Origin of the sequence: Massilia sp. YIM B02443 (assembly GCF_030411955.1) — a bacterium.
GTDB lineage: Bacteria > Pseudomonadota > Gammaproteobacteria > Burkholderiales > Burkholderiaceae_D > Telluria.
Genome location: NZ_JASNRA010000002.1, coordinates 345598 through 450131 on the forward strand (window position 1 = coordinate 345598; position 104534 = coordinate 450131).

The following is a 104534-nucleotide window of genomic DNA, read 5'->3' on the forward strand; positions in this document are numbered from 1 at the left end:
GACCCTGGCCATGCTGAGTTTCGATGCGACGCTGTCGCCGTGGCTGCTGATCCCGCTGGCGATCGTCGCGTCCGCCGTGTTCGGCGCCGGCTGGGCCTTCCTGCCCGGCTACCTGCAGGCCAAGCGCGGCAGCCACGTGGTGGTCACCACCATCATGTTCAACTTCATCGCCGCCGGCCTGATGAACTTCATCATCGTCAAGTACCTGATTCCGGAAGGCGACCAGAACCCGGCCAGCCGCACCTTCAGCGAAGCGGCCATGATGCCGACCCTGTACAACTGGTTCCCGGCGCTGGGCGACACGCCGCTGAACATTTCCTTCCTCCTGGCCCTGGTGGCGCTGGCCATCTACGGCGTGGTGGTGTCGCGCTCGAGCTGGGGCTACAAGCTGCAGGCCACGGGCCTGAACGCCCACGCCGCCCACTACGCGGGCGTGCGCATCAGCCGCACCATCATCGTGGCGATGCTGATCTCGGGCGCCCTGGCCGGCCTGGCAGCGGTGAACTCGATCCTCGGCTCGACCCACTACCTGAGCCTGAACTTCCCGGCCGGCGCCGGCTTCATCGGCATCGCGATCGCCCTGATGGGGCGCCAGAATCCGATCGGCATCCTGCTGTCGGCGGTGCTGTTCGGCGCCCTGATCCAGGGCGGCTTCGATCTGTCGCTGGAAAAGCCGAACATCCCGCAAGAAACCATCGTCTTCATCCAGGGCCTGATCATCCTGTTCTGCGGCGCCATGGAAAACATGTATGGCCCGGCAGTCCTGAAAATGATCAACGCAACACGTAGCAACAAGGGTTAAGCCATGGAAGACTTCCAGTTCGCCAGCATCGTCGTCTCCACCATCCGCAATGCGCCGGTGCTGATCTTCGCGGCCATGGCCGGCCTGTTTGCCGAGCGCAGCGGCGTGGTCGACATCGGCCTCGAGGGCAAGATCCTGGCCTCGGCCTTCGTCTCGGCCGGCGTCGCGTATACCTATCAAGACCCGTGGCTGGGCATCGCCGCCGGCATCCTGGCCTCGATGGCCCTGGCACTGGTGCAGGCTTTCGTCTCGATCACCCAGAAGGGCAACCAGCTGGTGGCCGGCATCGCCATCAACATCGCCATGAGCGGCCTGACCTTCGTGGTGGCGCAGTACTTCTTCCAGCAGGGCGGCCGCACGCCCGACCTGGGCGAGGCGCGCCTGACCGACATCGTGCTGCCGGGGACCGAACTGGTGGCCGGCGTGCCGGGCCTGGGCTGGTTCTACGGCCACGTGATCGGCGGCCATTCGGCGCTGGTCTACTTTGCCTTTTTGCTGATCCCGGTCGTGCACTGGACCCTGTACCACACCCGCTTCGGCCTGCGCCTGCGCGCCTGCGGCGAGAACCCGCACGCGGCCGACGCCGCCGGCATCCCGGTCCAGCGCACCCGCTACACGGCGATGATCATCGCCGGCGTGCTGTGCTCGTTCTCGGGCGCCTACCTGTCGATCGTGCAGAGCGGCTTCTTCTTGCGCGACATGTCAGCCGGCGCCGGCTACCTGGCCTTGACGGCGCTGGTGTTCGGCAACTGGCGTCCGCTGTACACGGCGCTGGGCTGCATGATGTTCGGCTTCTTCTCGGCGGTGCAGATCCAGATCGAAGGCGTCGACCTGCCGGTGGTGGGCCGCATCCCGGGGTCGCTGATCCAGATGATCCCGTACGTCGTGACCGTGATCGTGCTGGCCGGCCTGATGGCCAAATCGGTGGCGCCGAAAGCGCTCGGCAAGCCGTTCGTCAAGTCGCGCTAAGCGCGTCGTTGTCTCGCTATACCGTCCTGCCCGCGCCCGCGGGCAGGAAGCGTTCCCCCCTCTCTGCCCTGCTTCCTCCGCTCCCGGCGCCCTGAACGTCGATCCTGCGCCACAAAAGTTCAAATATTGCCGTAGCAAAAACACAAAAAACGGCACTTTTTGGTGATTCATCTGAGAAAATCACCAATTTCCACGCGGCAATTCGGCAAACGCTGCACCATCCGGCCGGCCTGCACTTCTTAGACGACACCATGCAACTTCAGAATCTCAAGATCCGCACTCTCCTGTTCGGCGGTTTCGCCGCCATCCTGGCCCTCATGCTGCTGCTGGTCGGCACCGGCCTGGTCCAGATGAAGAACGCCGAGACCAGGACCGACCGCCTGACCGGCGAAAGCATGCAGCGCCTGGCCATGCTGCAGGAATGGCAGGCGATCATCGAAACCAACGCCGCGCGCACCCTGGCCGCGATCAAGATGGCCGACGCCAACGACGAAAAATTCTTCACCGATGCGATCGCCACGTCGTCCAAGCGTTCCGACGTGCTGCAAAAGGAACTCAAGGAAAGCCTGTCGACCGACCCTGCCGCTTCGGCCCTGTTCGAACAGGTCGACGCGCAGCGCGAAGGCTACCGCGCCGCGCGCAAGGCCGTGATGGCGCAAAAGGCCGCCGGCGAAACCGAAGCGGTGCGCAAATTCCTGGACACCGACATGTTGCCGCGCGTGCGCGCCTATGTCGATTCGCTGGGCGCGATCGTCAAGTACCAGCAGGACGTGGTGAACAAGGACGCCGAAGAGATCGACGCCGGCTTCCAGACCAACCTGATGCTGCAGACCACCCTGACCGTGATCGCCCTGCTGGCCGGCGCCGGCTTCGCCTGGTGGATCAGCCGCCGCATCAGCGCGCCGCTGACCGAAGCGGTGGCCGTGGCCCAGACCGTGGCCCAGGGCGACCTGACCAGCCGCATCGTGGCGCAGGGCAGCAACGAAACCGGCGCCCTGATGGCTGCGCTGCGCGACATGAACGACAACCTGGTCAGCATCGTCGGCCAGGTGCGCACCGGCACCGAGACCATTGGCGAAGCGGCCAGCCAGATCTCGGCCGGCAACCTGGAACTGTCGGTCCGCACCGAACAGCAGGCCAGCGCGCTGGAAGAAACCGCGTCGTCGATGGAAGAACTGACCTCGACCGTGCGCCAGAACGCCGAGAATGCGCGTGAAGCCAACGGGCTGGCCCAGGTCGCCTCGCAGGTGGCCGGCCGCGGCGGCGAGACCGTCGGCCGCGTGGTCAACACCATGAATGCGATCGCCGATTCGTCGAAGAAGATCGCCGACATCACCGGCGTCATCGACGGCATCGCGTTCCAGACCAATATCCTGGCGCTGAACGCCGCGGTGGAAGCGGCGCGCGCCGGCGAACAGGGCCGCGGCTTCGCCGTGGTGGCCTCGGAAGTGCGCAACCTGGCGCAGCGCTCGGCCGCCGCCGCCAAGGAAATCAAGACCCTGATCGGCGACTCGACCGGCAAGGTCGAGGAAGGCAGCCGCCTGGTGTCGGACGCCGGCACCACCATGCAGGAAATCGTGGACAGCATCAACCGCGTGACCACCATCATGTCCGACATCGCGATGGCCAGCCAGGAGCAGTCGGCCGGCATCGAGCAGGTCAATGGCGCGATCGCGCAGATGGACCAGGTGACGCAGCAGAACGCGGCGCTGGTGGAAGAAGCGGCGGCCGCCTCGAGCGCGATGCGCGAGCAGGCCGACGCGCTGGCGGCGCTGGTGTCGACCTTCCGCTTCGAAGCCGCGCAGGCGCACGGCGGCCGTCCGGCGCTGCGCAACACTGCGCGTCCGGCGCTGACCGCGTAAGGTTGATCCGGGCGGCGCATGGCCGCCTTGCTGTCGAACGAACGCCGGGATTTCCCGGCGTTTTTTATGGCGTGACCGGATCTATCGGTTCGTAGACGGCGGCGCGGCGGCTGGAGCGGGCCAGCGTCCAGGCGAAGCCGATGCCGGCCGAGGCGCCGCTGTTCTTCAGGTGCAGCGGGCTGTCGTTGTTGGCGCTGCCAGCGTAGGACTCATAGCGCACGAAGCCGAACACGCGCACATCCGGATTCATCTGGCGCGTGGCGAACAGGCCCACGCGCGCCAGCACCAGGCCGACGTCGGCCTCGTAGGACGGGCGCGACGCGCTGGCGTACTGCGGCGCCACTTCATAGAAGTAGCGGTTCAGGCGCTTGTCGCCGAACACCACCGAGGCATTCGCTTCGAACGACCATGGCGCCGTGGCCCTGCCCGGCAGGCCGCGCATTTCATAGGCCAGCTTCGGCTCGAAGGTCCAGCCCTGGCGCCGCAGGCCGCCCCTGGCCTCGATCACCGCGCGCAGCGGCAGTTCGGCGCGCAGGCGGCTGGTGGGGCTGAGGTCGGCCAGCTTGATCTTCAGGCGCGGGCCGAACTCGAACAGCGTGCCCAGGTCGGGCATGCCCCGTCTCGCGTCGACATCGTCGGAGTCGGACGGCAAGGCCCCGGCCAGGCCGATGTCGAATTCGGCGCGCTCGGAGCGGAACAGGCGCGCGCCCACGCCGTTCTGGTCGGCGCGCAGCACTTCGCCGCGGTACAGCAGGTAGGGCAAGGCCAGCACGCGGCCGTTGCGGTCGTCGGCGCCGGGGTAGGCCGGGGTGGTGACGCCGAAGGCGCCGACGCCGAATTCCCACAGGGGCAATCTGCTTTCGTCGCCCGACTGGGCGACGGCCGGGAGCGACAGGAGTGTGCAGGCGCAGGCCAGGACGGCCTTCAGGGGTGGCGACATGGGACCTCGAACCGGTTCAGGAAGATGAACACGATTCTATCGGAGTTCGCGCGCGCCCTGCACGTGCGAGGGCGCGCATCAAGGACGCCGCGTCACGGCGCCCTGCCCGATGCTCACGGCCAGATCGTCGTCAGCATCGCCGCCAGGTTGTAGCCGCCCTTGATCAGCTGCGTCTTTGCCACCGCCGAGCTCGGTACTGGGTAGTTGTCCGGCACTTCCAGCGCGAAGGTGTAATAGGTCTCGCCCTTCTTGCCCGTCTGCGGCGTCAGCTTGCCCGGCGTCACGTCGGCGTAGGCCAGCTTGGCCGCCACCAGACCGTCGTTGGCCCACTGCACCGGCCAGGTCGCGACGTCGCCCTTCGGCGTGGCGACGTGCGGATGGCTGTCGATCGCCACCTGCGCGAACTGCTCCGGAGTGCGGGTCTTGATGCGGCGGAAGGCGTAATCCACCGTGGTGCTGTCCCAGTACGAGTGGAACGGCTTGGTCAGCGCCCTGGGCACGCCTTCCTTGATCGCCACGGGCTCGCCGGCCGGAATCAGCTTCGACGACAGCATGCCCAGGCGCTCGTCGTCGAGCAGCAGGTTGTTGCCGCCGCGCGAATCGAACACCAGCGTCTCGTCGACTTCGGCGCGGTTCTTCGGCACCACGAACTTGCCGTCCTTGCTCACAAAAGCCGAACCGACGTGCAGCGGCTGGTGGATGTCGCCGGCGAAGTGGGTCAAGAGAATCAAGGCCTGGCGCTTGCTGAAGTTGTGCGGGTTCAGCGCCGGATCGGTTTTACCTTGCAGGACGGCGATGCACTGCTCCAGCGTCTGCACGATGTCGACGTCGCTGGTGCCCACGCCGTGCTCGTGGTAGTGGTCGAGCTGGAACGGCGTGTTTGTGTAGTGGTACTCGCTGTGGCGCGGATTGCCGGCCACGTAGTCGACCATTTCCTGCGTCTGCGGGCCGCAATAAGTGCCCTTCACGCAGTCGGCCCAGTTGGCGATCGACTCCAGCGTCTCGCCCGGCTGCAGCAGCCTGGCGATCTCTTTCTGCGCATTGCTGCCCTTGAGCAGCTTGTCGGCAATGGCGCCCACGGCGCGGTGGCCGTCGCGGCCCCAGGCGGCGGCGTCCGGCGCCGCCATCGATGCGAAGGCGGCGGTCAAGGCCAGCGCGCATGCAAGTTTCTTCATGATGATTCCTTATCTTTACTGACGCTCAGTCGGCCTTGCGGATACGCGGCGTCGTCTTCGGCGCGCCCTGCCCTTCGATCTTCTTCAGGTAGGCGGTAAAGCCTTCCAGGTCGATCATGCCGGTGTCGTTGCGGTTGGTGCCCTGGGCGAATTCAGGATAGCCGTCGCTGCCTTCGGCCAGGAAGTTGTTGGCGGCGATGCGGTAGGTGGCGCCGTCCTGCACTTCCTTGCCATTGATCCTGACGCTGCCCGGCACCAGGCGGCTGCCGACTGGACGCTTGGCGTCCCAGGCGTAGCTGAAGCCTTCCGACACGTGCATGATGGCGTCGCTGGTGGCTTGCGGCTGGTTCCACTGGCGCTCCAGCAGGCGCTTGATCTGGGCGCCGGTCAGGTCCATCACCACCATCGTGTTGCCGAACGGGAGAACGGCCTGGGCCTGGCCGAAATTGACGGTGCCGTCAGGACCGGCTTCGAGGTCGCGCCGCACGCCGCCATTGTTCATGAAGGCGATTTGCGCGCCCAGGTGGCGGGTCGAATCCAGCGCCGCATCGGCCACCAGGCGACCGATGGTCGACTCGCCGTTGTCGTCGCGCTTGCGCAGCAGCGGCGTGTTGGCCACCTTGGCGACCGGACGCACCAGTGCCGCCTGGCTGCGCTGCTTCACTTCGGCCACGAACGCGGCCATCTTCTCGTCGGCCGGGAATTCACCCGGCTTCATCACCACGTTGCTGACCTTCAGGTCGCGCACCGCGCCGCTCTCCGGCTCGACCTGCATGGAAACGCGCGTGAGCAGGTGGCCGGCAGTGTCGGCCTGGGTCACGACGCGGCCGTCGACCTGGCACAGGTAGCCCTGGTGCGAGTGGCCGGTCAGCACCAGCTTGACCGACGGGTCGATCTTCTTGGTGACGTCGACGATGTCGCCGGTCAGCTGCGAGCAATCGGTCTTGAGTGGCGATTCGACCGTGCGTCCGCCCTGGTGTACCAGGGCCACGATCACCTTGGCGCCGGCGGCGCGCATCTGCGGCAGCAGCGCGTTGATGGCGTCGGCCTCGTCGCCGAACGTCAGGCCAGCGACGCCGGAGGCGACCACCATGTTCGGGGTGTCGCGCAGCACCACGCCGACCAGGCCGACCTTGATGCCTTTGACGTCTTCGATGGTGTAGCCCGGGATGAAGGTTTTACCGGTGGCGGCGTCGATCACGTTCGCGCCCAGGTAAGTGAATTTGGCGCCGCCGAAGGTAGGCGCGTACTTGCAGGCCTTGGCCGGACGCGACGAGTCGCAGCCGCCGTGCTGCTGGCGCAGCAGTTCCTTGCGGCCGCCGTCGAATTCGTGGTTGCCGACCGCGCTCGCGCGCAGGCCCAGCATGTTCATGGCCTGGATGGTCGGCTCGTCGGCCCACAGCGAGGACAGCGCCGGGCTGGCGCCGACGATGTCGCCGGTCGAGACCAGCAGCAGGTCCTTGTCTTCCTTGCGCCAGGCCTGCAGCGCGGCGGCCACCGCTTCGGCGCCGCCGGCGCGCAGCACGTGTTCCTTGCCGTCGACGTCTTTCATGGTGTAGCGGCTCGGCTCGAGGTTGCCGTGGAAATCGTTCAGCGACACCAGGTTGATGGTGACGGGGGCCTGGGGAGTGCTGGCGCAGGCCGACAGCAGCAGCGCCATGGTGAGAGCGGACAGGCCGGCGGTTGCGCGACGCGAAGCGATCATGGGGAAATACCTTTATTGAATGCGGACCACCGTGGCGGTGGTAGAAAAGCGAAGTGCGAGCGACCTCGGCAGCCGGGATTATCCCATGCGCCGCGACTGCGGGAAATCCTTACAGCGACTGGCTTGCTCACCGATCGGGCAAATTCGCCACGAAAAAACGGCCGGTGTTTCCACCGGCCGTTCTGGCTCAACTCATGTTGCGTGTCCAGCGATTAGAACTCGTAACGCAGGGTTGCCTGGATGGCCCACTGCGACTCGCCCTTCGACTGCTTCAGGTCTTGACGCTCGACGTCGTTGCGCACGACGTAGCGGTAACGGCCCTGCTCGTCCACACCGGCGTAGTCGACGAAGCTGCGTGCCATGCCACCGTTCGACTGGAAGCTGACTTCTTCGGTACGGCCCCACTTCTTGTTCAGCAGGTTGCCGAAGTTCATGAAGTCGAGCGTGAAGGTTGCCTTGTTGCGCGCGAAGATGCCCGGGATTTCCTGGCTGATACGCACGTCGAAGGTGTTGACCCATTCCGAGGTGCTGTTGTTACGCTTCACGACACCGCCGGCCGAACCATGCAGGCCCTTGTTGGCGTTGACCACGTCCCAGAAACGCTGCTCGTTGGCGCGGTTGGTCGCGGTATCGCCCACGAACACGACTTCGCCGGAACCGAACGCGGTCGGGATGTACATCAGGTCGTTGCCGGCCAGGCCGTCGCCGTTCAGGTCATTGTTGATCGTCCAGCTGTACGGACGGCCTTCACGACCTTCGTAGAACACGCCCAGGCGGGTGTTGTAGTTCTCGAAGAACTTCTTCTGGAAGTTCATCAAGGCGTTCACACGGTTCTTGATGGCGTAGCTCGAGGTCGCGGCAACTTCCTCGTTCGGGTTGAACACCGAACGGCCGTTGAAGTTCGAGTTCGACACCGACGAGGTCAGCGGCGAGACTTCGGTCGAATCGGTGTAGGTGTAGGCCACCGACCAGCCAAAGCCCTTCGTCAGCGGCTTCGACAGCGACATGGTCAGCACTTTCGCATCGCCCTTGTCGGTATCGCGCGCCACCAGCACGTTGCCGTAGCTGCGGTTGCTCAGCGCCTTGCTGGTCGCGCAGTTGTTGACCAGGGTCGCGGCGTTGCGGGCCACGTTGTAGCAGGCGGCGCTGCGGCCGGCGGCGTCCCAGAACAGCTGACGGCCATCGCTACCGGTGGCGGTCGCTGCGCCCAGGTTCAGGTGCTCGTAATAGATGCCGTTCTTGTTCTTGGTGTACAGGGCTTCGGCGCCAAACACCAGGCCGTACCATGGCAGTTCGGTGTCGAACGCCAGGTTGGCTTTCCAGATCGAAGGCTGACGCAGGCCCGGATCCAGGAAGTCGACGTTGGCTGCCGGGATGGCGCCGGCGACGACCGGCTGGCCATCCGGGTTGAAGCTGATCAGGCCGCCAGTGGTCGGGCAGCGGGTCGCGCCGCTACCCGAGCAGCTGATGGTCTGTGCGGCCACGCCCGGGTTCGAGAATGGGTTCGACATCCACACGGCTGCCGCCGCGCCCTGGAACAGGCCGAAACCACCGCGCAGCTGGGCTGGACGCGGCGACTTGTCGAAGCGGTAGTTGAAGCCGAAACGCGGCTGGACCAGGTCGGTGCCGTCGATGGTGCGGGTATTGTCCAGACCGAAGCCGCCGCTCTGGCGGGTGTTGGTTGCCGGATTGCCAGGCACCAGCGGGCGTGCCGCGGCGGCGTTGGCCAGCGGCGTGCCGCCGACGTCGTTACGGTCGTAACGCACGCCGTAGGTCAGGGTCAGCTGGTCGTTGACGCTCCAGGTATCCTGCAGGAACAGGCCAGTGTTCTTCAGTTCGAACTGGGCAACGGCGTTGTCCAGCGAACCGCCAGGCACGGCGCGCTGCACGCTGTAGCTGGTAGGACGGCCGAGGCGGAAGTTCTCCAGCACCGACGCTTCGATCTGTGCGGCGCTTGCGGTGGCGCAGTTCGCCAGCGTGCAGCCGAAGGTGTAGTTGCCGTAGACGTCTTGCAGGAAGGCGTTGTAGATCTTGTTTTCGGTACGATCGACACCGAACTTCACTTCGTGGTCGCCCAGGATCCAGTTGGCGCCGGCGTAGTAGTCTTTGGTCTTGTTGCGCAGCACGTTGTTGTGACGGCTACGCTCGGTACCGAAGCGCAGGAAGCGGTCGCGGTCCGAGGTGCCCGACGGTGCGCCTTCCGGCAGGGCGCCGGTGAACTGCAGGCTCATTGCCGGAGTACGGGTGGCGTTGCTCGGCACCGAATCGTAGTCGCGGGTCGAGAATTTCAGCTCGGTCGAGAAGTTCGGGGTCCAGTCCGAGAACAGCTGGCCGACCACGGTCTCGATCGACTTGCCCTGGTTGTAGAAGCTCGACGACAGGCCGACTTCGGTGGCCGAGTAGCCCGGGTAGAACGGCTCTGCCTGTTCGGTCTTGGCGTAACGCAGGTTGGCGCGGTGCTCGTCGGTGATGTTCCAGTCAAACTTGACCATGCGCTCTTTCGAGGTCAGCAGCGAGCCGCCGGCAGCGACGCCGCCGATGTCGATGCCGTACACATCGCGGGCGATGTTCTGGGCGCTGGTGATGGCCGACTGGGTAATGCCGACGGTGGTGCCGAGGCCGGCGCCGACCGGTCCGAAGTCCGGGCTCGAACGCGAGCTCTCGAAGTTTTCGGCCAGGGCGTAGATGAACAGCTTGTCCTCGATCAGCGGACCCGATGCCCAGATACCCTTGGTGGTTTCCTTCGACTTCGGCGGGTTGCTGTAGGTGTCGGTGATCGGGTCGTAACGGTCGCCCGACATGGTGTCGTTGCGGAACACGTAGTACACGCCGCCACGATAGGTGTTGGTGCCCGACTTGGTCACGGCGTTGATGTTGGCGCCGGTGTAGCCCTTCTGGGTGACGTCGTAGTTGGCGACGTTGACCTGCACCGACTGGATCGCTTCGATCGAGATCGGCTGACGTGCGGTCGGGCTGCCGTTCGATTCCAGGCCGAAGGTGTCGTTGATGGCGACGCCGTCGATGGTCATCGAGTTGTAGCGCGAGTTCTGGCCGGCGACCGAGATTTCGCCGCGGTCCTTGTCGGTCTGCGACACGCGCGGGTCGATACGGGCGTAATCCTGCAGGTTACGCTGGATCGATGCCTGGGTCTGCAGTTCGGTGTTGCTGATCGCGGTGCCGGCGCCCATGGCGCTGCGCGAAAAGACCTCGGCGCGCGCGGCGTTGCCGGTCACGGCCACGGTCTGGATCTTCTGGCCCAGGGTGGCGTCGATTTCGGCGGTTTGCGCCAGGTCGGTGAAGACGTTGTCACGGGTTTCGGTGACGCCATCCTTGGTGATGGTAATCGTGTAAGGACCACCCACGCGCAGGCCGCGCGCGACGTAACGGCCTTCGTTGTCGGTGACGACATTGCTGACAGAACCGGACTCGACGTGCGTGATCGTCACCTGGGCGCCGGCGGCTGGCGCGCCGCTCGATGCCGAAATACGGCCGCCGATCGCCGAAGTGGTGTTCTGTGCAAACGACGGCGCAGCCGCCAGTGCAACGGACAAAGCCAGCGCCAACTTGGTGAGCCGGATCTGTTGTTGAGTGATCATTGATAACCCCAAAAAGAACTTCAAGTTATTGTTGGGCGCCCGAAAGGACGCCTTCCCCTACGATTTACAGCTTATTTTTTGCTCTGGTGCGCCGGCGATTCAGCCGACAAGCGGCTGCGATTGTATCGTTGCAATGTTTCAACAAAATGACGCGGTGAAGTGATGGGTTACAGCGGAATTCCGCCAATATGCATGACCTTTGAACAAGCCGACAAATTCGTTTTGCCTTACTTATTCAGAGGTTTTGGATATAAATCACCGCGCAAGTGTTGTCCTTACGCGACACAATCCTGACATTTCAAGCCCGGAATATGACAAGGCGGGATTATATGGGCGGCATGCTTCATTGGAATTTTTTCGCAAAAAATTCGGCTGAAGTCAGGGGAAAGCGAAGATTTTTGTAGCAAGAAGGCGACATAAGTTAATTTTGAATTAACTTATTACCAAAAAGTCGCTGAAGATTTATGACAGGGAAGACGGTCCGGCAGGGCCGGACCGGGGTGCGCAGACTTTATTTGGCCGGCACGGCGCGCGCGTCCAAAGCGGCCATTGCAGCTTCGAAATCGGCGAAACGTCCATCCAACTGACGGGTCAGCCGTTGCTTTTCCGCGACGGGGAGGAATGCATAGCGGATACTGGCGTACGAGGTTTTTTTCACTTCCGCGTAGCTTGGCTTGAACTGGCTGGCGAACTGCACGTATTCCTGGCTCAGCGTATGGCGGGTCACGCCGGCATCGTCGGTCGAGATCACGTACGGCACGCCGTAGCGGCGGTACAGGTTGAGCGGGTGGCTGGCGCCGGCGACGCCGCTGATGAAGGCGTTCGAGGTCAGGTTGATCTCGACCGGGATGTCCTTGTCACGCATGGTCTTCATGATCGCCGGCGCGTTGGCTTCATGCGCCAGGTCGAGGCCGTGGCCGATACGGTGCGCGCCGGCCACGCTGACGGCCTGGTCGATGTGGAACTTCAGGCCTTCCGGCGGCACCTCGCCCAGCGCCAGTTCGCCGGCGTGCATCGCCACCTTCACGTCCGGATACTTGGCCTTCATGAAGCGGAACATCTTCATGTGGAGCAGGTAGTCGCGCATCGGCACGTGCTGGCTTTCCTGGCCGACGATGTTGACGCCGACGATGCGCGGGTTCTTCTGCGCGGCCTTGAAGCTCGACACCATCGACGAGAACACCATCGATGGATTCAGCAGGCGCAGCACGTAGTTCTGGTAGCGCATGGTGAAGCGCTCGTCGTCGATGCCGTCCGACGCCTTGACGATATTGGCGACGAAATCGTCGATCGTCTTGTTGAAGGCCGGGTCCGCGTCCAGTTTGGCGAAGGCGGCGCGCATGGCGGCGTCGAGCGCCTTGTCGTCGTCGACATTCTTCCACGCCTGGGTGTCGAAGTCGGCGTTCGGCACGAACGGCGACAGCAGGAACATGGTTTCGATGTAGCCGACGTTCTCGGCGATGGCGCGCGTCTTGATCTCTTGCAGGCCTTCGCGCAGGTTGTCGTTGGCGACCGGGCCGAAGTAGCCGAAGGTATGGAAGAAGCGGCGGTCCGGGGCGATCTGCTCGGAGAAGTGGTTGTAGAAATCCTTGTTCGACCAGCGCTTGACCAGCTCGCGCCAAGTGTTTTCGTCGGCGTTGACCTCGGCGCCCGACAGGCAGGTGCGCTGCGCGGCCGGCTTGGCGCGTTCGGCGGCGATGACTGCCTTGTCGGTCTCGATGCGGTAGCTGTTCTTGTCGATGCAGAAGCCCTGCTTGTCGACGAAGTCGACATAGCTCTCGGCATAGATCGCGCCCGAGTAGTGGTGATGCAGGTCGCCGCCCTTCGGCATCTGGGTGAAGAACATGGTCAGGCCGGCCAGGTTCGGCTGGTCGCCGGCGATCAGCGCGGCGTAGTGGCGCGCGGTCTTCGCTTCGTTGGCGCCGGTGGCCGGTTCTTTCGCCACCGCCGGAGCGCCGGCAACGGCAAGCGCCAGCAAGGCGCCGGCGGTCAAGGTCTTGTGCATGGTGTGCTTTCTGGATGAATGACGTCCGCTCGTGCGGGCGGACGTTCGCGCCACTGTAACGCCTTCACTCATCGTTTGCAATCTTGCCACTTGCCCTCAACCGGCCCGGACGTGCACCCGGCGGCCGGCCGAATAGGTCGCGGCCACGGTGCGGTCGTCGCCCAGCAGCGCCAGCGCGAACAGCAGTTCTTCCAGAGCGTTGCAGTGGCCGGTCCGGCGCGCCAGCAGCGGCGTCGCCTGCGGGTCGAGCACCACGAAGTCCGCTTCCAGGCCGGCGGCGAAGCTGCCGATCGTGTCGTCCAGGCGCATGGCGCGCGCCGCGCCGAGCGTGGCGAGATAAAACATGCGCAGCGCCGGCAGGTAGCTGCCCTTCAGGCGCGCCACTTTATAGGCTTCGTTCATGGTCTGCAGCATCGAGAACGAGGTGCCGGCGCCGACGTCGGTGCCAAGCGAGAGCAGCATCCCGGCCTGGTCGGCGCGCTCGAAGTCGAACAGGCCGCTGCCCAGGAACAGGTTCGAGGTCGGGCACACGCTGGCGGCCGAACCCGTGGCCGCCATGCGCGCCATGTCCGCGTCATCGAGCCAGATGCAGTGGCCGAACATGGCGCGCGGGCGCATCAGGCCGAAGCGTTCGTACACGTCGAGGTAGCTGCGCGCCTGCGGGAACAGCTCACCGACCCACTGGCATTCGTCCCGGTTTTCCGAGACGTGGGTCTGGATGAAGGTGTCCGGGTGGCGCGCCGCCAGTTCGCCGGTCAGGCGCAGCTGGACGTCGGTCGAGGTCGGGGCGAAGCGCGGCGTGATCGCGTACAGCGCGCGGCCGCGCTTGTGCCATTTGTCGATCAGGGCTTCGCTCTGTCCCAGGTCGCCTTCGAGGTCGCGCAGGAAATCCGGGCAGTGGCGGTCCATCAGCACCTTGCCGGCCACCATGCGCAGGTTGCGCGCTTCGCTGGCCTCGAAGAATTCGTCGACCGATTGCGGATGCACGGTGCAGTACACCATGGCGGTGGTGGTGCCGCAGCGCAGCAGCTCGTCGAGGAAGAAGTCGGCGGTCGAGCGCGCGTGCGGCGCGTCGTGGAAGCGGCCTTCGCTCGGGAAGGTATACGTTTCCAGCCACGGCAGCAGGCCTGGCGCCGGCGAGGCGATCATGTCGGTCTGCGGGTAATGCAGGTGGGTGTCGATGAAGCCGGGGGCGATCACCTTGCCGCGGTAATCCAGCGGTTCGACGCCGGGCGGCAGCGTGCCGCTCAGGGCGGCGTAGTCGCCGGCGGCTTTTACGCGGCCGTCTTCGACGACCAGCAGGCCGTCTTCGTGCCACAGCGTGGCGCCGTCGTCGAACGCCGGATCGGCGCGGAAGTGCAGCAAGCTCGCACGGTAGGCTTGCACGTTGTATGGTGCGGTGGACATCAATGGAATTCCGGTTGTTCTTCGGGAGTGGCTGCTTCCCATACAGAGAGCAGCTGGGCCGCGACCGACGCTGCGATCACGGCCGGGGCCTTGCCGGCGATGCCGGGCAGGCCGATCGGGCATACCATACCAGCAAGCCGCGTTTCAGGCACGCCGCGTTCGCGCAGGCGCGCCTCGAACTGGCTGCGCTTGGTGGCGGATCCGATCAGGCCGAACCAGTCGGCGCTCGAGCGCGACAGGATCGCGTGGCACAGGCGCAGGTCGAGCGCGTGGCTGTGGGTCATGACCAGGAAGCTGGTGCCGGGAGCGGCGTTGTCGACCAGCGCTTCCGGGGTGTCGGTGGCTTCGACCGTCACGTTGGCCGGGATCTGTGGCGGGAACAGGTCGTCGCGCTGGTCGACCCAGGTGACGCGGCATGGCAGTTCGCTTAGCGCGCGCACGATGGCGGCGCCGACGTGGCCGGCGCCGAACAGCATCAGGTGGGCGCGCGGGGCCAGCACGGCATCGACCAGCCAGCGGCAACCGCCCTCGCCTTCGGTCACGCGGGTGGCGCGCTCGTTGCCGAATGCAGGAGTGTCGGCGCTGCCGGCCAGCCGCGCGCCGGCCGCATCGAACAGCGCCGAATCGTGGACGCCGTCGAGGGCGACCACGCGCCAGGTATCGTCGTTGCGGCGCGCGCGCAGCACGGCCATCTGGTCGGCATCGGCGGGTTCGAACGCCAGCCAGGCGACGCCGCCGCAGCACTGGCCCAGGCTCGGGCCGAGCGCAAAGCGCTCGAAGCGGTGGGTGGCGCCGGCCTGCAGCATGGCGCGCGCGATCTCCAGCGCGCGGTGCTCCAGGTGGCCGCCGCCGATGGTGCCGTCAAAACCATCGGCGCGCACCAGCATCCGGGCGCCCGGTTCGCGCGGCACCGAGCCCTTGCTCGCAGCCACCGTCACCAGCACTCCGCCCGCTTCGCTGAGCCAGTCGTTCATCATGCGCGCGCCACCGCTTGTTCCACGAACGAGACCGCGTCCAGGATCGCTTCGCAGGTCGCCGGGGCGTTCAGCGGCGGATTGATCTTGTGTTCGCCGACCGCCGAGATGGCGTCGCGGATCGCGAAGAACACCGAGAACGGCAGCAGCAGTGGCGGCTCGCCCACCGCCTTCGAGCGGTGGATGCTGTCCTCGACATTGGCGTTGTCGAACAGGCGCACGCGGAAGTCCTCCGGACAGTCCGAGACACCCGGTATCTTGTAGGTCGACGGCGCGTGCGTCATGAGTTTACCGGCCGCGTTCCACCACAGTTCCTCGGTGGTGAGCCAGCCCATGCCCTGGATGAAGGCGCCCTCGACCTGGCCGATGTCGATCGCCGGATTGAGCGAGCGGCCGGCGTCGTACAGCGCGTCCACGCGCAAGAGCTTGAATTCGCCGGTAAGCGTGTCGACCACCACTTCCGACACCGCCGCGCCATAGGCAAAGTAGGAGAACGGATGGCCGGTCATGGTCTTCGCATCCCAGGACAGACCGGGCGTGGCATAGAAGCCGTCCGACCACAGCTGCACCCGCGCCAGGTAGGCCTTGGCCACCAGCTCCTCGAAGGGCAGCGCCAGTCCGGCAACGAACACTGTGCCGGCCGCGAAGCGCACCTCATTGGCCGCGCCGCCGTACTGCTGCGCGGCGAAGCTGGCCAGCCGTTCGCGGATGGTGCGCGCCGCATCCTGCGCCGCCTTGCCGTTCAGGTCCGCGCCAGTGGAGGCGGCGGTGGCCGAGGTGTTCGACACTTTCGAGGTGTTGGTGGCGGTGGCGCGCACGCGCGCCAGCTCCACGCCCAGTTCGTGCGCCACCACCTGCATCACCTTGGTGTTGATGCCCTGCCCCATCTCGGTGCCGCCGTGATTGACCAGGATCGAGCCGTCGACGTACACGTGCACCAGTGCGCCGGCCTGGTTCAGGTGGCTGACGTTGAAGGCGATGCCGAACTTCAGCGGCGTGAGCGCCAGGCCTTTTTTCAGCACCGGGCTGCCGCGGTTGTAGTCGGCGATCGCGGCGCGGCGGGCGCGGTAGTCGCTGCTCGCTTCCAGTTCGTCCACCAGCTTGCCGATCACGTTGTCGACGATGGTCTGGCCATACGGCGTGACGTTGCGCTCCTGGGTGCCGTAGAAATTCAGGCGCCGGATGTCGAGCGGGTCGCGGCCAAGATTGCGCGCGATCTCGTCGAGCACGTACTCGATCGCGATCGCGCCCTGCGGCCCGCCGAAGCCGCGGAATGCGGTGTTCGACTGGGTGTTGGTCTTGCCGCAGGCGGCGCGGATCTCGACGTCGGACAGGTAATAGGCGTTGTCGAAGTGGCAGACGGCGCGCGTCGCGACCGGGCCGGACAGGTCGGCCGAGAAGCCGGCGCGGGTGACCATGTCGACGCGCGCGGCCAGGATGCGGCCCTCGACGTCGTAGCCGACTTCGTACAGGTAGTGGAAGCAGTGGCGTTTTCCCGTGACCAGCATGTCGTCGTCGCGGTCGGCGCGCAGCTTGACCGGGCGGCCCGTACGCACGGCGGCGATCGCGGCGGCCGAGGCCCACAGGGCCGACTGCGACTCCTTGCCGCCGAAGCCGCCGCCCATGCGCCGGCATTCGACCGTGACGTGGTGCGAGTGCAGGCCGAGCGCATGCGCCACCACGTGCTGCATCTCGCTCGGATGCTGGGTCGAGCAATAGACATGCATGCCGCGGTCCTCGCCGGGGATGGCGTAGGCGATCTGGCCTTCGAGGTAGAACTGTTCCTGGCCGCCGACCGACAGCTCGCCCTTGACCACGTGCGCGGCACGAGTGAAAGCCTCGGCGGCGTCGCCCCGCGCCAGGTGCATCGGCGGCAGCACGTACGATGCGGCGGCGCGCGCCGCTTGCGGGGTCAGGATCGCCGGCAGTTCTTCGTACTCGACCCGCGCCAGGCGCGCGGCGCGGCGCGCGTTGTCGTGGCTGTCGGCGACGACGATGAAGACCGGCTGGCCGACGTACTGGACCAGGCCGTCGGCCAGGATCGGATCGTCGTGGATGATCGGACCGCAATCATTCAGGCCAGGGATGTCGGACGCCAGCAGCACCGCCACCACGCCGCGCGCGGCGCGTACGGGGTCGAGGTCGATGGCGGTGATGCGCGCATGCGCGCGCGCCGACAGGCCGAGGGCGGCGTGCAGCGTGCCGGCCAGCTCCGCGATGTCGTCGGTATAGGTAGCCTGGCCGCGCACGTGCAGCTCGGCCGATTCGTGCTTGCGCGCGCGGCCGACTTCGGCCCAGTCGTTCGAGACCGGGATCTCCATCTCTGCCCTTGCGCGTGCGATGCCTGCGTCGTTCATGCGGTTCTCCTCAGGCGCCGGCAAACACGTTGACAGCATATGCCGGCAGCGGATTGTCGCTGCGGGTTTCAAGCCAGAAGCGGCGCAGCAGGTTCTGCGCGGTGCGCAGCCGATAATTGCTGGAGGCGCGCATGTCGCTCAGCGGCGCGTAGTCGTGCGCCAGCGCGTCCATGGCGGCGCGCAGCGTGGCTTCGGTCCACGGCTGGCCGATCAAAGCGGCTTCGGCTTGCGCGGCGCGCTTCGGCGTGGCGGCCATGCCGCCGAAGGCGATGCGCGCGTCGATGATCGTGTCGCCACCCAGCGTCACGGCAAACGCGGCGCAGACGGCCGAGATATCCTGGTCGAAGCGCTTGGCCAGCTTCCAGGTGCGCATGCGCACATCGGAGCGCGGCAACGGCACGCGCAGCGCCTGCACGAATTCACCCGGCTGCAAGTCCTTCTGCTGGTAGCCCAGATAGAAGTCTTCCAGCGCCAGCTCGCGCGTGCCGGCCACGCTACCCAGCACGATGCGGGCGCCGAGCGCGATCAACCACGGCATCGAGTCGCCGATCGGGGAACCGTTGGCGACGTTGCCGCCCAGCGTGCCGGCATTGCGGATCGGCAGCGAGGCGAAGCGCTGCCACAGTTCCGACAGCTCTTGCGGGTAGTGGCGGCACAGCGCCGCATAGGCGTCCTGAAGCGACACGCCAGCGCCGATCTCGATGGCGCCGTCAAGCTCGCGCACGGCCTGCAATTGCGCGACCTGGCCCAGGTAGATCACGTCGCCCAGCACGCGCAGCCCCTTGGTCACCCACAGGCCGACGTCGGTGGAACCGGCCAGCAGCAGCGCCTGCGGATACTCGGCGCGCAGCCGCGCCAGTTCTTCCAGCGTGCGCGGCGCGTGGAAGCGCCGGCCGTCGGCTTCGTATGTGAAGCCTTGTTCGCGCTGCAGCGGCGCCAGTTGGCGCGCCAGCGCTGCGCGGTCGAAGTACGCCGGCGGCAGTTCGGTCATGCGGCGCGCGGCGTCGATGATCGGGCGGTAGCCGGTGCAGCGGCACAGGTTGCCCGAGAGCGCGTCGTCGATCTGGCAGCGCGACGGCGCCTGCATGTCTTGTTCATTTTCCTGTTTCAGGTACATGCCCCACAGCGACATCGCGAAGCCCGGCGTGCAGAAGCCGCACTGCGAGCCGTGGCACTCGACCAGCGCCTGCTGCACCGGGTGCAGGCTGCCGTCCGGCGCCGCCAGGTCTTCCACCGTGAACAGCGCCTTGCCGTCCAGCGTCGGGGTGAACTGGATGCAGGCGTTGACCGCCTTGAGCCTGACTTCGCCGTTCTCGAGCGAACCGACCACCACCGTGCAGGCGCCGCAGTCGCCCTCGGCGCAGCCTTCCTTGGTGCCGGTGCAGCGCAAGTCCTCCCGCAGGTGCTGCAGGATAGTTTGCGTCGGGTCGGTCGCGCGCAGTTCGCGCACCTGGCCGCGGTGGAAGAAACGGATCGGTTCTGACATGGTGTCGGTGTTGTGGAGTTGTCGCCGCGACGGCGATCGGCCAAGGGCGGAAGGCTACCATTTCCAGCCGCCCCTCTTATAACCCATCTCTAATATTGCTTATCATCGAATTACAATAACAGAAATGCGATTCACATGAACCTACCGCTTCATTCTACGCACGGATGCACGGCTTTCCAGTGATTGGCGATGTCGATCCGGCGCGTTACCCACACCCGCTCGTGCCGCATCACGTAATCGAGGAAGCGCGCCAGCGCCGCCGTGCGCCCGGGCCGCCCCGCCAGGCGGCAGTGCAGGCCGACCGACAGCATCTTGGGCCGGTCCAGGCCGTCCGGGTCGCCCTCGCGGTACAGCACGTCGAAGGCATCCTTCAGGTAGTCGTAGAACTGCGTGCCCGAATTGAAACCCTGGGCGGTGGCGAAGCGCATGTCGTTGGTGTCGAGCGTGTACGGCACCACCAGGTGCGGCGTCGTGCGCGGCTGCCCGTCCGGCCCGCTTGTTGCGACCTTCTGCCAGAACGGCAGGTCGTCGCCGTAGTGGTCGGCGTCGTAGGCAAACCCGCCGTGCTCGACCACCAGGCGCCGCGTGTTCGGCGAATCGCGCCCGGTGTACCAGCCCAGCGGCGCGGCGCCTGTCAACGCGCGCAGGATCTCGACCGCCTGCGCCATGTGGGCGCGCTCGGTGGCCTCGTCCACGTTCTGGTACGAGATCCACTTCAGGCCGTGGCAGGCGATCTCGTGGCCCAGTTCGCGAAACGCCGCCACCGCCTCGCGGTTGCGCTCCAGCGCCTGCGCCACCCCGAACACGGTCAGCGGCAGCTTGCGTTCCTCGAACAGGCGCAGCAGGCGCCACAGCCCGGCGCGCGAACCGTATTCGTAGAGCGACTCCATGCTCATGTGACGCATCGGGAAGGCGGACGCGCCGACGATCTCGGAGAGGAAGGTTTCCGACGCCGGATCGCCATGCAGCACGCAATTCTCGGCGCCCTCCTCGTAGTTCAGCACGAACTGCAGCGCGACGCGGGCGCCGCCCGGCCAGCGCGGGTGCGGGGGATTGCGGCCGTAGCCGGTCAGGTCGCGCGGGTAAGGAGTGTCCATGGCAGCCGTCCGTGATGACAATACGGCTGATAATATATTGCAGGAACAGCAACGGCATATCGCATGGCGCATATCGAAGTGCGTGTGCGGCGTATAGGAATCATGCGGGCTGGGAAGTTGGAAAAAGGCCAGGCTGAATCGACGTCCACAATGCGGGGAGTCGATCGCTCGGGGCCAGCCAGATTGTGAGCTGAGGATCGAGCCAACCGATGACCTCGATACCTTTATCGTGTAGTTCAATCAACGAGGGATGAAGCCAGAGAAGCTGCTCATGATGAAATACGCGATTTCTCAGGTCGCGAATTTGATTGAGCGAAGACGAGATGGTGTGCCGCTGCCGCTGTGACTTCGGGCACCGCGGAAACACCAGACGGAGTTCTTTCCACAGCAGTGCCTGAAACTGCACGTTGAACAAGGCGCTCCAAAAGCCGAAGGCGAGCTCCGCAATAATTTTGTCTGGCGTAACCGCTTCCATACGTCGCTTCAACTTCGCGATCGCGTTCGAAACCTCATGTAATTGCCATTTGAACGAGGGATCACCAGCCCAGCTTTCCCACCAATCGCTGCGCTTGTACATCACGCCCAGGCGCCGGTGGATGCCATTTTTCAGCGCAATTTCTAGCACGCTCAACATTGGCATCATCGCTTCGGCCACCAGCATATTTGCCACATAAGCATGCGCCGCCGCGACCTCATCGCCGCCGCAGGCGGCACGGTAACGCCCAAGGCGTGCTGCAGAAAAATGTTGCTCGAGTTCGCTCCAGTTCATTGCGCGTCAGCTTTGATTGGATGAACGATGATGATATACTCTGCAAGCAGCCCTGGATTCTGTCCTCTCCCAACCTCCATACTGGTGAAGACGTCAGGTCAGTTTTGGCCCCGCACTCGGGGCCACCCTAATTCAAAACAAACCCGCCTTTCGGCGGGTTTGTTGTTTTTAGCCTGAGTTTTGTCAGCATGGCCCATGAGGTCACATGCTCATGGCTTTCAATCCCGCCACCAGCCGGTCCACCTGCGCTTCCGACGTGAAGATCGCCGGCGTCACCCGCACGCAGGCGCCCGACGCCAGGCCGTCGCGCAGCACGGCGAACACGCCGTGCTCCTTGAGCAGCCGTTTCGACAGCGCCGCATTCTCGGCCACCGAGGTCTTGCCGCGCAGCCGGAACGAAGCGATCGCGCTGGTCAGGCGCGGATCGTTCGAGGCCAGCACCTGCAGCCCGCCGATGTCGCGCGCCGCCTCCACCCAGCGGTTGCGCAGGCGCTGCAGGCGCGCCGCCTTGTTGGCCACGCCGATCCGTTCGTGGATCTGCAGCGCCAGCGGCAAGGCCAGGTAGGCGGCGAAGTTGACGGTGCCGGTATGCACCCGGGTGCGGATGTCGTCGCCGTCCGGTTCGCCCATATGGGGATCGATGTCGCGCACCCGGCCGCGCCGGATGTAGAGCGCGCCCACGCCCACCGGCGCGCCGATCCACTTGTGCAGGTTGATGCCGGCGAAGTCGGCATCCAGGTCGGGCAACCGCATGTCGAGCTGGCCGAAACCGTGCGCGGTGTCGACGATGGCGTCGATGCCGCGCGCGCGCGCCATGCGCACGATCTCGGCCACCGGCAGCACCATGCCGTTGCGGTGGTTGACGTGGGTGAGCAGCATCATGCGCAGCTTCGGATGCTGCGCCATCGCCTGCGCATAGGCGTCGATCAACGACCCGTGCGTGGCCGGCTCCGGCAGCGCGAGGCGCACCACGTCGACGCCGCGCCGCGTCCGCAGCCAGCCCATGACCGTGAGCATATTGTCGTAGTCGACGTCGGCGCACAGCACCGTGTCGCCGGCACGCAAACGGTTGTAGCCGGAGATGAGCGCCTGCAGCGCCTCGGTGGCGCCACGCGTGAGCACGATCTCGTCACGCTCGACGCCCAGCGCACGCGCCGCCGCCGCGCGCGCAGCCTCGAACTCGGGCGGAAAGCGCAGGCGGCCGTAATAAGCGTTGCCGTGGTTGACCGTGGCCAGGTGCTGCTGGCAGGCCGCCAGCACCGGTCGCGCCATCGAACCCCAGTAACCGTTGTCGAGCATCGCGACGTCCTGCGTGACGTCGTACTGCGCGGCCACGCGTTGCCAATAGCCGCTGTCGGCGGCCAGCGCGGCGGGCGACAGCGCCGGCGGCGCCAGGCTGTCCATGACCGCCGCCAGCGACGCCGGTTCGAACGGCGCAGCTGCAGCTGCGGTTGCAGATGCGGATGCAGCTGCCGCCGGCGCCAGCGTCAGCGCCGCCCCGCCGCGCAGCCAGGCGCGGCGCTTCAAGTCAGGCTGGCTCAAAACTTCACCGTGTAGTCGAGATACAGGTTGCGGCCATCGGTATCGTACGGCGCGTTGCGCGAGTAGATCAGGCCACGGCTGGCCTGGAACACGGCTTCGTCCGGATACTTGTCGAACAGGTTGTCGACGCCGAAGCGCAGCGTCTGCTTCGAGGTGACCCGGTAGCTGAGTGCCGCGTCGAAGAAGCGCATCGCGCCGAAGCGCTGGAAGATGTCGCCGGTCGCGTTGCCAGTGCTGTCGGTCCAGGCGCCGTAGTGGCGCATGCGGCCCATGCCGCTCCAGGCGCCGCGCTCGTAGACCGCGCTCAGCGTCGCCTTCTGGCGCGGCAGGCGGTCTTCGAAGATGGTGCGCTGGGTGGCGTTGGCGGCGACGCTGGTGCGCCCGCCATCGACCTCGGTGCGGTTGTAGTTGTAGGCCAGCGTCAGGTTCAGGCGGCCGTCGGCGACCCGGCTCAGGTGGCTGGCGACGACGTCGATGCCCTCGGTGGTGGTGTCGAAGTCGTTGGTGAAGTAGTTGACCGAGGTGTAGCGCAGCGGATTGGCCATCCCGGCCGGCACCGCGAACGATGCTGACGTACTGAATCGGTCACGCAGCTTGATGCGGTACAGGTCGATCGATCCCGACAAGCCCATCGCGCTCTTGAAGGTCAGGCCGAGCGACAGGTTGTTGGATTTTTCCGGCGTCAGCGGCTGGGCGCCGAGCGCCAGCGCCAGCGGGTCGCTCGTGGACAGGCGGCCGCTGGTGAACACCAGCAGGGTCCTGGTGTCGAGACCCTGGCTGGTGCTGCTGGTATTGAGCTGGCCCGGGGTCGGCGCACGGAAACCGGTCGAATACGAGCCGCGCAGGGCGAAGTCGGGCGTCACCTCGTAGCGCGCCGACAGCTTGCCGGTGGTGCTGTCGCCGAACTCCGAATAATCCTCGTAGCGCGCGGCGGCGCCGATCGACAGGCGCGCGCTCAGCGGCACTTCGACGTCGACGTAGGAGGCATAGCTGTCCTGGTCCCAGCGTCCGGCCTGGCGGTCGCTGAAGCCGGGCGCGCCGTTGGCGGCCGGATCGAGGCCGAAGGCGGCGCCCGGCCCCACCTGGTACGAAGCGAGGTCGCCGGCGCGCACGCCATAGCGCTCGTTGCGGTATTCCACGCCGAAACCCACGTTGACCGGTTGCGCCAGCGCGGCCACGCCCCAGGTGTAGTTGAAGTTGGCGTTGACCAGCTTTTCTTCCTGGGTCAGGCGGCCCAGGTCGAACGCGGTCGGGCTCTGCGGCCCGAGCGAGGCGTTGATCGAATTATGCAGGCGGTAGTCGATGCGGTTGCGGCTGTACGAGGCGCTCAGGTCCCACGACAGGTTGTCGCTGAAGTGGCCGCGCAGCCCTCCCAGCAGGTGCAGGTCGTCCTGCTCGTTGCCGTACTGCGGACTGAAGCCGAGCGGATAGATGCTGCGCACGTCCCAGCCCGGGAACAGCGCCACGCGCTTGTAGACACTGCCGCTGGCGTCGGGATTGCGCCAGTTGAAGTCGGACGTGCCGTCGCTGTGGCCGAACAGGCCGTAGCCATAGGCCGTGACGTCGTTGGCCAGGCCGACGCTGGCGTTGAAGCCGAGGCGCTGGCTTTCCAGTTCGGGCTGGCCCTAGCGCTGCACCGGGTCCGGCACCTGCAGCTCCGGGTGCGCGTTCTGGAAGGCGATGGCGTCCGGACGCTGGCGCGTGCGCGAGGTCGGATCGGATTTGGCCGCTTCGGCGAACAGGTTCAGGCGGCCGTTGTCGCCGAAGGCGAAGCCGTAGCGGGCGCGCAGCGTGTTCGACTTGCCGTCGCCTTCGCCGTACTGTGCATGCTGGGCGTTGATCTCGCCGCCGATCGTATCGTCGAGGATGATGTTGATCACGCCGGCGATCGCGTCCGACCCGTACTGGGCCGAGGCGCCGTCGCGCAGCACTTCGATGCGCTTGACAGCGCTGGTGGGAATCGCGGCCATGTCGGCCGCCTGCGAGCCGCGCGCGCCGAGGAAGGCGCTGCGGTGGAAACGCTTGCCGTTGACCAGCACCAGGGTCTGGTCCGGCGACAGGCCGCGCAGCGTGGCGGGACGCACGAACACCTGGCCGTCGGCCATCGGCAGGCGCTGCACCACGTAGGACGGGACCAGCTGCGCCAGCACGTCGTTCAGGTCGGACGACTCGACGGCGGCGATTTCTTCGCGGGTGAACACGTCGACCGGGGCCAGCGTGTCGAACTGGGTGCGGTTGCCGGCGCGGGTGCCGGTGACGATCACCGCTTGCGCGGCCGGGGCATCTACGCCCAGCGGCGCGCCGGACGCAGGGATGTTCTGGGCATGCACACCAACCAGTGCATGGCATGCGCACAGCGCGGCGGCGCTGGCGATCTGGCTTCGTTTCAAATTCATTGCGACTCGTGAAGTTGGTAAAAAAGGCTGCCCGCTGCCGCCGTGTGTGGCGCAGTTGACAAGGCGCTAGCCTAAAGATGCAATATTTCGTGAAGATGAATCCGGCCATCGCATGACGAAATCACCTGCTTTGTCACGCCGCGCAGCCCGGCCGATCCGGGTTATGATTTCTGCAATGTCAATATCGGCCACGGCCGGGAGGCTTCATGGGAAAACTGAGCACGCACGTCCTCGACACCGCACACGGCTGCCCGGCGGCCGGCGTCAAACTTGCGCTGTACGTGATCGACGCCGACCGGCGCACCCTGCTCAGGGATGACGTGACGGACGCCGACGGCCGCTGCGCCGCCCCCCTGCTCGAAGGCGAGGCGCTGCGCCCCGGCAGCTACGAACTGGTGTTCGGGGCCGGCGACTACTACGCGGCGCGCGGCGTCGCGCTGCCGGCGCCGCGCTTCCTGGACCGCATCGTGATCGCCTTCGGCGTCGCCGACCCGGCCCAGAACTACCACGTGCCGCTGGTGATGACGCCGTGGTCGTACTCCACCTACCGCGGCAGCTGACCATGCACGCCGCCGCACTCGCCGATCCGGACCTCTCCGACACCGCCCCCGCCCCCGCCTGGCTGGGCCCGGCCCGCATCGCCATCGGCCTGGCGCAGGGCCTCGTGCTGTACCTGCTGTACACCGCGGCCAAGGACAAGCTGTGGCCGGCGACGCTGCCGCTGCTGTTCACGCCACTGTTGCTGGCCGCCGTGCTGGCGCCGGTGATCGCGATCAACGCCCTGGGGCACCTGACACGGCGCCAGCTGACTCTGTGGACCGGCGCCGCGCTGGCCATCATCGCCGCGCTCGGCGTCTACGACGCCTGGCGCAGTCTCGGCCTGGTCCCCGAACGGGCCGGCGCGCCCTCGCCGGCGCTGGCGGTATGCCTCACGGCCGGCCTGTTCATCGCCCATGCGCTGGTGCTGGCCGGCGCGCGCGAGCATCGCCGCATCGCCTCCTACCCCAGCTATTTCGACGTCGCCTGGAAGCTGGGCCTGCAGCTGGCCTTCTGCGGCCTGTTCGTGGGCGCGACCTGGCTGGTGCTGCAGCTGGGCGCGGCGCTGTTCGACCTGGTCAAGCTCGACTTCCTGCGCAGCGCCATCGAGCAATCCTGGTTCGCGATTCCGGTCACCGCCTTCGCCTTCGCGGTGGCGATGCACCTGACCGATGTGAAACCGGGCATCGTGCGCGGCATCCGCAACCTGGTGCACGTGCTGCTGTCGTGGATCCTGCCGGTATTGACCTTGCTGGTGGCCTGCTTCCTGGCCAGCCTGCCCTTCACCGGCCTGGCGCCGCTGTGGGCCACGCGCAGCGCGGCCGGCCTGCTGCTGACCGCCGCCGGCGCCTTCGTGGTGCTGGTCAACGCCGCCTGGCAGGACGGGCACACCCCGGCGCCGAGCGCGGTCGCGCTGGCGGCGCGCGGCGCCGGCCTGCTGCTGGCGCCGCTGACGCTGCTGGCCGGCTACGCGCTGGCGCTGCGCGTGATCGAACACGGCTGGAGCGTGGACCGGATCGTGGCCGCCGCCTGCCTGGCGCTGGCGGCCTGCTACGCCGGCGGCTACGCGGCGGCGGCGCGGCGGCGCGGCTGGCTGCCGACGCTGGCCGGGGTCAACGTCGCCGCCGCCTTCGTGGCGCTCGGCGTGCTGGCGCTGCTGTTCTCGCCGCTGTGCGATCCGGCGCGGCTGTCGGTGAACAGCCAGATGGCGCGCCTGGAGGCCGGCCGCATCACGCTGCGCCAGCTCGACGTCGCCTACCTGCACCACCACGGCGCGCGCTACGGCCGCGCCGCCATTGATCGCCTGCAGGCCCGCACCAGGGGCGACGATGCCGTCTGGCTGGGCCAGGAAGTGGCGCGGCTGCGCGCGAACGTGCCCGACGTCGACGATCCGTCGGTCGACGTGGCGGCCAACCTGCGGGTGTGGCCGTCCGGCGCGCGTCTGCCGGACGGCTTCGCCGGCGCCGCCTGGCGGGCGCATCGCGAAACGCAGCGCTTGCCGCGCTGCCTGCGCCAGCGCGGCAAGCAGTGCGACGCCTTCATGATCGACCTCGACGGTGATACCAGGCCCGAGGTGATCGTGGTCGATAGCGCCGATGGAACCAATGCCATCCTGCGCCAGGGGCGCGAGGGCTGGGAATTCGCGGGCAGCAGCCTGTCCCTGGTAACGTGCCGGTCGCTGGTGCAAGCCATGCGGGAAGGAAAAATGCGAGCACTCGCACCGCGGATCGCCGATCTGGAAATCGCCGGACAGCGCGTCGAGATCCGCGGTGATGCCGGGATGATGGACTGCACGGAAGAGTAAAACGGTGCAGCCCGTATCCTGGCAGCGATCCCCTGCCATGACAACAAGACCTCTAAGCATTGTTCAATGTATTTATGGAAATTTTTCTCACTGTTTAGCGATTTGGGATTCTGTTTAGCAACGGAATGTGACTATTCATCCACAGAATCTGGCGAATCGTCTCGAAATGTCACGCATTGTCAAAAATTGTCTTCTGTAAATATTTATCGGTGGATAGAATAAATTCCATGTAGTACCGGCGCGCCTGCCTGCTGCCCTTGCCCGCGCCGTCTTCCCAAGCAGCTCACGCAACGACCGCAACACAACCCCGCAATGAATAAAAAGATTCTCGCCAGCCTGCTGGCGCTGCCACTGGTCGCGCCTGTCGCCCTGGCCCAAGACAACGCCGTCAAGATCAGCGGCTTCGGCACCGCCGCCCTCACCTGGTCGGACGACGACCGCGCCCAGTTCGGCCGTCCGAACCAGGCCAGCGGCGCCGCCGACAATTTCCGCACCGGCGTCGACTCCAACCTCGGCCTGCAGGCAGACTACGCCGTCAACAGCTGGCTGTCGCTGACCGCCCAGGGCCTGGTGCGCCAGGATGCCGAAGAACACTATGGCGCCGAGCTGAGCTGGGCATTCGCCAAGTTCCGCATCAACGACGAACTGAGCGTGCGCGTGGGCCGCGTCGGCCTGCCGGTGTTCATGATCTCGGACTACCGCAATGTCGGCTATGCCAACACCATGCTGCGTCCACCGGTCGAGCTGTATTCGCAGGTGCCGTTCAACAGCGTCGACGGTCTGGATGCGACCTGGCGCCGCGATTTCGGCAACACCAGCGTGACGACGCAGCTGGCGCTCGGCCAGATCAAGACCCCGCTGACCGGCTTCCATGCGCGCGGCAAGGACATCGTGGCGCTGAACGTGATGGCCGAGAACGGCCCGTTCACGGTGCGCGCCGGCCACGCCCGGGTCAAGGTCACGATCGACGACCTGGCCTCGCTCAACACCCTGGTCGGCAGCCTGCGCGCCGCCGGCACCGGCTACCGCCTGCCGCAAGTGAACGCGCTGGCCGACGAGATCCAGGCCGATGGCGCCAAGGGCACCTTCAATTCGCTGGGCCTGGCCATGGACTGGAACAACTTCGTGGTCCAGACCGAATACGCCAAGCGCAAGACCGACACCTACATCAACGACACCACCTCGTGGTACGTGATGGGAGGCTACCGCATCGGCAAGTTCCTGCCCTACTACACCCGTTCGGAACTGAAGATCGACAGCGCGGTGAGCGCGTCGGCGCTGGGCGCCTGCCCGGCCGGCTATCCGGCCGCCTGCACGCCGACCCTGCGGCAGCTGGGCAGCGCGGTGCGCCGCGTCTCGGTCTCGGGCATCGGCCAGGGCGAGCAGACCACCGACACCATTGGCGTGCGCTGGGACTTCGCGCGCTCGGTGGCGCTGAAGGTGCAGATCGACCGCGTTAAGCCGGTCGGCAACGGCCTGTTCATTAACGCCAAGCCGGGCTTTGCCGGCCCGGTCACCGTGGGCGCCGTCGCCCTCGACTTCATCTTCTAAGGGAGCGACGCATGAAGAAACTGTTCATCGCCGCCGTCGCGGCATCGTCGTTGACCGCGCTGTCGCTGCCGGCATGCGCCGAAGTGGCCGTGGTCGTCAGCGCCAAGGCGGCCGAATCGTCGCTGACCAAGGAGCAGGTGGCCCAGGTCTTCCTGGGTAAATCGACGGCCATGACGCCGATCGACCAGGCCGACAGCGCCGCCGTGCGTGCCGAGTTCTACAAGAAAGTGGCGGACAAGGACGCGGCCCAGGCCAAGGCCCTGTGGTCGAAGCTGGTGTTCACCGGCAAGGCCACGATGCCGAAAGAGGTCGCCGACAACGCCGCCGTCAAGGCCGCCGTCGCCGCCAACCCGAAGGCGATCGGCTACATCGACAAGAGCGCCGTCGACTCCACGGTCAAGGTCGTCTACACGGCGCCATAAGGCCGTATCAGGCACATCGTCGCAAGCACGTCGGCCGCCGGTTGCATACCGCCGGCCGACGCACGTCATCTGGAGACAAGAACATGAGCATCAAGCGCAGGATCTGGGCACTGCCCGTCATTTCCGCGATCATCTTCGGCCTCGGCGCCGGCGCCAGCGCCTATATCGCCAGCGGTGCGCTGAAATCGATCACCACCACCGAGAGTGTCGACTATCCGCTGCTCGACGCCTCCAAGGCCCTGGCGCTGGACGTCGCCGCCGTCACCGGCGCGCTGACCGATGCCGTCACCGAAGGCGACAAGGCCCTGATCGACGAGGCCGGCAAGCGCGCCGGGCAGATCCGCGCGCGCCTCGACCAGCTCGGCCGGCTCGCCGGCCAGCAGGAGACCGCCACGCGCCTGGCGGGCGAATTCGACGCTTATTACGCGCCGGCCCTGTCGTCGGCGCGCATCATGCTCGAGATCGAACAAGGCGATCCACAGGCAGCGGTAGGCAAGATGCAGGCCGCGCTCGCCGTATTGAATACCGACCTGGCCAAGACCGCCGAAGCGGCCCAGGCCCAGTTCACCGCCGGCATCGCGCACAGCGGAGACAGCGTGCGCCAGGTGGTGGTGGCGATGATCGTCACCGCGCTGATCGTGATCGCGGTGCTGGCGCTGGTGTCGTGGTTCGTGGTGCGCGCCATCTGGCGCCAGCTGGGCGGCGAGCCGGAATACGCGCGCACCATCGCCCAGGGCGTGGCGGCAGGCGACCTGTCGATGGACATCCGCATCGAGGCCGGCGACGACGCCAGCCTGCTGGTGGCATTGAAAGAGATGCGGGCGCGCCTGGCCGGCCTGGTGGCCGGCATCAAGGGCTCGGCCGACACCATCGCCAGCGCCAGCAGCGAGATCGCCAGCGGCAACGCCGACCTGGCGCAGCGCACCGAATCGCAGGCGGCCAACCTGGACCGCACCACGCGCGCGATGGAAGAGCTCACCGGCGCGGTGCGCCAGAACGCCGCCAACGCCGGCCAGGCCAGCGCGCTGGTCGAATCGGCCACCAGCATCGCCACCCGCGGCGGCGACGTGGTGGGCGGCGTGGTGAGCACCATGGGCGACATCAACGCCTCGGCGCGCAAGATCGTGGACATCATCTCGGTGATCGACGGCATCGCCTTCCAGACCAATATCCTGGCGCTGAACGCGGCGGTGGAAGCGGCGCGCGCCGGCGAGCAGGGCCGCGGCTTCGCGGTGGTGGCGGGCGAAGTGCGCACGCTGGCGCACCGCTCGGCGGCGGCGGCCAAGGAAATCAAGGAACTGATCGGCGACTCGGTGGCCAAGGTCGACGCCGGCAGCGCGCTGGTCGACGAGGCCGGCGCCACCATGGAACAGATCGTGGAAGCGGTGCGCAAGGTGCAGGCCATCATGACCGAGATCCGCGACGCCGGCGTGCGCCAGAGCAGCGGCATCGACGACATCGGCCGCGCCATCGGCAGCATCGACGAGATGACCCAGCAGAACGCGGCGCTGGTCGAGGAAGCGTCGGCGGCGGCGGAATCGCTGACGGTGCAGACCGGTCACCTGACCGAGGCGCTGGCGGTGTTCAAGCTCGACAGCCGGCCCGCAGTCGGCGCCGGCAAGGCGCGCCTGGCCTTGATGGGCTAAACCCGGCACGCCACACATTGAAACGCCGGCAAGCCCGCCTTTACAAAAATTGACGGGCTTGCCGATTCGGCCACCATGCTGATCGTTCCGGCAACTCCGTTTTCGATTCGCTAATGCGCCGATCCGCTTATTCCCTCTACGCACCTCAACACGCGCTCATCCATTCGGCGCGATCCTGCCGCCATGCCATTTCGGCTACGTGGTAAGCACGCATCTCCCGATACAGCAAACGCTTTACAAAAGTAGTGCCCATGGGCATCATCCCTTTGAATATGCCGGATGGTTAGTCCACGCCGGCGCTCGTCGTTTCCAATCGCTCTAGTCGTTACTAGTTGCTTCCACCGAGGTCTTACAACACCGCGCCCATGTCAGCAGTCCTTCCCAACAACACGACGGTCGGCGCCCCGCTTGCGGGGTTGGCGCGGGCATTGGTGCAAGCCAATCGCCTGAGCGCCGTGCAGGCCGATATGTTGAACAGGAAGGCAGCGCAAGAGAAGACCTTCTTCATCGACGTGCTGCTGGCCAGCGGCGCGATCGAGCCGCGCGCGCTGGCCGCGTTCTGCGCCGAGACCTTCGGCTATCCGCTACTCGACCTGTCGGCGTTCTCTCCCGAGTCGCTGCCGACCGCCGCCATCGACGCCAGGCTGATGCAGGCGCAGCGCGTGATCGCGCTGGCCAAGCGCGGCAACAAGCTGTCGGTGGCGCTGTCCGACCCGACCAATAACGGGGCGCTGGACCAGATCAAGTTCCAGAGCGAGGCGACGGTGGAGCCGGTGATCGTGCCGCACGACGCCCTGCTGGTGCTGCTGGCCGCGATCGCCAAGGGCGCCGAGCAGGACCTGAGCGAACTGGCCGGCGACGAGGCCGAGATCGAGTTCGCCGACGACGACAAGCAGCCGGCCGCGGTCGAGCCGAGCGCCGACGTCGAGGACGCGCCGATCGTGCGCTTCCTGAACAAGATCCTGATGGACGCGGTGCAGATGGGCGCCTCGGACATCCACTTCGAGCCCTACGAAAAGTATTACCGGATCCGCCTGCGGGTCGACGGCGTGCTGCGCGACCACGCTTCGCCGCCGCTGTCGATCCGCGAGAAGCTGGTGTCGCGCATCAAGGTGCTGGCGCGCCTTGACATCGCCGAAAAGCGGGTGCCGCAGGACGGCCGCATGCGATTGCTGCTGTCGCCCACGCGCGCGATCGACTTCCGCGTCAGCACGCTGCCGACGCTGTTCGGCGAAAAGACCGTGATGCGTATCCTGGACGCGACCCAGGCGCAGATGGGCATCGACGCGCTCGGCTACGAGCCGGAACAGAAGGCGCTGCTGCTGGACGCGATCACCCGCCCCTACGGCATGGTGCTGGTGACCGGCCCCACCGGTTCCGGCAAGACGGTGTCGCTGTACAGCTGCCTGAACCTGCTGAACAAGCCGGGCATCAACATCTCGACGGCGGAAGACCCGGCCGAGATCAACCTGCCGGGCGTGAACCAGGTCAACGTCAACGACAAGGCCGGGCTGACCTTCCCGGTGGCGCTGAAATCGTTCCTGCGCCAGGATCCCGACATCATCATGGTCGGCGAGATCCGCGACCTGGAAACCGCCGACATCGCGATCAAGGCGGCGCAGACCGGCCACATGGTGTTCTCGACGCTACACACCAACGACGCGCCGTCGACGCTGACGCGCCTGATGAACATGGGCGTGGCGCCGTTCAACATCGCTTCGTCGGTGATCCTGATCACGGCCCAGCGCCTGGCGCGCCGCCTGTGCAGCTGCAAGCAGCCGCTCGAGATCAGCATTGATGGGCTGCTGGCGGCCGGCTACCGCGCGAGCGACGTCGACGGATCATGGCGCCCGTACGGCCCGGTGGGGTGTGACCGCTGCCTCGGCTCCGGCTACAAGGGCCGGGTCGGCATCTACCAGATCATGCCGATCTCGCCGGCGATCGAGGCGCTGATCCTGGCCCACGGCAACTCGATGGAAATCGCGGCCCAGGCCGAGAAGGAAGGCGTGAATTCGCTGCGCCGCTCGGGCTTGATGAAAGTGATGCAAGGCATGACCAGCCTGGAAGAAGTGCTCGGCTGTACCAACGAATAACGACCACAACGACGACAGCGTCCTCGCGACCACGACAGGAACAGCAAAACCACATGGCAACCTCCCCCCAACCCAAGAGCAGCCGCGGCGCCCAGGTCAAGGAGTCCGTGTACGCCTGGGAAGGCAAGGACAAGAACGGCCGCACCATCCGCGGCGAAGTGCGCGCCGGCGGCCAGGCGATCGTCAACGTGACCCTGCGCCGCCAGGGCATCATGGTCACCAAGGTCAAGAAGAAGGTCTATCGCAGCGGCAAGAAGATCACCGACAAGGACCTGACCATGTTCACGCGCCAGCTGGCGACGATGATGAAGGCCGGCGTGCCGCTGCTGCAATCGTTCGACATCGTCGGCAAGGGCCACGCCAACCCGGCCATGGCCAAGCTGATCCAGGACCTGCGCAACGACGTCGAGACCGGCACCAGCCTGAACCGCGCGTTCCGCAAGTTCCCGCTGTACTTCGACCCGCTGTTCTGCAACCTGGTGGGCGCCGGCGAACAGGCCGGCATCCTGGAAGACCTGCTGACGCGCCTGGCGATCTACAAGGAAAAGACGCTCGCGCTCAAGGGCAAGATCAAGTCGGCCATGACCTATCCGATCGCGATCCTGGCGGTGGCGCTGATCGTGACCGCCGTGATCATGATCTGGGTGGTGCCGGCCTTCAAGCAGGTGTTCGAGAGCTTCGGCGCCGACCTGCCGACGCCGACCCTGATCGTAATGGCGATCTCGGCCTTCTTCGTCGAATGGTGGTACCTGATCTTCGGCTCGCTGTTCGCCGCAATCTATTTCTTCTTCCAGGCCTGGCGCCGCTCGCCGAAGATGCAGGCGACCATGGACCGCCTGCTGCTGCGCCTGCCGATCTTCGGCGAGGTGATCCGCAAGGCCACCATCGCACGCTGGACCCGCACCCTGTCGACCATGTTCGCGGCCGGCGTGCCGTTGGTGGAAGCACTGGATTCGGTCGGCGGCGCCTCGGGCAACGCGGTGTACCTGGAAGCGACGCGCAAGATCCAGACCGAGGTCAGCACCGGCACCAGCCTGACCGCATCGATGCAGAACACCGACGTGTTCCCGAACCTGGTGATCCAGATGGTGCAGATCGGCGAAGAATCGGGCTCGCTCGACGCGATGCTGGGCAAGGTGGCGGATTTCTTCGAGGAAGAAGTGGATGAGGCGGTGGCGGCATTGTCGTCGCTGATGGAGCCGCTGATCATGGTGATCCTGGGGGTGCTGATCGGCGGGCTGGTGATTGCGATGTATTTGCCGATCTTTAAGCTGGGTTCGGTGGTGTAGCCACTAGGACGTCGGAAGGACGGCTGCGGCGTCTGCCGTCTCAACGAATTTGCAATCACACAGCCGTTTCTAATCATTTTTAATCAAATTCAGCTTTTTTTTAACGTTTTTTTCATAACAAAAACGTTTTTGTGCGAAACTCAGCTCGTTTAAACGCTTTTTGATCGCGTCATGGCAAGCACAATGGATACGAATAACCGTCCTGTCGGCTACACATGGCTGAGGCAAGAGTACGGGCTCAGTGCGTCTCCACTATCACACGAGTCTTATGTGGGGGGACGCGCCAGTGCGACCAGAACTCAACATGGCATTGTTCAGGAGGTCTTTGTCCAATCGTATTGGCCGGGAGACAACGCACTCGAACATGTCGTCTTTGCCCTGAAATATGATCATCTGAATCTGGATATACTGCGGCAGGTGTTCATAAGGCTTGGCGCCGATCAAGTCTTGCAATATGTCGAAAAACTTCCGAATGGCAGATACGCACGCCAGATTGGCTACCTCTACGAATTCTTGACTGGCGATACGCTGTCCTTGTCCGTGTCCATGGGCGGGACGTATATCGACTTGCTGGACTCCGATATCTATCTGGTGAGTGCCCGGCCACGCAGAGACAGCCGCTGGCGCATTACGGACAACCTGCTTGGATCGCGGCATTTCTGCCCGATTGTGCGTAGAACTCCGGAGCTCAAGGAGCTGCTGACCAGGGAATTCACGCGCGACCTCCAGACATTCAGGCAACAGATAGAACCGGCGTTGTTTCAGCGGGCGGTCGACTACCTGTACTTCAAAGAGACCAAATCATCTTACGACATCGAGCGCGAAGTTCCCACGGCGGACCGAGAGCAGCGCTTTGTCGCCGCTCTCAGGAATGCTGGCCAGGACACGGTCACTCAGGTGCTGTCCGAGACTTCACTGACCCAGTTACAGAATCTGATCGTCGAACCACGCTACGCCCAGCAGGGTTTTCGCCGACACCAGAACTACGTCGGCGAATCGCCGCCAGGCAGACCGACCATCGTGCACTACGTTTGCCCTCCCGGGTCGATGGTGCAGGATCTCATGCAAGGCCTGCTCGACTGCGCCCACAGAACAGAGGGATTGCATCCGGTGGTGCGTGCGGCCATGATCGCTTTCGGCTTTGTATTCGTTCACCCGTTCGAAGATGGTAATGGTCGAATCCACCGCTACCTGATCCATGACTTCCTGAGCCGCGATGGCCTTGTTCCGGAAGGGATGATACTTCCCGTGTCGGCCTACATGCTGCATCATCCGCGCGAATACGAAGGTGTATTGGAGAGTTTCTCCAAACCGCTACGTCGGGTTGTGCGTTTCGAACTGGACGATGAAGAAACGCTGACGATCCGTAATCCGGACCAGGTCGCCGGTTATTATCAGTATCCCGACCTGACTGCCCATGCCACCTACCTGCTGCATGCCGTCGAGCAAACCATCAGTACGGAACTCGCATCCGAGATCCTATTCATCCGCAATTACGACCAGGCGCGAGAAGCGATTCGGGAGATTGTCGACATGCCGGATCGACGTCTCGACAAGCTGATCAAGTTGTTGCATCAGAATCGTGGCGTACTATCCAAATCAAAACGTAACCTGTACCGGGAACTCGACGACGACGAACTAAAACGGATCGAGACCGCCTACCAGGATGCGTTCGGACAGCTGGAATTCGAATTTGCGGGCGGATCGGCAACGCAGGATGCCTGATACGGTCAGCGCAGCGCCATTCGTACACCGCGCATCGCCCGCTCCAGCAGCGCCCTGAACAGCATCGCGCCCGCCGCCCACGGCCGGCGCCGGTCCAGCCCGCGCCGTCCCATGCGCTGCGGCAGGAAGAACCGCCCGAACGCCGACAGGCCGCTCTCGCGCAATACCCAGAAGCAGCCGCCTGCATAGGTGGCGTCGAACCCATCGTCCGCCCGCAGGAGGTACAGCGCCGTGCCCGAGGACAGCGCCACGTCGGCAGCTGCGTCCGGCCCCAGCGCGCGCAGGCCGCGCCGGTATGACAGCTCGATGTTCTGGCGCAGGTCGGGCAGGCTGAGCACCAGTGGCCGCAGCAGGCGCGACCATTCGAGCAGGCGCGGCAAGCCGTGCAGGCCGGACGTCACCCGCAGCCGGTATTTGAAAAAGGCCGAGCGCAGTTCGGACAGCGCCGCCTGCGGCGGACGTGGCAGCGCGTCGGGGCGCTCGCGCCAGCAGCGCATCCAGTGCGCCAGCGCGTGTTCGTGCTTGGCCAGCAGGCTGGCCGGGCCGTCGAATTCGAGGTCGATGCTGTTGCCCGGCTGGAGGAAGCGGATCAGGTTGCGCTGGGCTTCCAGGCGCGGCGCGTCCAGCACGCCTGCCGGACTGCGCCGGCCGTTGTTGAGCCAGGCGTTGTCGACCCGGCTGAAGCGCGCGAACGAGGCGACCGGCACGATCAGGCGCGGCTTGAAGGCTTCGGCCTGCAGCGCCATCCGTTCGATGCCGTGGCCGGCCGCCGATTCGCGCCGCGCGAAGTGTTCCGGGTTGCCGCACCAGGCCATGTCGGCGAAGCCGGTCAGCAGCAGGTCGATGCGCGGCGCCAGGCGGCGCACGCGGGCTGCGGCGACGCGGCAGGCGGCGCGTGAGCCCAGCGCGCGCTCGCCCAGGTGCAGGATCGCGCGCCGCCCGCAGTCGATCAGGCAATACGAGTCGCCCTCGCCGCTGGCGAAGGCGGTCAGGTGCAGGTCGGGCGCCAGCGTGCGCGGCTGGCCGGCGGCGCATTCGGCCAGCGTAAAGCGGTGGCGGCGCAGCTCGTCAGGCAGGCGCCAGTCGCGTCCCGGGCGGTACAGGAAGGTGGCGATGCCGCGGAACTCGGCGCGAAAGCGGCGCAGGAAGGCCGTCGATACGCGGTCGGGCTGGGCGCGCGAGCACCACACGAACAGCGGCAGGCCGCTGGCGTTGAGTTCGGCGATCAGGCGCGCACTGCTGGTGGATGGGTCGACCAGGCTCCAGGCATCGTTCAACACGCCGCCTTCGAGCCACGGGTCGGCCAGCAGCAGCGCGTGGTCGGTGCGCAGCAAGAAGCCGGCATGGTTCAAAAACGTGAAGGTCGGGTTGGACATGATTGGGTTGCGATCGCATTGTCGGCGGATCGACTCGCCTTCAGCCTAGCGAGGCATTTTGCGCGGCGCATGAGGCATCGCAATCGTACCGCGCTGTGGCGGTTACGCCGCGGCGCCGCGTTGCCGCGGCCGATTGGCCGACAGCCTTCGCCAAACAGAACGAAAACCCCTACAATGAGGTTGATGTAGAGAATCATCTTGCTGAGGCATGCATCTGCCTGGCGCGATTCAACCGAACCCGAACGAACCGAACCGTCAAGCCCATGGAATCACTGTTGTTCGCGCCTCCCGCCAGCCTTGGCCCCACCCTGGTCGCCGCCCTGCTCGGCCTGTTGATCGGCAGCTTCCTGAACGTGGTCATCTACCGCATGCCGAAGATGATGCAGCGCGAGTCCGACAACTACGTGGCGCAGGAAAGCGGCAAGGAACTGCCGCACCAGGACCGCTTCAACCTGATGGTGCCGCGATCGAGCTGCCCGTGCTGCGGGCACCAGATCACGGCGCTCGAGAACATTCCGGTGATCAGTTACATCGCCCTCGGCGGCAAATGCCGCAAGTGCAAGGCGCGCATCTCGCCGCGCTATCCGGCGATCGAGCTGCTGACGGCGGGCCTGTCGGGACTGATGGTATGGACGTTCGGCAGCGGCGCCGCAGGCCTGTCCACGCTGCTGTTCGCGTGGCTGCTGGTGGCGATGACCTTCATCGACTTCGATACCGAGCTGCTGCCGGACGACCTCACCTATCCGCTGCTGTGGGCCGGCCTGATCATGAACATCAACGGCACCTTCGTGCCTCTGCAGGACGCCGTGATCGGCGCCGTGGCCGGCTACCTGGTGCTATGGGCCGTGTACTGGCTGTTCAAGCTGGTGACGGGCAAGGAAGGCATGGGCTACGGCGACTTCAAGCTGCTGGCGGGACTGTTGGCGTGGATGGGCTGGACCATGCTGCCGACCATCATCCTGCTGTCGTCGCTGGTCGGCGCCGTGGTCGGCATCAGCATGATCCTGTTCGCCAACCACGAACGCAACAAACCGATCCCGTTCGGCCCTTACCTGGCTGGCGCCGGCATCATCGCCATGCTGTATGGCGACCAGCTGGTGTTCCTGACCAGTAGCCTGGTTGGCAATTTCACGCGCATCTTCGCGGGGTGAACGTGCACACCCCGATCCAGCCAGCAGCGTTCTCGGTCGGCCTCACCGGCGGCATCGGCTGCGGCAAGAGCACCGTGGCCGACCTGTTCGCCGAACTGGGCGCCTCGATCGTCGATACCGACGTTATCGCTCACAGCCTTACCGCCCCGCACGGACCGGCGATGCCGGCCATCCTGGCTGAGTTCGGTCCCGACTTCGCCACGCCCGACGGGGCGCTCGACCGCGCGCGCATGCGCACGCTGGTGTTCTCGGATGCGACCGCGCGCACGCGGCTGGAAGCGATCCTGCACCCGCGCATCCGCGACGCCACCGCCGCCGCCGCGGCCATCGCCACCGGACCCTACGTGATCTACGTGGTGCCGCTGCTGATCGAGTCCGGCGCCTGGCGCGAACGGGTGTCGCGCGTGCTGGCGATCGACTGTTCGGAAGACACGCAAGTGGCGCGCGTGATGCGCCGCAGCGGCCTCACGGCCGACGCGGTGCGCGCCATCATGGCGGCCCAGGTCACGCGCCAGCAGCGCCTGGCGGCGGCCGACGACGTCATCGGGAATGACGACGGCGTGGAGGCCTTGCGGCCCCAGGTCGAGCGCTTGCACAAACGATATCTTGCATTGAGTGTGTAACAAGAGTCATGCAGGGTTTGTAATTTTGCTCCGCATGGTTCAGAATCACATAGTTGCCATCCAGCCTACATTCAGAGGAATGTCATTTTGATCGTCTACGAATATCCTTTCAACGAGCGGATTCGCACGTTGTTGCGGCTGGAAGATCTGTACGAGAAGTTCAAGTTCTTTGTGCGCCAGGAACACCCGATGCAGCACCACGTGGCGCTGTCCACGATTTTCGACATGCTGGAAGTGGCCGGCCGCGCCGACCTGAAGTCCGACCTGCTGCAGGAACTCGAGCGCCAGAAGCAAAGCCTGCTGGCCTACCGCAGCAATCCGGCGGTCGAAGCCGACACGCTCGACGCCGTGCTGGAAGAACTGGACGCCGCCAGCAGCGCGCTGGTCGCGAGCCAGGGCAAGACCGGCCAGAACGTGCGCGAGAACGAATGGCTGATGAGCATCCGCGGGCGCACCATCATCCCCGGCGGCGCCTGCGAATTCGACCTGCCCTCCTACTACGCCTGGCAGAAGCGCCCGGCCGAGCAGCGCCATGCCGACATCATGGGCTGGTTCGGCCCGCTGGCGCCGCTGCTGGAAGCGCTGGCGCTGGTGCTGCGCCTGCTGCGCAACTCGGGCCTGCCTGTGAAGATGATCGCCACCGCGGGCAGCTACCAGCAGATGTTACAGGGTAAAATCTACCAGATGCTGCGCCTGACCCTGGACGAATCGCTCGGCGCGATTCCCGAGATCTCGGCCAACAAGTACATGCTGTGGGTGCGTTTCACCAGCCATGACGGCGACTGCAAGCCGAAAGCGCTGGAAGAAGACGTGCCGTTTGACCTGACCCTGTGTAATTTCTGATAGACCGTACCATGACCGTTGTAGCCTGCCCCACCTGTTCCAAGAAAGTCGAATGGACGGAGGCAAACAAGTTCCGCCCGTTCTGCAGCGAGCGCTGCAAGCAGATCGACCTGGGCGCCTGGGCCGAAGAGAAGTACGCCATTCCCGGCGCGGCGCCGCTCGATTCGCAGGACGAGCCGTCCAACGACCGGTAACGGTTCGAACGTAGGGTTGGCGGCTTCGCCGCCGACGCGTCGATTGTTATCGGCTCCGCTCTCGCGCCGGATGAATCTGATGCTAACTACCACCGCGTCGGCGGCGTAGCGCGGGGCCGCCGAGGCCGACCCTACGGACCATCCACCAGCTACGCGCGCTCGGGATAGCGCACCCGATCCAGCCACTCCAGCAGCGGAATCGTCGCCGGCAACAGCGGGCTGACGCCGTACGCGCCCTGCCAGGCAAACGCCTGGCCTTCCAGGCTTTGCGGCTCGCCGGTCCACTCGCGGCAGATGTAGAAATACAGGCGCACGTGCGCGTGTTCGTACACGTGCTCGACGCAGCACCAGGCTTCGCCGCTCACCACCTGCACGCCCAGTTCTTCCATGAACTCGCGCTGCAGGGCGGCGAAGACGTCCTCGCCCTGCTCCACTTTCCCGCCCGGGAATTCCCAGTAGCCGGCGTACGGCTTGCCCTGCGGGCGCTGGCCGAGCAGCACGTCGCCGTTGGCTTGCATCAGGATGCCGACGGCGACGTCGACCGGTTTCGCTTTCACTTCCACGTCCACTTCGGTTTCACGCATTGCTTGCATCATCCGGCAGCCTGCCGGCATAGTCCTTCGCGAATTGCCACGCCACCCGGCCCGAACGCGAGCCGCGCTGCAGCGCCCATTGCAAGGCTTCCGGGCGCGCGGCGGCGATTTGTTCCGGCGTGCAGCCGAAGCTGGCCAGCCAGTGTCCGGTGATCTCCAGGTAGTCGTCCTGTTTGAACGGATAAAACGACAGCCACAATCCAAAGCGCTCGGACAGCGAGATCTTCTCTTCGACCGTCTCGCCCGGATGCAGGTCGCCATCCTCACCGTGCCTGTAGCCGGCGTTGTCCGACATCTTTTCCGGCATCAGGTGACGCCGGTTGGAGGTCGCGTAGATCAGCACATTGTCTGACTGCGCGGCGATGCTGCCGTCGAGCGCCACCTTCAGCGCCTTGTAGCCCGCCTCGCCCTCCTCGAACGACAGGTCGTCGCAGAAGATCACGAAGCGCTCGGGCCGGCCGGCGACCAGGTCGACGATGTCGGGCAGGTCGGCCAGGTCGGCTTTATCCACCTCGATCAGGCGCAGGCCCTGGTCGGCGAATGCGTTCAGGCAGGCCTTGATCAGGGAAGACTTGCCGGTGCCGCGCGCGCCGGTCAGCAGCACGTTGTTGGCCGGACGGCGCAGCACGAACTGGCGCGTGTTCTGCTCGATCTGGCGCTTCTGGGCCTCGACGTGATGCAGGTCGCCCAGCGCGATGCCGGACGCGTGCAGCACTGGTTGCAAGAAGCTGCCGCTGCCATTCGGCTTGCGGCGCCAGCGGAAGGCGAAGCTGCGCTTCCAGTCCGGCTCGCGCGGATGCGCCGGCGGCAGCACGGCCTCCAGGCGCTCGAGCAGGCCCTCGGCGCGGCGCAGGAATCGCTCCAGATGCTGATCCAGCGTCGTCATCGGATCAGGAACGGTAGTCGGCGTTGATCGACACGTAATCGTGCGACAGGTCGCAGGTCCAGACGGTGGCGGTCGCATCGCCGCGCGCCAGCTTCACGCGCACGGTGATCTCGGACTGCTTCATCACGCGCTGGCCGTCTTCTTCCTTGTAGTCCGGATTGCGGCCGCCGGCCTTGGCCACCCAGACGTCGTCCAGGTACAGGTCGAGCTTGGTCACGTCCAGGTCGTCCACGCCGGCGTAGCCGACGGCGGCCAGGATGCGGCCAAGGTTCGGGTCCGACGCGAAGAAGGCGGTCTTGACCAGCGGCGAGTGGGCGATCGCGTAGGCGATCTTGCGGCACTCGGCCACATCGCGGCCTTCGTCGACGGTGATGGTCATGAACTTGGTCGCGCCTTCGCCGTCGCGGATGATCTGCTGCGCCAGGTTGCGCGAGATGTCGGTGACGGCTTCCTTCAGCGCCTCGTACTCGGGGCCTTCGGCGCTGTCGATCTGCAGGCTGCCCGCGCCGGTGGCGATCAGGATGAACGAATCGTTGGTCGAGGTGTCGCCGTCGATGGTGATGGCGTTGAACGAATGGTCGGCCGCGTGCTTGACCAGTTGATCCAGCACCGGCTGCGCGACCTTGGCGTCGAACGCCAGGTAGCCGAGCATGGTCGCCATGTTCGGCTTGATCATGCCGGCGCCCTTGCTGATGCCGGTCATGGTGACGCTGTGGCCGCCGATGGTGACGCTACGCGACGCGGCCTTCGGCTGGGTGTCGGTGGTCATGATCGCCTCGGCGGCGTTGAACCAGTTATCCGCCTTCAGGTTGGCCACCGCGGCCGGCAGACCGGCGACGATCTTCTGGATCGGCAGCTGTTCCAGGATCACGCCGGTGGAAAACGGCAGCACCTGGCCCGGTTCGATGTTCAACAGCCTGGCCAGTTCGGCGCAGGTGGCGTTGGCATTGGCCAGGCCCTGCTCGCCGGTGCCGGCGTTGGCGTTGCCGGTGTTGACCACCAGCGCGCGGATCGGCGCGCCGCCCTTGTTCACGGCTTCCAGATTGGCCTTGCTGACCTGGACCGGCGCGGCGCAGAAGCGGTTCAGCGTGAACACGCCGGAGACGGTCGCGGTCTCAGGCAGTTTCATGACCAGCACGTCCTTGCGGTTGGGCTTCTTGATGCCGGCTTCGGCGAAACCGATCTCGATGCCGGCGACCGGCTTCAAATCAGCAGCGATGGGCAGAGGGGAATTGACGGCCATGGTGATCTCGTTGGAAAAATTGTCGAATTCGTTATTGTAACGCCAGCGGCGGGCGACGAGAGCCGGACTGATTGTCGGAAAAGATTACAGGCCATGACACCGCAAGAGCGGACTTTATTATTTCTTCAAATTAATCAATCACCTGAAGACGACGGAGAACCGGGCATGTTACTTGCTCATCCATACAAGCCAGACTCGCCAACCGGGAACGGCTTCCAGTCACCCATCACTCAGGAGTTCTCATGCTGACCACCTTGCTGAAGATGTTGAGGAACGTTGCTGTTGTTGCGCTACTGTGTTCCGCCGGCGCCGCCCATGCCGGCCTGTACCAGTTCAACCTGACCGGCGACTACACGGCCAGCTGGCAAATGGAGTCGACCGTCCAGTCGGACGATAGCGCGGACGGTGTCGCCTTCGTGATGTATGACGTCGTGGGATCGTTCCCGGGCACGCTGCTCGGCCTGGCCGATCTGTACTTCTACAACGGCGAACAGGACGGTGGCTTCGAAATCTACGACTACTACAACGACTTCAGCCTGATCGTCGTCGACGGCCCACAGCTGTACAGCGGTTCCGAATTCATGCCGACCTTCCTGCTCGGGACGTTCAGCCTGGTCGACTCCTTCGGCGGCGCGGGCAGCTATACCCTGACCGTGACCGACCTCGACGCCGGCCCGGTCGACGTGCCCGAACCCGCCACCGCTGCCATGCTGATCGGCGGCCTGGGCCTGCTGGCCGCAGCCCGCAAACGCCGCCGCAACGGCTAAGCGCCCACCGAATCGCCCCAGCCCGGTGTCAGTGCCGACAAGTGGACACGGGCTGGACAGTGGCACAGCTGGCGCGCAACGCCCGCCACCGAAAACGGCTACCATGGGCCGTCATTCACTCATCCGCCAAGCGCCATGCCCGCTATCCAATCGCGCGTCCTGCGCCACGTCGTCCTGTTCTCGTTCAAGCCCGATGCCGATGCCGCCCAGGTCGACGCGGTGGTGGCCGGCTTCGCCGCCCTGCCCGAGCTGGTGCCCGGCATCCAGGCCTACGAATGGGGCACCAACGTCAGCCCCGAAGGCCTGAACGACGGCTTCACCCACTGCTTCACCTTGAGCTTCGCCAGCAACGAGGCGCGCGATACCTATCTGGAGCATCCGGAGCACCAGCGCTTCGTGGGCACGCTGGGCGGCTGCCTGGCGCGTTCGCTGGTGGTCGATTACTGGGCGGGCTGAAACGCGCTTGCCAGATACAAAAGGCGCGGGATAAGCGGCGCCGGTTGCCCGCTGCCCTCACCGCGTCATCACCGCGTCACAGACGCTGCCTAAGATGCGCTTCAATTTTGACGTCTCATCAACATTGAAGGGTTTCTCATGCACCACGCCGCACCGCTTCGCCGCCTCCCTCTCGCCATCGCCATCGGCGCCGCCCTCGCGCTGAGTGCCTGCGGCGGCTCTGACCACGACGACGGCGTCGGCGAAGTCGCCACCGTCATCCCGGCCGCTCCCGCCGACCAGGGCGCGGCCGACACGGCGCCGGTGCCGAACGTGACCGCCTTCGTCGACAGCGCCGCCACCAACCAGCGCGGCGACGCCCGCTACGCCACCCTGGCCACCAACGCCGGCGTGCGCGTATTGGGCGGCATGCTCGAGATCTGGAAGCCGCTGACCGAGATCGTCGACGCCGGCCAGAGCGCGCCGGCGGTGGACGGCTTCCCCGCCGTGGTGCAATCCACCTGGACCGGCGTGCCGAACGACGGCACCAATGGCGGCACGATCGTCAACGCCCAGGTCCACAACGCCAACATCGACTACGTGGTGCAGGCCACCCGCAACCGCACCCCGGAACAGACCCTGCTGGCCTACCTCGACGACCGCCGCGGCAAGGGCTACAGCGTCACCGCCGGCATGGGCCCGTTGACCGCCGCCTGGCGCACCGCCGCGCGCCAGACCACTACCATCAACGACATGCCGGTCGACGCCACCACCGTCAAGTACGAGGACGGCGGCAACAACAACGGCGTCGGCGGCGCCGCCAACGCCGACTTCGGCAAGGTGATCGACTTCGTCAACTCGATGGGCAACAACGGCTCGACCGAGCCGGCCAAGCGCTTCTACAAGTACGCGCGCCCCTACCGCTGGAGCAGCGCGGTGGCCGTGGTGCCGCAGCTGGAACCGGCCAAGAGCACGACGCCCGCCACCGACGGCGGCTTCACCAGCGGCCACTCGGCCGAAGCCACCCGCAACGCCATGGCCATGGCCTACGTGCTGCCCGAGCGCTACCAGGAACTGGTGGGACGCGGCCTGGAACTGGGCGAGAGCCGCATCCTGGCCGGCATGCACTCGCCGCTGGACGTGATCAGCGGCCGTGTCCAGGCGCAGGCGGTGGCGGCATCGAACATGATCGCCGCCGGCGCTTCGGTGCGCGCCGACGCCGTGGTCCAGGCCCACGCCACCCTGATGAAGCTGACGGGCACCACGGCCGCCACCTTCCCGGCGTATGCCACCTCGGGCACGCCCGCCACCGACCGCTTCGCCGACTATGCCGCCAGCCGCGCCAACTACGTGCGCCGCATGACCTATGGCCTGCCGCAGATCGGCGCCGCCAACAAGCCGGCCGTGGTGCCGAAGGGCGCCGAGGTGCTGCTCGAAACCCGCCTGCCCTACCTGAGCGACGCGCAGCGCCGCGTGGTGCTGAAAACCACGGCGATCGCCTCCGGCTACCCGACCCTGGACGATGCCGAAGGCTGGGGGCGCCTGAACCTGTTCACCGCCGCGGACGGTTACGGAGCCTTCAATGGCAACGTCGTCGTCAACATGGACGCCGCCAAGGGCGGCTTCCACGCGAGCGATCGCTGGCGCAACGACATCACCGGCAGCGGCAAGCTGGTCAAGCAGGGCAGCGGCGCTCTCAAGCTGGGCGGCAAGAACAGCTGGACCGGCGGCACCCAGCTCGAGGCAGGTACGCTGGAAGCGCTGTCGACCAGCGCCTTCGGCAACGGCGACGTCCACGTCGCCGGCGGCGCCAGCGTCATCGTCAACGCACCGGCGGCCTGGTCGTAGGCGGCAAGTACACCCAGTTGAGCGGCGCCACGCTGGAACTGCGCGTCGGCGCTTCGCAAGGCCAGCTGAACGCCACCGGCGCCGTCACCATCGGCGGCGGCGCCCTGCGCATCAAGTTCGTGGACGGCTACAAGCCGGCCGCCGGCGCCACCCTCACCGTCATCAGCGCCGGCAGCCTGAGCGGCAAGTTCGACAGCATCACGGTCGACGGCTTCAGCGTGACGCCGACCTACAGCGCCAAGGGCCTGCAGCTGCGCCTGGGCGCATAAGCGGCAACACGTCGTACCGAGGCCGGCGCCGAGCACAGCGCCGGCCTCTTTTTTTCGTGGTCGCCTTTAGTTTCCGTTGTGATATCTTTCCAAGGATTATCAAAAGCGGAAGACGATCAATGAAACGCATCGCCCTTGTATGTACCAGCAGCCTGCTGGCCGCCTGCGCCACCCAGCCAAAGCCGATCACCGACTACACCGCCAGTTCCGGCGGCGAGCGTAGCGCCGACCAATTGCAGCTCGACTTCGAAAAAGCCGACCTCAAGCTGCGCATCGAACCGGCCACGCGCACCATCCGCGGCGACGTGGCGCTGACCTTCGGCGCGCGCGCCGCGGTCGACCGCATCGAACTGGACCTGGACCGCAACCTGCCGATCGACGCGATCGAGGTCGACGGCCGGCCGGTGGCCGCGACCCAATGGCGCAACCCGGAAGGCAAGCTGACGGTCGACCTGCCGCAGCGCCTGCAGGCCGGGCGCCGGACCACGGTGCGGGTGCAGTATCACGGCACCCCGCACGTGGCCAAGCGCGCGCCGTGGGACGGTGGCTTCGTGTGGTCGAAGACGGCCGACGGCCAGCCCTGGGTCGCCACCGCGGTGCAGGGCGAAGGCTGCGACCTGTTCTGGCCGTGTATCGACCACCCGACCGGTAAAGCAAGAATCGTCGAATCGCACATCACGGTGCCGGCGCCGCTGGTCGCGGCCGGCAACGGCGTCCCGCTCGGCATGGACGAGAAGGACGGCTGGCGCACCTGGCACTGGCGCGCCAGGAACCCCAGCACCTACGGCATCTCGATCAACGTCGGCCCCTATAAACTGCTGGAGGGCGACTACAAGAGCCGCTACGGCAACACCATCCCGCTGCGCATGTGGTACCTGCCGCAAAGCGAAGGCAAGGTGCGCGAGCTGTTCGCCGAGATCACGCCGATGCTCGACTTCTTCGAGAGCACAGTGGGGCCTTATCCATTCGGCGACGAAAAGATGGGCGTGGTCGAGACCCCGCACAAGGGCATGGAACACCAGACCATCAACGCCTACGGCAACGAGTACGCCAAGACCTCGTTCGGCTACGACGACCTGATGCAGCACGAGTTCGCCCACGAGTGGTTCGGCAACCAGCTCACCAACGCAAACTGGGACGACATGTGGCTGCACGAGGGTCTCGGCACCTACATGCAGCCGCTGTACATGCAGTACCTGCGTGGCGACCAGGAATATTTCGCCTCACTGCAGCAGCACCGCGCCGCGATCCGCAACAAGGCGCCGATCGTGACCGGCAAGCCGATGACCGAAGAACAAGTGTATGACCTCGACAAGGGCGGCCCAGGCCTGGACATCTACATGAAAGGCTCGCTCGTGATGCACACGCTGCGCGGCCTGGTCGGCGACGCCGTGTTCCTGCGCACGGTGCGCGAGATCGTGTACGGCACGCCGGACCCGCGTCCCGGCTCGCTGGCGCCGCGCTACGGCACCACGCGCGAATTCATCGACATCGCCAACCGCAACAGCGGCAAGGACTTGAACTGGTTCTTCCAGGCTTACCTGTACCAGGCCGCCCTGCCCGAGCTGAAGGCGACGCGCCAGGGCGACACCCTGCAGCTGGCGTGGACCACCGAGAAGAACACGCCGTTCCCGATGCCGGTGGACGTGCGCGTCGGCGGCAAGATCGTGACGGTGCCAATGGTCGACGGCCGCGGCAGCATCACGGTGCCGGCCGGCGCCACGTACACGCTAGATCCGCATTCGAAGGTGCTGCGCCGCGAAGAGCACATCGAGCGCTTCCAGCAGTACCAGGAAGAGCAGAAGAAGAAGAAAAAGGCGTAGGGTTGGCGGCTCTGCCGCCGACGCGGTGATGGTTGGCCGCGAGATCATCCGGCACGATACCGGAACCGATCACAATCACCGCGTCGGCGGCCGAGCCACCAACCCTACGTTGAAACGTATGTGGGGCACAGAAATGGTGAAACACACGTGAACCCAACACGTTGACGCATACCCAAATAAAAAACGGCCGGATCGCTCCGGCCGTTTTTTTACGTCCCTGCCAACCCGGCTTACGCCAGCTTGCCGTGGCACGCCTTGAACTTCTTGCCGCTGCCGCATGGGCATGGGTCGTTGCGGCCGACCTTGATGCCCATGTAGGTGCTGTGGTCCTCGGCCGCCACCGGGGCGCCGCCGGCGTTCGGGGCCGGGTTCGGATTGAGCAGCTCTTCCGGCGCGGCCGACGGGTTGAAGTCGGCGTGCTGGTAGTTGACGTTTTCCAGCGCCGCGACCTGCGCCGCCATCGCCGCTTCGGCCGCTTCGACTTCCTCGCGGGTCTGGATGCGCACGGTCATCACGGTGCGGATCACTTCGTTCTTGATCTGGTCCAGCATGCCGCCGAACAGCTCGAACGCTTCGCGCTTGTATTCCTGCTTCGGGTTCTTCTGGGCGTAGCCGCGCAGGTGGATGCCCTGGCGCAGGTGGTCGAGCGCCGCGAGGTGCTCGCGCCAGTGGGTGTCGACGCTTTGCAGCATCACGTTGCGCTCGAAGCCGCCGAACGACTCCTTGCCCACCACGCCGACCTTGCCGTTGTACGAGTCGTCGGCAGCCGCCAGCACGCGCTCGAGGATGTCGTCGTCGTTCAGGTTCGGCTCGTCCTGCAGCATCTGCTGCAGCGGCACCACCAGGTTCCATTCGCCGGCCAGGGTCGCTTCCAGGCCCTTGATGTCCCACTGCTCTTCGACCGATTCGGCCGGCACGTAGCTGCGCACCACGTCGGTGAACACGCCGGCGCGCAGGCTGGTGATCATCTCGCTGATGTCGGTCGACTCCAGCAGTTCGTTACGCTGGGTGTAGATCACCTTGCGCTGGTCGTTGGCGACGTCGTCGTATTCCAGCAGCTGCTTGCGGATGTCGAAGTTGCGCGCCTCGACCTTGCGCTGGGCCGATTCGATCGAGCGGGTCACGATGCCCGCTTCGATCGGTTCGCCTTCCGGCATCTTGAGGCGGTCCATCACCGCGCGCACACGGTCGCCGGCGAAGATGCGCAGCAGCGCGTCGTCCAGGCACAGGTAGAAGCGCGAGGAACCCGGGTCGCCCTGGCGGCCGGAACGGCCGCGCAGCTGGTTGTCGACGCGGCGCGATTCGTGGCGCTCGGTGCCGATGATGTGCAGGCCGCCGGCGTTCACCACGTGGTCGTGCAGCGACTGCCATTCGTCACGCAGGGTTTGCGACTGGGCCGCTTTCTGCGCGTCCGACAGGTTCAGGTCGGCTTCGATGATCTGGATCTGCTTGCCGACGTTGCCGCCCAGGACGATGTCGGTACCGCGGCCCGCCATATTGGTGGCGATGGTGATCATCTTCGGACGGCCGGCCTGGGCCACGATCTCGGCTTCGCGCGCGTGCTGCTTGGCGTTCAGGACGTTGTGCGGCAGGTTCGCCTTGGTGAGAATGCCGGACAGCAGTTCGGAGTTCTCGATCGAGGTGGTACCCACCAGCACCGGCTGGCCGCGCTCGTAGCAGTCGCGGATGTCGATCAGCATCGCGTTGTACTTCTCTTGCGACGTCTTATAGACCTGGTCTTGGCGGTCCTTGCGCTGCGACGGACGGTTCGGCGGCACCACCACGGTTTCCAGGCTGTAGATTTCCTGGAATTCGTAGGCTTCGGTGTCGGCGGTGCCGGTCATGCCGCCGAGTTTGGCGTACATGCGGAAGTAGTTCTGGAAGGTGATCGAGGCCAGGGTCTGGTTCTCGTTCTGGATCTTGACGCCTTCCTTCGATTCCACGGCCTGGTGCAGGCCGTCGGACCAGCGGCGGCCGGTCATCAGGCGGCCGGTGAATTCGTCGACGATCACCACTTCGCCGTTCTGCACCACGTAGTGCTGGTCCTTGTGGTACAGCACGTGCGCGCGCAGGGCGGCGTACAGGTGGTGGATCAGGGTGATGTTGGCGGCGTCATACAGCGAGGCGCCTTCCGGCAGCAGGCCCATTTGCGTCAGGATCGCTTCCGCCTTTTCGTGGCCGGCCTCGGTGAGCAGCACGGTGTGCGCTTTTTCGTCCTTGGTATAGTCGCCCGGGACTTCGATCTTGCCCTTGCCGTCCGGCGTTTCTTCGCCGATCTGCAGGGTCAGCTGCGGCGGCAGCGAGTTGATCTTGTGGTACAGGTCGGTATGGTTCTCGGCCTGGCCGGAAATGATCAGCGGCGTACGCGCTTCGTCGATCAGGATCGAGTCGACTTCGTCGACCACGGCGAAGTTCAGGCCGCGCTGCACCCGTTCGCGCAGGTCGTAGACCATGTTGTCGCGCAGGTAGTCGAAGCCGAATTCGTTGTTGGTGCCGTAGGTAATGTCCGAGCCGTAGGCGCTTTGCTTGCTGCCGTGGTCCAGCTGCGACAGGTTGACGCCGGTGGTGAGACCCAGCCAGCCGTACAGCTGACCCATCTGTTCGGCGTCGCGCTGGGCCAGGTAATCGTTGACGGTGATGACGTGCACGCCCTTACCGGCCAGTGCGTTCAGGTAGACCGCCAGCGTCGCCATCAGGGTCTTGCCTTCGCCGGTTCCCATTTCGGCGATCTTGCCTTGGTGCAGGACCATGCCGCCGATCAGCTGGACGTCGAAGTGGCGCATCTTCATCACGCGCTTGGCCGCTTCGCGGCAGACGGCGAAGGCTTCCACCATGATGTCGTCCAGGGTCGCGCCCTTGGCCAGGCGGTCCTTGAATTCCGGGGTCTTGGCTTGCAGTTCGGCGTCCGACAGCTGCTCCATCTGCGGCTCGAGCGCGTTGATCTGACGCACGGTCTTTTGATATTGCTTGAGCAGTCGCTGATTACGGCTGCCGAAAATCTGGGTCAGGAATGACATGCTTAGTTTCTAAAAAATACGCCGCAAAGGCAGCCAGGATGGGAGCCAAGATGATATCAAACTGATACGCACCAAAGACCGCGTTAGGCAAATAACTACTGATTTTATCATGCGATCCGGCCACACTTGGGGATGATGGGCAGGATAACAAGACGTGTCCGTGTGAAAATGTTATCAGTATGCATCATGCACGGACATCGTGCGCCGGGGCTGCGGGTCATGGCGGCGCGACCCGGCGCGGCGCTGCGGCGCGCGGCAACGATGCGCCGGGGCGACATCCCCGGCTGCGCCTCCTTGCAAATGGCGCGCGCTGTGGTAAGGTCCCGCCATGCAGCAATCTCCTCCCAAGCGCCCCTTCCATATCTTCGGTACCAGGAACCGGGTGACTTCGCACGTCGCCACCGATTTCCTGCGCGCCAACGACCGCATGGCCAGCCTGCTGCCGGCGGCCAACCGCATGGCGCGCCTGCAGGCCGACTGCGCCGCCGCGCTGCCGGCGATCTTCAATAACTGCGACGTGCTGTCGTTCCAGGAAGGCGTGCTGACCATGGCCGTGCCCAGCTCGGCGCTGGCGGCGCGGCTCAAGCAGAATCTGCCAAAGCTGCAGGCGACGCTGCAGGGGCGCGGCTGGCAGGTGGAATCGATGCGGATCAAGGTGCAGGTGACGCGCGCGCTGCCGGACAAGCCGCAGATGCGCAACCTGGAATTGCCGCCGACGGCGGTGCGGGCGTTCGAGGAACTGGCGGAATCACTGCCGGATAACAAGCAGAACCGGGATCTGGTGGCGGCGCTCAGGGCGCTGGCGGCGAAGCGCAAGTGAGGGGGCTTGCTTGCCCGCGATGTTGCTTGCGGTGCGAGTGATGAAACGAATCGTGTGCGGCTTCGGTTGGGGAACTTGGATTCCCGCGCAGGCGGGGATCCAAGTTCGCACCACAGCCACCTGCGCGCGCAGCAGCCACCAACCGTCGCCAACCCGGCGCAGAATCAGCTGAGCGCCCACTCCCGCGTCACCTGCTGCACATACGACACCGGCGCCGCCTGCAGCGAATCAAACGTCACGATCTCGTACGAATCCGGCTGCGCCAACAAGGCGCGCAGCAGTTCGTTGTTGAGCGCATGCCCCGACTTGTGCGCCGTATAGCTGGCCAACAGCGGATGCCCGACCAGATACAGGTCGCCAATCGCGTCCAGGATCTTGTGGCGCACGAACTCGTCTTCGTAACGCAGCCCGTCCGCGTTCAGAATCCGGTATTCGTCCATCACGATCGCATTTTCCAGCGAGCCGCCGCGCGCCAGCCCCATGCCGCGCAGGCTCTCGACGTCCTGCATGAAGCCGAAGGTGCGCGCGCGCGCCACGTCGCGCACGTAGGTGATGTCGCCGAAATCGACGGTGGCGCGCTGCATGGTGCCGTCCACCGCCGGATGGTTGAATTCGATGAAGAAGTCGAGCTTGTAGCCGTCGTGCGGCGACAGGCGCGCCCACTTCTCGTTGTTGCCGCTGCCCTGGCGCACCTCGACGTCTTTTAGAACGCGGATGAACTTGCGCAGGGCCGGCTGGTCTTCGACCCCGGCCTGCTGCAGCAGGAACACGAACGAGGACGCCGAACCGTCCATGATCGGGATCTCTTCGGCGGTGACGTCGATATACAGGTTGTCGATCCCGAGGCCAGCGCAGGCCGACATCACGTGCTCGACGGTCGAGACGCGCACGCCGTCCTTCATCACGACCGAGGCCATGCGCGTGTCGCCGACCACGTCGGCGCTGCTCGGAATTTCGACGATCGGATCGACGTCGACGCGGCGGAAGATGATGCCCGTGTCGGGCGCGGCCGGACGCAGGGTGAGCTCGACCTTGCGGCCCGAGTGCAGGCCCACACCCGTGGTGCGGACCAGTTCCTTGATGGTTCGTTGTTTCAGCATGCGCCGATTATAGCCCAGCGTTTTACGGCGTGCTGACGGCCCCTATTCCCTGGCGGAAACGATCGTGGCAAGGGCGCCACGCCGGCCGATCATGCCCTCCCGATCGCGCTCGCGCGCATTGTCTGGATGTCATCGCTCCGTCATGCAGGAAAGCTACATTGGCGACGTTCGCAGCGTTAGCTGCGCGACAACAAACGCTTGCCGATCAACGTCCCGCACCGGAACACGCCATGACTTCACGCCGCAGATTCCTGCACAACAGCGCCCGCGCCGGCATCGCCGCCGCTACCTACGCCGCCTTCCCGCCCGCCATCCAGCGCGCGCTCGCGATCCCCGCCAACAACGCCACCGGCACCATCCGCGACGTCGAGCACGTCGTGATCCTGATGCAGGAAAACCGCGCCTTCGACCATTACTTCGGCACCCTGGCCGGCGTGCGCGGCTTCGGCGACCGTTTTCCGATCCCGCTGCCGGAAGGCCGCAGCGTATGGCAGCAGCGCAAGGCCGACGGCAGCGTGATGACGCCGTTCCACCTCGACGGCAGCCGCGGCAACGCCCAGCGCGCCAACGGCACCCCGCACGATTGGCTCGACAGCCAGCTGGCCTGGGACAACGGCCGCATGGACCAGTGGCCGCGCTACAAGAACCCGATCTCGATGGGCTACTTCAAGGAAGCCGAGATCCCGTTCGCCTTCGCGCTGGCCAACGCCTTCACCGTGTGCGACGCCTATCACTGCGCGATGCACACCGGCACCGACGCGAACCGCTCGTTCTTCCTGACCGGCACCAACGGCGCCGTGCCGACCGGCACCGCCTTCGTCACCAACGAATGGGATGCGATCGACGGCACGGCGAGCGGCGTCAACACCGGCTACACCTGGACCACCTACGCCGAACGTCTGGAAGCGGCCGGCGTGAGCTGGATCAGCTACCAGAACATGCCCGACGAATGGGGCGACAACATGCTCGGCGCGTTCAGGCAGTTCAAGCGCGCCAACCTCGCCTCCGGCTTCCCGGTCTCGAGCGGCGGCGCGCCGAACCAGCCCTACACCAACACCGGTCAGGCCCTGCCCTACCACGCCTACGACGCCGCCACCGACAACCCCGGCAACCCGCTGTACAAAGGCATCGCCAACACCCTGCCCGGCAGCACGCCCGAGCAGTACCTGGACGCCTTCAAGCGCGACATCCGCGACGGCAAGCTGCCGCAGGTCTCGTGGATCAACGCACCCTCGATCTATTGCGAGCATCCCGGCCCATCGAGCCCGGTGCAGGGCTCCTGGTTCCTGCAGGAGGTGCTGGACGCGCTGACGGCGAACCCCGAGGTCTGGAGCAAGACAGTCCTGATCGTCAACTTCGACGAGAACGACGGCTATTTCGACCACGTGCCTTCGCCTTCCGCGCCGTCGCCCGACGGCAAGGGCGGCTATGCCGGCAAGACCACGCTGGCGGCCGCCGACCTGGGTCCCGAGTACTACACCCATCCGCGCCCGCTAGGTAGCACCAAGCAGCCGGCGCCGGACGGCCGCGTCTACGGGCCGGGGCCGCGCGTGCCGATGTACGTGATCTCGCCATGGAGCCGTGGCGGCTGGGTCAATTCGCAGGTGTTCGACCACACCTCGGTGCTGCGCTTCCTGGAAGCGCGCTTCGGCGTGCGCGAGCCGAACATCGGCCCGTTCCGGCGCGCCGTGTGCGGCGACCTGACCAGCACCTTCAACTTCAAGACGCCCAACGACGAAGTGCTGCCGGCGCTCGCCGGCCGCAGAAGCCGCAGCCAGGCCGACGCCCTGCGCGCCGCCCAGCAGCGCCTGGCGCAGATCGCGCCACCGAGCGCGCCGCAGATGCCGCAGCAGGCAGTCGGCACCCGGCCCTCGCGCGCGCTGCCGTACGAGCTGGCGACCACCTGCGAAGTGCAGCCCGGCGCTACCATGGCGGCGGCGCGGGTGGCGCTCACCTTCCTCAATACCGGCCGCCAGGGCGCCGTATTCCACGTGTATGACCGCAAGAACCTGGCGGCGGTGCCGCGCCGCTACACGGTCGAAGCGGGCAAGTCGCTGGCGGACGTGTGGACGCCGGCGCCCGGCGGCGCCTACGACCTGTGGGTGCTGGGGCCGAACGGCTATCACCGCCACTTCACGGGCAGCGCGCTGCGCGCCGTGGCGGCCGGCCAGCCACGTCCGGACGTGCAGGTGCGCTGCGACGCCGCCAGCGGCGAACTGGTGCTGCGATTGGTGAATGCCGGCGCGGCGCCGTGCACTTTCATCCTGGATGCGAATGCCTACGCGGCGCTGCGCCAGCAGCACACGCTGGCAGCGCGCACCGAACTGACGTTGCGCATTCCGGTGGCCGCCAACGGCTACTGGTACGACTTCAGCGCCACGGTGGCCGGCCAGCCCGACTACCTGCGGCGCTTCGCTGGCCGCGTCGAAACCGGCCGCCACACGGTCAGCGACCCGGCACTGGGCCGCGTCTGAATCATCTTATATAAAGGAATGCCATGTCTGCCATCTTCCGCAACGTCGCACTGAGCGCCGTCCTCGCCCTGTGCGCGCCCTTCGCTTCGGCCACCGTGCTGACCTTCGACGACATCGTCGGTCCCGACGCCAATGCCTCCGTGCCCACCAACTACGGTGGACTGGACTGGTCGAACGCCGGCCTGTCGGTGTTCACCGGCGCGCAGGATCCGTTCACGCCGCACTCCGGCCAGGGCCGGGTCACCACCGACTGGAGCGACAGCTGGCCGGTCGCCAGCACCATCCGCTTCCTGGCGCCGACCGTCTTCAACGGCGCCTGGTTCGCCGGCTACGCCGACAGCAGCGTGCAGCTCGACCTGTACTTCGGCGGCCAGCTGGTGGCCAGTTCGGCGTTGCTGCAGCTCTCCAGCACCCCGGCCTTCCTGGCCGCCGGCTGGGGCAGCGCGATCGACACGGTGGTCGTGACCACCGGCGTGCCGGGGTCGTACGTGATGGACGACTTCAGCTTCGACGGCGCGGCCGAGGTGCCGGAACCGGGCTCGCTGGCGCTGGTGCTGGCCGGCTTCGGCCTGGCCGGCGCGGTACGCCTGCGCCGCAGCTAGTCGTCAGGGATGCTCCGCCTCGACGTGTTCTTTCTCGTGGCGGATCAGGTACAGGCCGCTGCCGATGATGATGGCGGCCCCCAGCATGGTCCAGCTGTCCGGCAGTGCGCGCCACAGCAGCCAGTCCATGCCGACGCCCCAGGCCAGCGCCGAATACTCGAACGGCGCCACGCTCGACGCTTCGCCGCGCGAGAACGCCTCGGTGATCGCCAGCTGGCCGATGAAGCCCGACAGCGCCAGGCCGGTCAGGAGTGGAATCTCGCTGGCCGGGATCGGCACCCAATCTGGCGCCGCCAGCGCCGTGCCGCCGACCGCGATCAGCACGATCAGCCAGAACACGGTGTGTTCGTTGCGGTCGGTGCGCGCCAGCACGCGCACCGTGATGGCGGAAATCGCATAGCAGCTGGCCGAGGCCAATATCGCCAGTCCGCCCACCGTCAGGAAGCCCGCGCCGCTCGGACGCAGCACCACCAGCACCCCGCACATGCCGACGCCGATCGCGATCCAGCGCGCCAGATCCACGCGCTCCTTCAGCAGCAGCACCGACAGCGCCGTGATCAGGGCCGGCGCGATGAAGAAGATCGAATACGCTTCGGCCAGCGACAGCTGGCGCAGGCCGTAGGCGAACAGCGCCAGCATCAGGATCCCGAGCACGCCGCGCAGCAGGTGCATCGGCCAGCGCACCCGGAATATCCCCCTGAAGGCGCCGCGCCAGGCCACGTAGGCCGCCACCAATGGCAGCGAACACAGGGCGCGCAGCGCCGCCACCTGCAGCGCCGGATAGCGCGCCGACAGCAGCTTCATCGCCGTGTCCATCAGGGCGAACATGAAGACGGCGAGCAGCATGGCGTAGATGCTGTACAGGTTTCCGGATGGGCGCTTCACGATGCGGGTCCTATATAACGGTGAGAACAAAAACGGCGCCGCAGCGCCGTTCGGATTGCGACGCGGGCGAAAGAATCAGCCGAGCTTTTGCAGCATCGCTTCGGCGCTGGAAGCTTCGACACCCTTGGCGTCGATGTCCAGGCTCTTGACCACGCCGTCTTCGACCAGCATCGAATAGCGCTTCGAGCGGGTGCCCATGCCGTGTTGCGAGAAATCGTTGTCCAGGCCCAGGGCCTTGGTGAAAGTGGCGTTGCCGTCGGCCAGCATGCGCACGATGCCGGTGGCTTTCTGGTCGCGGCCCCAGGCGCCCATCACGAAGGCGTCGTTGACCGAGATGCACCAGATTTCGTCGACGCCTTTAGCCTTGATGGCGTCGGCATGCTTGACGTAGCCCGGCACGTGCTGCACCGAGCAGCCCGGGGTGAATGCGCCCGGCAGGCCGAAGATGACGATCTTCTTGCCCCGCACCAGGTCCGCCACCTGGAAAGTATTTGGACCCAGGGTGCAGCCTTCGGTTTCGGTCTCGATGAATTCGGCCAGGGTGCCTTCAGGCAGGCGTTCGCCGATCTGGATGGTCATGTGTGCTCCTTGTTGATATTTTGGGAATCTTGTCATTATCGCCGATCCGGGAATGGCGTGCTGAGGATCGCCGGCGGGCGCATAAAACAAAAGGCCAGCTTGCGCTGGCCTTTTCACTCATGGGCAAGTCGCGGCTCAGTCAGCCTGCTTGCGCAGGAATGCCGGAATATCGTACGTCTCGACGCCGTTGCGCTGCATCGCCTGCACCTGCTCGGATGCCTGCTCGCGGCGCCACACGGCCGGCTGCTTCATGCCGCCCAGGGCGTCGGCGCTGGCCTTGCCCGCGGTCAGGCCGCCGGCCACCGCCGCCGCACCCTGCATCACCGGCGCGTCGTAGGTGCCGGTGCGCAGCTGCTGCTGCGGCTGGACCAGCGAGATCGACTTCTTGTTCTTGCCCAGGCCGGTCGCGACCACGGTCACGCGGATCTCGTCGCCCATCGCGTCGTCGTAGGCGATGCCCTGTGCGATCGAGGCGTCCGGTGCGGCGAAGGCGCGCACGGCGGCCATGACTTCCTTGATCTCTTTACCCTTCAGGCCACGCGACGCAGTCACGTTGACCAGCACGCCCTTGGCGCCCGACAGGTCGATGCCGTCCAGCAGCGGCGAAGCGACAGCCTGTTCGGCGGCGATGCGCGCGCGGTCGACGCCGGCGGCGGTCGCGGTGCCCATCATGGCCTTGCCCTGCTCGCCCATGATGGTCTTGACGTCGTTGAAGTCGACGTTGATGTGGCCCGGCACGTTGATGATCTCGGCGATGCCGGCCACCGCGTTGTTCAGGACGTCGTCGGCGTGCTTCATCCAGTCGAGCATCGATTCGTCTTCGTAGATGTCTTCCAGCTTTTCGTTGAGGATGACGATCAGGGAGTCGACGTGCTTGGTCAGTTCTTCCAGGCCTTCTTCGGCCACGTCCATGCACTTCTGGCCTTCGTACGAGAATGGCTTGGAGACCACGGCCACGGTCAGGGCGCCCATGGTCTTGGCCACTTCGGCCACGATCGGGGCGGCGCCGGTGCCGGTGCCGCCGCCCATGCCGGCGGCGATGAAGACCATGTGCGCGCCACGCAGCGCATCCTCGATGCGCGAGCGCGACTGCTCGGCGAGCTGGCGGCCGATCTCCGGACGCATGCCCGCGCCCAGGCCCGATTCGCCGATCTGGATGACGTTGTTGGCGCTCGAGGCGGCCAGCGCCTGCGCGTCGGTGTTGGCGGCGATGAACTCGACACCGGACACACCTTTGTTGATCATGTGCTGGACTGCGTTGCCGCCGGCGCCGCCGACGCCCACGACCTTGATCACCGTCCCCAGTGCTGCGTTATCGACCATATCGAACTCCATGATGACTCCCTATATTCAGAAATGCTGTTCCAGGGACGAAGCCTTAGCGTGCTTGATGCGCTGCCTCATGCCGGTAACTAGCGATTGTATTTAAAAACCTTGTACCCGTGACGAATTTTCGTTACCAAATTTGTTACCAAGTGCTTAGAAATTCCCGGCTATCCATTCTTTCATCCGCTGCCAGACCGCCTTCACCGACCCGTCCTGCCGAGTGACGATGTGTCCCCGCAGGTACTGCTTCTTCGCTTCGAGCAGTAGACCGAGCACGGTGGCGTAGCGTGGGCTGCGTACCACATCTGCCAGCTGTCCGCGGTAGTCCGGCGTGCCGAGGCGCGCCGGCTTCAGGAAGATGTCTTCCGCCATCTCGATCATGCCCGGCATGATGGCGCTGCCGCCGGTCAGGACGATGCCCGACGACAGCACGCCTTCGTAGCCCGACTCGCGCACCACCTGGTGCACCATCGCGAACAGTTCCTCCACCCGAGGCTCGATCACGGCCGCCAGCGCCTGGCGCGACAAGGCGCGCGGGCCGCGGTCGCCGAGACCTGGCACTTCGAGTGTCTCGCCCGGATCGGCCAGTACCTGCTTGGCCACCCCGTAGCGGATCTTGATATCTTCTGCTTCCCCGGTCGGCGTGCGCAGCGCCATCGCCACGTCGCTGGTGATCTGGTCGCCCGCGATCGGGATCACCGCCGTGTGACGGATCGCGCCGTCCGAGAACACCGCGATGTCGGTGGTGCCGCCGCCGATATCGATCAGCACCACGCCCAGTTCCTTTTCGTCGACCGTCAGCACCGCGTCGGCGGAAGCCATCGGCTGCAGGATCAGGTCCGAGACCTCGAGACCGCAGCGGCGCACGCACTTTACAATGTTTTGCACCGCGGATACCGCACCGGTGACGATGTGCACCCGCACTTCGAGGCGAATCCCGCTCATGCCGATCGGCTCGCGCACGTCTTCCTGGTTGTCGACGATGAATTCCTGCGGCACCGTGTGCAGCAATTGCTGGTCGGTCGGGATGTTGACCGCCTTGGCGGTCTCGATCACGCGCGCCACGTCGGTGGCCGTCACTTCCTTTTCCTTGATCGCCACCATCCCGCTCGAATTGAACGAGCGGATATGGCTGCCGGCGATGCCGGCGTAGACGTTGCGGATCTTGCAGTCGGCCATCAGCTCGGCCTCTTCCAGCGCGCGCTGGATCGATTCGACCGTGGCCTCGATGTTGACGACCACGCCCTTCTTCAACCCCCTCGACTCGTGCTGACCGAGGCCGATCACCTCGTGGCGTCCGTCGGACATCACCTCGGCGACCACGGCCACCACCTTGGAGGTGCCGATGTCGAGGCCGACGATCAGGTTTTTCGCGTCTTTTGTCATTGCTGTTCGCCTGCTAGATTTGCTTGGTTGTTTTGTTGTTCGGCTGCGCCGGCGTGCTGCCGTGCGGCTTGGGTTCTGGTTTCTTCTTCGCGGCCTTCACCGGCTTGGTTGCATCCGCCGGCACCGTCAGCGCCGCCGACGACAGCGCCAGGCCGGTCGGATAGCGCATGTCGATGGTGTCGATGCGCCCTTCCTGCAGCCTGGCGACCAGCTGCGGATAGACGCCGACCAGGCGCTGCACGCGTTTCTTCAAGGTGTTGCGGTCCTGCTCGCGTCCGAGTTCGACGCTCATGCCGTTGTCCAGCCTGACGGTCCAGGCGTAGCGGTCCGACAGCGACAACGAGCGCGGCACCAGCTGCACCGGCGCGAACGCAGTGCGCAGTTCGGAGAAGCGCCGCAGCACGTCCTTCTCGCTGCCGGGCGGACCTTCGAACGCCGGCAGCGCCAGCTCGTCCTCGGTCTCGGCGATGTTGGCGGTGAACACGTCGCCCTTCACCGACAGCAGGCGGCCTTCGTCGCCCCAGGTGCCGATCGCTTCGTGTTCTTCGACTTCCACCACCAGCGCGTTCGGCCACTCGCGGCGCACGGTGGCGCGCCGCACCCAGGGCACGGTCTCGAAGGTGGTGCGCACCTGGTCCAGGTCGGCGGTGAAGAAGTTGCCGCGCAATTTGCCGACCACGCCGTTGCGCACGGTGAGCGCGTTGACGTGCTTCAGGTCGATCCCGTACATGCTTTCCACCGTCACCGTGCGCAACGCGAACATCGGCCGCTGCGACAGCCACCAGACGCCCGTGACCAGGGCGGCGAGCACCGTCGCCGCCGTCATGAAACTGGCGGTCGCGTTGAGGGCGCGGACGTCATGCCACATGGTTCATTATTCCTTTGCTTTGCCCTTGCCGCCCATCTTGAGCCGCGCCGAACGCAGGATCTCGATGCACAGGTCTTCGTAGCCGATACCGACCGCGCGCGCCGCCATCGGCACCAGCGAGTGGGTGGTCATGCCGGGCGAGGTGTTCACCTCCAGCAGGAAGGGGCGCATGTCGCTCTCGCGCACCAGCACGTCGACCCGGCCCCAGCCCTCGCAGCCGAGCGCGCGGTAGGCATTGACGGCGTGGCGCTGGATTTCCTGGGTCAGCGCCTCCGGCAATGGCGCCGGGCAGTGGTACTGGGTGTCGTCGGTGAAGTACTTGTTCTGGTAGTCGTACTTGCCTTCCGGGGCCACGATCTCGACGATCGGCAGCGCGCGCGCCGCCGCGCCCTGGCCCAGCACGGCGACCGTAAACTCGCGGCCGGTGACGAATTCCTCGGCCAGCACCGCGTCGTCCATGCTCGCCACCAGCGCGATCGCTTCTTTCAGCTGGCCGATTTCGGTCACCTTGGTGATGCCGATGCTCGAGCCCTCGAGCGGCGGCTTGACGATCAGCGGCAGGCCCAGCTTGGCCACCACGGCATCGAGGTCGCTGTCGGCGTCGATCGTCGCGTACTGCGGGGTCGGCACGCCTTCGGTCAGCCAGATCTTCTTGGTGGTGATCTTGTCCATGCCGATGCTCGACGCCATCACGCCGCTGCCGGTGTACGGGATGCCGAGCTGCTCGAGCGCGCCCTGCAGGCTGCCGTCCTCGCCGTAGCGGCCGTGCAGCGCGATGAAGACGCGGTCAAACTTCTGCGCGGCCAGGTCGGCCAGGCTTTGCGTGCCCGGGTCGAAGGCGTGGGCGTCGATGCCGCGGCTTTGCAGGGCCTGCAGCACGCCGTTGCCGGAAATGAGGGAGATCTCGCGTTCGGCGGAGCGTCCGCCGAACAGCACGCCGACCTTGCCGAAAGCGGCGGCATCGAAAGTGGTGGTCGTGGTCACGGTGTCAGGCCTTTGCGTTGGTCAGTTGGTGGGGAACGCCGCTGATCGAGCCGGCGCCCATGGTCAGCACGACGTCGCCGTCGCGCGCGATGTTCATGATCGCGGCCGGCATGTCGGCGATGGCTTCGACGAAAATCGGCTCAAGCTTGCCCGAAGTGCGCAGCGCGCGCGCTAGGGCGCGGCCGTCGGCGGCCACGATCGGCGCCTCGCCGGCCGGATACACGTCGCCCAGCAGCAGCACGTCCGGGGTGGCCAGCACCTTGACGAAGTCTTCGAACAGGTCGCGCGTGCGGCTGTAGCGGTGCGGCTGGAACGCCAGCACCAGGCGCCGGCCCGGATAGGCGGCGCGCGCGGCGGCCAGCGTCACCTCGGTCTCGACCGGGTGGTGGCCGAAGTCGTCGACCAGGGTAAAGCTGCCGCCGGCCGGGAGCGCCACTTCGCCGTAGCGGGTGAAGCGGCGGCCGACGCCGCGGAATTCGAGCAGGCCGCGCGCGGTCGATGCATCGTCGATGCCGATCTCGCGCGCGATCGCGATCGCCGAGCAGGCGTTGAGCACATTGTGCATGCCCGGCTGGTTGAGCACGAATTTGGTGTCCGGATAGCCTTCCTGGCGCACCGTGAAGTGCATCTGCACGCCTTCGGCGTAGGCGTCCAGCGCGCGCACCTCTGCTTCTTCCGAGAAGCCGTAGGTGGTGACCGGCTTGGTCACCTGCGGCAGGATCGAGCGCACGTGCTGGTCGTCGATGCACAGCATCACACGGCCGTAGAACGGCAGGCGGTGCGTAAAGTGCACGAACGCCGACTTCAGTTTCTCGAAGTCGTGCTCATAGGTTTCCATATGATCGGCGTCGATGTTGGTGATCACCTCGATCATCGGCGACAGGTTCAGGAACGAGGCGTCCGACTCGTCGGCTTCGGCCACGATGTATTCGCCGCTGCCCAGCGCCGCATTGGCGCCGGCGGCGGTCAGGCGTCCGCCGATGACGAATGTCGGGTCCATGCCGCCGGCCGCCAGCACCGAGGCCACCAGGCTGGTGGTGGTGGTCTTGCCGTGGGTGCCGGCAATCGCGATGCCGCGCTTCAGGCGCATCAACTCGCCCAGCATGATCGCGCGCGGCACGATCGGCGTCTTGTTGGCGCGTGCGGCCACCACTTCCGGATTGGCTTCGTTGACGGCGGTGGACGTCACCACCACGTCGGCGCCCGCCACGTGTTCGGCGGCGTGGCCGGTGAACACGCGCGCGCCCAGTTCGGCCAGGCGCTGGCTGGCGGCGTTGCTGTTCAGGTCCGAGCCCGACACCTTGTAGCCCAGGTTGACCAGCACCTCGGCGATGCCGCTCATGCCGCTGCCGCCGATGCCGACGAAGTGAATGTTCTTGATCTTGTGTTTCATCTGTAATCTAGCCTGCCAATTTTTCGAGTTCGCGCGCGATCGCTTCGTTGGCGTCGCGCTGGCCGACGCGCGCCGCCGCCTGGGCCATCGCCAGGCACTGTTCGCGCGTCGTTTGCAGCAGGCTTTTCAGCCGCTGCGGATTCAGTTCGCCCTGCGGCAAGTGCACCGCCGCCCCCTGCTTGTCCATCCACACCGCGTTGTCGCGCTGGTGGCTGGTGGTGCTGGCCACGAACGGCACCAGCACGCTGGCCACGCCGGCCGCGGTCAGTTCGGACACGGTGATGGCGCCGGCGCGGCAGATCACCAGGTCTGCTTCACCGTAGGCGGCGGCCATGTCGTCGATGAAGTCGACCACATTGGCGTCGACGCCGGCCTCTTTATAAGCGGCGCGCAGGGCGTCGATGTTCTTCTTGCCCGACTGGTGCGTGACGACGGGGCGCAGTTCCGGGTCGATCAGTTTCAGCGCCGCCGGCACGTTGTCGTTCAGGACCTTGGCGCCCAGGCTGCCGCCGACCACCAGCACGCGCAGCACGCCGCTGCGGCCCTTGAAACGCTCCGCGGGTACCGGCAGGTCGAGGATCTGCTGGCGCACCGGGTTCCCCGTTACCACCGCCTTGCCGGCCGCCTTGCCAAAGTCCGCCGGGAAGCCGAACAGCACGCGCTGGGCCATCGGGGTCAGGGTCTTGTTCGACAACAGCAGCGCGGCGTCGGCGTTGACCAGCGCCAGCGGCACGCCGCGCGCGCGCGCGGTCAGGCCGCCCGGCACCGTGACGTAGCCGCCCATGCCCAGCACCACGTCGGGCCGGCGCGCGGCCAGGTAGCGGTGGCAGGTCCGGAAACTGGCCGCCATCTTGAACGCACCCTTCAGGGTGTGCGCCAGACCCTTGCCGCGCAGGCCGGCGAAGTCGATCGTGTCCATGTCGATGCCGGCCTGCGGCACCAGGTCTTTCTCCATGCCGTGGGCGGTGCCCAGCCAGCTCACTTCCCAGCCGCGCGCGCGCATGGTCTGCGCGATCGCGATGCCGGGGAAGATGTGGCCACCGGTGCCGGCGGCCATGATCATCAGGGTTTTCTTCTTGTTACTCATGTGCGGCCTCCGCGCATGCGCACGCGGTTTTCATAATCGATGCGCAGCAGGATCGCCAGGCCGACGCAGTTGAACAGCACGCCCGACCCGCCAAAGCTCATCAACGGCAGGGTCAGGCCCTTGGTCGGCAGCAGGCCCAGGTTCACGCCCATATTGATAAAGGTCTGCACCCCGATCCAGATGCCGATGCCCTTCGCGGCCAGGCCCGCGAACACCTGGTCCAGCGCGATCGCCTGGCGTCCGATGTCGAACGCCCGCTTGACCAGCCAGTAGAACATCGCGACCACCACCAGCACGCCGGCCAGGCCCAGTTCTTCGCCGATCACGGCCATGATGAAGTCGGTGTGCGCTTCGGGCAGGTAGTGCAGCTTCTCGACCGAGCTGCCCAGGCCGACGCCGAAGAATTCGCCGCGCCCGAAGGCGATCAGCGAGTGGGTCAGCTGGTAGGCCTTGTCCAGCGCATTGCCCTCTTCCCACGGGTCGAGGTAGGCGAACATGCGCGCGCGGCGGAACGGTGACAGCGCGATGATCGAGGTGAAGATGATCACCAAGAGCGCGCCGATGCCGCCGAACCAGACGATGTTGATCCCGCCCAGGAACAGGATGCCCATGGCGATGCAGACGATCACGCCGAAGGCGCCCAGATCCGGCTCCATCAGCAGCAGGCCGCCGACCAGGCCGATCGCCACCATCATCGGCAGGAAGCCCTTGGTCAGCTTGTGCATGTACTCCTGCTTCCTTACCGTGAAGTCGGCCGCGTACAGCACCACCGCGATCTTCATGATCTCGGACGGCTGCAGGTTCATCACCTTCAGCGACAGCCAGCGCCGCGCACCGTTGACCGACACGCCCACGCCGGGAATCAGGACCAGCGCCAGCATCACCAGGGTCGCGATGAACATCATCGGCGCCCATTTCTGCCACACCGCGACCGGCACCTTGAAGGTGATCCAGGCGGCGACGATGGAGACGCCGATGTACATCATCTGGCGGTACAGGAAGTATTCGTTGCGGTCTTCCAGATAGCGGAACTTGGGCGAATCGGGCAGCGCGATCGAGGCCGAATACACCATCACCATCCCGAACAGCATCAGGAGCAGCGTGACCCAGACCAGCGGCTGGTCGTAGTCCATCATCTTCGACGGGCGCTTGCCGACCGCGGCGGCCGCGTTGACGGCGTCGCTGGCGGTGCCCGAGAACTTGAAGGGGAGCTGGAAAGCCATCAGATCTCCTGTCCCCGGTCGAGCGCAATCTCGCGCACGGCGTCGACGAACACCTGGGCGCGGTGCGCATAGTTGGTGAACATGTCCATGCTGGCGCAGGCCGGCGAGAGCAGCACGCTGTCGCCCGGCTTGGCCAGGCCGGCGGCGCGCCGCACCGCCGTCGGCAAGTCACTCACGTCGAAGGCCGGCACGCCGGTCGGCTCGATGGCGGCGCGTACGGCCGGCGCATCGCGGCCGATCAGCAGCACCGCGCGCACGTGGCGCGAGACCGGGCCGGCCAGTGGCGAAAAGTCCTGGCCCTTGCCGTCGCCGCCGGCGATCAAGAGGATCTGCTGGTCTTCGCCGCTGAAGGCCTTGCCCAGCCCTTCCAGTGCGGCGACGGTGGCGCCGACGTTGGTGCCCTTGCTGTCGTCGTAGAAGTCGACGTTGTCGATGGTGGCGACCAGTTCCACGCGGTGCGGTTCGCCCGCGTATTCGCGCAGGCCGTGCAGCAGCGGCGCCAGCGGCAGGCCGCAGGCGCGGCACAGGGCCAGTGCGGCCAATGCATTGGAGGCGTTGTGCAGGCCGCGGATTTTCAATGCATCGGCCGGCATCAGGCGGTTGACGATGACCTCGACCGGTTCCGGGGCCTCGCCTTTCCTGCGTTTCTTCTCGATCTCTTCGCCGGCCACCGCATTGGCCAGCCACAGCACGCCACGCTCTTCGAGCAGGCCGAAGCTGTCCGCGGCTTGCGGTTCGCCGGTGCCGAAAGTGTAGGCCGGAGCATCGCTCGCCATGCGCATCACGCGCGCGTCGTCGCGATTGAGCACTCGCACAGTCTCCGCGCCGAAGATGCGCGCCTTGTCCGCCGCATAGGCGTCCATGCTGCCGTGCCAGTCCAGGTGGTCCTGGGTCAGGTTCAGCACCGTGGCGGCGTCGGCCTGCAGGCTGAAGGTGGTGTGCAGCTGGAAGCTCGACAGCTCGAGCACCCAGGCCTGCGGCAGGTCGCCTGCGTCGATGGTTTCACGCAGCACGTCCAGCGCGGCCGGGCTGATGTTGCCGGCCACGCGCGTGCTCAAGCCCGCGCGGCGGCACAGCAGCCCGGTCAGGCTGGTGACGGTGGTCTTGCCGTTGGTGCCGGTGATGGCGATGACTTTCGGCGCGTAGCCCTGCTCCGCGCGCAGATGCGCCAGCGCCTGCGCGAACAGCTCGATCTCGCCCCACACCGGAATCGCGCGTTCTTGCGCCGCCGGGACAATGTCGACCAGTTCACGTTCCGGCGCCAGGCCGGGGCTGACGGCGACGAAGTCGACGCCGTCCAGCAGCGCGGCGTTGAACCCGCCGCCGATGAATTCGGCATCGGCCACGGCTTCGCGCAGCGCCGGCAGGCGTGCCGGCTCATTGCGCGTATCGGCCACGCGCACGCGCGCGCCGCAGCGGCCCAGCCACTGCGCCATCGCCAGCCCGGATTCGCCCAGGCCCAGCACCAATGCGGTTTTGCCGTCGTAGTTCATCAGCGCAGTTTCAGCGTCGAGAGGCCGACCAGGATCAGCACCATGGTCACGATCCAGAAGCGGACCACGACCTTGGTCTCCTTCCAGCCCTTTTGTTCGAAGTGGTGGTGCAGCGGCGCCATCAGGAACACGCGGCGTCCGGTGCCGTAGCGCTTCTTGGTGTACTTGAACCAGGTCACCTGGATGATCACCGACAGCGTCTCGGCCACGAAAATGCCGCCCATGATGAACAGGACGATTTCCTGGCGCACGATGACGGCGATGGTGCCGAGCGCGCCGCCCAGCGCCAGCGCGCCGACGTCGCCCATGAACATCTGCGCCGGGTGCGCGTTGTACCACAGGAAGGCCAGGCCGGCGCCGGCCATCGCGCCGCAGAAGATCAGCAGTTCGCCCGCGCCCGGGATGTACGGGATCAGGAGGTATTTCGAGAACGTCGCGCTACCGGTCAGATACGCGAACAGACCCAGGGCGCCGCCCACCATCACGGTCGGCATGATCGCCAGGCCATCCAGGCCATCGGTGAAGTTGACGGCGTTGGAGGCGCCGACGATGACGCAATAGGTCAGCGCGATGAAGCCCCACACGCCGAGCGGATAGCTGATGGTCTTGAAGAACGGGACGATCAGGTCGGCCTTGGGCGGCAGGTCCATCGAGAAGCCGGATTGGACCCAGGCGTAGAACAGCTGCGCCACTTCCCACGGATTGGCGGCCGAGACCGAGAACGCCAAGTACAGGGCGGACGCGATACCGATCAGCGACATCCAGAAGTATTTCTCGCGCGAGCGCATGCCTTCCGGATCTTTGTAGACCACCTTGCGGTAGTCGTCGACCCAGCCGATGGCGCCGAAGCCCATGGTCACCACCAGCACCGGCCAGATCAGGCGGTTCGACAGGTCGCACCACAGCAGGGTCGAGACGCCGATCGCGATCAGCACCAGCACGCCACCCATGGTCGGGGTGCCGTGCTTGCTCAGGTGGGTCTGCGGACCATACGTGCGCACCGCCTGGCCGACCTTCAGTTCGGTCAGTTTGCGGATCACCCATGGGCCGCAAAGCAGGCCGATGGAGATCGCGGTGATGGTGGCGAACACCGCGCGGAAGGTGATGTAGTTGAACACGCGCAGCGGACCGATGTAGTCCTGGAAGTACTGTGCAAGCCAGAGAAGCATGATTAGTGGGCGTCCTTGTTGGTTGATCCGGTCAGGTGCGAGACCACGCGCTCCATCTTCATGAAGCGCGAGCCTTTCACCAGCACAGTCGCGTTGGTATTGCCGCCCAGTTTTTCATCCAGTGCTGCCAATAATTCGTCGAACTGCTCGTAATGCTGTGCTCCCGACGCGCTCAATGCGCGCGCCAGTTCGCCGGTGGCGAGCACGGTCTCGATGCCACGCTCCCGAGCGTAGGCGCCGATTTCTTCGTGAAACTCCTTGCCTTGCGTCCCGACCTCGCCCATGTCGCCGACCACCAGGATGCGTGGCGCCGGATAGGCGGCCAGCACGTCGATCGCGGCGCGCATCGAGTCCGGGTTGGCGTTGTAGGTGTCGTCGATGACGGTCGCGCCGTTGTCGGCCTGCTTGCGCTGCAGGCGCCCGCCGACCGGGACGAAGGCTTCCAGGCCGCGCACGATGGCGGCTTGGTCGATGCCGGCACCGAGCGCGCAGGCGATCGCGGCCAGCGCGTTGCGGACATTGTGTTCGCCCGCCGCGGCCAGTTCGATGCCGAATTGTGCGCCGCGCGCAGTCACCTGCAGCGTGCTGCCGAAACCGTTGCCGGTGTAGGTCGCGCGCACGTCGCATGCGTCAGTCAGGCCGAACGTGATCACCTCGCACGACGCTAGAGCACGCCACAACGCGGTATAGGTATCGTCGCCCGGGAACACCGCCACGCCATCCGCAGACAGCGCCTGCAGCACCGAGCCGTTCTCGCGCGCCACCGCTTCCACGGTGTGCATGAATTCCTGGTGCTCGCGCTGGGCGTTGTTCACCAGGCCCACGGTCGGCGTCGCGATCGCGGCCAGGCGGCCGATCTCGCCCGGATGGTTCATGCCCAGCTCCACCACCGCCGCGCGGTGCCGGTCGCCCAGGCGGAACAGAGTGAGCGGCACGCCGATCTCGTTATTCAGGTTGCCCTGCGTCGCCAGGCGTGCATCCTCACCGACCGCCGCGGCCAGGATCGAGGCGATCATTTCCTTGACCGTGGTCTTGCCGTTGCTGCCGGTGACACCGATCAGCGGGATCGGGAAGCCGGCGCGCCATGCGTGCGCGATGCGGCCCAGCGCCACCAAGGTATCCGGCACCACGATCGCCGGCAGCGTCCAGCCTTGCGGCAGGGTGGACACCACCACCGCCGCCACGCCGCGCGCGACGACCTGGTCGAGGAAATCATGTGCGTCAAAAGTCTCGCCGCGCAGGGCGACGAACAGCGCGCCGCCCTCCACCTTGCGGCTGTCGGTCGACACGCCGTCGAACGCCACATCGGCTCCGACCAGCGTCGCGCCTGGAATGGCGGCGACCAGTTGTGCAAGCGTACCGCGCATTAATTCGTCCTCAACATGGTGAGCCGCGCGCTCAGGGCCAGCGTCGCATGGTCCGCGTCCGAGAACGGCATCTTGCGGCCCTTGATTTCCTGGTACGGCTCATGGCCCTTCCCCGCCAGCAGGATCACGTCCTGCTTGGCGGCCTGCTTCACCGCCAGCAGGATGGCGCTGGCGCGGTCTTCCACGGTCTGCAGGCGCGAACCCGGGTGTTCCTGGTCCATGCCGGCCACGATCTGGGCGATGATGCTGCCTGGTTCTTCGCTGCGCGGGTTGTCGCTGGTGACCAGGACCTGGTCCGCCATCTGCGCGATGCGGCCCATCTGCGGGCGCTTGCCCGGATCGCGGTCGCCGCCGCAGCCGAACACGCACCACAGCTGGCCATTGCGGTCGCTCGCCACCTGGCGCAGCGCTTCCAGCGTCTTTTCCAAGGCGTCCGGCGTGTGCGCGTAGTCGATCACGACCATCGGCGCGTCCTGGCCGCCCATCTGCTGCATGCGGCCCGGCGCCGGCGCCAGCGCCTCGATCGCATCCACCGCGGCTTTCAGCGCCACGCCCTTGGCCAGCAGCGCGCCCAGCACCGCCAGCACGTTGCTGACGTTGTAGTGGCCCACCAGCCGGGTCTTGACGGTGCTTGAACCTTGCGCCGTCTCGACCTGGAATTCGGTGCCGGCGTTCTTGCTGCGCATGCCGCCGGCGCGCAGGACCGCCACGCCTTCGGGCGCCGCATCGGCCTTCAAGGTGTAGCCGGTCACCGCCAGCGCCGGGAATCTCGAACGCAGATGCGCCACCAGGCGCTGCCCGGCCGCGTCGTCCAGGTTGACGACCGCGTGCTTCAATCCGTCCCACTCGAACAGCTTGACCTTGGCCGCCTCATAACTCTCCATGTCGCCATGGAAGTCGAGGTGGTCGCGCGTCAGGTTGGTGAAGATCGCGACGTCGACGTGCATGCCGGCCGTGCGTTCCTGCACCAGGCCGATCGACGAGGCTTCGATGGCAAGCGCGGTGGCGCCGCTTTTCTTGAGGTCGGCCAGCTTCTGGGCCAGCAGCACCGCGTCCGGCGTGGTGTAGCCGGTGACGTCGAACTGCGGTTCGGTCTTGCCCTTGACCAGGCCGACGCCGAGGGTGCCGACCACGCCGGCGGTCTCGCCCAGGCGCGCCAGCGCTTGCGCGGTCCACAGCGCGCACGAGGTCTTGCCGTTGGTGCCGGTGACGGCCACGGTGAACATGGCGCTATCCGGATAGCCGAGCACCGCGTGCGCGATCGGGCCGGCGTTCTTTTTCAGCTCCGGCACCGCCAGGTGCGGCACCTCGAGTGCGGCATCCCATTCGAAATCGACCGCTTCGTACACGACGGCGGCAGCGCCGGCTTCGATGGCGGCGTTGATGTAACGGCGGCCGTCGGCCGCCTCGCCCGGATAGGCGAAGAATACGTCGCCGCGCTTGACGCGGCGCGAGTCGGAAACGAGGGCGCCGCCGGCGCTGGTATTACCGATGCCGGCGGCGGTCTGGATCCACTGGCAGATGTCGTTCAGGCTCATGGCCATCACATGCTCTCCTCTAGAGGATTTTCCGGAATGATGATGTCCGTGATCGAGGAATCGGGCGGCACGTTGGCCGCGCGCAGCGCGTTGGCGAACAGGTCGGCAGCGGTCGGGGCGGCGACGCTGCCGCCGGTGCGCAGCGCGCCGCGCGGGTCGTCGACCATCACCGCGATCACGAAGCGCGGATTCGACATCGGACCGATGCCGGCGAAGTAGCCGATGTTGTTGCTGCGCGAGTAGCGCCCGTTGACGATCTTCTCGGCGGTGCCGGTCTTGCCGCCGATGCGGTAGCCGGCCACCTGGGCCTTGGAGGCCGTGCCTTCCGGGCTGACCACCGATTCCATCATGGTGCGTACTTGCGCCGCGGTCTTGGGCGAAATGATCTGCTGGCCGACCGGCTCTTCGTCCACCTTCAGGAACGACAGCGGGATGATGTCGCCGTTGCGCGCGAAGATCATGTACGAGCGCGCCATCTGCAGCAGCGACACCGACAGGCCGTGGCCGAAGGCCATGTTGGCGTATTCGATCGGCTTCCAGGTCTTCCATGGGCGCACGCGGCCGGCGGCGGCGCCCGGGAAACCGTAGCGCGGCGCCTGGCCGAAACCGAGCTTGGTGTACATCTCCCACATTTCCTGCTGCGGGATCAGCTGCGCCACTTTCACGGCGCCGATGTTGGACGACTTCTGGATGATGCCGCCGACCGTCTGCACGCCGTAGTTGTGGGTGTCGCGAATGCGCTTGCCGGTGACGGTCATGTAACCCGGATTGTTGTCGAACACGGTGTCGGGCTTGATGCGGCCGGTCTCGAGGCCGAGCGCGATGGTGATCGGCTTGATCGTCGAACCCGGCTCGAAGGTGTCGGTGATGACGCGGTTGCGCAGCTGCTCGCCGGTGAGCTTCGAGCGGTCGTTCGGGTTGTACGTCGGGTAGTTGGCCAGGGCCAGGACTTCACCGGTGTGGACGTCGAGCACCACCGCGGCGCCGGCCTTGGCCTCGAATTTCTCGACCGCGTTCTTGATGCTGGTGAAGGCGATGTATTGCAGCTTGCTGTCGACCGACAGGGTCAGGTCGCGGCCCTGGTGCGGCTCGCGGAACATGCCCAGGTCTTCGGCGATGTGGCCGAGGCGGTCCTTGATCACGCGCCGGCTGCCCGGCACGCCCATCAGGGTCTTCTGGTGCTGCAGCTCCATCCCTTCCTGGCCCTTGTCTTCGACGTTGGTGAAACCGACCAGGTGCGTCATGACTTCGCCCTGCGGGTAGAAGCGCTTGTATTCTTTACGCGTGTCGATGCCCTCGATCTTGAGCTTCTCGATCTCGGCGATGATCGGCATCTCGACCTGGCGCTTGAGGTAGACGAAGGTGCGGTCGGAGTCGAGCTTCTTGCGCAGGTCGGCCTCGGGCATTTCGAGCAATCGTGCAAGTGCGCTGATTTTTTCGGGCGGCGAATTCAGGACGTCTTCGGGGATCGCCCACACCGCGCGCACCGGCAGCGACGAGGCCAGCACGGCGCCGTTGCGATCCAGGATGCGGCCGCGCGTGGCCGGCAGTTCGAGCGTGCGCTCGTAGCGGCTCTTGCCCTGCTTTTGCAGGAACTGGGTCGACACGCCCTGCAGCCAGACGGCGCGGATCGCCAGCGCGGCAAACGACGCGAACAGCACGAACAGCACCAGGCGCGAACGCCAGTCGGGCAGGCGCACCGCGAGCACTGGGCTCTTGGTGAAGGCCATGCCTTTCGATGCGGCGACGCGCGCGCCCGGGCGTTGAGCGTTGCGCGTCATTTCTCGCCTTCCGTCAGGTACTGCGTGCGCGCCGGCGTCAGGCGCGACATGTTCAGGTTGGTGCGCGCGATCTCTTCGATGCGCTCGTTCTTGCCCAGCGTGGACTGGTCGAGCTGGAGCTGGGCCCAGTCGATGTCGAGCTGGCGCGCGTGCTGCTGCAGGCGCTCCAGTTCGATCAGGAGGTGGCGCGCCTGGTAGCGCGCATTGACGACCGATAGCGCGCAGCCGACCAGCAGGGCCGCGAGCAAGGCGTTCACCTTGAAGCTCATGCCGCCGCTCCCAGGCGTTCGGCCACGCGCAGCACCGCAGAACGGGCGCGCGGGTTGGCGTTCACTTCTTCCTCCGATGGCTTGATCTTGTCGATCAGCTTCATCAGCGGCTGCGGCAGGTCGGCCGCGCGGATCGGCAGGCGCCGGTCCGGTTGCTCGACCTTGGCCTTGGAGGCGAAGAACTGCTTGACCATGCGGTCTTCCAGCGAATGGAAGGAAATCACCGACATGCGCGCGCCCGGCGCCAGCATGCCGTAGGCCGCCGTCAGACCTGTTTCGAGGTCTTCAAGCTCTTTATTGATGAAAATCCGGACAGCCTGAAAGGTCCGGGTTGCCGGATCCTTGCCCTTTTCGCGGCTCTTGACCGTGTCTGCCACGATTGCGGCAAGCTGTCGTGTGGTCGAAATTGGTTCGACTGCGCGGCGAGCAACAATCGCCTTTGCAATCGGAAAAGCAAACCGCTCTTCTCCATAATCACGTATCACCTTTTCCAATAGGGTTTGCGGTGCGGTCGCGATCCACTCGGCCGCCGACATGCCGCGCGTGGTGTCCATGCGCATGTCGAGCGGGCCATCGTTGCGGAAGCTGAAGCCGCGGCTGGCGTCGTCCACCTGGGGCGACGAGATACCGAGGTCGAGCAGGATGCCGTCGACCTGGTGGATGCCGCGCGCGGCAAGCGCGTCGTGCATCGTTGCAAAACTGTCGTGGACGATCGAGAACCGCGCATCGTCGATCTGCTCCGCGGTGGCGATCGCCTGCGGATCCTTGTCGAACGCGATCAGGCGTCCGTCCGGGTTCAGGCGCGACAGCAGCAGGCGGCTGTGGCCGCCGCGGCCGAAGGTGCCGTCTATATAGATGCCGGAGGCGCGCGCGCCCGTCAGGTCGAGCGCATCGACCGCTTCGTCCAACAGCACCGTGCGGTGCTGGAAACCGGGCACCGTAGTCAAGTCCATCATCGGCGCCTTAGAAAGAGAAATTGGATAGCACATCGGGCATGCCGCCGGATTCGGCTTCGGCAACCGCCTTGGCCTCGTCTTCGGCCAGTTTGGCGGCATTCCAGATTTCGAAGTGGGTGCCCATGCCGAGCATCATCACTTCCTTGTCGAGTCCGACCGCGGCACGCAGTTCGGGCGAAATCAGCACGCGGCCGGCCGAGTCGAGTTCGACATCGACGGCGTTGCCGAGGAAAATACGCTGCCAGGCGCGCGCCGACATCGGCCACGCGGCGATCTGCTTGCGGTGCTCTTCCCACACGGGACGAGGAAAAAACAGGATGCAGCCATGCGGATGGCGGGTCAGGGTCACGCGGCCTTCGCACTGAAGTGTCAGGGCGTCACGATGCTTGGCCGGAATCGACATCCGTCCCTTTGCATCGAGATTGATCGCTGACGCGCCCTGGAACACGTATTTACCTAGTTTGGAGAGTTTATCTGTCGTTGTTTGTCGGGCGCCGGGCGGTTTGGACGTCTTCGCCAAAACCTCCCACAAATCGACACTTTTTCACACTGTTTCCCACTTTAGTGGAAGCAATGTTGACGGTCAAGCGAATTCACCCTTGTGGAAATCGAATTTTGCCAATGAAACCAAGGACTTAGACGCGACCGGCGAAACCCTCCTGGATAAAATACCTCGTAAAATTAGGGACTTAGCCGTCAGAGTGAAGGTAGGGCCTGAGTTATGGCCTCGATGTTTACGTTTGATCAACGTCAACAATAGGCAAAAGATTGACGCAAAGAAACAACTCATGCGATTTTCAGACCACTGTATAGGCATACAGCAAATGTTGTGCCAGCGAACCTGTTAATGCATGCCGCGTACTGCAGACGGCTATGTGGTGACGAAGAAGTATAATAATTGCAACAAATTTTCCGCCAGTTCGACACACGTCATGACCGACTGTCCGTGACACGCGACATCCTGGCCGCCCACTCGCATTTGCCCGTGGTTGCCGGCATCTCCGGTCCGGCACAGATGGTTGCGATGGCCTTTCCGCAAACTGTGGCGCACGGTGCAAATCGGTGTAAAGATTTTGACATTAGGAAATTAAATACGTAATATCAGAAAATATGAAAGACCCTCTCGACAACCAGCGCAGCACGGAATACAACGCCGCCGACTACTGCTCGACCAAGGAGGCCGCGGCCGTCCTCGGCGTTTCGCATCGCACCGTGCAGCTATGGGTCGAGAACGGCACGCTGCAAGCCTGGCGCACCGCCGGCGGCCATCGCCGCATCACACTGGAATCGGTCAACCGCCTGGTCGACGGGCGCCGCGCCGCGATCGGCGGCGGCGCCAACCAGTCCTCCGCGCCCGCCGCGGCCGCCACATCCGGCAAGCCGCGCGTGCTGGTGGTCGACGACGATCCGCTGATGCTGCGCCTGTACGAACTCGAGATGGCGGGCTGGGGCCTGGACATGGACCTGATCAAGGCCCATAACGGCTTCGAGGCGCTGATCCGCATCGGCGAGTGCCGCCCCGACCTGCTGGTGAGCGACCTGAACATGCCGGGCATGGACGGTTTCCGCATGATCCGCACCCTGCGCGAAGACAGCGGCACGGTCGGCATGAACGTGATCGTGGTCAGCGGCCTGGACCGCGCAACGATCAAGGCCATGGGCCTGCCGTCGGACATTCCGGTGTTCCCCAAACCGGTGCCGTTCAACGAATTGCGCAGCGCCGTCCAGGACGGACTGGTGCGCGCATAACTGGTATGCTGGAACGCATCGGAAGCGTTCCATCGAGCCAGATCGCCGCTATGTCCGCACTACAATTTTTCCTGCAAGTCACCCGGGGCCATGCGCCCCTGCCCGCCATGGAGCGGCGCCATGGCTAAGACCATTCTCGTGGTCGACGATCAGGATGAACTACGCCTCCTGATTTCCCTGACCCTGCAATCGCTGGGCCGCATCGTCGAAGCGTCCAGCGCGCAACAGGCGCGCGAAAAGGTGCTGGCCGAGCGACCGGAACTGATGGTGCTGGACATCTGGCTGGGCGAAGGCGAAAGCGGACTGGACGTGTGTGCGGCGCTCAAGCGCAATCCGGCCACCGCCGCCACCCGCGTGGTGCTGCTGTCGGCCTGCGGCCAGCAAAGCGACATAACGGCCGGTCTGGAAGCCGGCGCCGACCTGTATATCGTCAAGCCGTTCAGTCCCTTCGAATTGCTGGACGCTGTCAGCGGCCTGCTGGACAGGATGGCGGCGGAAACAGACAAGAGTTGATTGTATGCAATATATGTTGCTTTTAGAGACTATTCTCTAATTATTTTTGATCCGGCAAATCCAAAAGATTTTGTTGCCTTTAAGATAGTTCACGGGCAGTCGTTGAAGGACGACAAATGGAAACCGGCCTTTTCCCGCTGTGCAATCCTGCGAAACCGGAAATCCAGCCCGGATCGTGGCTGCGCAAAGGTCTGCATCCTGTCGGGCAGGGTCGGGATAATGGGTCTATCATGCTTTTTTCATCGCTGATTTTCCCGACTTTATCCATCATGTTGCGCGCTTCCCGTCCATTCGCGGCCCTGCTGGCCGCCGCCACCCTGGCCCTGCCGGCCGTGGCGGACGCACGCGTGGTCTCGGCTTCGTTCGAGGCGCGGCTGGTGGTGGTGGCGAGCTGCTCGGTAAACGTCGCCGGCAATACCCGCGTCAACGTCGACTGCGCCAGCCCGGCCACGCCTTATCGCCTGAGCGGCGCCGGCATCCGCGCCCTGGATAGCAGCATGGCGCCGTCGCTGCGCGTTGCCGGTCCTGACGAACAGCGCGTCACCGTCTACTTCTAAGTCCTTCCGGGCGCCGCGCATCCGCTCGGGTGCGTCTTCATACCAATATGTTCTATGCATATCAAATTTATGTATTTGGTATTGCATGGTGAATAGCTGGACAATGTTCACTTTGCGCATTGTTTTGCGTAGCCACGTTTGCAGTCTGCGTTTTGCAGCCCGATGCTGCGGTCTGATCGCCATTCCAGAGAAGCTGCCGCCCTTGCGCGGTGAGTACCGTACAACGGTCTCTTCTCGCCATTTGTAGAATCAGCCGACCCGCAGCAGCCCATCCTCATTATTGAAAGAATCACCATGTCCCGCCTGACCCTGCACACCGTTGACACCGCTCCCGAAGCCAGCCGTCCATTCGTCGAAAAAGCCCTGGCCAACAATGGCTTCCTGCCGAACCTGATCGGCGTGCTGGCCAATTCGCCGCAAGCCCTGCAGACCTACATGACCGTCTCCGGCATCAACGCCGAGACCAGCCTCACCCTGTCCGAGCGCGAAGTGGTGCAGATCACCGCCGCCCGCATCCACGGCTGCGACTTCTGCATCGCCGGCCACACCGCCATCGCCCTGAAAAAGGCGCAGCTGCCGGTGGAAACCGTGCGCGCCCTGCAGCAGGGCCAGGCCACCGGCGACGCCAGGCTGGACGCCGTGCGCGCGTTCTCGGAAGCCGTGATCGCCACCCGCGGCAACGTCGACGGCGACGCCTACCAGGCCTTCCTGGCGGCCGGCTACAACGAACAGCAGGCGCTGGAAGTGGTGCTCGGCGTCAGCCTGGCCACCCTGTGCAACTTCGCCAATTCGCTGGCCGGCAGTGCGATCAACCCGCAGCTGCAACCGTTCGCCAGCGGAGCGATCTGATGCTGGACGGCGCCAACGCTTCGCCACTGCCGACCGATTTGATCGACTGGCTGCAGGCCAACGCCGACCTGCTCGACACCACGCCCGACCTGGCGTCCGAGGTGGTGCCGCGCCTGGCCGGCGCCGGCCTGTTCGCCATCGGCGTGCCCGCGTCGCTCGGCGGCAAAGGCGGCTCGACGGCCGACGCCATCGAGGCCATTGCGGCCGTGGCCGAATATTCAGTCACCGCCGCCTTCGTGTTCTGGGGCCAGCGCACCTTCATCGAGTACCTGCTGCAAAGCCCGAACGAAGCGCTGCGCGAGCGCTGGCTGGCCAGGCTGGTGAACGGCGAATTCGGCGGCGCCACCGGCCTGTCGAATGCGATGAAATTCCTGTCCGGGATCGAATCGCTGCAGATCAGCGCCACCCCGAACGCGGGCGGCTGGCAACTGGACGGCTCGCTGGCCTGGATCACCAACCTGCGCAAGGAAGGTTTCATCGCCGCCGCCGCGGTGAACATGGTCGATGCGAATGGCGCCGAAGCACCACCGGCAGTGGTCGCATTCGTCAGCGACAGCGCTGGCGTGGCGCGCAGCCCGGACCTCGACCTGATGGCCCTGCGCGGCAGTAATACCGCCGCCGTGAAGATCAATGGCGTACAGATCGGCGCGCTGGAAGTGCTGCATCCGAACGCGCGCGCCTGGCTCCCTGGCGTGCGTCCGGCCTTCCTGGGCATGCAGTGCGGCCTGTCGATCGGCCTGGCGCGCGCCAGCCTGCGCGCCGCGCACAACCTGTGCACCAGCATGCGCGGCCCGCTGCTGCCGCGCGTCGAAGCGCTGCAGGCCGAGCTCGAACAACAGGCGGCGCAGCTCAAGGCCGGCGTCATCGATGGCAGTTTCAAGACCGCCGCTGCCGGCGCCTTCCGCCTGCGCATCGCGCTGGCCGAGACCGTGCAGCAGGCCGTGATGCTCGAACTGCAGGCCAGCGGCGGCCGCGCCTACCTGCAGGACCGCGACCGCAGCTTCGCGCGGCGCCTGCGCGAATCGGCGTTCATCCCGATCGTCACGCCGAGCCTGACGCAGTTGCAGACCGAGTTGCAGAAGCACGCGCCGGCATGATGGCGCAGACCCTCACCTCCCCTGCCGGCAGCGCGCACACCGCGCTGGCCGCGCAAGCGCTGCGCATCGGCTACGCCGGCAAGACCGTGGTCGACGACATCTCGCTCACCATCGACAAGCGCGAGATCGTGTGCCTGCTGGGCGGCAGCGGCTGCGGCAAGTCGACGCTGCTGCGCGGCCTGGCCGGCCTGAGCGCGCCGCAGGCGGGCAGCGTCAGCTTCCTGGGCGAAGCGCTGCACGAACCGCATCCGCGCGCCGCGCTGGTGTTCCAGCAACCGAGCCTGCTGCCCTGGCTGAACGTGGAAGGCAACGTCGGCTTCGGCCTCGATTTCGCGCGCCAGCCGAAGATCGAGCGCGACGCGCGCAAGGCCCGCATCCGCGACGCCATCGAGGCGGTCGGCCTGGGCGCGCGGGCGCACGCCTATCCGGCGCAGCTGTCCGGCGGCCAGGCCCAGCGCGTGGCGCTGGCGCGCGCCCTGGCGCGCCAGCCGGAACTGCTGTTCGCCGACGAACCCTTCTCGGCGCTGGACGCGGTGACGCGCACCGAGATGCAGGAACTGCTGGTCGACCTGGTGCACCGCTGGCACACCGCCGCTCTCCTGGTCACGCACGACATCGACGAAGCGATCCTGGTGGCCGACCGCATCCTCTTGATGGCGGGCCAGCCGGGCCGCATCGTGCGCGAATGGAAGGTCGACATCCCGCGCCCGCGCCATGAACATTCGGATGCGCTGGTCGCGCTGCGCTACGAGATCGTCGCCGCGCTGAAAGCCGGCGTCGCCACCCCACCTTCACTTTGAACCGGGCCTCAAGAATAATGGAAAAGAACATGTCCACTCCCCACATCTGCCTCTCCTCCGATTGCGACTGCGGCATGACCCGGCGCGACTTTTTGCGCATGTCCGCGCTGGCCGGCGCCAGCGCCGCGGCGCCGCTGCTGTTCGCGGGCGACGCCATGGCGCAGAACTTCAAGGGCGACGACCAGCCGGTGAAGATCGGCTACCTGCCGATCACCGACGCCGCGCCGCTCCTGGTGGCGCACGGCCGCAAGCTGTTCGAGGCGCAGGGCCTGAAGGTCGAGACGCCGCGCCTGTTCCGCAGCTGGGCCCAGATCATCGAGGCCTTTGTCGCCGGCCAGGTCAACGTGATCCACCTGCTGTCGCCGGCCACGCTGTGGGTGCGCTACGGCTCGAAATTCCCGGCCAAGGTGGTGGCCTGGAACCACGTCAACGGTTCCGCGCTGACGGTGCAGAACGAGATCAACTCGGTGGCCGACCTCGGCGGCAAGACGGTCGCGATTCCGTTCTGGTACTCGATCCACAACATCCTGCTGCAGAAGATCCTCACCGCCAACAAGCTGACGGTGGTCACGCGCGCACGCGGCGCGGCGCTGAAGCCCAATGAAGTCAACCTGGTGGTGCTGGCCCCGTCCGAGATGGTGTCGGCGCTGGCGACCAAGTCGATCGCCGGCTACATCGTGGCCGAGCCGTTCAACGCCGCCGCCGAGAACGCGCGCATCGGCAAGGTGCTGCGCTTCTCGGGCGACGTCTGGAAGAACCACGCCTGCTGCGTCACCTTCCTGGCCGAGCGCGACCTGGCCGACAAGCCGGAATGGTCGCAGCGCGTCACCAACGCCATCGTCAACGCCCAGTTGTGGTCGCGTTCGAACCAGCTGGAGACGGCCAAGCTGCTGGCCGGATCTGGCCCGAACAAGTACACGCCGCACAATCTGCAGGCACTGACCAAGGTGCTGGCCACCACCGATTACAGCGAGTACGAAAAGCGCCGCATCGTGGCGCACCCGGCGTGGAACCAGCGCCGCATCGACTTCCAGCCGTATCCGTTCGCCTCGTACACCGAGGAGCTGGTGCGCGCCATTGGCCAGACCAAGGTCGAAGGCGACACCAGTTTCCTCACGAAGCTCGATCCGAAGTTCGTGGCAAAAGACCTGGTCGACGACCGCTTCGTGCGCAAATCGATCGCCGCCGTCGGCGGCCCGGGCGCGTTCGGCCTGCCGGCCAACCTGCTGCGCACCGAAACCATCGCGGTTTGACGATGATCGGGCGTTTTCTGTGGCCGCTGGTCGGCTTCGCGATCGCCATCGTGCTGTGGTCGATCGGCGTGCAGCACCTCGAGGCGCGCACGCCGATCGCGGCGATGTTCGCGCCGCTCGAGACCGGGCGCGCCTTCGTCGACATGGTCGGCGGTCCGGACATCTGGCAGCACGTGCTGGTCAGCCTGAAGCGGGTCGGCATCGGCCTGCTGTTCGCGACCCTGGTCGGCGTGCCGCTGGGGATTTTGGTCGGCATGTCGAAGGCCTTCGCTCAAGCCGGCACCCCGCTGTTCCAGCTGCTGCGCATGGTCTCGCCGCTGTCGTGGATGCCGCTGGCGGTGATGGTGCTGGGCGTGGGCGACGCGCCGGTGTACTTCCTGCTGGCGTTTGCCGCCGTGTGGCCGCTGATGCTCAGCACCGCGGCCGGCGTGGCGCAACTGGATCCGAACTGGATGCTGCTCGGCCGCTCGCTGTCGGCCACGCGCTGGGAGGTTGTCTGGCGCCTGGTGCTGCCGGGGATCACCGCGCAGATCCTGACCGGCGTGCGCCTCGCGATCGGCATCATCTGGATCGTGCTGGTGCCGGCCGAGATGCTGGGCGTGTCGGCGGGCCTCGGCTACTTCATCCTCGACACCCGCGACCGGCTCGCGTATTCGGAACTGACGGCGGCGATCATCCTGATCGGCCTGCTGGGCTATGCGCTCGACTACGCGGCGCGCTTCGTGCATGCGCGCTGGCTGCATGCGGTGCCGTCGGACCAGGGACGCTGATCCCTGTGTCGTGACTCATCGCCGCCGGCGGCGGCGATGAGCTCCTTTTCAAAAGCCCATCTTCAGATTGGCCTTGATCCCATCCTTGCTCAGGCGCCCGAACTTCGAGGCCGCGTTGCCATGGCGCGTGTATTCGCCGCTGACGCTGGTCGCCTTGTCCACCTTGTACTTCGCGCCGGCGCCGGTGTACACGCCGGTGTCGGTGACTGACTTGCCGGCCACTTGCCGCGCGCTGTACGCGACGCCCACCTTGCCGTAAGCCGATACGCCATCGCTTTCGGGCAGCGCGTACTTCACGCCCAGATGATTGCTGGTGCCGCGCTCCTTGAGGTCGATCGGCGCGTTCTCGGTCCCCGGCTCGACCTTGTGCAGTCCGCGGTCGGGCAGCATTACCGTGCCGCCCTCGATCGCCACGTTCGGCGCCACTTCGACCCCGCCCAGCAACTGCGGATCGCGCCGCCACCCCCTCAACAGATGGTCGTTCGGCTGCGCTGCAACGTCGCCGCCGTAGACGTGCGGCGATGGCCGATGCGCGCCGGCGAAGGGATCGGGTTGCTGCACCTTCTTTTCTTGCAGCTGCGGCGGCTGGTTTGGCACCGGATCGGGAACCAGGCGCTGGGCCTGGGCGTTGGCGGCAAGCAGGCATCCCAAAATAATGACTTTCGATAGTGCTTTCATCGGCAACTCCATTGTGAAGTATGCAGGATACCGAAATATACATGACCCCTGTATGCCACTCGGATAATTCAGTAAAAAGCTGTTACAAATTACAGCGATATCTGGAAGCATCAATGACGAAGCTGAATAGGATCGTGGGGGGGATTTAACCGCTACTATTGGGTTCAACGGATAGCTCGCTTCTATCTCATGGTTGTTGCAGAAGACCGCTATGGATTGACGTCTGTTTAACTACACGTCAATATGAAAGTAAAGCGTACATGTGGACTTCATATGCTGCCATTCATCGTACAAGGTGACAAAACCACTCATGGTGGCACTGTCCTCGCAGGCTCTCCGTTTTCCGACTGTGAAGGTAAGCCTATTGCTCGGGTTGGGGATATGGTTGCCTGCCCGAAGTGTCGGGGTGTCTTCCCTATAGCGGAGGGAGATCAATCAAACAATGTCGACGGCGCGCCCGTGGCTTATCACGGCTGTAAAGTAGCTTGCGGCGCGTCGCTAATTTCGAGCCAGGTCAGAACGCTCACCCATCCTTCCTCGGGGAATGCGCTAAAGGCAAGCAGTGACTCGCCGGAAAATTTTTTGGCATCCAAAAGCTTCGGCGCTATTGGCGCGGGGATGGCCGCTGCATATCAAGACGCGCGCATCGATGATGTCGGTGACAGGTATCGAGGGAGATTCCAGTTGGTTAGTATGGAGGATGGAAAGCCAATCAGTGGGCGATCAATACGTGTGCGCTCAACCGATGGTCAATATGTCACTGGAACCACTGATGAAGAAGGATATACGCAGTGGGTTGAGCGTGAAATCAAGGAAGCCCTAGCATTCGACCTAGACGATGGACGCAAATGAGCACCCCTTCTCCCCTCGCCAACGGTGATATGTCCCCTGATGGGACAACGACTGTAGTCCGGATCAATCAACCAAAAATCGATCCGCATGATAAGAAGATATTGTGTGCATCTATGTGCAAATGCAACAAGGCTCCGAGTATCGGAAAGGATGGTCAGCTGCTTAAGCAGAGTTGTGTGTCGAAGGACATGAAAGCTTTGGATAAACTGATGGACTACCGCAGTCCATACAAGCAGGAAATCAATTACGACATGACTAAGCGTCCGCCCGCGCCGATCATGGATAGTGGTGTCGAGACCAAAGGGCACGATTTTCTACCCGGCTGGCTCAAAAAACATTGGGGAACGGAACCTGAGCATCCTTCAACTTTCAAGGCCGGAAAAGGCTTCATCCGGCGCCCGGACGTAGTGATCGTCAAGGATCCGGCAAAGCCCCCCACGCAGGACAACATCAAGCAGATTATTGAGATGAAGTTTCCACCTGACAGATTGAGTCAGCAACAACGGGCTGCGTACGTCGAAATCGCTGGGAGCCAAGACAAGCTCACAAAGCTAGAGCCCAGCCAATGCAACTGCGAGTCGAAAGAACAGCAGGAATCGAAAATACCTGTGGAAGAATTAGGATTCGCCGCGGCAGCGGCTGCGTGGATCGCTTTTATCTTGAGTCGTGGGAAAATTCGTCCACCGGTGGGACGACCTCCGCTTGTTCCCGCTTTTTGAGGATTTTATGGCTGCTTCGAAAAAAGAACAATTCATGGAAGAGTGGACTCGCACTCACGAACATGGCGTCCTACCTGGTGCGATGCTGATGAAGTACGGTCCGGAGAACTATATTGGCGCGACGATCTGCGTGCGCGGCACCTTGTACTTCAAAGGTGCATATACGCTCGAGGTCCGTGAGGCGATCGCGATGTGCTTTGATAGATACGAGGAGATCGCCAGGAATCATCTGACATGGCTATGGCGCGAAGAGCCTCCTGAAGGTCCGGAAAAATACGCCTATGCCAAGGCGCCTCCAATGCGAGCGATGCTCAAGAAAATGGATGCAGACGACAGCGTGTCATTTGCATACATCGGAGGAAAAGAAGCACATGAGGCTAGCCCGTGGACGTTCTTTGTATCCGGCCTGCGCGAATGGCAGGCCAAGCTCGGATGGAAAGGACTTGATTGCCTCCAGTTCTCTGTCCCGAAGGAGTTGGTCCAGGCGCACCCGACTCTGTTTCAGAGTCTGTTCGTCGAATTCGCTCGCCTCGTGAAAGCGGAGCATGGCCACGGCGGATATGCCCTTAATCTTTCGCTGACGCGCACGGAACCGAACGAATCCACCGAAGCGTTCATGGCCTCGAAGATGGCAGGCCTTGATGCAGGATCGGCTGTCTTGCTCGCAGCAAATTATGACGCAGGAATCGACGATCACATCGTCAACGTAGGATGGCTAACTGCCATCAACAACCAAATGCTCGAACAGATTGGCGGACTACCAGCATTACGTTCGGAGCTGCCGGCGAACTGGTACGCGAAGTACGATTACGGCAACGGCATCGTCATCCAGGCAGGCCCTGAACCCGAAATCGCACCGGTCGAATTAGACCCAAAACCGGCGATCTACGTTTTGCCCGCGATGACGCTTCGACCGCTTCGCGTCAGGGAAATTGGATCTCTTCATTACGGATCCAATGATGGTGAACCGCGTCTGACAGGACTGGCTGCCAAAGAATGGTTTACCCGCTTCGATGTTTCGGACAAGGACCTGATGGCTTATAAAACCAAACTTCTCAGCGAGCCGAAATTGACCAAAGAGACAACACTTCCCTCCCATCCCTGAAGCATCAGGAAGTTCAGAACGTCAGCAACACCGTCACCGTATCCCGGTAATCCCCCGGCGTCGGCGCCGTCTGCTTCGGCACCAGCCCGTACATCATCACCGATTGCGTCGCCCCGCTGCCGGTGCCGCTGTAGACCGAGGTGCCGCCGCTGCCGTCGCCCCAGGCCGGGCCGTCCGGCGTGGCCGAGATGCGGTAGTTCAGCTTTTCGCCGGTGAGGCTGTTGGTCATGGTGCGCGCGGCCGGGTTGCCCGACTGGCCGCCATTGAGCGAGAGCTGATAAGCGCTGTTGGCGGTGCAGGCCACGGAGAGCGGCGCGCTGGTGCGCATGTCGCTCAAGGGGCTGCCGGTGCCGAAGGTCAGGTTGCTGGTGCCGATCACGCAGTTGTTGACCACCGTGGCGCGCGCCTGGAACGAGAACGGGACCGTGCTGCCGGCGGTGCACGACTTGCCGGCGCCGAACGAATACTGCAGCGTGCCGTGGCCGGCGAAGCTGTTGGTGTACACCGTGTCGGCGTTGCCGGCCGTGCCCACGCCGGACAGGGCCGAGGCCGGAATGCGGCCGTAGATGGTCGTGCTCTGGGTCACGCCGCCCAGCGACAGCAAGCCGACCATGGTGCCGGTGACCGGCTGCGCGCCGATGGTGCTGCCGGCGCCGCCCCAGATCGAGGCCGCCGTCATGGCGCTGTTGGTATACAGGTTGAAACCGAGGCGCCGGCCGCCGTTGGTCATGTAGCGCGGATCGCCCGTGCCGCCGCCGCTGCCCGGGCCCAGGTTGACGCACACATTGGCCGCCGGCAGCAGCAGCGCCGACTGGCCGACCAGTAAGGTCCAGGTACAGTTCACGGTCAGCGTGCCCTGCACCGTGTAGTCGCGCGCCGCGAGCGGGCTGACCTGGCCGAAGTCGATGTCGGTCATGGTGACGGTGCATGTGTCGGCGCGCGCCGCGGACGCGGCCAGCAGCCATAGCGCCAGCGCCGCCAGCACCGAACCAAGAAAGCGGCCGCGCCGCACGGTTTGCATGATCATTTCGATTCTCCTTGCACGGGCTGGCACACCAGCGGTCCGATGGCCGGCAGTTCGCCCGCCACCGCTTTGTACGCGAAACCCACTTCGCAGGCGTCCTTGCCGGCGCCGACCAGCACCCGGTTCTCTGCGCGCAGTCCTTCCACGAACAGTACGCCATCGTAACCGACCACCGACGCCTGCGCCGAGCCTTCCAGCCGCGCCGGGGTGCCGACTTCCGGCGCCTTGCCGTCGGGCTTCACCAGGGTCAGGGTCGCGGCCGCATAGCGCGCCAGCGCGAAGCGCGCCACCACGCCGGCGTACTGGCGCGGCACCACGTCGACATTGGTGACGTCGATGCGGGTGTCGGGCGGCAGCGACGACGGGTCGATCGCGATCCGGTTCGGCGCGTACGGCATCAGGTCCGGCACCAGCAGGCGCCCGCCGGCGTCGGTGCGGCCGATCGGACGGTTGTCCTGCAGCACCGGCAGGCCGGGCACGCCGACCGAGACCAGCGCGAAGCCGCGCCCGACCTGGCGCGCCGCCACCACCGTGTTGTCCATCGCCACCAGCGCGCCGCTGAGGTCCAGGTTCGAGATGCGGGTCTCGCCCACGCGCTGGGTCGAGACGGTGGCGCGGCCGTGCGCGCCCAGGTACTGGACTTGCGCCTGGTCGTAGCGCTGGGCGCCGTTGGTGCCGGCCTGCAGCGCCCAGCCGATGCCGCCGTCGAAGTCGGGCGCGCGTCCGAGCGACATCGAGGCCACGTTCTCGCCGCGCTGGCGCCCGGCGTTGGTGTTGAACGAGATGCGCGAATCGAAGGCCATGCCGAAGGTGAAGCTGATGCCGCGCTCGGCGCGCCGCGCCAGGTTCTGGAATGCGCTCACGCTCAGGTGGCCGCGCGTGCCGACGCTGCGCGAATAGGCCAGCGACACGGTGCGCGAGACGGCCGGGGTCTGCTCGACCGTGCCGATCACGCCGAGCGGATCGGTGATCAATATCGACGCCGATGCCGATGCCGACGCCGGCGGCATGCGCATCTGGATGAAGTTGGCGCTCAGGCTGTGGCCGCCCGCGAACGCGGTGCTCAGGCTGGCGCGGTCGAGCGCGCGCGGCACCGGCGTTCCCTCCAGGGCGCCCAGGTCGCCGTAGCCGGCGCTGGCGCGCACCGATTGCACGTCGAAGGCGAAGCGCGGCGACACGTACTGGTAGCCGAGGCTGGCCTGGAAGCCGCGCCGGCGCCCGCCGCTGGCGGCAAGCGCGGCGCTGGCCACGCCGGCGCCGGGCACCCGCGCCAGCACGCCGGCGCCCAGCAGGCCCAGGCCCGGCCCCGCTTCGGCGTGGCCTTCGAGCGTCACAGTGTCGCGCCAGCCGTGGCGCCACGAGGCGACCGCGGCCGGACTGCCGTAGCTGAACGAATGCTGGCCGTAGTCGCGCCGCAGCGCGCCGAGCGACACCGCATAGTCGTTCAGGCCGCGTGCCAGCAGGCGGGTGTCGACGTACAGCGGCAGCGTGGTGGTGACCTGGCGCCCGAGCGCGTCGCGCGTGACCAGGGTGGCCTGGCCGGCGCCGTTCAGGCCGGCCACCTGGTCGATCACGAACGGGCCGGTCGGCACCTCGGTCGAGAACTGGCGCACGTTGTTCACGTACAGGTCGACGCTGCTGGGCACCACCGCCGAGCCGGCCAACGAGGCCACCGGATAGGTCACCAGGTCGGGCCGCAGCTCGAAGTTGCGGCGCCATTCGACGCCGCCCAGGCGCAGCGCGCGGGTCCAGCCCAGCGCCGGCGTCACGGTATCGCCCAGCTGCAGGGTGCTGAGACGGTCCTGGAACGGGCGCACCCAGCTGGTGTCGTAGCGGGTATAGCCGCGCCGCTCGCCGCGCAGGATCGCGCTGCCGGTGCTGGTCAGGGTACCGTGGCGGTCGAAATAACGCAGCTCGGCGCTGCCGGCGACGGCGCCGCCGACCGATTGCGCGAACAGGTTGTAGTTGAGCAGCACGCCGCGGCTGGCCTGGGCCTGGCCGGTGCTGCGCACGTTGCGCGCGCTCAGCAGGCTGGGCGCGCGCAGGCTGGCGTCCGGGCTCAGGTCGAGGGTCTGGGCGGCGGCGTCGTAGCGGTAGCGCAGGCCCGGCACTTCGTCGAGGGCGAAGTCGGTGCGGCCGGCAACGCCGAAGCGCGCCGGGTCCAGGCCCAGTTCGCGCAGCGACTCGACCGTCATGCGCAGCGTGGACCCGGTCTGCATCACCGAGACCAGCTGGCCGGTGCGCTCGCCGTCGATGCTGGCGTCGAGGAACAGTTCGACCGGCTGCGCGGCGGCAGTGGACGCAGCCGCAGGCGCGGGGGCAGCAGGCGCGGCCTGCTGCTGCCCTGCGCCGGCGGCCGTGGCGACGCTGGCGGCGGCGGCCGCGATCGGCGTCAGGCTGGCGGCCAGCAGGCAGGCGGGGGGCAGCGCCCGCCAGCGTGCGCGGCGGGTCAGCATTGCGGGGGCATCAGTCCCGCGCGACGGCCGCGCTGGCGCTTTGCGGACGTGCGTTGACCATGGCCTGGATCGCCAGTGAGGCCGGCATGCCTTTCGCCACCTCCGGCGGGAGTTGCCATTCGCGCGTACGGCCCGGCAGCGCATAGCCCAGCAGGCCCTTGCTCAGTTCGATGTTCTGGGTGCCGAGGCGCACGGTGGTGGCGCCGATCTGGGCATGCAGGGCGCCCGTGTTGTTGGCGCGCAGGTGCCAGGCGCCGGCGCGCTCGAACACGCTCCAGGCCAGCGCCGGCGCGGCCTGGGTGTCGGCCGGCAGCACGAAGGCGGGCACGGAATACTGGAGGCGGATCGCGACGTTGCCTTGCTGGCTGTCGCCGCGCGGCAGTTCGTCGATCAGGATACGGTAAGTCTGCTCGGCGCCGTCATTACCGGCGGCGGCAGCGCCGGCGCGGCGCACCAGGCGGATGGTCTGGGCGCTGTTGGCGGCGATTTCGATGACAGGCGGGCTGGCCACCAGGGCGGTGGTCGGGCTCAAGGCGTCGGCGCCGTCCTTCTGGTCCCAGGCGTAGACCCGCACCTGGCCGTAGATCGGCGTGTCGCCGTTGTTCTGCAGCTGGATGCCGGCCGCGTTCTGGCCCGGCTGGAAACTGATCGATACGGGCGAGATCTGCAGGTTGGCGCCGTGCGCCATCCCTGCCATGGCGCCGCAGGCCAGGGCCGCCGCCAGCGCTACGCTACGCACAGTCCGCATGCATGCACTCCGTCAGAAATAAATGGTTGCGGTAATCGTCGACTTGTAGGTGTCCGGGGTCACGGCCTTCTGCTTCGGGATCTCGCCGTACACGGTCAGCACCTGCTGGACGCCGTTTCCAGTGCCCCCCAGGGTGTCGGTGCCCTGGGTGTTGCCCCACAGCCCGCTGCCCGACTGGCGGTACAGTTTCAGCTCCACGGTATCGGTGTTGCCGCTCGCGCCCGCCAGGTAACGGGTGGTGCCGCTGGAACCGGCGCCGGTGCCCTGGTCCAGGCCGACATTGTAAGGCGTGGTGTTGGTGCATGTCACATTGATGTTCGACGAACCATTGATCGCGCCGCTCATCACGCCGGTGGTGCCGAAGTCGATGCCGGTGGCGGCGATGGTGCAGTCGGCGATCACGCGCATCGTCACGTCGAAGGTGGCGCTCTTGGAGCCGGCCTGGGCGACGCCGGTGGTGAATGGCAGGGCGGCTGCCAGGACGGCTGCCAGGACGCGGATGCGCTTCGAAGTCGACATGTTGATTCTCCGTGGTCAGTGGCAGTCACCATGATTGCCGAATTGCTGAACTCGGAAAATATGATACCTCGTTTCCGTACGGAATCAAATCATTTTCATCACTTTTTTCGAATGTGTTGATTTTGCTGGTTTTACGCAACACTTGCTGTCAGGCATGCAACTCAGCCCGGCGCGGCCCAGGCGCGCGCATGGTCGACCGCCCGCGCCCAGCGCGCCATTGATGCCTCACGCTGGTCGGGCGCCATTGCCGGCTCGAAGCGGCGTTCGACCTGCCACTGGTGTTCGATTTCTTCCAGCGAGGCCCAGAAACCGCAGGCCAGGCCGGCCAGGTAGGCCGCGCCGAGGGCCGTGGTTTCGGTCACGCGCGGACGCACCACGGGAATGCCGAGCAGGTCGGCCTGGAACTGCATCAACAGATCGTTGCGCGCGGCGCCGCCATCGGCGCGCATCTCGGTCACCCGGCAGGCGGCGTCGTTCTGCATCGCCGCCAGCAGTTCGGCGCTCTGGTAGGCGATCGCCTCCACCGCGGCGCGCGCGATATGGGCCGCCGTGGTGCCGCGCGTCATGCCGAGGATGGTGCCGCGCGCGTACGGATCCCAGTGCGGCGCGCCGAGGCCGGTAAACGCCGGCACCAGCATCACCCCGCCGCTGTTGGGCACGCGCGTGGCGAGCGCCTCGACGTCGCCCGACTCGCGGATGATGCCGAGCCCGTCGCGCAGCCACTGCACGGTGGCGCCGCCCATGAACACGCTGCCTTCCAGCAGATAGTCGGTGGCGCCGCCGATGCGCCAGCCCACCGTGCCCAGCAGGCGAGAATGCGAGACCGGCGGCGCGTCGCCGGCATGCATCAGCATGAAGCAGCCGGTGCCGTAGGTATTCTTGACCAGGCCCTTGCGGTGGCAGGCCTGGCCGAAGGTGGCGGCTTGCTGGTCGCCGGCGATGCCGGCGATCGGGATCGGGTGGCCGAACCATTCCTCGTCCGCCAGGCCGATCACGCCGGCGCTCGGCACCACCTCGGGCAGCAGCGCGCGCGGGATGTCGAACAGGGCCAGCAGTTCGTCGTCCCAGGCCAGCGTGTGGATGTTGAACAGCATGGTGCGCGCGGCGTTGCCGGCGTCGGTGACGTGGCGGCCGCACAGGCGCCAGGCCAGCCAGCTGTCGACGGTGCCGAAGGCCAGCTCGCCACGCTCGGCTTTTTCACGCGCGCGGGGGACGTGGTCGAGCAGCCATTGCAGCTTGGTGGCCGAGAAATAGGCGTCCAGCTCGAGCCCGGTGCGCACGGCGATCAACGGCGCCCGGCCCGCCTCGCGCAGGCGGTCGCAGGCGCCGGCGGTGCGCCGGTCTTGCCAGACGATGGCGTTGGCGACCGGTTCGCCAGTGGCGCGGTCCCACAGGAGCGCCGTTTCGCGCTGGTTGGCGATGCCAATGGCGGCAATGTGCGCCGGTTCGATGCCGCTCCGGGCAATAACCTCGCGCGCGCAGGCCAGCTGGCTATGCCAGATGTCCATTGGATCGTGCTCGACCCAGCCGGGCTGGGGGAAATGCTGGGGAAATTCGCGCTGGCAGCTGTGCACGGGCAAGCCGGCATGGTCGAACAGGATCGCGCGCGAACTGGTGGTGCCCTGGTCAAGGGCGAGGATATAGTCGGGCATCAAGGTCTCCAGCGGCGCGTCTGGCGGCGCCGGCGGCCCTAGTGTAAATCCGAAGCCGGGCCATGGGGCACACTCATCCGTTCATGAAGATCTCGGCGCGCAATACTGCGTGTGTCCCGCTGGTACTACTTGCCGATGCCGGCCTGGCGCTCCCATGCCTGCAGCACTTTATCCATGCGCGCGGCCTGTTCCTCCTGCTGCCGGATCTGGGCGGCCATACGCTGCTGCAGCTGTTCGGACTCGTCCAGCATGCGCTTCTGGCGCTGCATCTGCTCGTTATAGACGGCGACCTGGGCCGCATGGGCAGCGCCGTCCGAAGAATCGCCCTGAGGCCGGTTCAGCGTGTGCAGGAATTGGGTAACGCACCACAAGATCGCCGCGAATACGACGGACTTGCCGACAAACAGGAGTGCGGATTGAAGATTGATTGGCATGGCATTTCACATAATGACGTATGGAAAAACCAAGTGTCTCATAGCCACGGACAACGATAAAACGATATTTATTCAGGGTAATGCGACCTTGGCGCGGGCGCGCATCACCACTGTGCGCCGCGGGATGGCGGCGAAGAAATTCAATGCAAAGCAGGCCGATAGGCCGGATTCTGTGTAGCGTCGTCTTGCGGCAACGCCTGGACAGCCATTCCTCTAGGCGCTGGATTACTCCAGCGCTCAAGCTTCCTACCCGCACGCTCCGCGAGCAACATCAACGCGTGCCTATTTGGAATTGCTCCGAGTGGAGGTTACCGCGTTTCACCGTAACTGAATACGCTCGTCTCTGTGGCCCTATTCCTCGCCTTATACCCCTGGCTTGCGCCAGGAGGCTTTCAGCGGACGGCCGTTAACCGTCACCCCGCTCTGTGGAGTCCGGACCTTCCTCCCGCCCACGACCTTGCGGCGTGGGCCAGCGGCTGCCTGGCCTGCTTCACGGGCAGCATTGTAACCGCATTCGGGGTCGGCGGGTGGCCTGGCGCCGTAATTCCGGCGCGGCCAATGGAAATGGCGCGGCGAATATTATTAAAAATCATGTCGGGAAAACTTACACCGGTTTAAATCGAATGCTATGCATGGATACTATTTCAATTGGAATCAACGATTTAAATTCGGATGAATCGATAGGCACGGTTGTTGCATACACGGATGACTCACACTAACTAGGGAGGTTTATCATGTCGCTGAAGTCCATGACCAAAATGCTTGCCGGCCTGTCTTTCTTTGCCTGCACTTCGGTATTTGCCGCACCAATGACGTTGACGGTGGATGTTACCGGCATTCAAAGCCATGGTTTTTTCCTGGAAGACCCTGACAATACCGTCCTGAATTACAATGTCGGCGCCAATTCGACGATCACCAGCGTCAATTATTCATTCAACATCACCGCCTTCTCCCCGAGCTGGCTCGGAGAAATCGGCGTGCTGTTCACCGATTCAGGCGTGTCGAATGGCGTGATCTGGACCCCGGCCTTCGAGGATACCTTCTCCGGCACGGCCAGCTACTCGGGCACGCTCGACCTGGTGGCCGAAGGCCTCGACTTCGTGGTAGGCGCCGATGGCATCCTGCGCCTGGAATTCTTCGAAGACTGGGACGACTTTGCCGGTCCGGACGGCCAATGGAACTTCGGCACCATCAGCTTCAATTACGAAACCCTCGACGACACCGGTCCATCGCCAGTGCCTGAACCGGCAACCGCATTGCTGCTCGCCGGCGGCCTGGGACTGATCGGTTATGGCCGCCGCCGTCGCAATGCGCCAAAAGCCGGAGCGTCGATGCATTAAGCAATTCGATTCGATCGACAGCCAATGCGGTACCGCATACGCGGTGCGCATTGGCTTTTTAATTTATCGGCTCGATTCCCCGACTGAACAAATCATTTCTGCAACAAATAAAATAATGAATGATCGTCTGGATCAAATAAAGTCCGCATATGAATATGACTGGACCGAAAAATAAAGCAGTTGAATCGCCCGCGCCATCAGCAAGCATGGTTTAATGATTATTAGAAACAAAGAATATTAGCAAGAAATTATCGCCGTATCTTACCTACTGTCATTTCTGAAATTTGATGTCGCCATTTCAAAAGCCACTCCCGCCATGCTCACCTAGAATGCCGGGAATGCCTCTTCGATAAGGACGACCTCACCATGACCCACCCTTCCCGCAGCGGCGGCCAGATCCTGGTCGACGCGCTCCACGTGCACGGCGTCGACACCGCCTTCGGCGTGCCCGGCGAAAGCTACCTGGACGTGCTCGACGCGCTGCACGACTCGCAGATCCGCTTCGTGATCAACCGCCAGGAGGGAGGCGCGGCGTTCATGGCCGAGGCCTACGGCAAGCTGACCGGTAAACCAGGCATCTGCTTCGTCACCCGCGGCCCCGGCGCCACCAACGCCTCGATCGGCGTGCACACCGCCTACCAGGATTCGACGCCGATGATCCTGTTCATCGGCCAGGTCGGCAACGACTTCGTCGACCGCGAAGCGTTCCAGGAAATCGACTACCGCCGCATGTACGGCCAGATGGCCAAGTGGGTGGCGCAGATCGACCGCGCCGACCGCATCCCCGAATACCTGGCGCGCGCCTTCCAGGTCGCCACCAGCGGCCGCCCCGGCCCGGTGGTGCTGGCGCTGCCCGAAGACATGCTGGTCGCCACCGCCGAAGTGGCCGACACGCGCGCCTACCAGCCGAATCACGGTGCGCCAACGCTTGATCAGATCGCCCGCCTGCGCGCCATGCTGGCCGAGAGCCAGCGCCCGCTGGTGCTGCTCGGCGGCGGCACCTGGAATGCGCAAGCCTGCGCCGACCTGCAGCGCTTCGCCGAAGCCAACCGCTTGCCGGTCGGCTGCACCTTCCGCTTCCAGGACCTGCTCGACAACGACCACCCGCACTACGTCGGCGACGTCGGCATCGGCATCAATCCCAAGCTGGCGGCGCGCGTCAAGGAAGCCGACCTGGTCATCGCGATCGGCCCGCGCCTGGGAGAAATGACCACCGGCGGCTACTCGCTGCTGGCTTCGCCCGTGCCGCGCCAGCGCCTGGTGCACATCCATCCCGATCCCGAGGAACTGGGCAGCGTCTACCAGGCCGAGCTGATGGTCGCCAGCGGCATGGCGCAGGCCTGCGCCATGCTGGCGGACATGGAACCGGTCGACGCCGGCGCCTGGCAAGGCAGCGTGGAACAAGCGCGCGCCGAGCTGGCGGCCTGGCAGGAACGCCCGCCGGTGTTCAAGGACGGCAATGCGCCGCTCGACCTGTACCAGGTGGTGCAGGATCTGATGGCCGCGCTGCCGCGCGACGCCATCATCACCAACGGCGCCGGCAACTACGCCTCGTGGGCGCACCGCTTTTACCGCTACGGCGCCATGCGCACCCAGCTGGCGCCGACCAGCGGCGCCATGGGCTACGCGGTGCCGGCCGGGGTGGCGGCCAAGATCGTCGATCCCAGGCGCAGCGTGGTGACCTTCGCCGGCGACGGCGAATTCATGATGACCGGCCAGGAGCTGGCCACCGCCGTCCAGTACCGCGCAGGCGTGGTGATCCTGGTGTTCAACAACAATATGTTCGGCACCATCCGCATGCACCAGGAGCGCGAGTATCCGGGCCGGGTGTCGGGCACCGGGCTGCACAATCCGGATTTCGCGGCGCTGGCGCGCGCCTATGGCGGGCATGGCGAGGTCGTCGACAAGACCGCCGACTTCGCGCCGGCCCTGCGCCGCGCGCTGGAGCACGCCGAACGGCAGCAGTTGCCGGCCGTGATCGAGCTGCGCTACGACGGCAACCTGATCACACCGAACGCGACGCTCGAGACGATCCGCAAGCAGGCGCAGGCCGCCAAGGCCGGCTGAATCAAGACGCTGGCGCCGGTTCCAGTTCGAGTTCGGCCGGCAACGGGACCGGCGCGCTGAAGACGCTCGCCGGCCCGCCGCTGGGCTGGGTCAGGAACAGCGCCACCAGGGCGATGAACAGGCAAACCACGACGGCGCGCAGGCGCGCGCTGCGCTTGCCGGCGGCATGGTCGCCCTGCACCAGGCGCTTGAAGAAGTTCGCGAAGTTCACGATGGGCTCCATAAGGATGGGGAGCGGACTGCCTGTGCGTTAATCTAGCGCGGCCGGCCGCGCTTTTCCAGCGCCTGGCGCCGGGGTGCGGCCTGCACGCGACGGTGACGCCGTGGCGCGGCCGCGTTCTCGTGCGAAGAGAGAATGTATTGCTGCTCTGGTAAAATATTCGCTACTTTTTTCATCGCCGGCGCCGCCGGCGTCCCCTCGCAGTCCCGCCACCAGACTATGTTTAGCTTCTTCAAAAGAAAAAAAGCGCCGGAAACGCCGGCGCCGGAACCAGTCGTGCCGGTCGCGCCTCCTGCGCCCGCTGCTGCTCCCGCCCCCATTCCCGTCACGGCGCCGGCCGCTGCGCCGATCCCGGTCCCGCCCGCTTCCAACCCGCCCAGCATCCTGCACGAAGGCGGCGACCTGTTCCCCGAAACCGCCGAACGTCCCACCACCGAGGCCGAGAAGAAAACCTCGTGGATGGCGCGCCTGAAGGCCGGCCTGTCGAAGACCTCGAACAACCTGTCGCTGCTGTTCGTCGGCGCGCGCATCGACGAAGACCTGTACGAGGAACTCGAAGCGGCGCTCCTGATGTCGGACGCCGGCATGGACGCCACCCAGCACCTGCTGGACGCACTGCGGCGCAAGGTCAAGGAAGACAAGCTGCTCGACGCCGCCGCCGTCAAGGGCGCGCTGAAAAGCCTGATGATCGAGCTGCTGCAGCCACTGCAGAAGCCGCTCGAACTGGGCCGCCACGAACCGCTGGTGATGATGATCTCGGGCGTCAACGGCGCCGGCAAGACCACCACCATCGGCAAGCTCGCCAAGCACATGCAGCGCTTCGACCAGTCGGTGCTGCTGGCCGCCGGCGATACCTTCCGCGCCGCCGCGCGCGAGCAATTGATGGTCTGGGGCCAGCGCAACAACGTCACCGTGATCTCGCAAGCCTCGGGCGACCCGGCCGCGGTCGCTTTTGATGCGGTGCAGTCCGGCAAAGCGCGCGGTACCGACGTGGTCATGATCGACACCGCCGGCCGCCTGCCGACCCAGCTGCACCTGATGGAAGAGCTCAAGAAAATCAAGCGCGTGATCGGCAAGGGCATGACGGACGCGCCGCACGAAGTCTTGCTGGTCATCGACGGCAACACCGGCCAGAACGCGCTGGCGCAGGTGAAAGCCTTCGACGATGCGCTGGGCCTGACCGGCCTCGTGGTCACCAAGCTGGACGGCACCGCCAAGGGCGGCGTGCTGGCCGCGATCGCGCGCACCCGGCCGATCCCCGTGTATTTCATCGGCGTCGGCGAGAAGCTGGAAGACCTGCAGCCGTTCAACGCAGAAGAATTCGTCGAAGCGCTGCTCGGATAATGCCCATGATTGCCTTCCAGTCGGTATCCAAACAATATACGCACGGCGACACCCGGGGCGCGTATGCGCTGCACGACGTCTCGCTCGACATCGCCAAGGGCGAGCTGGTCTACCTGGCCGGCCCGTCCGGCGCCGGCAAGTCGACCCTGATGAAGATGGTGGCGGCGGTGGAACGCCCCACGGCCGGCAAGGTGATCGTCAACGGCCAGGACGTGGGCCGCATCGCGCGCGCCGGCATTCCTTTCCTGCGCCGCAATATGGGCATCATCTTCCAGCAGCAGCGCCTGCTGAACGACCGCAATATCCTGGCCAACACCATGCTGCCGCTGCTGGTGACCGGCGCGCGCTCGGCCGATGCCGCCGACCGCGCCCGCGCCGCGCTGGACCGCGTCGGCCTGCTCGACCGCGCCAAGGCGATGCCGCTGGAACTGTCCGGCGGCGAACAGCAGCGGGTGGCGGTGGCGCGCGCCATCGTCAACCGGCCGCAGATCATCCTGGCCGACGAACCGACCGCCAACCTCGACCGCGCCGCGGCCGACCGCGTGCTGGACGCATTGCGCGCCTTTAACGCCGCCGGCGTGACCTGCGTGATCTCGACCCACGACGAGCAGGTGCTCGATGGCGCCGCGCGCGTGATCCGCCTCGAGCAAGGCCAGCTCGTCGGTCAAATGAGCGGAGGTGCAGCATGAGCCCGTGGCTGCGCCAGCACCATTTCGCCTTCAAGGCCGCCCTCGGCACGGTGCGCAAGTCGCCCGGCAGCTTCCTGTTCAACGTGCTGGTGGTGGCGCTGGCGCTCACGCTGCCGTTCGCCGGCATCACCCTGCTCGACAACGTCAAGCCGCTGTCGGAACAATTGTCCGTCGATCCCGAGATCAGCCTGTTCATGCGCGAGGACGCCAGCCGCGCTGACGCCGAGGCGCTGGCGCCGCAGGTGCGCAACATCCTGACCGGCAAGCACGCCGAAGTCGCCTTCGTGCCGCGTGAGCAGGCGCTCGCTTCGCTCAAGGAGCGCAGCGGCCTGGGCGAGGTGCTCGATACCCTGGGCGACAATCCATTGCCAGACAGCTACGTGATGAAGCTGGACGGCTTCGCCAGCGCCGGCGCCGCCGCCGAGGTCGACGCCATCACCGAGCAATTGCGCGCATTGCCGGGCGTGGACACGGTTCAAGTCGACTCGAGCTGGGTCAAGCGCCTGGCCGCCCTGCTCGGCGTGCTGCGCCTGTCGCTGCTGCTGCTGGCGGTGACGCTGGGCATCGTGGTGATCGCGGTGGTGTTCAACACCATCCGCCTGCAGGTGCTGACGCAGAAGGAAGAGATTGCGGTCGCCAAGCTGCTGGGCGCCACCGACAATTTCATTCACCGTCCGTTCTACTATACCGGCGCCCTGCTCGGCCTGGCTTCCGGCGCGGTGGCGCTGGGGGTGGTGGCGCTGGCGCTGAATCCCCTGAACAAGGCCATCGCCGAGTTCGCGCAACTGTACGGCTCGAACTTCCAGCTGCTGCCGCTGGGCGGGCTGGAAATCGCCGGCTTGCTGGCGATCAGCGCCGGCCTGGGCTTGACTGGCGCCCTGCTGTCGGTGCGGCGCCACTTGGCGCGGGTGCGCTGAGACTGCAGGAACAGCCATCGACGGCGCCGGCCTCGGCTGGCGGCGTCGCTCCTACAATATGGTCGTGAAAAAATTGCATGGCCAAGTGTTGAAATCGCGATAAGCGGCCTCACTTCCTTGGCAGGGCGAGGCGGCCATCGTGTGTGGCTGCCTCCCTTTTATCCGATCCCGCCGGCGCCTTGTCGTCCGCGGCGAATCCTACGGCACTGCCGCTCCTCCCTACGCACGCGTGCGCAAAACTCCTACAGAGCGCCCCCTGCCTACGTGCGCCATTCAACAGAGTCACGGAATCTATCGCCGTAACCTGTATCTCAACGCGGTTCCAGTGTTTTTAAGCTCACTTTTGAGTCAAATCAACTGGAGGCGCAAGCTCTACTCTACAGTGAAATCGACGGCAATTTAATTCCTTAAGGCAATACTTTGGACAGCCTTAAGCGAATGGGCGGTTTCTAGCACTCACCTCGGGAGAGTGCTAATATATGGTTCGATCCAAATGAAAATTCAAGTCAAGCATCCATGTCACGCACTGTGATATAGCGTAACAACTCGTAACAAAAGTGCCTTCGAGCAAGCTTGGGTGGCACATTGAGGATGCAGCAAGATTACTAAAAGGGAAATGAATATGTCCGCACAATCCGCATTGGTTCCGGCCGGCAGTCGTGCTCTGGGACTTGGTTTCACCGGCAATCTCGGCAACATCGACGCGTATATCTCCGCCGTCAACCGTCTGCCGATGCTGACGCACGAGGAAGAAGTCTCGCTTGCGAAGCGGCTGCAGGACAACAACGATCTGGACGCCGCGCAAAAGCTGGTGCTGTCGCACCTGCGCCTGGTGGTGTCGATCGCACGCGGCTACCTGGGCTACGGCCTGCCGCACGCCGACCTGATCCAGGAAGGCAATATCGGCCTGATGAAGGCAGTCAAGCGTTTCGACCCGAACCAGGGCGTGCGCCTGGTGTCGTACGCCATGCACTGGATCAAGGCCGAGATGCATGAATACATCCTGAAGAACTGGCGTCTGGTCAAGGTCGCCACGACCAAGGCCCAGCGCAAGCTGTTCTTCAACCTGCGCAGCAACAAGCAGGGTCTGGACGCGATGTCGCCGGGCCAGGTCGACGATCTGGCCAAGCTGCTGGGCGTCAAGCGCGAAGAAGTGATCGAGATGGAAACCCGCCTCTCGGGCCGCGACATCGCACTCGAAGCGCCGACCGACGACGAAGACGACAAGTTCTCGCCGATCGCCTACCTGTCGTCGGACCGCGAAGAGCCGACCCGGGTGCTGGAAGCCGAGCAGGTGACGCGCCTGCAGTCGGAAGGCCTGGAAACGGCGCTGGGCAAGCTCGATCCGCGCTCGCGCCGGATCGTCGAAGCGCGCTGGCTGGCCAATGACGACGGCTCGGGCGCGACGCTGCATACGCTGGCCGAAGAGTTCGGCGTGTCGGCGGAGCGGATTCGTCAGATCGAATCGGCGGCGCTGAAGAAGATGAAAGGTGCGCTGGCGGCATACATGTAACGTCGGCGCTCCAGCCAATTACCAAAAGCCATCCCCGCGTTACGTGGGGATGTTTTTTTATGGGGAATGGCTTTTTAATGTAGGGTTGGCGGCTCTGCCGCCGACGCGGTGGCCGTTTGCAGCGAGATCATCCGGCGCGATATCGGCGCCGGTAACCATCACCGCGTCGGCGGCGAAGCCGCCAACCCNNNGGGTTGGCGGCTCTGCCGCCGACGCGGTGGCCGTTTGCAGCGAGATCATCCGGCGCGATATCGGCGCCGGTAACCATCACCGCGTCGGCGGCGAAGCCGCCAACCCTACGCCCCTAGCGCGCGATATTTGAAATCGCTGAACGCCACCACCCCGCTCCCCGCGCTGTACAAGCCCACCTTCAGGCTCAGGAAGCCGCCGAACACATTGTGATGGATGCCCGACACCTCCATCCGCGTCCCGTGCAGCGTCCAGGTCTTGCCCTCGTCATGCGAATAGCGGAACGTGACCACGTGCTCGTCGTTGGTCATCCGCACCCGCACCCGCAAGGTCTTGCGCGCCACCCGCGCCCAGCCCTGTTCCTCGGCGCACTGGAAGGTCTTGACGTGCTCCGCCGCAAAGCCCAGCCCGACGAATGCCTTCTGGTTGTAGAACAGCAGCAGCCCGCCCTCGCCCTGCCCGCTCAGTTCCAGCGTCACCTCGACCTCGTACGAGCGGTCGCCCACCCCGCAGGTCAGCGGCCGGCTGTCGCTTGGTGACGCGCCGCGTCCGGCGATGCGCAGCGCCTTGCCGGTGTACTGGGCCCGCGCCGCTTCGTCCGGCGCCGGATCGTGGAACGCCCACTGCACGCCGAAGCGGTTGCGGCTGAAGTCGTCCGACAGGGCGAATCCGGCCGGCCCGGCTTGACCGCCTTTTGGCTTCGGCAGCGGTTTCGACAGGTCGCCGCCGAGCGCGCGGAACCAGCCGTCGCTGGTCCACTCCATCGGCTCCAGCAAGGTCTGGCGGCCCAGCGTGCGGTAGCCGTTCTCATAGCCGTGGTAGACCATCCACCAGTCCCCTGCCGGCCCTTCGACCAGGGTCGCATGGCCACGCGACCACCACGGCTCGTTCGTCGACATCGAGCGTACCAGCGGATTGCCCGGATGATGCTCCCACGGCCCGTGCACCGAGGTCGAGCGCGCGGCGATCACCATGTGGCCGGTCACCGGCCCGGCAGTGCCGCCGACCGCCGTCACCAGGTAAAAATATTTGCCGCGGCGCAGCAGCTTGGGGCCTTCCGGCGCGAAGTTCTCGGTCACCCAGTCGTCCGGGTAGCGCCACGGCTGATACGCCTTTTCCAGCTGGCCGTCGAGCGCCAGGCCGTCGTCCCTCAGCCTGATCTTGCGGATGCCGTTGACGAACAGGTAGCGTTTGCCGTCCTCGCCGACGACGTGGCCGGGGTCGATGCAGTCGGCGATGCCAAGGTCGATCGGATCGCTCCACGGGCCGTCGATCTTGTCGGCCCAGATCACGTAGATCGACCACGGCTTGCCGTCCGGCGCGGCCGGGATGTAGATGAAGTAACGGCCATTGTGCTTGCACAGATCGACCGCCCAGATCGTGCCCAGCGGTTTGTGCAATGCCGGGCCGACCGGGTGCCAGTTGACCAGGTCGGTCGAATGCCAGATCACCAGTCCCGGATAGGAATAGAACGAGGAATAGGTCAGGTAGTAATCCTTGCCGTCCTTGAGGATGGTCGGATCTGGATGGTCGCCGGCGATGATCGGGTTGATGAAGGTGCCGTCGCCCTGGTCGGCCTGGCGCTGGCCTTCGATGCCGCGCTTCCAACGGGGCGGTGCGGCGGGGGCACAGGTGGCAGGTGGCGTGGCGGCGTGGGCGGCGGCGGTTGGCACCAGCGGCAGGCTGGCCCCGGCCAGCAGGGTCTTGAAAGCGTCTCGGCGGGATTGGTTGCTCATGTCTCGATTGCCCTGTCGGGCTGTTGGTTTTATCGGGCGGCCGTCCGCGATGGACGTGACGGCTCAGCAAGACAGGATAGGCAGAACGGACGCGCGCGGCCAGCGCCGTGGCAGGAAATGCTAGCGCAATGCAGATAGTGCTAGAGTTTTCGACGTTTTTGTTAGTCGAGGCGATGCCTTGATGCCCCCGGCGGCGAAGCGGGCACGGATCCATTCCTGCGCGTAAGAGCAGGTGGCGCGGGCCATGGCCGTCGGGAAATGGATGAAGCCGTGCGGCGCTTCCGGCAGCAGTTCGAGCGCGACGTCCGCCACGTCAACCCAGCGCCGCGCCAGTTCCAGCGTGTCGTCCAGCAGTGGATCGGCCTGCCCCACAATCATCAGCGCCGGCGGCATCCCGGCCAAGCCACCATACAAAGGTGACAGCGCAGGCGCGCGCCGCGCCGCATCGTCCAGGCCGGGCGTGAGCATGCGCAGGCCGGACGCCATCCGTGGCCCGTCCAGCACCAGGGTCTCCGGTCCGGCCGCATGCACGCTGGGCGTGCCGGCCAGGTCGTACACGCCGTAGTACAGCACGGCGCCGGCGATCCGCTGCAACAGCGCGGGCGTGGCCTGCAAGCGCTGCAGGGTCGCGGCGGCAAGATGGCCGCCGGCCGACTCGCCGATCATCACCACCGGCAATCCCGCGGCTTCCGGCAGGCCATCGCCCAGCAGCCAACCCGCGGCCGCCAGGCAATCGTCGATCAGCGCCGCCAGCGGCGCGCGCGTGGCCAGCCGGTAGTCGACCGAGACCACGATCGCATTGCACGCCTCGGCATAGCCGGCATTGAGCGCGTCATTCATGCACGCATTGCCGATCACCCAGCCGCCGCCGTGGATGTCGAGGATCACGCCCGCGGCCGGTCCGGGCGGACGCAGGATGCGCAGCGGCACCGTCACGCCGCCCATGTTGACGACGCGCCGCTCAACCGCCAGGCCGCGCCGGCGCAGTTTGCCGTCGCCGCCGAACTGGGACAGGCGCAGCAATGCCTGGATCAGGAGCGGCGTCAGGCGCGAGCGCATGCCGAAGCGCGGCATGCGCGCCAGCCGGGCGTTCATGCGGCGCGCGTCGTCCAGCATGGCATCGTCGATCGGTATCGGCATGGCATCTCCCATCAGTCTTGATTCGCCATTGTAGGCAGCGGGCGCTGCTGCTGCCGCGCGGCTGGCCTCGTCTGAGAAAACGGCCTCCGCCAACGCGCCGCGCCCCGTTTGGCTAAAATGCCTTGCTGACCATCTTACCGAACAGGCAAACCCAAGGAGATCCCATGGCTGAGCAATCGACCTACGTCCCGCCGCAAGTCTGGACGCCCCCCGCGTCCTCCGGCGGCACCTTCGCCAACATCAACCGCCCGGTGGCGGGCCCGACCCACGAGCAGGAACTGCCGGTCGGCAAGCACCCGTTCCAGCTGTACTCGCTGGCCACGCCGAACGGCGTGAAAGTGACGATCATGCTGGAAGAACTGCTGGCGGCCGGCCACAGCGGCGCCGAGTACGACGCCTGGCTGATCCGGATTAACGAAGGCACCCAGTTCTCGAGCGGCTTCGTCGAGGTCAATCCGAACTCGAAGATCCCGGCCCTGCTCGACCGCAGCGGAGATACGCCGGTGCGCGTGTTCGAATCGGGCTCGATCCTGATGCACCTGGCGGAAAAGTTCGGCGCCTTCCTGCCGAAAGAAGGCGCGGCGCGCGCCGAGACCCTCAACTGGCTGTTCTGGCAGATGGGCTCGGCGCCCTTCGTGGGCGGCGGCTTCGGCCACTTCTATGCCTACGCGCCGGAAAAATTCCAGTACCCGATCGACCGCTACGCGATGGAGACCAAGCGCCAGCTCGACGTGCTCGACCGCCAGTTGGCCGAACACCGCTACGTGGCCGGTGACGAGTACACCATCGCCGACATGGCGATCTGGCCCTGGTATGGCGGGCTGGTGCTGGGACAGCTGTACGATGCGGCCGAGTTCCTGTCGGTGCACGAGTACAAGCACATCAAGCGCTGGGCCGACGAGATCGCGGCGCGTCCGGCCGTGATCCGCGGGCGCAAGGTGAACCGCTCGTTCGGGCCGGAACAAGACCAGGTGCACGAGCGGCATTCGGCGGCGGACCTGGACTGATTACCGGTCGTAGGGTTGGCCTCGGCGGCCCCGCGCTACGCCGCCAACCCTTGTATCTTGCTCATATTGGTGGTTAGCTA

The 104534-nt window shown here is 65.6% G+C and carries 86 protein-coding genes, 1 other RNA gene and 1 pseudogene (1 of these 88 running past the window's edge); 40 read left to right on the plus strand and 48 right to left on the minus strand.

Annotated features, from left to right (window positions below; all coding sequences use genetic code 11):
* From QPK27_RS03825 to QPK27_RS03835, 3 genes are all read left to right on the plus strand, one after another.
* Positions 1-802 carry the 3' portion of an ABC transporter permease gene (locus tag QPK27_RS03825; RefSeq protein WP_290416876.1) on the plus strand. The gene continues 290 nt to the left of window position 1, outside the view, so 802 of the gene's 1092 nt are visible here — the last part of the coding sequence; the start codon falls outside the window, past its left edge; the stop codon is at positions 800-802.
* A 3-nt stretch (positions 803-805) separates the two neighbouring features.
* Positions 806-1771: an ABC transporter permease gene (locus tag QPK27_RS03830; protein ID WP_290416877.1), complete on the plus strand. Its 966-nt coding sequence runs from the start codon at positions 806-808 to the stop codon at positions 1769-1771.
* Between the two features lie 251 nt (positions 1772-2022).
* Positions 2023-3633 (plus strand): methyl-accepting chemotaxis protein, encoded by a 1611-nt coding sequence (locus tag QPK27_RS03835; RefSeq protein WP_290416878.1) that lies wholly within the window; start codon positions 2023-2025, stop codon positions 3631-3633.
* Between the two features lie 64 nt (positions 3634-3697).
* Here the strand turns inward: QPK27_RS03835 and QPK27_RS03840 are convergent, their stop codons facing one another.
* The 14 genes from QPK27_RS03840 to QPK27_RS03905 form a co-directional block, all read right to left on the minus strand.
* Positions 3698-4573 carry a MipA/OmpV family protein gene (locus QPK27_RS03840; RefSeq protein WP_290416879.1) on the minus strand — a complete coding sequence of 292 codons (876 nt, stop codon included), beginning with the start codon at positions 4571-4573 and terminating at the stop codon, positions 3698-3700.
* 113 nt (positions 4574-4686) lie between these two features.
* Complete coding sequence (locus QPK27_RS03845) at positions 4687-5748, minus strand: S1/P1 nuclease (protein WP_290416880.1); 1062 nt, start codon at positions 5746-5748, stop codon at positions 4687-4689.
* 25 nt (positions 5749-5773) lie between these two features.
* The gene (locus QPK27_RS03850; RefSeq protein WP_290416881.1) at positions 5774-7453 is read right to left on the minus strand and encodes a bifunctional UDP-sugar hydrolase/5'-nucleotidase; all 1680 of its coding nucleotides are present in this window, start codon (positions 7451-7453) and stop codon (positions 5774-5776) included.
* Between the two features lie 212 nt (positions 7454-7665).
* Positions 7666-11049, minus strand: coding sequence for a TonB-dependent receptor (locus QPK27_RS03855; protein ID WP_290416882.1), 3384 nt, complete (start codon positions 11047-11049; stop codon positions 7666-7668).
* Positions 11050-11560: 511 nt separating this feature from the next.
* On the minus strand, positions 11561-13054 hold the full coding sequence (locus QPK27_RS03860) for an adenosine deaminase (RefSeq protein WP_290416883.1): 1494 nt from the start codon (positions 13052-13054) through the stop codon (positions 11561-11563).
* A 96-nt stretch (positions 13055-13150) separates the two neighbouring features.
* Positions 13151-14461, minus strand: coding sequence for a guanine deaminase (guaD, locus tag QPK27_RS03865; RefSeq protein WP_290416884.1), 1311 nt, complete (start codon positions 14459-14461; stop codon positions 13151-13153).
* Positions 14461-15435 (minus strand): xanthine dehydrogenase accessory protein XdhC, encoded by a 975-nt coding sequence (gene xdhC / locus QPK27_RS03870; RefSeq protein WP_290416963.1) that lies wholly within the window; start codon positions 15433-15435, stop codon positions 14461-14463. Before xdhC ends, guaD begins: the two co-directional genes overlap by 1 nt.
* Complete coding sequence (gene xdhB, locus QPK27_RS03875) at positions 15435-17792, minus strand: xanthine dehydrogenase molybdopterin binding subunit (RefSeq protein WP_374047008.1); 2358 nt, start codon at positions 17790-17792, stop codon at positions 15435-15437. The genes xdhC and xdhB overlap by 1 nt, the downstream gene beginning before the upstream one ends.
* Positions 17793-17802: 10 nt before the next feature.
* A complete protein-coding gene (xdhA, locus tag QPK27_RS03880) occupies positions 17803-19278 on the minus strand; it encodes a xanthine dehydrogenase small subunit (RefSeq protein WP_290416885.1) in 1476 nt (491 codons plus the stop codon).
* A gap of 149 nt (positions 19279-19427) precedes the next feature.
* Positions 19428-20375, minus strand: coding sequence for an allantoinase PuuE (puuE, locus tag QPK27_RS03885; RefSeq protein WP_290416886.1), 948 nt, complete (start codon positions 20373-20375; stop codon positions 19428-19430).
* A gap of 100 nt (positions 20376-20475) precedes the next feature.
* Positions 20476-21144: a hypothetical protein gene (locus tag QPK27_RS03890; protein ID WP_290416887.1), complete on the minus strand. Its 669-nt coding sequence runs from the start codon at positions 21142-21144 to the stop codon at positions 20476-20478.
* A 201-nt stretch (positions 21145-21345) separates the two neighbouring features.
* Entirely contained in the window at positions 21346-22686 is a 1341-nt protein-coding gene (locus tag QPK27_RS03895) for an aminotransferase class V-fold PLP-dependent enzyme (protein WP_290416888.1), read from the minus strand.
* Positions 22683-24299 (minus strand): TonB-dependent receptor domain-containing protein, encoded by a 1617-nt coding sequence (locus QPK27_RS03900; protein ID WP_308633400.1) that lies wholly within the window; start codon positions 24297-24299, stop codon positions 22683-22685. Before QPK27_RS03900 ends, QPK27_RS03895 begins: the two co-directional genes overlap by 4 nt.
* Positions 24300-24311: 12 nt before the next feature.
* Positions 24312-25082, minus strand: coding sequence for a TonB-dependent siderophore receptor (locus QPK27_RS03905; protein WP_290416889.1), 771 nt, complete (start codon positions 25080-25082; stop codon positions 24312-24314).
* A gap of 206 nt (positions 25083-25288) precedes the next feature.
* On the opposite strand from QPK27_RS03905, the gene uraH reads away from it, so the two are divergent.
* The 8 genes from uraH to QPK27_RS03945 all read left to right on the plus strand — a co-directional run bounded on the left by uraH (position 25289) and on the right by QPK27_RS03945 (position 36149).
* Complete coding sequence (uraH, locus tag QPK27_RS03910) at positions 25289-25642, plus strand: hydroxyisourate hydrolase (protein ID WP_290416890.1); 354 nt, start codon at positions 25289-25291, stop codon at positions 25640-25642.
* Between the two features lie 2 nt (positions 25643-25644).
* Positions 25645-27423, plus strand: coding sequence for a DUF4153 domain-containing protein (locus QPK27_RS03915; protein WP_290416891.1), 1779 nt, complete (start codon positions 25645-25647; stop codon positions 27421-27423).
* A 312-nt stretch (positions 27424-27735) separates the two neighbouring features.
* Positions 27736-28974 (plus strand): porin, encoded by a 1239-nt coding sequence (locus QPK27_RS03920; RefSeq protein WP_290416892.1) that lies wholly within the window; start codon positions 27736-27738, stop codon positions 28972-28974.
* Positions 28975-28985: 11 nt separating this feature from the next.
* Entirely contained in the window at positions 28986-29396 is a 411-nt protein-coding gene (locus QPK27_RS03925; RefSeq protein ID WP_290416893.1) for a hypothetical protein, read from the plus strand.
* Between the two features lie 83 nt (positions 29397-29479).
* On the plus strand, positions 29480-31042 hold the full coding sequence (locus tag QPK27_RS03930; RefSeq protein ID WP_290416894.1) for a methyl-accepting chemotaxis protein: 1563 nt from the start codon (positions 29480-29482) through the stop codon (positions 31040-31042).
* A 365-nt stretch (positions 31043-31407) separates the two neighbouring features.
* A complete protein-coding gene (gene pilB, locus QPK27_RS03935; RefSeq protein WP_290416895.1) occupies positions 31408-33135 on the plus strand; it encodes a type IV-A pilus assembly ATPase PilB in 1728 nt (575 codons plus the stop codon).
* Positions 33136-33188: 53 nt separating this feature from the next.
* Positions 33189-34424 carry a type II secretion system F family protein gene (locus tag QPK27_RS03940; protein WP_290416896.1) on the plus strand — a complete coding sequence of 412 codons (1236 nt, stop codon included), beginning with the start codon at positions 33189-33191 and terminating at the stop codon, positions 34422-34424.
* 183 nt (positions 34425-34607) lie between these two features.
* Positions 34608-36149 (plus strand): Fic family protein, encoded by a 1542-nt coding sequence (locus QPK27_RS03945; RefSeq protein ID WP_290416897.1) that lies wholly within the window; start codon positions 34608-34610, stop codon positions 36147-36149.
* 5 nt (positions 36150-36154) lie between these two features.
* Here QPK27_RS03945 and QPK27_RS03950 read toward each other — a convergent pair whose 3' ends face one another.
* Positions 36155-37525, minus strand: a complete 1371-nt coding sequence (locus QPK27_RS03950) for a hypothetical protein (protein WP_290416898.1) — start codon at positions 37523-37525, stop codon at positions 36155-36157.
* 263 nt (positions 37526-37788) lie between these two features.
* Between QPK27_RS03950 and QPK27_RS03955 the strand changes: the two genes are divergently transcribed.
* From QPK27_RS03955 to yacG, 4 genes are all read left to right on the plus strand, one after another.
* The gene (locus QPK27_RS03955; protein WP_290416899.1) at positions 37789-38676 is read left to right on the plus strand and encodes an A24 family peptidase; all 888 of its coding nucleotides are present in this window, start codon (positions 37789-37791) and stop codon (positions 38674-38676) included.
* 2 nt (positions 38677-38678) lie between these two features.
* The gene (coaE, locus tag QPK27_RS03960; protein WP_290416900.1) at positions 38679-39299 is read left to right on the plus strand and encodes a dephospho-CoA kinase; all 621 of its coding nucleotides are present in this window, start codon (positions 38679-38681) and stop codon (positions 39297-39299) included.
* A gap of 87 nt (positions 39300-39386) precedes the next feature.
* Positions 39387-40142 carry a cell division protein ZapD gene (zapD, locus tag QPK27_RS03965; protein WP_290416901.1) on the plus strand — a complete coding sequence of 252 codons (756 nt, stop codon included), beginning with the start codon at positions 39387-39389 and terminating at the stop codon, positions 40140-40142.
* Positions 40143-40153: 11 nt separating this feature from the next.
* A complete protein-coding gene (gene yacG / locus QPK27_RS03970; RefSeq protein WP_290416902.1) occupies positions 40154-40336 on the plus strand; it encodes a DNA gyrase inhibitor YacG in 183 nt (60 codons plus the stop codon).
* A 149-nt stretch (positions 40337-40485) separates the two neighbouring features.
* On the opposite strand, the gene QPK27_RS03975 is transcribed toward yacG, so the two are convergent.
* From QPK27_RS03975 to argJ, 3 genes are read right to left on the minus strand one after another with little or no spacing between them, the layout of a single operon-like run.
* The gene (locus tag QPK27_RS03975) at positions 40486-40920 is read right to left on the minus strand and encodes an NUDIX domain-containing protein (RefSeq protein ID WP_290416903.1); all 435 of its coding nucleotides are present in this window, start codon (positions 40918-40920) and stop codon (positions 40486-40488) included.
* Positions 40913-41815, minus strand: coding sequence for an ATP-binding protein (locus QPK27_RS03980; RefSeq protein ID WP_290416904.1), 903 nt, complete (start codon positions 41813-41815; stop codon positions 40913-40915). Before QPK27_RS03980 ends, QPK27_RS03975 begins: the two co-directional genes overlap by 8 nt.
* A gap of 4 nt (positions 41816-41819) precedes the next feature.
* On the minus strand, positions 41820-43058 hold the full coding sequence (argJ, locus tag QPK27_RS03985; RefSeq protein ID WP_290416905.1) for a bifunctional glutamate N-acetyltransferase/amino-acid acetyltransferase ArgJ: 1239 nt from the start codon (positions 43056-43058) through the stop codon (positions 41820-41822).
* A gap of 242 nt (positions 43059-43300) precedes the next feature.
* Between argJ and QPK27_RS03990 the strand changes: the two genes are divergently transcribed.
* The 4 genes and pseudogenes from QPK27_RS03990 (at position 43301) to QPK27_RS04005 (ending at position 48200) form a co-directional block, all read left to right on the plus strand.
* On the plus strand, positions 43301-43825 hold the full coding sequence (locus tag QPK27_RS03990) for a PEP-CTERM sorting domain-containing protein (RefSeq protein ID WP_290416906.1): 525 nt from the start codon (positions 43301-43303) through the stop codon (positions 43823-43825).
* A 135-nt stretch (positions 43826-43960) separates the two neighbouring features.
* A complete protein-coding gene (locus QPK27_RS03995) occupies positions 43961-44281 on the plus strand; it encodes a Dabb family protein (protein ID WP_290416907.1) in 321 nt (106 codons plus the stop codon).
* Between the two features lie 138 nt (positions 44282-44419).
* Positions 44420-46377: pseudogene (locus QPK27_RS04000) on the plus strand (phosphatase PAP2 family protein).
* Positions 46378-46496: 119 nt separating this feature from the next.
* Positions 46497-48200 carry a M1 family metallopeptidase gene (locus QPK27_RS04005; RefSeq protein ID WP_290416908.1) on the plus strand — a complete coding sequence of 568 codons (1704 nt, stop codon included), beginning with the start codon at positions 46497-46499 and terminating at the stop codon, positions 48198-48200.
* A 230-nt stretch (positions 48201-48430) separates the two neighbouring features.
* On the opposite strand, the gene secA is transcribed toward QPK27_RS04005, so the two are convergent.
* A complete protein-coding gene (secA, locus tag QPK27_RS04010; RefSeq protein ID WP_290416909.1) occupies positions 48431-51217 on the minus strand; it encodes a preprotein translocase subunit SecA in 2787 nt (928 codons plus the stop codon).
* A gap of 328 nt (positions 51218-51545) precedes the next feature.
* On the opposite strand from secA, the gene QPK27_RS04015 reads away from it, so the two are divergent.
* On the plus strand, positions 51546-52037 hold the full coding sequence (locus tag QPK27_RS04015; protein WP_290416910.1) for a DciA family protein: 492 nt from the start codon (positions 51546-51548) through the stop codon (positions 52035-52037).
* Positions 52038-52201: 164 nt separating this feature from the next.
* Here the strand turns inward: QPK27_RS04015 and lpxC are convergent, their stop codons facing one another.
* Positions 52202-53137 (minus strand): UDP-3-O-acyl-N-acetylglucosamine deacetylase, encoded by a 936-nt coding sequence (gene lpxC / locus QPK27_RS04020; protein ID WP_290416911.1) that lies wholly within the window; start codon positions 53135-53137, stop codon positions 52202-52204.
* A 230-nt stretch (positions 53138-53367) separates the two neighbouring features.
* Between lpxC and QPK27_RS04025 the strand changes: the two genes are divergently transcribed.
* Positions 53368-55611: a phosphocholine-specific phospholipase C gene (locus QPK27_RS04025; protein WP_290416912.1), complete on the plus strand. Its 2244-nt coding sequence runs from the start codon at positions 53368-53370 to the stop codon at positions 55609-55611.
* A gap of 23 nt (positions 55612-55634) precedes the next feature.
* Positions 55635-56213, plus strand: coding sequence for a PEP-CTERM sorting domain-containing protein (locus QPK27_RS04030; protein ID WP_290416913.1), 579 nt, complete (start codon positions 55635-55637; stop codon positions 56211-56213).
* A 3-nt stretch (positions 56214-56216) separates the two neighbouring features.
* On the opposite strand, the gene QPK27_RS04035 is transcribed toward QPK27_RS04030, so the two are convergent.
* The 17 genes from QPK27_RS04035 to mraZ all read right to left on the minus strand — a co-directional run bounded on the left by QPK27_RS04035 (position 56217) and on the right by mraZ (position 74965).
* On the minus strand, positions 56217-57059 hold the full coding sequence (locus tag QPK27_RS04035; RefSeq protein WP_290416966.1) for a DMT family transporter: 843 nt from the start codon (positions 57057-57059) through the stop codon (positions 56217-56219).
* Positions 57060-57173: 114 nt separating this feature from the next.
* Positions 57174-57677 carry a peroxiredoxin gene (locus tag QPK27_RS04040; RefSeq protein ID WP_290416914.1) on the minus strand — a complete coding sequence of 168 codons (504 nt, stop codon included), beginning with the start codon at positions 57675-57677 and terminating at the stop codon, positions 57174-57176.
* Positions 57678-57812: 135 nt separating this feature from the next.
* Entirely contained in the window at positions 57813-59012 is a 1200-nt protein-coding gene (gene ftsZ / locus QPK27_RS04045) for a cell division protein FtsZ (protein ID WP_290416915.1), read from the minus strand.
* Positions 59013-59156: 144 nt separating this feature from the next.
* Positions 59157-60389, minus strand: a complete 1233-nt coding sequence (gene ftsA / locus QPK27_RS04050; RefSeq protein ID WP_290416916.1) for a cell division protein FtsA — start codon at positions 60387-60389, stop codon at positions 59157-59159.
* Between the two features lie 13 nt (positions 60390-60402).
* Positions 60403-61257, minus strand: coding sequence for a cell division protein FtsQ/DivIB (locus QPK27_RS04055; RefSeq protein ID WP_290416917.1), 855 nt, complete (start codon positions 61255-61257; stop codon positions 60403-60405).
* Between the two features lie 6 nt (positions 61258-61263).
* A complete protein-coding gene (locus QPK27_RS04060; RefSeq protein ID WP_290416918.1) occupies positions 61264-62241 on the minus strand; it encodes a D-alanine--D-alanine ligase in 978 nt (325 codons plus the stop codon).
* A 4-nt stretch (positions 62242-62245) separates the two neighbouring features.
* A complete protein-coding gene (murC, locus tag QPK27_RS04065; protein ID WP_290416919.1) occupies positions 62246-63634 on the minus strand; it encodes a UDP-N-acetylmuramate--L-alanine ligase in 1389 nt (462 codons plus the stop codon).
* Positions 63635-63641: 7 nt separating this feature from the next.
* On the minus strand, positions 63642-64721 hold the full coding sequence (gene murG / locus QPK27_RS04070; protein ID WP_290416920.1) for an undecaprenyldiphospho-muramoylpentapeptide beta-N-acetylglucosaminyltransferase: 1080 nt from the start codon (positions 64719-64721) through the stop codon (positions 63642-63644).
* Positions 64718-65944, minus strand: a complete 1227-nt coding sequence (ftsW, locus tag QPK27_RS04075) for a putative lipid II flippase FtsW (protein ID WP_290416921.1) — start codon at positions 65942-65944, stop codon at positions 64718-64720. The genes murG and ftsW overlap by 4 nt, the downstream gene beginning before the upstream one ends.
* Positions 65944-67437: a UDP-N-acetylmuramoyl-L-alanine--D-glutamate ligase gene (murD, locus tag QPK27_RS04080; RefSeq protein WP_290416922.1), complete on the minus strand. Its 1494-nt coding sequence runs from the start codon at positions 67435-67437 to the stop codon at positions 65944-65946. Before murD ends, ftsW begins: the two co-directional genes overlap by 1 nt.
* The gene (gene mraY, locus QPK27_RS04085) at positions 67437-68606 is read right to left on the minus strand and encodes a phospho-N-acetylmuramoyl-pentapeptide-transferase (protein ID WP_290416923.1); all 1170 of its coding nucleotides are present in this window, start codon (positions 68604-68606) and stop codon (positions 67437-67439) included. The genes murD and mraY overlap by 1 nt, the downstream gene beginning before the upstream one ends.
* 2 nt (positions 68607-68608) lie before the next feature.
* A complete protein-coding gene (gene murF / locus QPK27_RS04090; protein ID WP_290416924.1) occupies positions 68609-69973 on the minus strand; it encodes a UDP-N-acetylmuramoyl-tripeptide--D-alanyl-D-alanine ligase in 1365 nt (454 codons plus the stop codon).
* Positions 69973-71517, minus strand: a complete 1545-nt coding sequence (locus QPK27_RS04095) for a UDP-N-acetylmuramoyl-L-alanyl-D-glutamate--2,6-diaminopimelate ligase (RefSeq protein ID WP_290416925.1) — start codon at positions 71515-71517, stop codon at positions 69973-69975. The genes murF and QPK27_RS04095 overlap by 1 nt, the downstream gene beginning before the upstream one ends.
* Positions 71517-73292, minus strand: coding sequence for a penicillin-binding protein 2 (locus QPK27_RS04100; protein ID WP_290416926.1), 1776 nt, complete (start codon positions 73290-73292; stop codon positions 71517-71519). Before QPK27_RS04100 ends, QPK27_RS04095 begins: the two co-directional genes overlap by 1 nt.
* Positions 73289-73561 carry a cell division protein FtsL gene (gene ftsL / locus QPK27_RS04105; RefSeq protein WP_290416927.1) on the minus strand — a complete coding sequence of 91 codons (273 nt, stop codon included), beginning with the start codon at positions 73559-73561 and terminating at the stop codon, positions 73289-73291. The genes QPK27_RS04100 and ftsL overlap by 4 nt, the downstream gene beginning before the upstream one ends.
* Positions 73558-74514 (minus strand): 16S rRNA (cytosine(1402)-N(4))-methyltransferase RsmH, encoded by a 957-nt coding sequence (gene rsmH / locus QPK27_RS04110; RefSeq protein ID WP_290416967.1) that lies wholly within the window; start codon positions 74512-74514, stop codon positions 73558-73560. The genes ftsL and rsmH overlap by 4 nt, the downstream gene beginning before the upstream one ends.
* A 10-nt stretch (positions 74515-74524) precedes the next feature.
* The gene (mraZ, locus tag QPK27_RS04115) at positions 74525-74965 is read right to left on the minus strand and encodes a division/cell wall cluster transcriptional repressor MraZ (RefSeq protein WP_290416968.1); all 441 of its coding nucleotides are present in this window, start codon (positions 74963-74965) and stop codon (positions 74525-74527) included.
* A gap of 662 nt (positions 74966-75627) precedes the next feature.
* Here mraZ and QPK27_RS04120 point away from each other — a divergent pair.
* The 8 genes from QPK27_RS04120 (at position 75628) to QPK27_RS04155 (ending at position 82105) form a co-directional block, all read left to right on the plus strand.
* Positions 75628-76266, plus strand: a complete 639-nt coding sequence (locus QPK27_RS04120) for a response regulator (RefSeq protein ID WP_290416928.1) — start codon at positions 75628-75630, stop codon at positions 76264-76266.
* A 120-nt stretch (positions 76267-76386) separates the two neighbouring features.
* The gene (locus tag QPK27_RS04125; RefSeq protein ID WP_290416929.1) at positions 76387-76779 is read left to right on the plus strand and encodes a response regulator transcription factor; all 393 of its coding nucleotides are present in this window, start codon (positions 76387-76389) and stop codon (positions 76777-76779) included.
* Between the two features lie 269 nt (positions 76780-77048).
* Positions 77049-77336 (plus strand): hypothetical protein, encoded by a 288-nt coding sequence (locus QPK27_RS04130; protein WP_290416930.1) that lies wholly within the window; start codon positions 77049-77051, stop codon positions 77334-77336.
* Positions 77337-77630: 294 nt separating this feature from the next.
* Entirely contained in the window at positions 77631-78185 is a 555-nt protein-coding gene (locus tag QPK27_RS04135; RefSeq protein ID WP_290416931.1) for a carboxymuconolactone decarboxylase family protein, read from the plus strand.
* Entirely contained in the window at positions 78185-79282 is a 1098-nt protein-coding gene (locus QPK27_RS04140) for an acyl-CoA dehydrogenase family protein (RefSeq protein WP_290416932.1), read from the plus strand. Before QPK27_RS04135 ends, QPK27_RS04140 begins: the two co-directional genes overlap by 1 nt.
* Positions 79282-80082, plus strand: coding sequence for an ABC transporter ATP-binding protein (locus QPK27_RS04145; protein ID WP_290416969.1), 801 nt, complete (start codon positions 79282-79284; stop codon positions 80080-80082). Before QPK27_RS04140 ends, QPK27_RS04145 begins: the two co-directional genes overlap by 1 nt.
* A gap of 29 nt (positions 80083-80111) precedes the next feature.
* On the plus strand, positions 80112-81335 hold the full coding sequence (locus QPK27_RS04150) for an ABC transporter substrate-binding protein (RefSeq protein WP_290416933.1): 1224 nt from the start codon (positions 80112-80114) through the stop codon (positions 81333-81335).
* A gap of 2 nt (positions 81336-81337) precedes the next feature.
* Positions 81338-82105, plus strand: a complete 768-nt coding sequence (locus QPK27_RS04155; protein ID WP_290416934.1) for an ABC transporter permease — start codon at positions 81338-81340, stop codon at positions 82103-82105.
* Between the two features lie 48 nt (positions 82106-82153).
* Here QPK27_RS04155 and QPK27_RS04160 read toward each other — a convergent pair whose 3' ends face one another.
* A complete protein-coding gene (locus QPK27_RS04160) occupies positions 82154-82783 on the minus strand; it encodes an outer membrane beta-barrel protein (protein WP_290416935.1) in 630 nt (209 codons plus the stop codon).
* Between the two features lie 273 nt (positions 82784-83056).
* Between QPK27_RS04160 and QPK27_RS04165 the strand changes: the two genes are divergently transcribed.
* Genes QPK27_RS04165 through QPK27_RS04175 form a run of 3 tightly spaced genes read left to right on the plus strand, consistent with a single transcriptional unit; the run spans position 83057 to position 85459 of the window.
* Positions 83057-83635, plus strand: a complete 579-nt coding sequence (locus tag QPK27_RS04165; protein ID WP_290416936.1) for a PAAR domain-containing protein — start codon at positions 83057-83059, stop codon at positions 83633-83635.
* On the plus strand, positions 83632-84354 hold the full coding sequence (locus QPK27_RS04170; RefSeq protein ID WP_290416937.1) for a VRR-NUC domain-containing protein: 723 nt from the start codon (positions 83632-83634) through the stop codon (positions 84352-84354). The genes QPK27_RS04165 and QPK27_RS04170 overlap by 4 nt, the downstream gene beginning before the upstream one ends.
* A gap of 7 nt (positions 84355-84361) precedes the next feature.
* Positions 84362-85459 (plus strand): type VI immunity family protein, encoded by a 1098-nt coding sequence (locus QPK27_RS04175; RefSeq protein ID WP_290416938.1) that lies wholly within the window; start codon positions 84362-84364, stop codon positions 85457-85459.
* A gap of 13 nt (positions 85460-85472) precedes the next feature.
* Here QPK27_RS04175 and QPK27_RS04180 read toward each other — a convergent pair whose 3' ends face one another.
* The 7 genes from QPK27_RS04180 to rnpB all read right to left on the minus strand — a co-directional run bounded on the left by QPK27_RS04180 (position 85473) and on the right by rnpB (position 92784).
* Entirely contained in the window at positions 85473-86486 is a 1014-nt protein-coding gene (locus QPK27_RS04180) for a spore coat U domain-containing protein (protein WP_290416939.1), read from the minus strand.
* Positions 86483-88939 (minus strand): fimbria/pilus outer membrane usher protein, encoded by a 2457-nt coding sequence (locus tag QPK27_RS04185; RefSeq protein WP_290416940.1) that lies wholly within the window; start codon positions 88937-88939, stop codon positions 86483-86485. The genes QPK27_RS04180 and QPK27_RS04185 overlap by 4 nt, the downstream gene beginning before the upstream one ends.
* 10 nt (positions 88940-88949) lie before the next feature.
* The gene (locus QPK27_RS04190; protein ID WP_290416941.1) at positions 88950-89687 is read right to left on the minus strand and encodes a molecular chaperone; all 738 of its coding nucleotides are present in this window, start codon (positions 89685-89687) and stop codon (positions 88950-88952) included.
* Between the two features lie 12 nt (positions 89688-89699).
* Positions 89700-90206, minus strand: a complete 507-nt coding sequence (locus QPK27_RS04195; RefSeq protein ID WP_290416942.1) for a spore coat U domain-containing protein — start codon at positions 90204-90206, stop codon at positions 89700-89702.
* 161 nt (positions 90207-90367) lie between these two features.
* Complete coding sequence (gene glpK / locus QPK27_RS04200) at positions 90368-91858, minus strand: glycerol kinase GlpK (protein WP_290416943.1); 1491 nt, start codon at positions 91856-91858, stop codon at positions 90368-90370.
* Positions 91859-91983: 125 nt separating this feature from the next.
* Entirely contained in the window at positions 91984-92292 is a 309-nt protein-coding gene (locus tag QPK27_RS04205; RefSeq protein WP_290416944.1) for a hypothetical protein, read from the minus strand.
* 143 nt (positions 92293-92435) lie between these two features.
* Positions 92436-92784: RNase P RNA component class A (rnpB, locus tag QPK27_RS04210), an RNA gene on the minus strand.
* A gap of 242 nt (positions 92785-93026) precedes the next feature.
* Here rnpB and QPK27_RS04215 point away from each other — a divergent pair.
* Together QPK27_RS04215 and QPK27_RS04220 are read left to right on the plus strand one after the other, a co-directional pair.
* On the plus strand, positions 93027-93632 hold the full coding sequence (locus QPK27_RS04215; RefSeq protein WP_290416945.1) for a PEP-CTERM sorting domain-containing protein: 606 nt from the start codon (positions 93027-93029) through the stop codon (positions 93630-93632).
* A 366-nt stretch (positions 93633-93998) separates the two neighbouring features.
* On the plus strand, positions 93999-95699 hold the full coding sequence (locus QPK27_RS04220) for a thiamine pyrophosphate-binding protein (RefSeq protein ID WP_290416946.1): 1701 nt from the start codon (positions 93999-94001) through the stop codon (positions 95697-95699).
* Between the two features lies 1 nt (position 95700).
* On the opposite strand, the gene QPK27_RS04225 is transcribed toward QPK27_RS04220, so the two are convergent.
* Entirely contained in the window at positions 95701-95910 is a 210-nt protein-coding gene (locus QPK27_RS04225; protein ID WP_290416947.1) for a hypothetical protein, read from the minus strand.
* A gap of 228 nt (positions 95911-96138) precedes the next feature.
* On the opposite strand from QPK27_RS04225, the gene ftsY reads away from it, so the two are divergent.
* From ftsY to rpoH, 4 genes are all read left to right on the plus strand, one after another.
* Complete coding sequence (gene ftsY / locus QPK27_RS04230) at positions 96139-97263, plus strand: signal recognition particle-docking protein FtsY (protein ID WP_290416948.1); 1125 nt, start codon at positions 96139-96141, stop codon at positions 97261-97263.
* A gap of 5 nt (positions 97264-97268) precedes the next feature.
* Positions 97269-97952, plus strand: coding sequence for a cell division ATP-binding protein FtsE (locus tag QPK27_RS04235; protein ID WP_290416949.1), 684 nt, complete (start codon positions 97269-97271; stop codon positions 97950-97952).
* Positions 97949-98869: a permease-like cell division protein FtsX gene (ftsX, locus tag QPK27_RS04240; RefSeq protein ID WP_290416950.1), complete on the plus strand. Its 921-nt coding sequence runs from the start codon at positions 97949-97951 to the stop codon at positions 98867-98869. Before QPK27_RS04235 ends, ftsX begins: the two co-directional genes overlap by 4 nt.
* Before the next feature lie 622 nt (positions 98870-99491).
* Positions 99492-100382, plus strand: a complete 891-nt coding sequence (gene rpoH, locus QPK27_RS04245; RefSeq protein WP_290416951.1) for an RNA polymerase sigma factor RpoH — start codon at positions 99492-99494, stop codon at positions 100380-100382.
* Between the two features lie 296 nt (positions 100383-100678).
* Here rpoH and QPK27_RS04250 read toward each other — a convergent pair whose 3' ends face one another.
* Positions 100679-102307, minus strand: a complete 1629-nt coding sequence (locus QPK27_RS04250; RefSeq protein WP_290416952.1) for a family 43 glycosylhydrolase — start codon at positions 102305-102307, stop codon at positions 100679-100681.
* A gap of 120 nt (positions 102308-102427) precedes the next feature.
* Complete coding sequence (locus tag QPK27_RS04255; RefSeq protein ID WP_290416953.1) at positions 102428-103447, minus strand: alpha/beta hydrolase; 1020 nt, start codon at positions 103445-103447, stop codon at positions 102428-102430.
* Positions 103448-103611: 164 nt separating this feature from the next.
* Between QPK27_RS04255 and yghU the strand changes: the two genes are divergently transcribed.
* The gene (yghU, locus tag QPK27_RS04260) at positions 103612-104454 is read left to right on the plus strand and encodes a glutathione-dependent disulfide-bond oxidoreductase (RefSeq protein ID WP_290416954.1); all 843 of its coding nucleotides are present in this window, start codon (positions 103612-103614) and stop codon (positions 104452-104454) included.
* The last annotated feature ends 80 nt before the right edge of the window (positions 104455-104534 follow it).

Bases quoted from the DNA above. Each gene is read 5' to 3' on its own strand.
- QPK27_RS03850 (WP_290416881.1), bottom strand. From the start codon at position 7,453: ATGATCGCTTCGCGTCGCGCAACCGCCGGCCTGTCCGCTCTCACCATG.
- puuE (WP_290416886.1), bottom strand. From the start codon at position 20,375: ATGGACACTCCTTACCCGCGCGACCTGACCGGCTACGGCCGCAATCCC.
- QPK27_RS04145 (WP_290416969.1), top strand. From the start codon at position 79,282: ATGGCGCAGACCCTCACCTCCCCTGCCGGCAGCGCGCACACCGCGCTG.
- QPK27_RS04095 (WP_290416925.1), bottom strand. From the start codon at position 71,517: ATGGCCATGAGCCTGAACGACATCTGCCAGTGGATCCAGACCGCCGCC.
- QPK27_RS04005 (WP_290416908.1), top strand. From the start codon at position 46,497: ATGAAACGCATCGCCCTTGTATGTACCAGCAGCCTGCTGGCCGCCTGC.
- murC (WP_290416919.1), bottom strand. From the start codon at position 63,634: ATGAAACACAAGATCAAGAACATTCACTTCGTCGGCATCGGCGGCAGC.
- QPK27_RS03945 (WP_290416897.1), top strand. From the start codon at position 34,608: ATGGATACGAATAACCGTCCTGTCGGCTACACATGGCTGAGGCAAGAG.
- QPK27_RS04190 (WP_290416941.1), bottom strand. From the start codon at position 89,687: ATGCGGACTGTGCGTAGCGTAGCGCTGGCGGCGGCCCTGGCCTGCGGC.
- QPK27_RS04165 (WP_290416936.1), top strand. From the start codon at position 83,057: ATGCTGCCATTCATCGTACAAGGTGACAAAACCACTCATGGTGGCACT.
- secA (WP_290416909.1), bottom strand. From the start codon at position 51,217: ATGTCATTCCTGACCCAGATTTTCGGCAGCCGTAATCAGCGACTGCTC.
- QPK27_RS03860 (WP_290416883.1), bottom strand. From the start codon at position 13,054: ATGCACAAGACCTTGACCGCCGGCGCCTTGCTGGCGCTTGCCGTTGCC.
- QPK27_RS04180 (WP_290416939.1), bottom strand. From the start codon at position 86,486: ATGATCATGCAAACCGTGCGGCGCGGCCGCTTTCTTGGTTCGGTGCTG.
- QPK27_RS04220 (WP_290416946.1), top strand. From the start codon at position 93,999: ATGACCCACCCTTCCCGCAGCGGCGGCCAGATCCTGGTCGACGCGCTC.
- QPK27_RS03830 (WP_290416877.1), top strand. From the start codon at position 806: ATGGAAGACTTCCAGTTCGCCAGCATCGTCGTCTCCACCATCCGCAAT.
- QPK27_RS04250 (WP_290416952.1), bottom strand. From the start codon at position 102,307: ATGAGCAACCAATCCCGCCGAGACGCTTTCAAGACCCTGCTGGCCGGG.
- QPK27_RS04100 (WP_290416926.1), bottom strand. From the start codon at position 73,292: ATGACGCGCAACGCTCAACGCCCGGGCGCGCGCGTCGCCGCATCGAAA.
- QPK27_RS03940 (WP_290416896.1), top strand. From the start codon at position 33,189: ATGGCAACCTCCCCCCAACCCAAGAGCAGCCGCGGCGCCCAGGTCAAG.
- QPK27_RS03905 (WP_290416889.1), bottom strand. From the start codon at position 25,082: ATGAATTTGAAACGAAGCCAGATCGCCAGCGCCGCCGCGCTGTGCGCA.
- QPK27_RS03930 (WP_290416894.1), top strand. From the start codon at position 29,480: ATGAGCATCAAGCGCAGGATCTGGGCACTGCCCGTCATTTCCGCGATC.
- QPK27_RS04130 (WP_290416930.1), top strand. From the start codon at position 77,049: ATGTTGCGCGCTTCCCGTCCATTCGCGGCCCTGCTGGCCGCCGCCACC.
- xdhC (WP_290416963.1), bottom strand. From the start codon at position 15,435: ATGAACGACTGGCTCAGCGAAGCGGGCGGAGTGCTGGTGACGGTGGCT.
- QPK27_RS03855 (WP_290416882.1), bottom strand. From the start codon at position 11,049: ATGATCACTCAACAACAGATCCGGCTCACCAAGTTGGCGCTGGCTTTG.
- QPK27_RS04150 (WP_290416933.1), top strand. From the start codon at position 80,112: ATGTCCACTCCCCACATCTGCCTCTCCTCCGATTGCGACTGCGGCATG.
- QPK27_RS04215 (WP_290416945.1), top strand. From the start codon at position 93,027: ATGTCGCTGAAGTCCATGACCAAAATGCTTGCCGGCCTGTCTTTCTTT.
- QPK27_RS04160 (WP_290416935.1), bottom strand. From the start codon at position 82,783: ATGAAAGCACTATCGAAAGTCATTATTTTGGGATGCCTGCTTGCCGCC.
- QPK27_RS04135 (WP_290416931.1), top strand. From the start codon at position 77,631: ATGTCCCGCCTGACCCTGCACACCGTTGACACCGCTCCCGAAGCCAGC.
- murG (WP_290416920.1), bottom strand. From the start codon at position 64,721: ATGAGTAACAAGAAGAAAACCCTGATGATCATGGCCGCCGGCACCGGT.
- QPK27_RS03845 (WP_290416880.1), bottom strand. From the start codon at position 5,748: ATGAAGAAACTTGCATGCGCGCTGGCCTTGACCGCCGCCTTCGCATCG.
- QPK27_RS03920 (WP_290416892.1), top strand. From the start codon at position 27,736: ATGAATAAAAAGATTCTCGCCAGCCTGCTGGCGCTGCCACTGGTCGCG.
- QPK27_RS03955 (WP_290416899.1), top strand. From the start codon at position 37,789: ATGGAATCACTGTTGTTCGCGCCTCCCGCCAGCCTTGGCCCCACCCTG.
- argJ (WP_290416905.1), bottom strand. From the start codon at position 43,058: ATGGCCGTCAATTCCCCTCTGCCCATCGCTGCTGATTTGAAGCCGGTC.
- QPK27_RS04040 (WP_290416914.1), bottom strand. From the start codon at position 57,677: ATGACCATCCAGATCGGCGAACGCCTGCCTGAAGGCACCCTGGCCGAA.
- QPK27_RS03890 (WP_290416887.1), bottom strand. From the start codon at position 21,144: ATGAACTGGAGCGAACTCGAGCAACATTTTTCTGCAGCACGCCTTGGG.
- QPK27_RS04055 (WP_290416917.1), bottom strand. From the start codon at position 61,257: ATGTGGCATGACGTCCGCGCCCTCAACGCGACCGCCAGTTTCATGACG.
- ftsL (WP_290416927.1), bottom strand. From the start codon at position 73,561: ATGAGCTTCAAGGTGAACGCCTTGCTCGCGGCCCTGCTGGTCGGCTGC.
- mraY (WP_290416923.1), bottom strand. From the start codon at position 68,606: ATGCTTCTCTGGCTTGCACAGTACTTCCAGGACTACATCGGTCCGCTG.
- QPK27_RS04170 (WP_290416937.1), top strand. From the start codon at position 83,632: ATGAGCACCCCTTCTCCCCTCGCCAACGGTGATATGTCCCCTGATGGG.
- lpxC (WP_290416911.1), bottom strand. From the start codon at position 53,137: ATGCTGAAACAACGAACCATCAAGGAACTGGTCCGCACCACGGGTGTG.
- ftsA (WP_290416916.1), bottom strand. From the start codon at position 60,389: ATGACAAAAGACGCGAAAAACCTGATCGTCGGCCTCGACATCGGCACC.
- ftsX (WP_290416950.1), top strand. From the start codon at position 97,949: ATGAGCCCGTGGCTGCGCCAGCACCATTTCGCCTTCAAGGCCGCCCTC.
- QPK27_RS04235 (WP_290416949.1), top strand. From the start codon at position 97,269: ATGATTGCCTTCCAGTCGGTATCCAAACAATATACGCACGGCGACACC.
- yghU (WP_290416954.1), top strand. From the start codon at position 103,612: ATGGCTGAGCAATCGACCTACGTCCCGCCGCAAGTCTGGACGCCCCCC.
- QPK27_RS03950 (WP_290416898.1), bottom strand. From the start codon at position 37,525: ATGTCCAACCCGACCTTCACGTTTTTGAACCATGCCGGCTTCTTGCTG.
- QPK27_RS04255 (WP_290416953.1), bottom strand. From the start codon at position 103,447: ATGCCGATACCGATCGACGATGCCATGCTGGACGACGCGCGCCGCATG.
- QPK27_RS04175 (WP_290416938.1), top strand. From the start codon at position 84,362: ATGGCTGCTTCGAAAAAAGAACAATTCATGGAAGAGTGGACTCGCACT.
- murD (WP_290416922.1), bottom strand. From the start codon at position 67,437: ATGAACTACGACGGCAAAACCGCATTGGTGCTGGGCCTGGGCGAATCC.
- xdhA (WP_290416885.1), bottom strand. From the start codon at position 19,278: ATGTCAGAACCGATCCGTTTCTTCCACCGCGGCCAGGTGCGCGAACTG.
- ftsW (WP_290416921.1), bottom strand. From the start codon at position 65,944: ATGGCTTTCCAGCTCCCCTTCAAGTTCTCGGGCACCGCCAGCGACGCC.
- QPK27_RS04015 (WP_290416910.1), top strand. From the start codon at position 51,546: ATGCAGCAATCTCCTCCCAAGCGCCCCTTCCATATCTTCGGTACCAGG.
- QPK27_RS03975 (WP_290416903.1), bottom strand. From the start codon at position 40,920: ATGCGTGAAACCGAAGTGGACGTGGAAGTGAAAGCGAAACCGGTCGAC.
- QPK27_RS03915 (WP_290416891.1), top strand. From the start codon at position 25,645: ATGCACGCCGCCGCACTCGCCGATCCGGACCTCTCCGACACCGCCCCC.
- QPK27_RS04195 (WP_290416942.1), bottom strand. From the start codon at position 90,206: ATGTCGACTTCGAAGCGCATCCGCGTCCTGGCAGCCGTCCTGGCAGCC.
- uraH (WP_290416890.1), top strand. From the start codon at position 25,289: ATGGGAAAACTGAGCACGCACGTCCTCGACACCGCACACGGCTGCCCG.
- QPK27_RS03990 (WP_290416906.1), top strand. From the start codon at position 43,301: ATGCTGACCACCTTGCTGAAGATGTTGAGGAACGTTGCTGTTGTTGCG.
- yacG (WP_290416902.1), top strand. From the start codon at position 40,154: ATGACCGTTGTAGCCTGCCCCACCTGTTCCAAGAAAGTCGAATGGACG.
- QPK27_RS04120 (WP_290416928.1), top strand. From the start codon at position 75,628: ATGAAAGACCCTCTCGACAACCAGCGCAGCACGGAATACAACGCCGCC.
- QPK27_RS03835 (WP_290416878.1), top strand. From the start codon at position 2,023: ATGCAACTTCAGAATCTCAAGATCCGCACTCTCCTGTTCGGCGGTTTC.
- rpoH (WP_290416951.1), top strand. From the start codon at position 99,492: ATGTCCGCACAATCCGCATTGGTTCCGGCCGGCAGTCGTGCTCTGGGA.
- QPK27_RS03925 (WP_290416893.1), top strand. From the start codon at position 28,986: ATGAAGAAACTGTTCATCGCCGCCGTCGCGGCATCGTCGTTGACCGCG.
- QPK27_RS03840 (WP_290416879.1), bottom strand. From the start codon at position 4,573: ATGTCGCCACCCCTGAAGGCCGTCCTGGCCTGCGCCTGCACACTCCTG.
- QPK27_RS04155 (WP_290416934.1), top strand. From the start codon at position 81,338: ATGATCGGGCGTTTTCTGTGGCCGCTGGTCGGCTTCGCGATCGCCATC.
- murF (WP_290416924.1), bottom strand. From the start codon at position 69,973: ATGCGCGGTACGCTTGCACAACTGGTCGCCGCCATTCCAGGCGCGACG.
- QPK27_RS04140 (WP_290416932.1), top strand. From the start codon at position 78,185: ATGCTGGACGGCGCCAACGCTTCGCCACTGCCGACCGATTTGATCGAC.
- xdhB (WP_374047008.1), bottom strand. From the start codon at position 17,792: ATGAACGACGCAGGCATCGCACGCGCAAGGGCAGAGATGGAGATCCCG.
- QPK27_RS04185 (WP_290416940.1), bottom strand. From the start codon at position 88,939: ATGCTGACCCGCCGCGCACGCTGGCGGGCGCTGCCCCCCGCCTGCCTG.
- QPK27_RS04035 (WP_290416966.1), bottom strand. From the start codon at position 57,059: ATGCTGCTCGCCGTCTTCATGTTCGCCCTGATGGACACGGCGATGAAG.
- QPK27_RS04025 (WP_290416912.1), top strand. From the start codon at position 53,368: ATGACTTCACGCCGCAGATTCCTGCACAACAGCGCCCGCGCCGGCATC.
- rsmH (WP_290416967.1), bottom strand. From the start codon at position 74,514: ATGGACTTGACTACGGTGCCCGGTTTCCAGCACCGCACGGTGCTGTTG.
- ftsZ (WP_290416915.1), bottom strand. From the start codon at position 59,012: ATGGAGTTCGATATGGTCGATAACGCAGCACTGGGGACGGTGATCAAG.
- QPK27_RS03995 (WP_290416907.1), top strand. From the start codon at position 43,961: ATGCCCGCTATCCAATCGCGCGTCCTGCGCCACGTCGTCCTGTTCTCG.
- ftsY (WP_290416948.1), top strand. From the start codon at position 96,139: ATGTTTAGCTTCTTCAAAAGAAAAAAAGCGCCGGAAACGCCGGCGCCG.
- QPK27_RS03980 (WP_290416904.1), bottom strand. From the start codon at position 41,815: ATGACGACGCTGGATCAGCATCTGGAGCGATTCCTGCGCCGCGCCGAG.
- QPK27_RS04030 (WP_290416913.1), top strand. From the start codon at position 55,635: ATGTCTGCCATCTTCCGCAACGTCGCACTGAGCGCCGTCCTCGCCCTG.
- pilB (WP_290416895.1), top strand. From the start codon at position 31,408: ATGTCAGCAGTCCTTCCCAACAACACGACGGTCGGCGCCCCGCTTGCG.
- QPK27_RS04125 (WP_290416929.1), top strand. From the start codon at position 76,387: ATGGCTAAGACCATTCTCGTGGTCGACGATCAGGATGAACTACGCCTC.
- guaD (WP_290416884.1), bottom strand. From the start codon at position 14,461: ATGTCCACCGCACCATACAACGTGCAAGCCTACCGTGCGAGCTTGCTG.
- QPK27_RS04205 (WP_290416944.1), bottom strand. From the start codon at position 92,292: ATGCCAATCAATCTTCAATCCGCACTCCTGTTTGTCGGCAAGTCCGTC.
- glpK (WP_290416943.1), bottom strand. From the start codon at position 91,858: ATGCCCGACTATATCCTCGCCCTTGACCAGGGCACCACCAGTTCGCGC.